Raw genomic sequence first — 103,303 nt, 5'->3', positions numbered from 1 at the left:
CTGGCTGATTTTTTAAGCAGAAACCGAACGGAGGCGAAAAAGGTGAGTATATATGAATACGATGAAGAAAAACATCTCCGGATGGAACGGGAACAATCTTATGCTGATGGATTAGAGCAAGGAATTGAGCGAGGAATTGAACAAGGAATTGAGCGAGGAATTGAACAAGGAATTGAGCGAGGAATTGAACAAGGAATTGAACAAGGAATTGAGCAAGAACAATATCGGATGGCACAAGAGATGTATAAAAAGGGCTTTCCTTTGGAGCAGATCAGCGAATTAATCGGAGTAGATAAGGAGCAGATAGAGCAGTGGTGTAAAGAAGAGAAAAAAGAATAGAGAGTATGAAAAGAGCGTTTTTCTTTGAAAATCCAAAGGAGAGACGCTCTTTTTGCGTTTATTATAATTGACAAAATAATAAGTTTAAACTAACATTAGTTATATGAGAATAACTGAAGGGAGGAAAACTATGTTTCTGGAAATAAGAGGGATTAAAAAATCATTTGGAACAGGAGACAGCCGTGTCAATGTCTTAAAGGGGCTGGATCTTGATATAGAAAAGGGAGAATTCTGCGTATTGCTTGGGCCATCCGGATCAGGAAAGTCTACGCTTCTTAACATCATCGGAGGAATTGATGGCGCAGACGAAGGAAGTATTACAATCGAAGGAGAACGTCTGGAAGATATGACAGAGAAAAAGCTTTCCTTATATAGAAGAAAGCATCTGGGTTATATTTTTCAGATGTATAATCTGATACCGAACCTGACGGTAAGAGAGAATATCGAAGTTGGAGCATACTTAAGTGACAGACCGCTGGATGTAGACGAATTGTTACATACCTTGGGATTATATGAACATCAGAAGAAGCTACCGAACCAGTTATCAGGAGGACAGCAGCAAAGAACGGCAATTGGCCGTGCAATTGTGAAGAATCCGGATATCTTATTGTGCGATGAACCAACCGGAGCGCTGGATTATCATACATCAAAGGATATCTTAAAACTGATCGAAACGGTCAATCAGAAATATGGCAACACGATCATCATGGTAACACACAATGATGCGATCAAAGATATGGCAGACCGGGTGGTAAAACTAAGAGATGGAATGATCCGGAAGAATTATAAGAACGAAGTGAAGATTCCGGCAGTCGATCTGGAATGGTAAGGAGGACGGATGAAGATGAAAAGTCCTTTGAAAAAGCGTTTGCCAAGAGAGTTAAAGAGTGAATTTGGTAAATATCTGGTAGTATTTTTGCTTATGGTTGTAACGATCGGCTTCGTATCCGGATTCCTGGTTGCAGATGGAAGTATGCTGCAGGCATATGATGAAAGCTTTGAAAAATATAACATCGAAGATGGAAATTTCCGGGCGGAAAATAAGGCAGGACAGGCACAGAAAGAAGAGATTGAAAAGTCAGGAGTCACATTATATGAGAACTTTTATATAGAGCAAAAGCTTTCTAATGGAACCACCATGCGGTTTTTCAAGGACCGTAAAGAGGTCAATAAAGTATGCCTCATGAAGGGGAAGATGCCGGAAAAGTCCGGAGAGATTGCAGTTGACCGTATGTATGCAGACAATAATAATCTGGAAATTGGAGACCTGCTGAAAAAGGGAAAACAAAGCTATAAGATCACTGGTCTTGTAGCGTTATCAGATTACAGTGCACTGTTCCAGAACAATAATGACACCATGTTCGATGCAGTAAAATTTGGTGTGGCGATTATTACGGATGAAGATTTTGCAAGCTTAAATCAGTCGAAAATCCAATACGATTACGCCTGGAAATACGATAAAAAACCAGCAACTGAAAAACAGGAAAAGAAAGTATCCGAAGATCTGATGGAAGACATCGCAGAGGTGGTGACACTGGAAAGCTTTATCCCACAGTATCAGAATCAGGCGATACATTTTACCGGAGATGACATGGGCGGTGACCGGGCGATGATTATCGTCATGCTGTACATGATCATTGCGATTCTTGCATTTGTATTCGGAATCACGATCAGTAATACGATACGAAAAGAATCCGGAGTAATCGGAACACTGCGCGCATCTGGCTACACAAGAAGTGAACTGATCCGGCACTATATGGCACTTCCGGTTATCATCACACTGATTGGTGCGCTGGTTGGAAATATCCTGGGATACACAGTGCTTAAGAATGTATGTGCCGGCATGTATTATGGAAGCTACAGTCTTCCTACGTATGAAACGATATGGAATGCAGAGGCATTCTGGATGACGACAGTTGTTCCGGTTCTGATCATGTTACTGATCAATTATGGAATCCTGCATCACAAATTAAAATTATCACCACTGAAGTTCATAAGAAGAGATCTCTCTTCGAAAAAACAGAAGCGCGCGGTAAACTTAAGTACCAGAATCGGGATATTCAGAAGATTCCGCCTGAGAGTCATTTTCCAGAATATGAGCAATTACATCGTATTATTTGTAGGAATCCTGTTTGCGAATCTATTGTTATTCTTCGGATTATTGCTGCCATCAGCCTTGTCTCATTTCCAGACGGAGATACAGGAAAATATGCTGGCAAAATACCAGTATATGCTGGAAGTACAGATGGATGCAGTGAGTGGAAGCAAGCTTGAAAGCATGATTTCTCTTATGCAGTTTTCGAACGGAACAAAGACCGGTAACAAATCGGCAGAAAAGTTCAGTGCCTATTCGCTGAATACCGTTTCCGACAAAGTAAGAAGCGAAGAGGTTGCCTTGTACGGTATTGAACCAAACAGCAGATATATCAAAGCGGATGTAAAAGATGGTGTCTACATTTCATCGGCATATGCAGACAAATACCAGTTGAGCAAGGGCGATACCATACAGTTAAAAGAAAAATATGAGAAAAAGAACTATAAATTTAAAGTAACCGGTATCTATGATTATACAGGTGCGGTCTGCATATTCATGGACAGGGATCAGTTAAATGATACATTTGACCTTGGAAATGATTATTATGCAGGATATTTTTCCAATACGAAGATCAAAGATATCGATGAAAAATATATAGGATCTGTGATTGATCTTGAGGCGCTTACTAAAGTATCCAGACAGATGGATGTATCAATGGGAAGTATGATGGGACTGGTAAATGGATTTGCAGTCATGATCTATATGATCGTCATCTATCTGCTGTCAAAACTCATCATTGAAAAAAATGCACAGGCAATTTCCATGACGAAGATTCTCGGATATACCAATGGGGAAATTAGCCGGTTATATATCCTGTCAACGATGCTGGTAGTTATCGTAGAATTATTAATCAGTTTTCCGATAGAGGGTATCTTTATGAAGGAAATCTTCCGTGCAGTGATGCTGGATAGTTTCTCGGGATGGATTACTTTATGGATCGATCCGATGATATATGTGAAGATGTTCGTGATTGGATTCCTTACATATGGTGTGGTTGCACTTCTTGAATACCACCGGATTAAGAAAGTGCCGATGGATGAAGCACTCAAAAATGTGGAATAACAATAAAAAATAATAGATAAACTGAGGAGGCGTAAAGGATGAAGAGAAAAGTAGTTGCCCTTATGCTTGCCGGAATGATGATATCCGGAAGTGGAACTATAGGGCATACCGTATATGCAGCAGAGAGTCAGGACGCAGCGACAGAAGAGCAGACAAACGACCAGTCACAGGACAATGTAAATAAAAGTGAAAGTGTCTACGTCACTGCAAAGGCAAATGGAACAGCAAAAGAGATTAAAGTAAAAGAAACATTAAAGAACCCGGGAACTTCTGAAAGTCTGGAAGATTATTCCGAACTTCAGAATATCAGGAATACAGACGGTGATGAGACTTATGTAGATGCCGGTGACGGCAATCTTGTATGGGAGAACCAGGGAAAGGATATCTCCTATGAAGGTAAGACAGATAAGAAATTACCGGTATCGGTGAAGGTACGCTATTATCTGAATGGAAAAGAGAAAAAAGCCAGAGATATGGCAGGCGTATCCGGAAAGGTAAAGATCCGTTTTGAGTATACGAATCAGGCGACAGAAGAGATAGATACAGACGGGGAAAAGAAGCCAGTAGCAGTACCGTTTACGGCGTTATCAACAGTGATGCTGCCATCAGATACATTTTCCAATGTGAAAGTATCAAACGGAAAGGTCATGGATCAGGATGGACAAAGTATCGTTCTAGGCCTTGCATTTCCGGGTCTGTCTGACAGTCTGGGATTAAAGGATTATGAACCGACAGAGGATATTGACCTTCCGGATTATGTGGAGATTACAGCAGATGCGAAGAATTTTTCGCTTGATTTTACAGCAACGATTCTGTCATCAGGACTGCTGTCGGATCTGGAAGATGATGACCTGAAAGATGCCGATGATCTGACAGAAAGCATGGAAAAGCTTACCGATGCATCGTCCAAATTAGTCGACGGAACCGATGAACTGGCAAGCGGACTTTCGCAGATGCAAAGCTACTTAGGAGAATATACCAGTGGCATGGATGCACTGAACAGTGGAGTACAAGGGCTGAATACAGCGCTTGGCACACTAGATACAAACGGATCAAAATTAACCGAAGGTGCCACACAGATTAAAAATGGTCTGGGAACTTTATCAGGAGCACTTGGCAAAGTACAGATTCCATCTGGAACAGCACAGATATCAGAAGAAGCTGCAAACGTCGGACAGAATGCAGAAAGCACATTGCAGAAGCTGGAAGGATTAAAGGCAAGCGTACAGTCGGCACAGGATATGGTGACAGGTATTGATACAGCAGCAATCAACGAACAGATCCGTACAGAAGCCGTCAATCTTGCAAAATCCCAGTTGGATACGACTTTGTCATCCATGGTAGAAAAGCAGGAGATCACAGAAGAACAAAAGGCACAGATTATAAGCCAGTATCAGCCGGATATGACAAGTCTTGATATCAGCGGTTATGTGCAGAATATTAAAGATCAGCTTTCGAATATCCAGGGAGTCCTCACAGCTACCAACCCGGACGGACTTATGGCATCGTTAAATCAGCTGAATGCAAGTGTCACAGCATTAAAAGTCTACACAGACCAGTTATCTGCAGTCTCCGGAAATGTCGCATATCTGAAAGAAGCACTGACACAGTTAAACGGCGCAGTAGCCAAATTATCAGCCGGAAGCGAGAACCTGACAAGCGGTATCGAAGCATATGCTTCAGGTGTAAGCCAGATTTACAACGGTGCACAGACATTAGGAGCCGGAACCCAGAAACTTGCCACAGCCGGAAGTCAGCTGAATACAGGAATGTCGGCACTTGCCACAGGCGGCAACACACTGGCAGAAGCAATGAAAGAGTTCGATAAAGAAGGCATACAAAAGCTCGGAGATCTTGCAGGAGACGATCTGAAACAAGTAATCCAGAACGTAAAAGATGCCAAAAAAGCAGACGAAGCATACCAGAGCTTCGGAGGCATCAAAGAAGGTCAGAAGGGTGAAGTGAAATTTATTATCGAGACGAAAGAGGTTAAGAAAAAATAAGTACAAAACTATATAACGGATTGGAATAAAAAAGAAATAATGGGATCAGGAGTTTGATCCCATTATTTCTTTTTTTGTAAAGATTTTTACGTGGTTATTACAGAAGAACAGTTACGAAAGGACTGATAAACTACTGGTGTAAAAGAAGGAGAATTATAAAAAGTTACATGAACAATGTGGAATTATTACATTGAACGTAAAAAGAAGAATTCAGGCGTTATACTTCAAATAACAAAGGAAATTTTATGGAACGAGGAGAGATGGCATGAAAAGGAAAATGGACAAAAATTGGCAGGATTTTTGTAATTGGGTAATGTATTTACCGTTACTGGGAACATTTGGAAGCTGTTGCAATTTAGTGTTTCAGAATGAAAAACAATGGTCGTTTTATTTGCTTATATATAGTTTGATGCCGTTTTTGTGTTTTAGTCTGATATATATATGCTGCTATTGGTTTGTGAAAAGGAAGTTTGGTTATTTGATTCCATATTGTAATGGAAATATAAGGAAAATTGTGTTTGGGTTAATCGTTCTTTTTATATTAATGAATGTAATGATGAAGAAAAACTTATGGAATTGATTTTTGGAGATTCGTTGAGGACAATTTTGATGAAAAATGTAAAACTAAAAATAATGGTGATACTGGTATGCATCTGTTTACTTTCAACCCAGATAGCAACTATTATTTCGAATTACATGGATATAACAACTGATGAATATATGATAAGCAGAATTGATAATTATTCATGGAGCATTCGGGTTGCATGTCTCATATTATCTATATATTTGTTTGGAAGAAAGGAGAAATGATTTATGAGAAAAAGGTTAATTTTATTCTTAACAAGTGTTGTGATTTTTGCAGGAAACACTTTAAGTGTTCAGGCAGAAACAAAGCAAGAGATACTGCCAGATAGTGAAATTGTTGAAGAATTTGATGTTTTTAATACAGATAGTGTTGGAGAAGCAGAAGAAATAGTAGGGATTCAACCAAGAAGTGCTATTAGATATAAGGTGACAAAATTAGGCCGTAAAAGTGAAGTGGGAGCATATACAGGACAATCCGTTTCAGGAGAACCGGGGGTAACTATTTCTTTGAGTCAAATGAAAGCAACAACTTTTTCGGCAAGTTCAAATGTAGCGTGGAATGTAAGAGGAAAAGCTCAGGCTGCATTGGGATTCGGGTTTAGTTCAAGTTATACAATAGGACACTCAGGATCACGAAAAGTTCCTAAGACATACAATGGCAGAAAAGTTAAAAGAGCTGAATTGAAAGCTTATAGATTATATGACAAATATACTTTTAAAGTAACATGGACAAGTATACATGTAAAGAATCCACAACATTATGGTACATATTGGGCAAAAAAACCAAGTGGATATCATTATAAAATGGTATATTATTATAAATAGAAAAAATGTGTATAAACATATCAGGTTGATACAGATTAATATATTGGACGTGTGAAAAGAAATATTAATGATGGTAAAGTTGAATGGTTATAGTTAAGTACGGTTTGCAGAGTTCTACTGTTTAAAAAAGTAGATGATATATACTAAAAATTACAATTACACCAGTATTTTTTACAAATAGGTTATATGTAATCTTTCTTTGTGTTAAGGTATAAAAAACTTTTAAATACAAACGAAGGAGTGGATAAGATGCTGGATATTGCAATCTGTGACGGGAAGCTGGCAATGACGGATGGATTAGAGACGACATTAGAAAAGATAGCACAGAAGAAAATTATCCCGATGAACATAGAAGTATTCTTAAGTGGCAAAGAACTTATCACATATGTAGAAAGTGGGACATATTTTGATATCATTTTCCTGGATACGGAGATGATACAGGAAGATGGTATTACGGTAGCTGAGAAAATCAGAGAAAAAGATAAAAATGTACTGATCATATATGTGACAAGTCATATAACATACATACAGCAAGTATTTCCGGCACCCCCTTTTCAATTTCTTATAAAACCGGTAGATGATAAGCTGATGGAACAATGCCTGTTACAGGCATATAAAGAACTGGGAGATAGGGATAGCTATTTCAGATACACTTACGAACGGATACATTATAAGATCTTTATGAAGGATATTCTTTACTTTGAAAGCAGGAAGAGAAAGATATATATTGTTACGAAAAAGAAAGAATACGAATTTTATGGGAAATTAAAAGATGTAGAGATGCTAATGCGATCTGGAAAGATGATGTTTCTTAGAATACATCAGTCATTTCTGGTAAATTACAGACATGTGGAAGTGATGGCATATGATTATGTGGTTATGGATAACGGAAAGAGACTTAGCATTAGTCAGGAGCGGCGTAAACAGATTAGTAAACAGTATGGTGTAATGGAGGAAATATTTCACATTGAATAACAGTACAGATATTATATGTGATACTGCTAAAGAGAAACATGAATGAAGCATATGAGTATGAATATATAGATAAAAGGCATTTTTCTAAAAAAGAAGAGAAATGCCTTTTATGTATAAAATGAAGTTGCCGGCAGCATTAATACGACTTAATTCGCATCAGAATATACAACTTTGCCACCACAAATCGTATACTTCACCTTACCGGTAAGCTCTTTTCCGGTAAATGGAGAATTTGAAGATTTGGAAGCATATTCAGTAGGAACCCATGTTTCATCCGGGTTAAATACTACAAAATCCGCAGCAGCACCTTCCTGGATGGTTCCGTAAGGAAGATGGTAAAGCTTTGCCGGATTGATGGTCATCTTTTCCAGAAGCTGTAGCATTGTCAGGTGTCCAGGTTTTACAAGGTTTGTGATACCAAGTGCAAGGGAAGTCTCAAGACCGATGATACCGCTTGGTGCTTCTGTGATTGGTCTGGATTTTTCTTCGGCGCTGTGTGGCGCATGGTCGGTAGCGATGAGGTCAATCGTTCCGTCTGCAAGTCCGGCGATGATCTGCTGGCGGTCTTTTTCTGTACGAAGCGGTGGATTCATCTTGGCGAGTGTTCCGTGTTCCAGAACAGCGTCTTCTGTTAAGGAGAAGTGATGCGGGGTAGCTTCTGCATGAAGATTAGCACCCAGCTTCTTATATGTGCGGACCAGCTCAACCGATACACCGGAGCTGATATGCTGGATCACAACATCTGCGCCGGAACGAAGTGCCAGGAGACAGTCTCTTGCAACCAGTGATTCTTCCGCAATCGAAGGCGAACCATAGATACCAAGTTCATCGGACACTTTTCCATGATTGATACCGTTATTGCGGATGAATGCAGGATCTTCTTCATGAAGACTGATCGGTACATTCAGTGCTTTGGCTGCTTCCATTGCTTTGTAGCAGAATTCAGCGTTCAGAAGGGGAATACCATCGTCAGTGAATCCGCAGGCACCGGCCTCTTTTAAAGCATTCATATCCACCTCTTCCTGTCCTTTTAAAGAATGTGAGATGGCGGCAGCCTGATAGATACGGATAGCTTCTTTGGATGCGCGTTCCAGATTATCTTTTAAGGTGTCGACATTGTCTACGGTTGGTGAAGTATTTGCCATACAGATGACAGTTGTAAATCCGCCTTTTGCAGATGCTTTTGCACCGGTATGGATGTCTTCTTTGTAAGTGAATCCGGGATCACGGAAATGTATGTGGGTGTCGATCAGTCCCGGTGCGACAACCAGTCCTTTTGCTTCTATGATTTCTTCGGAATCGTCTGTGATGTCAGGTGCAATCCGGGTGATTTTTCCATCTTTTACCAGTATATCCATATGCTCAGACAGACCAGATGCCGGGTCCATTACAAGTCCATGTTTGATGATCATGATAAAAATTCCTCCTTAAATGTATGGTATTAAAATACAGTAAATGTTATAAATGTAGTATAATGTATGAGAAATATGCTTGTCAATTAAGAGCCAATATAGTTTGCAGGCAGAAATTTCAAATATAAGAAAAAGACAGAACTTAAAAATAGAAGGAGTAATATATAGTAGTATGGGATTTGAACGTTTAGAAAAGAATTTAATCGATATTATAAAAGAAGAACAGGCAAAACTTGGATTCAGGAAAGAAGAAATCCGTCTGTATTATCCGCTGATTTCGTTGAATCATTTTTTTGAAGCGGATGATAATGTAGAAGAGATGCAGAAGCGTCTGGAACATTTTCCGGATGAAGTAAAAGAAAAACTGGGGGATATCCGTGTAACACATAAGAAAGATAGATTTTGTCTGCATATTCCGGAGCAGGGAAGTGTCTATGTGCGTGAAAATACAGCAGAGAATGAATTCATTAAGAAACTTGTAGAGCTTCTTATGAATCATGGAATTAAAAAAGAAGATATCCTTAAGATGTTCCAGAAAGAATCAGATGGAATCAGAGTCGGAGATATGGATAACGGAGAGTTTGACTTCTGGGTAAGATTCCCGGAAGAATCAGAAGATGAGTATTATTACTGCTTTAAAGATGAAGGGTGTCATATGATTTACCACAGATTCCTGCCGGCAGACTATGCAGATTTCGGATTTTAAATTTGGGGATATAGAAATACAGTTTTTATTTATAATCACAGGTTATAAATAAAAACTGTATTTTTAATTATCAAAACTCTTGTCAGGATAAATGTTTCGTGCTAAGCTTTACTGTATCGTGCTAAAGCAAAGACGTAATAAAGCTTTTGCATGAATACGTTATCATAAAAACTCAGGAGAGTCTTTTCATAACTGCTGGAAATATTCGAAAAAGAGAGGCAGCAGAAGGCGAAGGAGAGTGCGGGAATGATTTTTTGACACGCTCGAAAGCCGTATGAAATGAAAAGCGCCGAAGGTGTAAGCAGGTAATCAAATCTGCAAATCTCTCAGGCAAAAGGATGGAGGAATGAATTATGGGAATTTTTGGACGTATTGACACTTTTATCACCTGGTTTGACGGAGTCGTATGGGGACTTCCGCTGATCATCTTAATTCTGGTTACAGGTATGTATCTGACTGTACGCTTGGGCCTTCTTCAAGTAAGGCATCTTGGAAAAGCGTTAAAATTCATGGTGAAAAATGAAGAGGATGGACATGGAGAAGTTACCAGTTTTGGAGCTCTTTGTACTGCATTATCGGCAACTATCGGTACCGGTAACATTGTAGGTGTGGCGACTGCAATTTCTGCAGGTGGTCCTGGAGCATTGTTCTGGATGATCATGGCGGCCTTTTTTGGAATGGCAACCAAATATGCAGAAGGTCTTCTGGCTGTAAAATACCGTACAATTGATGAAGACGGGCATGTGCTTGGCGGACCATTCTACTATATTGAAAATGGAATGGGTGTAAAGTTTAGATGGCTGGCAAAGATATTTGCATTCTTTGGTGCCGGAGTAGGATTATTCGGAATTGGTACATTTACACAGGTAAATGGTATTTCATCAGCAGTCCGTAACTTTTTTGATCCGGATATGGCACATACAGTGGCTTTGTTTGGCAATGAGTATTCATGGGCGACAGTAATTTCCTGTCTGGTACTTACTGCTTGTGTAGGTCTGGTCGTATTAGGAGGAATCAAACGAATTGCGAAAGTATCTGAGATTGTAGTTCCATTTATGGCAGTATTGTACGTAGCTCTTTCGCTTATTATTATGCTGACACATCTTACAGCAATCCCTGGAGCAATTGTCACAATCGTAAAATCAGCATTTACAGGAAGCGCACTGGCAGGTGGAGCGATGGGTACAATGGTAGTTGCAATGCAAAAAGGTATTGCAAGAGGAATCTTCTCCAATGAATCCGGACTTGGAAGTGCTCCAATCGCAGCGGCAGCAGCTCAGACAAAAGAACCTGCAAGACAGGGACTGGTGTCAATGACTGGAACATTTATTGATACAATCGTAATCTGTACGATGACAGGACTTTCTATCGTAATTACAGGAACATGGAATACAGGACTGGAAGGTGTGGCAATTACGACAGCAGCATTCCAGAAGGGACTTCCGTTCCCACCGGTTGTAGCGTCATTCGCATTGATGCTTTGTCTGGTATTCTTTGCATTTACAACCATTCTCGGATGGGATTATTACGGAGAACGCTGCCTGGAATATCTGTTTAACAAGAATATGAAAGCAGTAAAAGCATACCGCTGGTTATATATTCTGTGTGTATTTATCGGACCATATATGACTGTTGCAGCAGTTTGGAATATTGCAGATATCTTTAATGCACTGATGGCATTCCCGAACTTGGTTGCACTGCTTGCTCTTAGCAAAGTAGTTGTAAAAGAGACAAAAGATTTTACAGCAAGACTGAATGTGGAAGAGAAGAATAAGCGGGTCGTGGAAGGAATTAAGGCAGAGAACGCTTAACGGGGAGCCATGGGAACGTGAAAAAGTGGATTTTTCAGTGTCCCGGCTGGCTTGAAGTAAAATGATAGTGAAGCATCTACTAACAGTTTTTTTGAAGATATAAGAAGATATAAGATAGGATAAAAGAGGATCAAAGAATGGATAAAAAATCTTTGATCTTCTTTTTGTTTGCTTTTTTATTTGTAAAATTTTGAAAATAAAACAAAAAATACACAATGTTTGTGTAAATTTAAATGAAATGTGCTAAAATGTAAGAAAACAAAGGACAGGTACAAAGATGAAGAAACAAAAGAAAGATCCATTGTATAAAAGCTTCGGCTATGCATTTGCCGGGATATTTGCAGTGGTATCAAAAGAACGGAATATGAAGATTCATTGTGCGGCAATGGTGTGTGTGGTGATTGCAGGATTTGTATTTCATATTACACCGGTGGAATGGTGTATCTGCCTGACATTGTTTGGGCTTGTCATGGCGCTTGAAATTGTGAACACAGCAGTAGAAGCAGTGGTAGATCTGGTCACAGAAGAAAGAAAGCCACTCGCAAAGCTTGCAAAAGATGCGGCAGCAGGAGCAGTGCTGATTGCAGCAATTATGGCGGCAATTGCAGGAATGATCATATTTCTTCCAAAACTTTTGGAAAACCTGCCTTTATAGACATCGAAAGGAGAATGGCTATGGAAAAATTAGGAAACGGATTAAAGAAAGTATTATTTGCAGGAATCGGAGCAGTAGCAGTAACAGGAGAAAAATCTAAAGAACTCCTGGATGAGATGGTGAAAAAAGGAGAACTGACCGTTGAGCAGGGAAAGGCTCTCAATGAAGAATTAAAGCATAATATCAAATCAACGGTAAAAGACAAGGTGAATGTAAAAGTAAAGACATCAACACCAGAGGAACTAGACGAGCTTCTGGATAAAATGACTCCGGAACAGATGGCATTATTGAAACAGAGAATCGATGAGATGGAGAAAAAGCAGGAAGAATTCGAAGCGGCAGAGACCGTAGAGGATGCAGAAGAAGCTGTCGGTGAAGAAATTGCTGATGAAGAAACGACAGAAGAAGCTGCATATGACGGAACAGCTAAGAGTGAAGAAATTTAAAGAGGAACAGGTTCATGAGTAAGGAAGAATCCAAAGAATACCGTAACAGGTTGAAGGAAATCACATCCGTACTTCATAAATATGGAATTACCCGAGGGGTTACGCCTCAGAAACTCCGGATGATACTGGAGGATCTGGGGCCTACTTATATTAAGATTGGTCAGATTATGTCACTGCATTCAGACATCCTGCCCAAACGGTACTGCGATGAATTGATGCGTCTGCGTTCCGAAGTAACACCGATGGGATTCGAAGAAGTAAAAGAAGTGATCGAACAGGCATATGGCTGTCCGTGGAGTGAGATTTTTACTTCCATTTCTGAGACACCTCTTGGTTCGGCATCCATCGCGCAGGTACACCGTGCAGAACTGATAAGTGGAGAACAGGTTGTTATAAAAGTCCAGCGAAAAGGCATCTATGAAATTATGGCAAGGGATATCGGGCTTCTTAGGAAAGCAGTGAAGCTGATGCCGCCGATCAGTTTGAAAGGAATGGCTGATTTTGACCAGGTACTGGATGAACTTTGGAATGTAACAAGAGAAGAGATGAATTTTCTCACAGAAGCATCGAACATGGAAGAATTCGCCAGACGGAATGCAGAAATTGTGTATGTAAGAACACCAAGATTATATCAGGAATATACAACCATGCATGTTCTGGTTATGGAGTATATCGAAGGTCCCGCAATCGATGATAAAGAAAAGCTTCTGGCAGATGGGTATGATCTGGAAGAAATAGGAGCAAAACTCATCGATAACTATATCAAACAGGTCATGGAAGATGGTTTCTTCCATGCAGATCCTCATCCGGGAAATGTAAAAGTTCAGGATGGAAAGATCGTATGGATTGATATGGGGATGATGGGAAGACTGACGGAACGGGACAAAGAACTGATCGGTAAGGCAATCCGCGGTATTGCAGAGAATGATATCGGCATGATCCAGGAAGCAGTTATGGCATTGGGAGAATTCAAAGAAAAACCAGATCAAAGTATACTATACGAAGATATCAGTGAACTGATGTCAAAATATGGTTCCTTGGATATGGGAGAAATAGACATTGCTGAAGTGATGATGGATCTGATGGAGGTCATGAAAGAAAATAAGATCCGTATGCCGCATGGCCTTACAATGCTGGCAAGAGGGCTGACCAACATGGAAGGGGTACTGGCAGATATTGCTCCACAGATCAATATGATTGAGATTGCCTCCAGACATATTTCGGAAATCATGTGGAAGGATTTCGACTGGAAAAAGGAACTAAAGCATGCAGGAAAGAATATTTACCGTTCGATGCATAAAGCGGTAGAAGTTCCTGGGCTTGCAGCAGATGCACTTCACGGTCTTATGAAAGGCCAGACCAGAGTCAATCTGGACCTGCATGCATCTAATGATCTGGCGCAGCTGCTGCGGCGTCTGGTAAGAAATGTGGTCATGGGACTCTGGGTCATGGCTCTTCTTATCAGCTCCAGCATCATCTGCACCACCAATATGAAGCCGAAGATATGGGGAATTCCGGCAATCGGGGTGATAGGGTATCTGTTTGCGTTTGCAATTGTGATGTATGTGTTGATAAAGCACATCTTTTCAAAATAATATGTTTGCTGTTTAATACACTAGTTCATGGTGGCCTCTCGGTCCATGAGAAAGCGCTGGTATCCTGTCTGCTGCTAGATGTCACGATGCAGAAGTTCTAAGGCAGTCCGACTTTCCTAAGGACGAAAGGGCCTCCGCTCCAAACTCGGCATGCGCCTCAAACAGTGTCGCTCCGTCCCTTTAACGGAAAGTCAAACTACCTAAGAACTTCTACACATCGCGCCAAAAAACGCTGCAAACAGGATACCAGCGCTTTCTCATGTCGTGATTGGCAGGCGGTAGTGTATGAAATAGTTGGAGGGCGTAATTGTGAGTGCTTACCCCGGGAGTATCATAAAAAGAACTGCCGGGGTAAGCATCCTCAGTTACGCCCTCCATTTAATACATTAATTATCGCCTGCCAGTCGCGACTTGCGTATGCCTTGGTATAAGGGCTGGGTAGCATTCGGAATGAGGCTTAGAAGTAGTTAGAGAGTCTGGATTCCCGTTAACAGAAAGCAAATCCACTGTTTGAGACGAAGGTCGAGTTTGGGTTTGCTTTCTGTTGCTTTTAGGGAATTCAGGCTCTCTTACTACTTCTTGCTTCATGGAGTCGCGGACCAGATCTTATACCAAGGCATACGCAAGAACCGGGAATCCAACCCAAATTAATGTATTAAACAGCAATTACATCTTCTTTATAACTTCCGTCACCAGTTTCGCAAAATCCACCGCCACGCGGTCTGCGGTTTTCTGTACTTCTGCGTGGTTTAGTTTTTCTTTGCTGACTCCTGCTGCCATGTTGGTGATGCAGGAGATTCCGCATACTTCCATTCCCATGTGTCTTGCTGCCATAGCTTCGCATGCGGTGCTCATGCCGACTGCGTCTGCGCCCCAGCTTCTGACCATGCGGATTTCTGCCGGTGTCTCATAGTTTGGTCCGGTCAGCTGTACATATACACCTTCTTTTAGCTCTATTCCACAGTCTTTTGCGCTTTCTCTTATTATATCTTGTATTCTTCTGCTGTATACTTCACTCATATCAGGAAATCTTGTTCCAAGTTCTTCTATATTTGGTCCGATCAACGGGCTTGGTACTGCTGTTGTAATATGATCGGTGATCATCATGAAATCTCCCGGTTTAAATGATGGATTCACACCGCCGGCTGCGTTGGTAAGGAGAATCTTTTTGGCTCCCATCATACCCATCAGTCTGGTTGGGAGTACTACGTCCTGCATCGTATAGCCTTCGTAATAATGTACTCTTCCCTGCATTAATACAACCGGGACTTCTCCTACGTATCCGAATACGAATTGTCCTTTGTGTCCCTGTACTGTGGATACCGGGAATCCTTCGATTTCTGTATATTTTACAATTTTTTCAATCTTGATTTTTTCCGCATAATCTCCGAGTCCCGATCCAAGGATCACTGCTTTTTCCGGCCTAAAATCTGTTTTTTCTCTTATACTTTTCAGGCATTTGTCTATTTTTTTATACATATATGTCCCACCTTTTTATTTACCATTTTATTCTGTATTCATCACTACGATATAAGCGCAAAGAATATAATTCCTTTTCACATCATAATCTCTTTAAGATTCTTTCCTTCACCGCATCATCTGCGAATGCCACATCCACTGCATTTTTCATCATAAGACGGATCTCTTCATCTGTGATTCCATAGGTTTTCTGGATAAATGCCAGTTCTTTTGTAAGTGTTGTGTTACTTACTGTGCGGTTGTCGGTGTTCACTGTTACTTTCAATCCATTATCCAGAAATTCACGCATTGGATAGTCTTTTGTGCTTTCTACTGCTTTTGTCTGAAGGTTGCTGACCGGACACATTTCGATACCGATTCCTTTTCTTTGCAGTTCTTTTTGTACCTCCCTGTGTCCACGCATTGCGATTCCATGTCCGATTCTTCCGGCTCCTGCTTCTACTGAGTCCAGGATGTTCTGCACACTTCCGCATTCTCCTGCGTGCAGGGTAAATGGCATGCCAAGTTTTTTAGTCTCTTGAAATAATTCCATGAATTCTGACATGGGATATAACGCCTCAGCTCCTGCCAGATCTGCTGCACATACGCCGTATCCCAGATATTCCCTGGCGGTGCGGATCATACGGCGGTTTTCTTCTTCGCTGTGATGACGCATGGCACATGTGATCACACCATATTCAATTCCAAAGTCCTTTTTCCCTTTTTCAAGTCCTGCCAGCAGTGCTTCGATTACTTTTGCACAGTTCATATCCTCTGTTTCTGACAAAAGTGGTGCAAAACGGATCTCTGCATAGCAGACATTTTCCTGCTTCATGCTCTTTAGTACATCATATCCGGCTTCACTAAGGCCTTCCTCGTCCATGATACATTTCCCCGGAAGGTCGAATTTTTCCAGATATTCATTCAGGCTTCTGCAATCGTCTGACACACTGAGTTCACTTTGTGATACCTTTCGATTCAGTCTTCTTTCTATAAATTCCCGGCTCAGTGATCCATCCAGATGGCAGTGTAACTCCACCTTGGGAAGCTCTGTTAATTTATCTCTTGTCATATGTTTTTACTCCTTACTATACCAGCTATTCTTATATCCTTACTGTCAGTTGTGTAGTCTCTGTCATAAGTCAGATCTTTCCTTACTCTTTCTCTCTGAAATCTACATCCTTTATTTCAGATTCCCTGGCCCAAATCCCAGCGGCAACAGCTCCTTTAATGTGTAGATATCATAATGTTCCGTATCTGTTGCAAGAATAATCTCGAATTTATCCGGGTCACAGAACTCCATCATCACCTGTCTGCATACCCCGCATGGTGGTGCGTACTCTGTCAGGACTCCGTCTTTTCCTCCTACGATACAGATTGCACGGAAATCTTTTACGCCCTCGCTTACGGCTTTAAAAAATGCAGTCCGCTCTGCACAGTTTGTCGGTGTATAAGCTGCATTTTCTATATTACATCCTGTATATATGGTTCCATTTTCTGCCAGAAGTGCTGCTCCTACCTTGAATCCTGAATATGGTGTATAGGAGTATTTAAGCTGTTCGATTGCTGTCTTGATCATATCTTTCGTAATATCCTGAATTGTCATTTTTTCTGTCTTACTCATCTTGTTTTCCCCACTTTTATTATATGTCAGCAGCGATCAGATTCCTCACCGCACCTACTGCTGTACGCACTGCCATATCTGTATCATGCACCACCGGATTATATAACCCCTGTTTTTCCCGTTCCTGATTGGCCATTACAAGGAAGCAGGCTCCGGCTCTTACATGCAGCTTTCCTGCTACGATAAAAAGAGCGGCTGATTCCATCTCTGAAGCCAGACATCCCATTTTCTTCCAGGCTTCCCATTTGTTCATAAGTTCATAACCTGCCGGCATTGCTTCTGGTTCATGCTGTCCGTAGAACGCATCCTTGGACTGGACGACTCCGGTGTGATAATCGCAGTTATTTTCTCGTGCTGATCGTACCAGTGCATTGGTTACATCAAAGTCTGCAACTGCAGGATATTCAATTGGTGCATATTCTTTACTGGTTCCTTCCATGCGGATTGCTCCCGTTGCTATGACAATATCCCCGCTTTTTACTTCCGGATGCATGCCCCCGCATGTACCGATTCTTACAAATGTATCTGCACCGCACCGGTAGAGTTCCTCCATTGCAATTGCTGCGGACGGTCCTCCGATTCCAGTCGATGTCACACTGACCTTTTCACCATCCAGCATGCCTGTATATGTCGTGAATTCCCGGTTTACTGCAATCTTCTCTGGTTCTTCCAGATAGCTGGCAATCTTTTCACATCTTCCCGGATCTCCAGGCATGATCACATAACGTCCTACTTCTCCTTTGGCTACCTGTATATGATACTGTCTGTTTGCATCTTCTGAATAATTTTTCATACGAATCCTTCCTTTCCAGCCATCATAAGCTCATAACGCCTTAATTGTTCCAGTGATTCTTCTGCCAGAGTGTAATTGTAATATCTTTTTTTCTTATTTTATCACAAAATTTATCTAAAATCGCTATACATGTCTGACGTATTGTTATAATTTTTACATTTCACCGTCCAATTATTACATGTTACTTTTCTTCCTTCTCAAATGACCTATAATCTACAAAACTTGCTATTGGCACCATATAACACACTAAAACTAACACAATGAGGTGATAATTATGATTCATGTTGCACTTTGCAATAATGATGCTTCTTATATATCCGAAATCGAATCCCTGTTACATGGCATTGCCATGCAGGAAAAGCTTATGATACATACAGACATCTTTTATAACGGAACAGAACTGGAAGAAAAATTCCGGACAGGCGCTGATTATCCGCTGATCATTCTGGACGCCGATACAGAGCCCGGCGGTTTGCTCACTGCAAAAAAGCTTCGAAATGCCGGGGTCGATTCTCTGATCCTGTTCATTTCTCATTCCGGTATATATTTCCGGGAATTATTTGAAATCGGAGTCTTCCGCTTTTTAGAAAAGCCGCTGGATTCTTCCTTGTTCCAGAGATATTTTATGGATGCTGTCGAAAGAATTCACAAAGAAGGAAAATATTTTCTCTTCAAGCGCGGACGCCAGCTGCAGTTGATCCGTATCCGGGATATCCTGTATTTCGAAAGCAACCGGCGTAAAGTTATCCTTCATAAGCTGGATGGAAAGAAAATGGACTTCTATGGCAAATTAAACGATGTTGAACATGAGATTCTGAAACTGGAAGCCCCGTTTCTCCGTACCCATCAGTCCTTTCTTGTCAATTGTAATTATATATTTGGATGGAAAGCTTCCAAACTTCAACTAAATGGGGGCATCCAGATTCCGGTAAGTGAAGATCAGAAAAAGAAAATCCGCGGACAGTTAAAATATTTTACACGCAGAGATCCATGATGCAGGATATTTTCCCTGATATGTCAAAAAAAGAACTCATCCCTGCTTTGTCCTCAGGATGAGTTCCTTCATCAAAATATTTCATAAAAATTTTTCTATCTGTTTTGTACTTTTTCAATATATGCAAATATCATATCCGCAGCATCTTCCAGTTCTATGTGACTGGTATTCAGCATCAGATCATAGTTCAACGGATCGCCCCATGTTCTTCCTGTGTAATAATTATAGTAACGCTGTCTGGATACGTCTTCTCTGTCCATCTCCTTTAACGAAATACCGTCGTAAGCTTCTTTGCTTCTTTTTTCCCGGAAATCATCATCCGCATAGATGAATATATGATAGCAGTTCTTCACATCGGAAAGAACCGCATCGGCACACCTTCCAAGGAATACGCCGCCCGATTTTTCTGCCAGTTTCCGTATCAGAGCCGCCTGTTCTTTATACATCTTATTATAATCAGGGATCACATCGCTTCCAATTCCGAAGCCCCCAAAGAACTGACTGTGTCCGGTTGGTACTTTGTATGCTTCTTCCAGAATATTTTCTATATCCAGATCTGCATTTCCCACTTTTTCTGCTGCCAGATATACGATCTGTCTGTCATAGCAGCGGACCTGCATCTTTTTGGCCAGTATTTCCGCGATCTCTCTTCCGCCACTTCCATACTGACGGCTGATGGTAACAATGGTATGCTCCTTCATCTTACATCTCTCCCTTCGCTTCACGCTCAATCAGTTCTTTCATAATGTCCGGATACTGTTTATCCAGATGATAGAACAGAAGAACTAAAAGTACACCGCCTGCAACAACCATTGGGCCAACTTTATAGATATTTATAATCATATGTAATGCACTGTCCGGCTGTGTCACATTTCCGGCTGCACTACTGATATATCCTCCCATAGAAAGAAGTCCAGTCATAACCGCAGATGCCACACCTGCACCGACCTTAGTTCCAATAGAACCACCGGCGAAGATCAGACTTTCCTGACGTACATGTGTCTTCCATTGTCCAAACTCTACTACATCACCTATCATACCGAATACGACTGCATTCAAAGGTGCAAGTCCGACCGCTCTTGCTACACAGCTCATTACCATCCACGGAATGCTGTATGGATTCAAGAAAAATAAAAGCTGTCCGGTAAGTGCAATTATGCTTCCGGCAAGTGCGATATTTCTCTTTCCGAATTTTCTAATCAGTGGTGCACATAAGAAGATGCATACAACGAGTGTCAGTATCTCTGTCAGATACAATGCACTGTAAAGCCATGTGTCATTGTGGAAAATATATTTACAATAATATGGTAAGATGGTTCCGGATACGCTAAATGATACACTCTGGAACATCCAAAGTAACAATACAGCCCAGAAATACTGATTGGTAACAAGAAGTTTCAATCCTTTTTTTACTGGAACCTTTTCAGCCTTTTCCTGTCCTGCGATCACAACGGTCTCTTTACAGTTGATAAAGCAGATCAGAAGAAGAATCAGTGCGATCACTGCCCATACCGTCATGGTCTTTACCCATGCAGCCTGGTCATTTCCGAATAATTTGACCAGTGGTGTTGTACAGGTAACTGCAATGATTTTACCAAGCGGGGATAATCCCATTCTTACGACACTTAACATGTCTCGTTCTGATGATACCCGTGTCATCATTGCCGAGAGACTTCCGTATGGCAGGTTGATGGCTGTATAACATACGGTTGTACAGAAGTTATACGTTACAAAGATATAGATTGACTGAACCATTCCCATAGTATGCGGTACCGTAAATAACAGGATTGCAGACAGCGCATATGGTACGCTCATCCACAAGATCCACGGTCTTGATTTTCCCCATTTGGAATTGGTTTTTTCTACGATGATTCCCATGATCATATCAGAAAATCCATCGAAGAAACGGGATGCCAGCATGATCAGACCTACGGTTGCAGCTGCAACTCCTACATAATCTGTGTAAAAAAGTGTCAGCAGTGTTCCGACCATACCAAATACTACATTACATGCCACGTCGCCTCCGGCATAAGATAATCTGACCGGCCATGACAGTTTTCCATTTGCTGCGTTATTCGCCTTTTTTTCTTCCACGTTTATCCTCTCCTTTTCATTCCACTAAAGCCAGAAAAAGATCTGTAAGCTTTTTTCTCACAGATCTTTTTCTTATCATTTCTCCAAAGCATTCTGTTATTTTGTCATGTATCAAATTCTGTCTGTTGAAGGCTCTGCAAGTTTATACCGCTTTTACTTAGACTGTGATTTCAGATATTTTAACCGGGCGGTGTTCTTCCAGGGATTTTTTAGCTGCAAGTCCCATAAGTACCGGCTGCAGTCCATCCATAACGCCAAGTGGTGTATCTGTATCATTTTCGATTGCTTCGATAAAGCATTTGATTTCTTTTGCATATGCTGCCATATAACGCTCCAGGAAGAAGTATAATGGCTTCTCGCCTGTGACTCCGTCTGCGCTGCTGATAACTGCTGATGATGTAGAATCATTGGATACCGCTACCATTCCTTTTGATCCGAATACTTCTGCTCTCTGATCGTATCCGTAAGCTGCTTTTCTTGAATTATCAATAACTGCGATTGCTCCATTTTCCATCTTAAGAGTAATCACTGCGGTATCTACATCCCCTGCTTCTCCGATTGCAGGGTCTACGAGTACGGCTGCTTCTACGTATACTTCTGTCGCATTGCATCCTGCAAGGAAACGTACCATATCAAAATCATGGATGGTCATATCCAGGAAGATTCCTCCTGATACCTTTACATAGTCTGCGCATGGTGGTTCCGGATCTCTGGATGTAATCTTGATAATATGTGTATCTCCGATTTTTCCATCTGCAACTGCTTTCTGTACTGCTTCGAAGTTGTGATCGAATCTTCTGTTAAATCCTACCTGGTATTTTACATTGCTGTCTTTTAATGCATCGATGACTTCTTTGATCTTTGCTACATCATGATCGATTGGTTTTTCACAGAATACATGCTTTCCTGCTTTGATTGCTTCTACTGAGATTGGGGAATGTGTATCCGTTGATGAGCAGATCAGTACTGCATCAATCTCTGGATCTGCAAGGATTTCTTTATAATCCTTTGTAACTGCTTCTACACCCATACCTTTTGCCCATTTTTCAGTCGCATCATTCATAAATGGGTCTGCAAGCATCTTGACTTTTGCATCCTTTACCTGTGTGCAGATACTTTCTACATGTACTTTTCCGATTCTTCCTGCTCCGATAATTCCTACGTTAACCATTTTTTCTTCTCCTTTTCGCGTTTATAATTTTTTATTTTATATATTCTTGTCCAGTTCCGTTTTTATCCCTTTTGGGAATCTCCCGGTATTTTTTAATGATTTTGTTTGCAGATTGTATTTTTCTTCTATAATCCTGTCTTTTCTGAAATGAATTTTCTTGCTTTCAGTGCATATTCCAGTGGATTAGCTTTTGCCGGATCCTGCTCGGCTTCTACTACCATATAGCCTGTATATCCGGATTCTTCCAGTACTTTAAAAATTGGATCAAAGTCGATATCTCCATCTCCTGGTACGGTAAATGTTCCCATTCTTACGCCATCCAGGAAGCTTAAGTTCTCTTTCTTTACTTTTTCTACCATGTCTTTTCTGATGTCTTTGAGATGTACATGTTTGATTCTGTCTGCATATTTCGTAGCCATCTCAAGTGGATCTTCCCCGCAGTATGCAAAATGTCCGGTGTCGAATAAAAGGCTTACGTATTCCGGATCTGTATTTGCCATCATGCGTTCTACTTCGTCTGCATTCTGTACAACCGTTCCCATGTGATGATGGAAGGTAAGTGCGATTCCATATTCGTCTTTTGCGATCTTACCCAGTTTGTTCATTCCCTCACAGAAAGTCTTCCATTCTTCATCGTTCATGACATATTTGTGTCCAAAAATTGGTGTATCAAGCATGCCCTGTACGCTGTAGCTCTGTTCAGATGCTCCGATGACCTTTGCTCCCATCTCTTTTAAATATGCAAGCTGTGCACGGAATTCTTTCTCTACTTCTTCGAATGGTTTTGTAATCAGGAATGCTGAGAACCACTGGTTGCAGATCTCTACACCCCGGAGATCCAGTGCCTGCTTCAGGACTTTTGTATCTTTTGGATACTTGTTTCCCACCTCAGATCCTGTGAATCCTGCCAGTGCCATCTCACTTACACACTGTTCAAATGTATTCTCACTTCCAAGATCTGGCATGTCATCGTTGGTCCATGCGATTGGTGCAATTCCAAGTTTTACTTTCTCTTTGTCGAACATCTTTCTTACCTCTCTTTTCTTTTTTGTTACTACTTTTTCATCATTTCTTTTTGATGCTTTTTGTTTGTTGTTTTTTATTTTCTTTCGTGTTCTCTTTGTGACTATATCTTACTAAGAATTGCTGCTTACGCATATTGGGAGAATCTTTCGATGCGTGTATTTTATTTTTAGATGTTTTTTTGGGTACTTTTTTCAGGTTGTGTTTATGCTCTTTTTCCTGCACTATTTTTGGGTTTTTTCTTTAGGTCTGGATGCGTGCATTTTTTCATATGCGTGATCCTGGTCCTGCTGCCAGCAGCTTTTCCTGTATCCTTTGACCTCTGCATAACCTGCTGCCGGCAGCTTCTCTTACATACTTTTGTATAAAAAAGCAGAGATTTTTACTTTTTGTAAAAACCTCTGTTTTCTCTATGCTTGTCACTATTTTCTTTTATGTATTTTTTTATTAATTTTTATACCATTATCCGGCATGTTTTCTGTAATGTGCCGGACTCATTCCTTCTGCCTTTTTAAAGACCTTTGAAAAATAATGATAGTCATTAAATCCCGACTCTTCTGCAACCTGCCACATCTTAAGATCTGTCTCGCGCAGCAGACGTTTTGCATGTTCCATCCTAAGATTCAGAAGATAATTGGCAAACCCAATCCCCATCTCCTGACTGAACAGGTAACTCAGATACGTACTGTTGACCCCGGCCGCATCTGCCACATCTCCAAGGCCTATAGACTCCCTGTAATGTGCACATGCATAGTCCGCTGCGATCTTGACCGGCTGGCTTAAATCTTCCGGAATCTCCGGATTATTATATTCAAATGCTTCCTCTGCCAGATTAGCAAGCTGTGCTTTGACTTCTCCTATATAGGACCAGCTATGTTCTCTTCCAGCGTTTTCTATCTGTAATATCTGCTCTAGCTTCCGGTACCACTGCTGTACGATCTGGCTTTCGCTCCTTTCTCTTTTGAATGCATCCACAGTTTCTTCTGCCATAGAAAGAAATGTATCTTTTTCATTCTTTCTCTTAAGTCTGTCTGCCTGGTCAAGAAGCTTTCCGGCCTCTTTTGGAAGCTCTTTTCCCATAGCCTTGTCTGTCTCATAATAGGCAATTCCATCTTTTTCATAAAATGTACTCTTTATCATAAGTCTTGCCTGCTGATATGCCATTCTAAGAGCCTCTGTTCCCATACAGATATTGCTGACCCCAATCTTATACTGCATTTTTTCTTCTTTGCATATCTTATAGCAGGCAGATGCAAGCCCTGTCAGCTTCTGATACATCACGCTGCTTTTATATTCTCCTGACAGATCCAGGAAGCAGCAGTATGTACCATTTCCAAGATAGATCAGTTCCTGCTCTGTCTCTGGTTCTTTTTCGCAGAGCTGTTCCCGGAAGTGTCCACAGAATTCCAGACTTTCCTGCTCTTTTCTTGCTCCTTCCAGCGGGTCATCGCTATGTTCTTTTTCTTCCTGTCTGATTACGATCACTGCACTGTTCTGATATTTTCCACGGATTCCCAGACGTACTCTTTCTTTTTCCCGCTCTTCTTCTGCTAGAGTCCCGGCCAGTATCTGGTTAAAGAACAGGAATTTTTCATTCATTGTTCCTGTTGGTTTTTCCGATGGATATACTTTGGATTCATTCATACTTTCGTCTGTCTTTGGTCCGGCATTTTCTTTTTTTATATTTTCCTGTGCCGTCTGTAATACCGTGTACAGACTGTCTTCATTCAGTGTATTTTTCAGTACGTACTCATCTGCACCTTCTTTCATTGCCTGCTTTACATATTCGAATTCGTCATGGCAGCTAAGTACGATCACGTAAATATCCGGGTATTTTTTTCTGATTGCCTTTATCAGTTCTATTCCGTCCATCAATGGCATCGCAATATCTGTGACCACAAGATCCACCGGCTCTTTATTTAATACCTCCAGTGCTTCTTCTCCATCTCTTACATCTGCTGTGATCTCAAACCCTGCTTTTTCCCATGACGATAACATCTTCAGATAACTCCGCACCAGAAAGTCATCGTCCGCAAGTAATGCTTTTTTCATCATTCTTCATCCTCACCTCTATTCACAGGCAGATAAATCGTGGCTGTCGTTCCTTCTCCTTCACTTTTCAGTGTAAGTTTTGCCTGTCTTCCATAATATAAGTTTAACCTGTCCTGTATATTCGGGATCCCGACTGCTGTAAGTCCCTTTGTCTTCTTACCTTTCTTTTGCAGCAATTCTTCAATCTGTTCTTCTGACATACCTCTTCCGTTATCTTTTACCGTAAGATAAAGTCTGGAATCAGAAGTATAAGCTTCTATGGTTAACTTTTTCTTGTCATTCTTAAGATCCAGTCCATGTATAATGGCATTTTCCACCAGCGGCTGTAAGATCAGCCTTGGTATCTTGCACTGCTGCGCTTCCCACTCTATCTTATATTCCACCTGATAATTTTCTCCATTCCGGAATTCCTGAAGATGAATATAATTTTCCAGGACCTGCACTTCTTCTGCTACCGTAAGAAATGTACCCTTTTTCCGGATGCAAGTCTGAAGAAGCTCTACGAAATCTTCAATCACGGTGGCAATCTCCTTTTGTCCGTGGATCAGTGCATAACACTTTATGGAATTCAATGTATTATACATAAAATGCGGCGTAATCTGATACTGCAGGGCTTCTAGCTCTGCGTCTTTTTTCTTTTTTTCTTCCTGGATCAACTGCCTGATCAGCTCTTCGATACGGTCAAGCATCCGGTTGAATTCTTCTGCTGCAAGTCCAATCTCGTCTTTTGAGACTATTTCTGCTCTTGTATCCATCTCGCCATCCGATACAGCTTTCATTGCCGTCATCAGCTTTTGCACCGGTCTGTACACAATCCTTGATATATAGATTGCTGCCATAAGAGCAAGGATTCCAAATCCCGCTGCTATTCCAAATATATATTTTCTCATCTGCATCAGGTCACTTAATACCGCCTGCTTCTTCACACTCGCAAAGATCCCACACCTGGAGAAGCTTCCTTCGCAATAAATGTAAATATTCTTTTTATCCGCTCCTGCTGTCTCTGAATGACGGATCCATTTTTTATATTTTTCTTCTGAAAATGATCTGCCTATCTGGGATACTTCCCTTGTTGCAATGACTTTGCCATCTCCGATCAGTTTGATCTGGTCAAGTTCCTGATTCGCCGGGTCTTCCATATAATCATATCGTAGATTTTGTTCTTCTATATTGGTGCATACGTATCCCAGTATTGTTCCATCTGTGTCCTTTACCACCTCAGCAAATGCAAGCAATTTACTTTCCTCATGCACCAGATCATCCATGATCACCGGACCGTCATTTTCCTGGATCTTTGTTTCAAACTGGAGAATCTTGCCAGCATCTATATCACTTCTGTATACCGGATAATCCATCGTTGTTACAACCTGGTTCTTCTCTGGTATTACCAGATACATCGAAGTGATCGACGGATCCATCTTCGAAAATGTCCGCAGCCGGTTCGCGATATCACTCAGCCGGCTTTCATCCTGATCTTCCAGATACTGCTTCAGCATCTCTTTTAATTCACTGTCACAAGATGACTTAATATCTATGTTGCAGACATCTTTTAACATATCATCGATCGTGCCCGTCAAAAGTCTTACTCTCTGACTTAAGACCGTCACATAATTTTCTTCGATCATCTTCGCGGATCTTCCGTAGAATACAAAAGCCATGGCCGTTGCTGTAAGCAGCGTTATCCCGATGATCGCAATCAGTACTTTACTTCTTATACTCTTGACTTTCATATTTTCTCCTGTATTCTTTTACGTTATCCTGTGTCAGTATCCGGGCACTTACGTAATAGTCTTTTTCCGGTGTCTTTTCCTTGCGCAGTTTTTGAATATAATGAATGGTCTCATATCCAATCTCATATCCGGACTGTGCTGCCAGTGCAGTAATCTCCCCATTTTCCACGGCTTTCAGGGAATCTTCCTGTTCATCCACGGATACGATCTTGATCCCGGTATCTTTTAACTCATCTACAAGTCCCATGGCTGTAACCGCACTGGTTGCCATGATCCCGCGGATCTTTGGATACTGCTCCATCAGGTCCCTTACTTTCTGCTCTGACATCTGAAGATTCGCATAACCGCTTTCTACAAACTGTACTTTCATATCTTTTTCTGTCCGCATATATTCTTTAAAACCTTCTACACGCTCCCGGTGTCCCTTTTGCTGCAGGTCTCCTGCCACAACTCCGACCTGTCCTTTGTGTCCAAGCTGCTCTGCCAGTTTTTTTGCAAGCTCATATCCAGTCTTATGATTATCAATTCCTATGTACGGAAGCTCTGTAGACCCCATCCCGTTGTCAAATGATACTGCTATGATATTCTTTTTCTTTAATTCTTCCAGATAATCCGGCACATAGTACGAATCAATCGGTGCTACTGCAAGTGCATCCACATTCTGGCTGATCAGTTTTTCCACCTGTTTTTCCTGTACTTCCCTATCAAGCTCGGAATCCGGCGACAATATGATAACGTCCATATTGTATTTTGCTGCCGCAGCTTCCATTCCGGAACTTACAGATAACCAGTATTCACTGCTGTTTGATTTTGTCACAACGCCTACGATGTAGCGGTCCGTAGAGCTTTGATATGTCTTTTTGTCTGTACATCCGGTACTTAACATTCCTGCTGTAAGCAGGATAACGATGCCTCTGATGATCTTTCTCATATCCCCACCTGCTTTTATCTTCCTGTATTACAGATTGTATTTCGTCTTGATATCGATGCCTGTATACAGATATTCTTTTTCCGGATACAGTCCGTTCAGTAAAATATCTGCAAGAATTCTAGGCGGTCTGTATCCCTGTTCAAACCCATTCTGGTCGATCAGGAAGTCCGCGGTTCCTTCTTTTAACAGTGCCTCATTTTTGGCTGTCTGGTCATAGATAACAACATACGGCCGCTGCTCGACTCCCAGCTTTTTAAATGCCTGCACGATTCCTTCCTGTCCTCCTGATACGACAAAGATTCCGTTGATTCCGGATATGCTCATCATTGCATTTTCAATTATGCGTTCTACTTCTTCTGCATTATTAAAACTTCCCTGCACACCTGCGATCTCAAGCTTCGGGGAAATGTTCTTTATCTCTTCTACGAATCCATCCACACGGGAATTATTCAACATACTGCTGAAATATCCTGTAATAACAAGAATTTTTCCGACACCTCTTGTCATCATCCCAAATAATCCTGCTGCCGTCTGTCCGCTTAATTTATTATCCATTCCGACAAAACAGCATCTCCTGGTTCCTACGATATCCGAGTTAAATGTTACTACCGGGATCTTCTTCTCATTCACCAGCCAGTTCAGCTTTTCCCTGACAGCTTCTGTATCTACCGGCATAAGTGCAAGTCCCTGGATGCCTTCTTTGACCAGCTCATCAATTGCACGCAGCTGATCATCTTCCCTTACAGAAGCATTCTCCTTGACCAGAACTTCCATACCAAGCTCTTCCAGTTCTTTTTTTCCGGTCTGAATCCCACGATTTACTTCCAGCATAAACGAAGATCCCGATAACTGCGTTACGATTCCGATTTTCTTTTTACCTGATGTGTTCTTTTGTCTTTTTCTTGATTTGTGCACATATCCCATCTCTTCTGCGGTTTTTTTCACCATTTCCGCCACTTCCGGATTGATTCTTCCCCGGTTATTCAGTGCCCGGTCTACGGTTCCTCTGGATACGCCCGCTCTTTCTGCAATCTGCTGTATTGTTACTGCCATATTCTTTTTCCTCACTAATTCATAATCTGTATATAATAATATCACACACGCAAAAAGCACGCAATATTGCATTGCGTGCTTTTCATATTTTGTAATCTTATACAATTATACCATTCATAAATGACTTCTTTATCCCGGCTTTCTTGTCATATTGCATAACAACAGCTATTATTTTTTACATTAAATGCTGCTTTTCCAGGATATACAGCACTTGCTCCAAGCTCTTCTTCGATTCTCAGTAACTGGTTATATTTTGCAACTCGTTCTGATCTTGAAGGTGCTCCTGTCTTGATCTGGCAGGTGTTCAGTGCTACTGCAAGATCTGCAATTGTTGTATCTTCTGTCTCTCCAGAACGGTGAGATGAGATTGCTGTGTATCCGGCTTTGTGAGCCATCTTGATTGCTTCTAACGTCTCTGATACAGATCCGATCTGGTTTAGCTTGATAAGAATTGAGTTACCGCATCCAAGTTCGATACCTTTGGAAAGTCTCTCTGTGTTCGTTACGAACAGGTCATCACCAACCAGCTGTACTTTGTCTCCAAGCTCGGCTGTCAGTTTCTGCCATCCTTCCCAGTCTTCTTCATCTAGTGCATCTTCGATAGAGATGATCGGATATTTATCTACCAGTTTCTTCCAGTGCTCAATGAGTTCTTCAGAAGTGAATTTTGTACCTGCCTTTGGAAGTACGTATTCTCCCTTCTTCTCACCTTTCCATTCAGAAGATGCTGCATCCATAGCAATCATAAAGTCTTTTCCAGGCTCATATCCTGCATCTTTTACTGCATCTAAGATATACTGGATTGCTTCTTCATCAGATGCAAGGTCCGGTGCGAATCCACCTTCATCACCTACGGAAGTTGCAAGTCCTTTTGATTTTAATAATGCTGCCAGTGCATGGAATACTTCTGCACACCAGCGGAGTGCTTCTTTGAAGCTTGGTGCTCCTACAGGCATGATCATAAATTCCTGTACGTCAACTGTGTTGGCTGCATGTGCACCACCATTTAATATATTCATCATAGGTACCGGAAGTCTGTTACCATTTACTCCACCTAAGAAACGGTAAAGCGGAATCTCAAGTGCATTTGCTGCTGCACGTGCACTTGCAATGGATACTGCAAGGATTGCATTTGCTCCTAAGTTGGATTTGTCTTTTGTTCCATCTGCTGCGATCATTGCTGCATCTACTGCATAGATGTCTGATGCATCTACACCTTTCAGTGCATCGTTAATCACTGTATTTATATTTTCTACGGCTTTTACTACACCTTTTCCACCGAAGCGTGATTTGTCTCCATCACGAAGTTCCAGTGCTTCGAACTCTCCTGTAGATGCACCGCTTGGGGCTGCGCCTCTTCCTACAGTTCCGTCTAACAGGTATACTTCTGCCTCTACTGTCGGATTTCCTCTCGAATCAATAATCTCTCTTCCAATAACCTTCTCAATTGCTAAAAAATTCTCCATGTCAAGATCCTTTCCCATGGAACTACTTCTGCCTCTCTTGCTCAGGGATGAGACAGAAGGAGTCTGCCATGATTTATTCACACGATAGTTAGATTCTTCTAACTATCGTTAGCATAGCATAACAACAAGAGTAAATCAAGAAGAATTTGCGAATCAAAAATGAGAAAAATAACCATTAGTCCTTTTTACACAAAAAAGACGGTAACCAGAATTTTTCTGATCACCGCTCAAAAGGATATATATGTATGTCGGATTTTTCAATTATGAAACTAAATCACCCGGGACAGATAAAAAGCCGCTTTTCACGTCCCCACTGGCTTTAGCAAAGAGCTTTTCCAAGTGCCTGGCAAGCTGCTACTGCTTCATCGTCTGGTGCTTCATTCGCCAGTACGCAGTCACATGCAAGAACAGCTCCGTCACCTTTACATGTCTCTTCCCATGTTCTCATCCATTCTCCGTCTCCCCAACCGTAAGATCCGAAGAGTGCGATCTTCTTACCGCTAAGTTTTCCTTCACAGTCTGAGAACATTGGCTCGAATTCACTGTCTTCCAGTTCTTCAGCTCCCATAGCAGGGCATCCGAATGCGATTGCATCGTATGCATCCATCTTGTCTGCACCAAATTCTGCTGCTGTTAAGACATCAACTTCTGCTCCTGCTGCCTTTGCGCCTTCTGCTACTTCGTTAGCCATTGCCTCTGTGTTACCTGTTCCACTCCAATATACTACTGCTATTTTACTCATTGTTTTTTACCTCTTTCATAAAATATTTATATGTCAGGCAGCTACTGTAAGCTGCAAAACACTTCTGCCCTGCTGCCAGAGACGCATATAGACATCTCTGCACTTTTTATATTTTGCAAATGTTTTCTGGCATTCGCACTCATCGCAATATACTTTCCAGCATCCCACACATTTGAAGTTGCGTCCCTGGTTCACGATGAATCCGATGACGTCTCCCAGTGGGTAATCCAGAAAAATCCCGATTTCATGTGGAAATTCATTATTTTCCCCGATTCTAGACTTTAACCGGTTCAATGCATATTCCACTTCCGTGCTTTCATAGCCATACTTTTTCAGGAACTTAAAAACTCCCGGCCGGTTCAGACTGACCTCAAGCTGTTTCTTTCGATAGACATATACCAGCACACGGTTTTCCTGTCTTCGTAATACATACAGACGAATTCCCTTTTCTTTCATACGCTGGTTCCAGAATGCGATCTGATCTTCCACATCTGTACCATCTGCAAATGTCATGTTAAATAAATTTGCTGATTTCATTGATGCCAGTGTTGCCGAACAATGTTCTATCAGGCACTTCTCAATCAGATATCGGTTTGCCATTTTAGTTTCTCCTAACATTTGTTAGTTTTATCTAACATCTTATATCTGGATACTATATCATTCTTCTCCTGTTGTCAAGAATTATGTATAAAAAAAGAAGCTTAATGACATAAATACTCATTAAACTTCTCGGATTGTAAACATTTTTTGCAAAACCGTCTCATATGCATAATATTTCAAATACGGCTCTTTCTTATAATGCTTCTAACGCTGCATTAGATCCAACCAAAATCAAAACCATCTCTTTTCGTAACACTTCTGACGGATCTGGATTGACTTCTACATGCGCCCCGCTTTTAATTCCTACAACATTCACTTCATAGTTCCGGCGCACATCCAGTTCTTTTAAAGTTTTTCCGCTCCATTTAGCAGGCATTGGAGTTTCCACTATACTATAATCTGGAGATAGTGCAATCCAGTCTGTAAAACTGGCTGACATAAGATTCTTTGCCAGACGGACTCCCATTTCTTTCTCCGGAAAAATGATGGTATCTACACCGATTTTCCTTAATACCGTTGCATGACGGTTATTTTTTGCTTTTGCAATCACGTTCGGTACTCCAATTTCCTTACACTCAAGTGCTGCCATAATACTTGCTTCCAGACTTTCTGCTTCAGCAATCACAACAGCGTCCAGATTTCTTGTTCCAAGAGATCTGATAAATTCTGGATCTCCAATATCTGCCTGCATCGCATATGGTACCGAATCAGCAATTCCGTTTACCCGCTCCATATCTTTATCTACAGCAATTACCTCACATCCCAGTTTTTGTAATTCTAATGCAATGCTTTCTCCAAAACTGCCCAGACCAAATACTGCAAATTGTTTCTTCATCTCTATTCCTCCTTATTACCCAATTATAATCTTTTCCGTTGGAAGTGTCCGCATCTTTTCTTTTAAATTCACCTTTCCTGTAAATAATAATGCAATGGTCATAGGGCCGACACGTCCTATATACATCAACAGCATCAGCACACACTTGCTTCCTATCCGTAAGTGTGGTGTCAGATCCTGCGAGAGTCCAACTGTTGCCATTGCAGATGCAGTCTCATACATGATTTTCTGAAATGAAATTGTATCCGGCTCAATAACAGCAACAAGTGTTATTCCTGTTATGTATATCCCTAATGCGAGCATAATTGCAACAAATGCTACATGAAAGTTTTCTTCATCCACTTTTCTCCGGAAACATTCAATATCATGACCTCCTCGAAGCATTGTATGAAATGCTAGAAATAAAAGCGCAAATGTTGTCGTCTTAAGACCACCTGCAGTTCCTCCTGGAGAACCGCCTATAAACATCAAAATAATATTAAAAAAACCAGTTTCTTCGTACATCCCAGACTGCTGAAATGTACTAAACCCAGCCGTTCTGGTTGTCACAGCCTGAAATGCGGAAGCCATCAATTTCTGTCTGATATTAAAATGCCCGATCGTTGCCGGATTATGATACTCCAGCGCAAAGTTCAAAACTGTCCCTGCCATCAATAAGAATACCGTTGTAACTATCGTTATTTTTGAATGTAACTTAAGTCTGGTAAACCACCATTTTCCGGGAATTTCCCGATGCCAGATCTTCTTTCCGTTATCAATCACATCATACCACACTGTAAAACCAATTCCGCCAAGGATAATCAACAACATTGTTGTAATATTAATCAAAGGGTCTGTTGCGTATCTTGCCAGACTGTCATCTCCAAGGATGTCAATTCCTGCGTTGCAAAATGCAGAAATCGAATGAAAAATTCCATACCAGATTCCTTTCATAACTCCATAGTCCCGAATAAATTGTATGGCGTAAAAAACGGCTCCAATTCCTTCTACTACTACTGTCCCAATCAAAATTTTACGTACCATGCCTACCAGACCACCGAGAGAATCCATATTATAAGCTTCTTGAATAACAATTCTCTCTTTTACTGTAATCTTTCTTTTCAAAATCATAAAAAATGCAGTAATGCATGCAATTACGCCCAGTCCTCCAATCTGAATTAAAATCAGTAAAATTACTTTTCCTGTAATTGTAAATTGGTATTTGGGAACGATCGTAACCAATCCTGTCACACATACCGATGATGTTGATGTAAAAAGCGCATCCAGAAAACTGATCGGTTTTTTGTTAGATACCGGCAACCATAAAAGCACTGCTCCAAGAAAAATTACACTCATAAAACCAACTGCCAGAATTTTCATGGTATTCCATCTGATATTTTGTTTTCTTGTTTTCTTCATTTATGTTATTCCTCTTTCTGCTTTAATCTTCTCAAATTGATTATCTTTTAATCTACGCTTGCACTCTGCAAAAGTCAACAGTTATTCTTCCTTAATTGAAATGAACAGGGACGGCTTTTGTCATCCCTGTTCATTTCTCTATCCATTATTTTTAGATATTTTTTCATATTGTTTCTTTACTCATCGAGCAGATTCTGCATACTTCTAAGTCCAATGATCAGAGTAGATGTATTATGAAGTAATGCGGATGTTGTCGGCATGATGATACCTGCTACACCAAGTGCGATCAGTCCTGCATTGAATCCAACAATCGTGTGATAATTGTGGCTGATTCTCTTGATCAGACCGTTACTGATCTTCTTTAATGTAACCAGTTCTTTTAAATTATCTGCGCCAACGGTAATATCGGCAATTTCTCTTGCAATCTCCGCTCCATCGCTGATTGCGATTCCTACATTAGCTGCCGAAAGTGCCGGTGAATCGTTGATACCATCACCGATCATAATAACTTTACGTCCGGCTGCTTTTTCTCTTTCACAGAAGTCCGCTTTATCTTCCGGTAATACTTCTGCGTAATATTCATCTACACCAACACGCTTTGCAATAGCCTTTGCTGTACGTTCGCTGTCACCTGTCATCATGACAATTTTGCTAAGTCCGGCTTTTCGCAGTTCACGGATCACTTCTACTGCTTCATCGCGCAGTGGATCTTCGATACAGATTACAGCTGCAAGCTTTCCTTCAATCGCCATATACAGATGTGAATATTCTTCCGGAAGGTTTTCAAATTTTTCTTCCATGCCTTCTGGTATTACTACATTTTCATCTTCAAACACAAAGTGATAGCTTCCGATTACGGCTTTCTTGCCTTCAATCTGTGTTGAGATACCGTGAGCGACAATATACTCAACTTTTGAATGCATTTCTTCATGATCCAGATGCTTTGCTTTTGCTGCGCTGACAACTGCTTTTGCCATAGAATGAGGGAAATGCTCCTCCAGGCATGCAGCAATACGAAGCAATTCATCTCCACTCATACCATTGAATGATACGACTTCTGCAACTGTCGGTTTTGCTTTGGTAAGTGTACCGGTCTTATCGAATACGATCGTATCTGCCTCTGCGACTGCCTCCAGGTATTTTCCACCTTTTACTGTAATCTTGTACATACCTGCTTCACGGATTGCAGACAATACAGAGATTGGCATTGCAAGCTTTAATGCACATGAAAAATCTACCATCAGGATAGACAGTGCTTTTGTTGCGTTTCTTGTAAGCAGATAAGTAAGGGCTGTACCGCCAAGTGAATATGGCACCAGTTTGTCTGCAAGATGTTCTGCACGGCTTTCCAGTCCGGATTTTAACTTCTCGGATTCTTCGATCATGGCTGCAATCTTTTCATAACGGCTGGAACCACCTACTGCTTTGACGTTAACTGTAACTTCGCCTTCTTCTACTACGGTTCCGGCATATACGTAGTTACCCTGTGCGCGTCTTACCGGTACAGATTCTCCTGTCAGGGAAGCCTGATTGATCATAGCTTCTCCCTCTGCAACTTCCCCATCGAACGGAATAACATTTCCCATGTGTACAACGACCTGATCGCCTGCTTTGATCTGGTTTGCCGGTACAAGAACAGCCTGACCGCCTGTCTTTAACCATACTTTTCCTACATTTAACGACATGGTTCTTGCAAGATCATCTACGGATTTCTTATGCGTCCACTCTTCTAAGAGTTCACCGATTCCAAGAAGGAACATAATGGATCCTGCTGTGCTAAAGTCATTTCTTAAGATAGATACGCCGATAGCTGTTGCATCCAGAACCGGAACTTCTATCTTTCTTTCCATCAGTGTCTTGATACCTTTCCAGATATATTTTGCAGACATAATGGTTGTATATGCTGCTGAGATCGGATATGGCAGTAAGAACTTTCTTCCATAGTGGAAGATGATCTTATTCACCAGTTTTTCCTGATACTCTGCATTCATCTTTCTTCCGGATGTTTCCAGTAATCCATTTGGAACTTCTACTTCTTCGTAACGGAATTTTCTAAGTCCTTCGATTACATCTTCTCTTTTTCCGGTATAATGAATCGTTGCATCCGCAGTTCTGTCATATACATCTGCGCGGAATACACCATCTATATTCTGTAAATAGAAAAGAAGAATATCTGCCTGTTCAGTAGTCATGCGCTTCTGCTCCATGTGAACACGGATTCTTCCTCTTATCTCATGTTTAATCTTAAATTTCATGTTTGTCACCTCTGAATACAGGAAATTTTATATGTAATCAACCTGTCTGACCCGCTTTAACATTTTTATAATCTGTCAGGATTTTTACAGGCAACATTTCTCCCGCAAAAGCACCTGCAGAGTATCCGCAGGTGCTTTATTATATACCAAAGTATGCAGGAGAATTTGCCTCTTTTCCCCGGAGCGTGTCTTAAAATGCTTTCTGCAAAATATATGTCACACTCTAAACTATCCCAAGCAGGCTCTGCAGGTATATTAACATTCTATTATCCGAAGTATCTTATGCTTCTGTTGCTTCTTCTGTTGCTGCTTCTGCTGTTTCTTCTGCAGCTTCTTCTGTCTCTACTTCGCAAAAATCATCTACAACTTCTGCTTCTGCAGCTACTGCTCTGTCTTCGTTGATCTGTTTTGCTTCTGCTAAGATATCTCCTGCATTCTCCTGAACGTTAGTTGCTGTCTTCATTACACATGATTTTGCTCTTAATACAGCAGCTGTACAATTTGTGTATAATTTCTTTGCATCATCACTTGTTAAGATTTTGATTCCGGCTGTTCCGAAAGCTACTCCTGCTGCAAAAAGTCCTGGTTTTTTCCAATTGATATCTTTAATAGATTTTAACATAATTTGTTACCTCCGTTGTATTTTATTATTTTTCATACATTGCAAAAAAGACTTCCTTTATGTACTGACAGTCATTTTTTGTTTCTGCCAATTATAGCACCACAGGAAGCCTTTTGCAAATGTTTATTTTTTTATTGAAATTTCTTTATCAATAAGGTTTTTATACCAAAGTATGCAAGAGAAGTTGCCAGTGGCAAGTTCTCTGTATTATTTTTTCTATGATTGTACAGTTACGCTTCTTACTTTCTGTTCATCCACATAACCACAAGCCTTTAATCCTGCCAGAATGACTGCATTCCAGTTCTTTGCTGACAGATGCTGTATTGTATCATCATCTAATTCGATTGTACATGCATTCTGCATATCACAATCCGGATTGCAGGCAACCTTATACATATTTCTGCGGTTGATTGCTCCGATCTCTTCCAGCTTGTTAATCATTCTGTACACAGTTGCTGTGCCGATACTTGGATCAATCTTGGATGCGCGGTAATAGATTTCTTTGCAGCAGGAACAGTTCTCTTCCAGAATGATATCCAAAAGCATAAGCCGCTGCTTGGTGATCCTGCATCCGCTGGCTTTTAGTTTCTGTACAATCGCTTCTTTTGCCTTATCCATCTGTCGACCTCCTAACGTATCTTTCCTGCATCCTAGTTCGTAATGGATGCAACCTGAAAGCCTGCTTTTTCTACTGCTTTTTTCAGATCTGCATCTGCAATATCACGGTCATAGGATACTACTGCTTCTTTTTTCTTTAAGTCTACTCTCGCTGAAGCACCTTCGATCTCATTCAGTGCCTTTTTCACTGACTGTACGCAGTGATCACAACTCATACCTTCAATATGAACTGTCTTCTTTCCGATCACCGGATTCTTCAGTTCTTTATCATCGGTTTTAATGATACCAGTTCCGCCTCCGCAGCAAGGACTGTCACCTTTAAAATGTTTGATTGCTCCCTTCAGTGCGAAAACAAGAACAACAATTATAATTAATACGACTATAATATTTGCCATTTCTACATCCCTCTATTCTTTACTCCCGTCATCGTCCATGACGAACTGTTCGTCTCTTTTTTTCTCCTGACGTTTTTTGAACCAGAGAAATACCTGGTAAATAGAAACACCCACAATGTAAAGGACGATCACGATCGCAAACAGATAGAACATAGAGCCTGTCGAATTGCCCATCCTTACCAGCTCCTTTATTTGCTATACATATTTTCGATCATCTTTTTCACTTCTTCAGGATCTGAACTGCAGCATCCACCGCCGCATCCACTGCATCCGGCACATCCGCCGCCACATCCCTGGATGACTCCATTTTTAAATCTCTTAATAATTCCGTATACCACATACGCGCAATATCCAAATATTAATGCTGCAATAATGATATTTGCTAAAATGGCTACCATGAAAACTGCCTCCTTCAAAGGGAAAACCGGACGTATTCATCTACGTCCGGTTCGCTCTACTTATGCATTTACAGAACGTTTTGAATAAACTTTCTGATTCTTATATGGGTCCGGTCTGAATAACATAAACAGCATTACTGCTACTACTATGAATGCTACTACTGTACCAACTCCAAATCCGCCGCCAGTTACTAATGTACCGATCTGGTATACACAAAGTGTTACAAGATAAGCGAATGCATTCTGGAACAGGATTGCAAACCAGAACCATTTCTTAGACTGCATCTGCTGTGCCATAGTTGCAATGGCTGCCAGACAAGGTGAATCTAACAGGTTGAATAACAGGAATGAAAATGCTGCTACTGCGCTTGGGAACCATGTCTGAATTGCCTGAGCTACTGTTACAGTATCTTCTGACTGGCTCTCTGCTACGTTAGCAAGTACACCCATTGTTGAAACGATTGCTTCTTTTGCTGTGAATCCAGAAAGAGAAGCTGCTACTGGCTGCCACTCTCCAAATCCAAGTGGTGCAAAGATTGGTGCGATTACTCCACCGATTACAGCAAGTAAGCTGTCTGCACTGTCATCTACCATTCCGAATCCGCCGCCTGCAAATCCGAAGTTACCAAGGATCCACATTACTACTGTAGCAAGAAGCAGGATTGTTCCGGCTTTGATGATGAATCCTTTCAGTCTCTCCCATACGTGAAGAAGAACTGTCTTAGCCTGTGGAATATGGTACTGTGGAAGTTCCATTACGAATGGTGCTGGTTTTCCTGAGAATGGTTTTGTCTTCTTCAGGATGATTGCTGCTACTAATACTGCTACGATACCTACGAAGTACATGATAGGTGCCATGAATCCACCTGCTGTGTAACTTCCTGTTGCGTAGCTTGTCATAACTCCACCCATCAGAGCGATAACTGGTAATTTAGCTCCACATGGAATAAATGTTGCTGTCATAATTGTCAGACGTCTGTCATTGTCCTGCTCAATGGTCTTAGAAGCCATGATTCCAGGAATACCACAACCTGATGAAATCAGAAGTGGGATGAAACTCTTACCAGACAGTCCGAAGTGTCTGAATACACGGTCCATAACGAATGCGATACGTACCATATATCCGCAGTCTTCCAGGATAGAAAGGAAGAGGAACAGGATAGCCATCTGAGGAACGAATCCAAGTACGGCTCCGAGACCACCGATGATACCGTCAACTACTAATCCTTCCAGAACACTGTTTACGCCGACTGATTCAAGTCCTTTTGATACAATATCCTGAATAGCACCTACGAATGTATCATTTGTCCAGTCTGTTACGATTGTACCGATTGTTGTTACGGAAATGTAGTAAACAACGAACATAACTGCGATGAAGATCGGGATACCAAGAATACGGTTTGTTACGATTCTATCGATCTTATCTGATGTTGTTAATTTATCTTTTCCCTTTTTAACAGTTGTGTCTACGACTTTCTGGATGAATTTGTAACGTTCATCTGTTACGATACTTTCCATATCATCGTCGTGTTTTGTTTCAAGATCTTTTCTGTCTTTGTCAACTGCTGCTTTTGCTGCTGCCGAAAGATTCATACTTTCTACAACTTTGCTGTCGTTCTCAAGGAATTTAACAGCATACCATCTCTTCTTATCTTCAGAGATAGAATCTGGGAGAACTCCTTTTACATTTGTGATAGCTTCTTCCAGTTCTTTTGAGAAGATTTCTCTTGGAAGATCAACTTCTTTTTTGTTTGCAACTTTGATCGCTGTCTCAACCAAAGCATCCAGTCCTGTCTGTTTCAGAGCTGAAGTCTCAACGATCGGACAATCTAATAACATAGAAAGTCTCTTTGTATCAATCTTGATTCCTCTCTTTTCCAGAAGGTCTGTCATGTTAAGTGCGATAACTACCGGCACACCTGTCTCGATCAGCTGTGTAGCAAGATACAGGTTACGCTCGATATTTGTTGAATCCACCAGGTCGATGATAACATCCGGATTATCATTTAAGATATAATCACGGCTGACTACCTCTTCCAGTGTATATGGTGAAAGAGAATAGATACCCGGAAGGTCTGTTACGATGATGTCATCGTTCTTTCTCTTTCCTTTTAATTTTCCCTCTTTTTTCTCTACTGTAACACCTGGCCAGTTACCAACATACTGGTTGGCACCCGTTAAGGCGTTAAACATTGTGGTTTTACCACAGTTTGGGTTTCCCGCAAGTGCGATCTTAATTCCCATCCCTTATTTACCTCCTTGAACGTATATTTTCTGTGACGTTATGTATCTGTCAGTCCATTCGGTAAGATATTTATTTTACCTGTACACACTGAGCATCATCTTTTCTTACAGAAAGCTCATATCCTCTGACTGTAATCTCTACAGGATCTCCAAGTGGAGCCACCTTTCTGATATACAGCTCGCTTCCTTTTGTAATGCCCATGTCCATAATACGGCGCTTGTATGCGCTGTCCCCTTCAATCTTCGTTACAACAACTGTACTTCCAACTTTTGCATCACCTAAAGTCATTGCTGTTTCTCCTTTCCTTAGATTGTTAGTATCTATAATACAGCAGACACCCAGGTCCTTAGATCATGATGTGCCGCGCCATATCCTCATTTACTGCCACTCTGGAGTCTTTGATATTTACGATCACATTGCCTCCGATCTTCGACAGTACAACAACTTCCGCTCCTGCAACAAATCCAAGATTCGCCAGAAAACGTCTTGTCTCTTCATTTCCACCAATACGTGAAATTGTGTTTGTTTCACCGATACCGGCCATTGTAAGTGGCATAATAACACCTCGTTTTCTTTATGTATGATTTTTTGTATTTTCCCATCACTTTGATAAGGATTTTGATAATGATAAATGTTTTCATTATCCTCTGCAATAGTTAGTATATGCTAACACTCATTAGCTGTCAACAACTTTATTTCATTTTATTGAATATTTTTTCTCAATAAGAATTTTCTTTGATTTGCCAGTAGTTTCGAACTATGGTATACTAAATGCAATGTTAGCGTATGAAGGAGGGAATGACTTATTATGAACAACAATGTATTAAATGAATCCGCAGAGAACTACCTTGAGACGATTCTGATACTAAGCCAGAAACTACCTGTAGTGCGTTCCGTAGATATTGCCAACGAGCTTGGGTTTAAAAAGTCAAGCGTCAGTGTTGCCATGAAGAACCTTCGTGAGAAGGAACATATTAAAGTAGATGAGCAGGGATTTATTCATTTGACACCATCCGGCCTGGAGATTGCAAATATGATTTATGAACGCCACACACTTTTATCATCCTGGCTTACACGTCTTGGTGTACCAGCGGATGTCGCTGCAGCTGATGCATGCAAGATGGAGCATGTAGTCAGCAAAGAAAGTTTCGAAGCGATCAAAAAACATGTACATAACAATCAGGAAATATAATCATTTATTTTCATTTTTGTTTCGGTTATATTTTGAAATTCTATTTTCATCTTTATTGCAAAGGAGTCTTGATTTATGAACGAAAGTATTAAGAATATGATAGAACGCCGCAGCATCCACAGCTTCAAACCGGACGCTATGGTTTCCAAAGAAGACATGGACGCAATCATTGAAGCAGGAACCTACGCTGCAACCGGTATGGGCATGCAGTCACCAATCATTATCGCTGTTACCAACAAAGAGACACGTGATCAGCTTTCAAAGATGAATGCCACTATCATGAGAAGAGACATGGATCCGTTCTATGGCGCACCGGTTGTCCTGATTGTATTGGCAGATAAGAACCGACCTACACATATATATGACGGAAGCCTTGTGATGGGGAATCTCATGAACGCTGCTGCTTCTCTTGGCATCGGAAGCTGCTGGATCCACCGTGCAAAAGAGGAGTTTGAATCAGAAGAAGGCAAAGCACTTCTGAAAAAATGGGGCATCGAAGGTGATTATGAGGGAATTGGACATTGCGTACTTGGCTATCCGGATGGAGATGTGCCAAAAGCGAAACCTCGTAAAGAGAATTATGTGTATTATGTAGATTAATAAAATAATAAGTACAAAAAAGGAATCCCAGATCGCTATGATCTCCGGGATTCCTTTTTACTCTATTTATGCTTCTTTCCATACTTCTTCTGCAATCTCTTTTACCTGTTTTGCATGGATATAGAGTAGTATGACTTCCAAATACAAAAAAATACAGTACCTATACCAGATACTGTATCATTCAATCGGAGTGACGTGATTCGAACACGCGACCTCTACGTCCCGAACGTAGCGCTCTACCAAGCTGAGCCACACTCCGATATATTCAATTTAAAAAGTAACCGGACACTTCCTAGAAAGTATCCGGCGCCCCTGCCAAGGAACTACGGATAGAGGACTCGAACCTCTACTAACAGAGTCAGAGTCTGCTGTGCTGCCATTACACCAATCCGCATTAGTGTTATGTTCTGCGTTGTTCAGCGAACAAATATTATTATACTGATTTTCCACAAAAAGTCAATAGGTTATTTTGAATTTTTCAATTTTTTTCAACAATACCGAGAACTTGCCACTGGCAACTCCTTCCGGATGCATGGCAATACAGAGAACTTGCCACTGGCAACTTTTCTTGCATACTTTGGTATGGCAAAAAACCGGATACCTCTTAACGAAGCACCCGGTCTTTCAATAACTACGGATAGAGGACTCGAACCTCTACTAACAGAGTCAGAGTCTGCTGTGCTGCCATTACACCAATCCGCATCAATGTGACTTTTCTCTGTTGGTCTTAAGTTGTCCAACGAATATTTATTATACTCGTTTGCAGAGAAAAGTCAATAGGTATTTTTAATTTTTTTAAATTTTTTCAATTTTTTCAATTTGGATTTTTCAAAACCCCTGCTTATTTTCCTTTTTTCTGTACCGCCGATAAAATCCCAATGCCAGCACCAGACAGCAGCTCTCAGCAATCACCGGTGCCCACCAGATTGCCTCACCGCCAAATACCGCCGTAAGGAACACCAGACTGATCACCAGCGCAACCAGACTTCTTGTAAGCGAGATCATCGTTGCAAAGCCTGCCCTTTCCACAGAAGTAAAATATCCTCCCAGAACCACATTAAGTCCCGCAAGCAGGAAAGAAAGGATAAAAATGCGGAATACCTTCACTGAATATGTGATCAGAGATGCTTCACTCTCTTTCAAAAACAATCTTACAATGCCTCCCGCTCCCGCATAACATACGATCACCGCTCCTACGGAACCCACCAGCGCCGCCGTGATTCCGTATTTCAAAAGCTTCTTATATTTTACCGGTTCATTTTTCCCGTAATAGTAGCTGATCAATGGCTGCGATCCCTGCGCAATGCCAGCCATGGACATGACAACAATTGTATTCACATACGAGATGATCGTGTAGCTTACCAGCGCATATTCCCCGATATATTTCAGAATTGCCTGATTAAAAAAGAAGATAATTATACCACTTGAGAATTCCGTCACGCCGGACGACATTCCATTACGGATCTGACGCAGGATTTCCGATGGCATCAGATGGAATTTCGCGAATCTTATCGTTCCTTTCGGACCAAGGAAGTGCCACAGATACAAGATGATCACTGCAGCCTGCGAAATTCCCGTCGCAAATGCAGCTCCCCAGACCCCTTTATGCAATACCATGACCAGAATATAATCCAGAATACAATTTAGGACTGCTCCCGAAGTCACATAGATCGTTGCAAGCTTAGGATAACCATCTGTCTTGATCAAGGTCTCAAATGAATATGACAGGATGTATGCCAGTGAAAACGGTGCAATCGTTCCGATATAGGTTTTTGCATACGGAAGAATGTTATCCGTAGCTCCTAAAAATCTTGCAAATGGTTCCAGAAACAGCGTGACCAAAATTGTGATCAGAACCGACAAGATACATAGGAGAACAACATTCTGGGTAAATACTTCATTTGCCCTTTTTTTCTCTCCCTGTCCCAGAAAAATTGCCACAATCGTCGAATTTCCCACCGCAAACAGGATCGAGATAGAAAACAGTCCTGTCGTAAACGGCATGGAGATGTTCACTGCTGTCAGCGCTACCTCCGATACACCTCTGGCCACGAAGATACCATCTACCATCGTATAGAGTGAGAATACCCACTGTGCGATGATCGATGGGATGATAAAACGTAAAAAATCACTTTTTAAAGACTTTCCCTCAAGTCTCATGAATAAAACCTCATTTCTTTTTGCTTATTTCTTTTTCCCAGTTTTTCTTTCATTTATACTCTAAACCCTGGTATAATTCTAAGGTCAAGCACTATATTTTTTATCAAATTTTTTTATCAAACTTCATCAGGTAAAACATATGAAACAATTTTACAAAATTAACGAAATATCCAAACTATACAATATCGGTCCGGATTCCCTGCGTTATTATGAAAAGCTGGGACTTCTGACCCCAATGCGCGGACAAAATAATTACCGTCTCTATACCCTGGATGATCTCTGGCGGCTGAACATCATCCGCGACCTGAGACGGCTTGGATTTCCCATGGGAAAAATACATGAATATATCAACAACCGGAACGTAGAAAATACGCAAAAACTTCTGGAAGAAGAATTAGATGCCATTCATCTGCAGATTCAGGAATTGCAAAAGCTCCAAAAAAGCGTAGAAGAACGGTTACAGACATTATCAGGTGCAAAAGAACAGACACTATGCAAGATCCGTCTGCAAACTTTTCCAGACCGTTATTGCCATACACTAGATACTCCTTACCACACAGATGAGGAAATGGATTTTCTGGTAAAACAATTGTTAAGCCAAAACACAGAGAATCTCTATATCATCAGCAATCATAATATCGGGTCTTTCCTTCCATTGGAAGAAACCAAAAAAGGATGCTATGAGAATTATTCGGGTGTATTTATCATTGACAGTTCAGGAAATTACTGTCTGGAGGGCGGCACTTATCTTACCTTTACTTATGCCGGAGACTACCGGCAGAATGCTACTTATATTCCCGAACTTTTAAACTATGCAGCAGATCACGGATTTATTCCGGACAGCCCCCTTCTTGAGCTGATCTGGGTGGATAATCATCAGTCTGCGGATATTTCAGAACATATTACAGAACTTCAGCTAAGAGTGCTTCCCAAAAACTAACCCGAAAAACGGCCGGTATTCATATACGCTGTCTTTCCGCATATGAATACCGGCCGGCTTTTTATATTATATTCGTGACTGTTATCAAAGATTGATTCTCTTAATTCTTCGAAATATTACATCTTCTTAATTCTTTCAATTGCTGCAACTGTGTTCTCATAAGTTCCGAATGCAGTCAGACGGAAGTATCCTTCTCCGCTTGGTCCGAATCCTGATCCAGGAGTACCTACTACATTGGCTTTATCAAGCAGATAATCGAAGAAATCCCATGATGTCATTCCCTTTGGTGTCTCCAGCCAGATGTATGGTGCATTGACACCACCTGATACATTGTATCCGGCATCTTTCAGTCCTTCTTTGATTACTTTTGCATTATTCATGTAATAAGCAACCTGAGCACTTAACTGCTCTTTTCCAGCTTCTGAATATACAGCTTCTCCTGCCTTCTGGATAATGTAAGATGTTCCGTTGAATTTCGTTCCGTGACGTCTTGCCCACAGAGAATGTAACATCACATCTCCTGACTTGATGTCTTTTGGAATTACAGTTGCACTCAGACGTACACCTGTGAATCCTGCATTCTTAGAGAAACTTCTGATCTCGATCGCACAGGTTCTTGCACCGTCACACTCATAAATAGAATGTGGTACTTCTTTTTCTGAAATATATGCTTCATAAGCTGCATCGTAGATGATCACAGCTCCGACCTTATTGGCATAGTCTACCCATGTCTGCAGCTGTTCTCTTGTTACAGTAGAACCTGTCGGGTTGTTCGGGAAGCACAGATAGATGATATCTGGTGTCTCTTTTGGAATCTCCGGTGCAAAGTTTGTCTCTTTTGTACAAGGCATATAGATGACATTGCTCCATGTTCCTGTTGCCGCATCATATGTACCTGTACGTCCTGCCATAACATTTGTATCTACATAAACCGGATATACTGGGTCACATACAGCGATCTTGCTGTCTTTTGAAAAGATCTCCTGGATATTACCACAATCCTCTTTTGCTCCATCAGAAATGAAAATCTCATCTGCCTTGATGTCACATCCTTTTGCCTGGTAATCATTCTTAGCCATAGCACTTCTTAAGAATTCATATCCAAGATCCGGTGCATATCCGTGGAACGTATCTGCATGGGCCATCTCATCCACTGCTCCGTGCAATGCATCAATAATTGCCGGTGCCAGAGGCTGTGTTACATCACCGATACTTAACTTAATAATCTCAGCTTCCGGATGTGCTGCCTGATATTCACGCTGTTTTCTTGCTACTGTTGAGAACAGATAGCTTCCTGGTAACTTCAAATAATCCTGGTTTACTTTAAACATCTTCTTACTCCTTTATCTCTGTAATGTCTATCACGCCGTCGAATACAACTTTTGCAGGTCCTGTCATAAATACACGGTCCTTTTCTTTATCCCATTCGATCTGCAAGTCTCCACCTAATAATTTTACCGTAACTTGCGTATCTGTCAAGTTATTTAATATACTTGCTACTGCCACGGCACATGCCCCGGTTCCACATGCAAGTGTTTCACCTGAACCACGTTCCCATACACGCATCTCTACGGTATGTCTGTCAATGCAGCGTACGAACTCTGTATTAATGCGCTTTGGAAATCTCTCATGATTTTCGAATTTTGGTCCGATTGTTTCCAGATCCAGATTTTTTACATCATCCACATAGATAACTGTATGTGGATTTCCCATGGATACACCTGTCATGCGGTATTCTTTTCCATCCACCTCGATCGGTTCGTCAAGCACCTGTTCATTATCCGATACGATTGGAATCAGTTCTGCCTTAAGCTCTGGTTTTCCCATATCTACTTTGACCAGCGCAACTTTTCCATCTTCCACTGTAAGATCCAGATACTTGATTCCTCCAAGTGTTTCTACCGAAATCTGTGTCTTATCGGTAAGTCCGTAATCATAGACATATTTTGCCACACAACGGATTCCGTTTCCACACATTTCACCACGGGAACCGTCTGCATTATACATCTCCATCTCAAAGTCGGCTACTTTTGACGGATTGATCATAATCAGTCCATCTGATCCGATTCCAAAATGTCTGTCACTGACGAATCTGGCCACTGCCGGTGGATTGTCTATCTTTTCCTCAAAGCAGTTCACATAGACATAATCATTGCCCAGTCCATGCATTTTTGTAAATTTCATATATTTTTCTCCTTTATTTCTGCTGCAACACGCTTTTACATATATTTTCGGCGTATTTTCCTGTTCATTTATTACTCTGCCATAATACTCAGAACCATCTCTGCTGTCTCTACCATATTCGTACCACTGTCCATGCTGCTCTTCTGGAGATATCTGTGGGCTTCTCCTTCTGACATGTTATTACGCGCCATCAGAAGTTCCTTTGCCCGGCGGATCGTCTCCTGCTGCTTTGGATCCCGGTTCTTTAGTTCTTTCTTTCGTTTTTTACGCCTTCTATCCATAGACTGAAGCATCATGTTCATGGTATTCAAAAGATCATATACCTTGATCGGTGTGGAAAGACCTACCACTCCTTCCACATCCCCGCTGCTCCACTTATCCTGAGATGCCACCAGAAGCATCTCAAACGAATCTGGTAAATATTCCCGAAGCTGTGTATACATCATATCTTTCATGCGGTATCCGCAGACTACGATTCCATCGTCCACCGTATCCGCATAGTGCATAGCTTGTGCACCGGTGGTACACACGCCGATCACATCCATGCCCCCTCTGGCCAGCAGATTCCTGATATTCGTCGCATTATCTTTATTCGGAAATACAACAATAATCCCTGTCACTCTGCCACCTCCTGTTAGATACTCTTTTGCCCGTTCCTTTTGTGTGCAAAATCCGTATTACAGTAAGTGCAGGTATTTTTCAAGTTCCCAGTCTGTGATCTGGATTCTGTAATCCTGATATTCACTTGTCTTTGCCTCAATATATTTTCTGGAAAGATCTTCTCCTAAGATTTCCTGGATAAATGTATCTTTCTGGAATTCTTTTGCAGCCTCTCTTAAGCTTCCCGGCAGTTTCTCGATTCCAAAAATTTTGCGTTCTTCATCTGTCATCTCGTATACATTGCGGTTTACGGCCTTTGGCGGCATTATCCCCTGTTTGATTCCATCCAGTCCGGCTGCCAGACATACTGCCAGGGCCAGGTATGGATTCGCTGAAGGATCCGGGTTGCGAAGCTCTACTCTTGTATATTCCCCACGTGTTCCAGGAATACGGATCAGTGGTGTACGGTTCTTTGCTGACCATGCAATGTATACAGGTGCCTCATAGCCAGGGATCAGACGCTTGTAAGAATTGACACTTGGATTGGTAATAAATGTCATTGCCTTCATATGCTTCATAATTCCACCGATAAAACAGTATGCCTCTTTACTTAGCCCGCATTCATCCTTTGCATCCTGGAATACATTGATTCCATCCCTGCTGATGGACATATTAAGGTGCATACCGGAACCATTGATTCCAAACTTCGGTTTTGGCATAAATGTTGCATGTAAGCCGTGACGCTTGGCGATCGTCTTAACAACCAGCTTGAATGTCATGATATTATCTGCCGTTGTCAGTGCTTCATCATAACGGAAATCAATCTCATGCTGTGCAGGTGCTGCCTCATGATGAGAAGATTCGATTTCAAATCCCATATCTTCTAATGTCAGTACCATATCACGTCTTGCATTTTCTCCAAGGTCTAAAGGCCCCAGATCAAAATATCCGGCACTTTCATGTGAAAGAGTAGTCGGAAGTCCATCATCATCTGTATGGAATAAGAAGAATTCAAGCTCTGGTCCGACATTGAACTCATAGCCCATCTCCTTTGCATCTTCCATCACTTTCTTAAGAATATATCTTGGATCACTCTCATACGGAGTTCCATCCGGCTTATAGACATCACAGATCAGACGTGCAACCTTTCCCTGCTGTGGTCTCCACGGAAATATCTCAAATGTATTCAGATCCGGATACAGATACATATCCGATTCTTCCACTCTTGCAAATCCTTCGATCGATGAGCCGTCAAACATGATTTCGTTATTCAAAGCTTTATCTAACTGGCTTGTGGTAATCGCAATGTTCTTCATGGTTCCGAAAATGTCTGTAAACTGTAAGCGGATAAATCCTACATCCTCTTCTTCTACCATTCTTAATATGTCTTCTCTTGTGTAATTGTTCATTCTACCGACCTCCACTCGATATCTCTCTTTTTCTGGCATAACATCCGACATTGTTATCTTCTGTCATCATCTTCCTTACGCATAGCAATTACATTGCATCCACTATCTGCTGTGCAAATGCATCTAATACATCTTCCTGGTCTGCTTTTAATGCAGATTTGATAGACAGTTTCTGATCCAGAATTGTCATATTTTTCATCTCTTCTAACTGTTTTACGATCTGCTTTCCGGCTGTTGCAGCCCATGTTCCGTTATCCATAACGGCTACCGTTCTGTTCTGTACTGCCAGTGCCTTCATATGTGCAAGCAGATTCTCAATTGGCGGATAGATGCCTCCATTATAAGTCGGGCATGCGATCACTACGTGACTGACACGGAAGATCTCTGCGATCAATTCTGATACATCTGTCTTTGATGCATCGTATACTGCAATATTTTTGATGCCCTTTGCACCAAGCTTCGCAGCAAGTGCATCTGCTGCCTGTTCTGTATGTCCATAGATTGAACCATAGATGATTGCAACTGCCTGATCTTCCGGCTCGTATCTGCTCCATTTGTCATGCTTTTCGATAAAATAATTCAGGTTGCTTCTCCATACTGGTCCGTGAAGAGAACAGATCATCTGGATATCCAGTCCGGATGCTTTCTTTAAAAGTGCCTGTACCTGCATGCCATATTTTCCAACAATATTGGTAAAGTATCTTCTTGCATCATCAATCCAGTCTTTTTCAAAATCCACATCATCATTGAACAAATTACCGTTCAATGCGCCAAAAGTTCCGAATGCATCTGCTGAGAACAGGATTTTTTCAGAATCTTCATAGGAAACCATAACTTCCGGCCAGTGAACCATCGGTGCCATTACAAAGTGCAGTGTATGGCTTCCAAGTTCCAGTGTATCGCCTTCTTTTACAACTACCTGTCTTCCTTCCAGATCCGCCTCAAAGAACTGTCCGATCATCTGCATGGTTTTTGCATTTCCTACTACCTTTGCATCCGGATATATTTCAAGGATTCTCTGGATATTCGCACAGTGGTCCGGTTCCATATGCTGCACTACGAGATAGTCAAGCTTCTCCCCGTTCAGTGCATATTTTACATTTTCAATAAACTGTTCTGATGCGGATGCATCTACTGTATCCATCAACGTATTCTTCTCATCCCTGATCAGATATGCATTATAAGATACCCCTCTTGGAATTGGAAATAAGTTCTCGAATAAATTTAATCTTCTATCATTTGCGCCTACCCAGATCACACGATCTGTTACATTTCTGGTACACTGCATTGTTCATTCCTCCTGTTCACTTCTACTTAATTACTTCTTGTGTCATAATATCATATTTTACACCTTATTATCACACAAACTTTCGTCAATTACGCATTAAATTCAGTACAAACCGAACAAATTTATGATACCTTTCATATTGAGTGGGTTTCAAACTTTGCAGAACCCGCCACCTGCGTGTGTCTGAAAAATGAATCGTATTCCAATGTTTTCCGGCCTTTTGCCTCCTGCATCTTTATATTATTGAAATTGATGATATAATGATGCCAGAGTTAAATTCAAAAATCCTGTCTGTACCGCAGCCAGGGAAAGGAGAACTTATGAAACAATCCTCTTCTTTGTTATCCAAACATCATATCCTTCATGATATTCTCTTTACAATTGGGATTCTGATACTGGCATCTTTTTTGTCTTTTTCATTTTTCCATGTTACCAGAAGCGATCCCGCTAATATTGCACTGATCTATAATCTTGCTCTTATCATCATTGCAAGATTTACAACCGGTTATCTTTATGGTATTATTTCTTCTTTGTTCTGCGTTGTATTTATTAACTGGTGTTTTACATTTCCGTATTTTACGGTGAATTTTACACTGAGTGGATATCCTGTTACCTTTCTTGTTATGCTGTCTATTGCGCTGATTGTATGCACAATGACCACGCAGCTCAAAAAACAGGATAAGATGATACTGGAACGCGAACGTGAGATCAGCGAAGTAGAAAAAGAACGTATACGTGCCAATCTGCTGCGTGCGATTTCCCATGATCTGCGTACACCGCTTACTTCAATTATCGGGTCCTCGGATTCTTTTATAGAAAATTATAAAGATCTGTCGGACCAGGAAAAATTAAGCCTTGTATCTACGATTAACGAGGACTCCCACTGGCTTTTAAATATGGTCGAAAATCTTCTGTCCGTTACACGTATCCAGGATGATACCGGCACGGTAAAAAAAGAAGATGAAGTAGTAGAAGAAGTGGTATCAGAAGCAATCATCCGCTTAAAAAAACGTATCCCGGATATCAAGATCCACGTACAGGCCCCTGAAGCTGTACTGATCATCCCTATGGATCCACTTCTGATTGAACAGGTGCTTATGAATCTGATGGAAAATGCTTTCGTACATTCCGAAAGTACCGCTCCTATTGATCTTAAGATCACCGAAGAAGCCGACTATGTTATATTTCATGTGATGGATTATGGAAAAGGGATTGATGAACATGCAATTTCTCTGATATTAAAAGGGGAATATACTGCCCCCAAGATCTCGGATACGCATCGTGGAATGGGAATCGGCCTTTCCATCTGTAATACGATTGTCCAGGCTCACGGCGGACAGATTACCGCACGTAATCACGACAGCGGTGCCCAGTTTTCATTTACATTACCGAAGGAGGAAGCTTAGTTATGAATGACAGCTATTCAATCTTAATCATAGAAGACGAAAAAAATATCCTGGATTTTATGTCCAAAACATTAAAATCCAACGGATATAAAACCACTACTACCGATTCTGGAAAAGCAGCTCTTGCCATTATCAACTCAGGATGTCCGGATCTGATTCTTTTAGATCTTGGTCTTCCGGATATGGACGGCAATGAGATCATCTCTTCCGTCCGCAAATGGACCAGTTGCCCGATCATCGTCATCTCTGCAAGAACCGGGGAGCATGATAAAGTGACTGCTCTGGATCTTGGTGCAGACGATTATATTACCAAACCCTTTGGTACTTCTGAGCTACTGGCAAGAATCCGTACATCCCTGCGCCACAGCAACCGCATGACATCGAACTCTCCTTTATATATCCGTCCTTATAAATGTCAGGGACTGGTACTGGATTTTGAAAAAAGAATGGTGACTCTGGATGGTGAAGAGATCCATCTGACACCGGTAGAATATAAGATCGTCGCTTACCTTGCAAAAAACTCCGGAAAGGTTATAACATATGCCTCTGTAATGGCTAACGTCTGGGGTCCATATACAGACAGTAACAACCGGATCCTGCGTGTTAATATGGCCAATATCCGCCGCAAGATCGAACGCAATCCGTCACAGCCACAGTTCCTGTTTACCGAAGTAGGAGTCGGCTACCGTATGTGCGAAGACGAAAACGAGGTCTAGCAGAAATAATTCCGTATGATTTTTCCAATCGGAATGCGAAGCATTGGCAAAATCGTTACTATTACTATTTGCCAGGTGTATAAATAGTAACATGCTAAGAAGGTGTTAAGGAAGACGTAAAAGTCTATACATTTCTTTTATATGTGTTACTATAATAACGAAGTGGCATATCGTAAAGAAAAGCCTCATTCATTATTCTCTCAAAAAAAGGATGCACGTCCATGCATCCTTTTTTACGTTCTTATATATTTTTTCTACAGTTTCGCAAGGAACTGCATAGAGCAGCTCCTTACATTCATTCCTTTTTCTATTCACAACTTTTATACATGCCAGATATCTCTGTTATACTCTGCGATCGTACGGTCTGATGAGAAGAATCCTGCTTTTGCGATATTGACAATCATCTTCTTAGCCCATGTCATACGGTCTTCATAGTCTGCGAATACTCTTTCCTTAGTCTGTACATATTCTTTAACATCCAGAAGTGTCATGAACCAGTCTTTCTTGATCAGCTCTGCGTGGATCTCAAGAAGTGTACGTACATCTCCGATCTTAAGCATCTCAGGGCTGATGATGAAGTCTACCCATCTGCGGATATCCTCGTCATTGATATAATAATCTGCAGCCACATAGTCGGCCTTTGCATAGTGCTCGATAACCTGATCACTGCTTTCTCCGAAGATGTAGATATTCTCATCACCAACAAGCTGGTGGATCTCTACGTTTGCTCCGTCTTCTGTTCCCAGTGTTACCGCACCGTTTAACATGAACTTCATGTTACCTGTTCCACTTGCTTCTTTGGAAGCCAGTGAGATCTGCTCTGATACTTCACATGCCGGAATCAGTTTTTCCGCCATTGTTACATTGTAATTTTCTACCATGACAACCTGCAGATACGGTGAAACTTCCGGGTCATTCTTGATCAGTTCCTGCAGACACAGGATTACATGGATGATATCTTTTGCAATGATGTATGCAGGTGCTGCTTTTGCACCGAAGATCATTGTGATTGGTCTCTTTGGTTTATTTCCTGCCTTGATGTCCAGATATTTGTAGATGATATACAGGACATTCATCTGCTGTCTCTTATACTCATGGAGACGTTTGATCTGGATATCGAAGATTGCATTGTCGTTCAATACGACTCCTGATTCTTTTTCCAGATATTCCTTTAATGCTGTCTTATTCTGCTGTTTTACATCCAGGAGTTCCTTAAGTGCTTCTCCGTTATCAATCTGGGCAAGAAGTCCTTCCAGTTTTGCTGCATCTTTACGGAATTCGCCCACTCCGTATTTATCCATCCACTCTACGAGTTTCTTATCACAGTGCATTAACCATCTTCTGAAAGTGATACCGTTTGTCTTATTATTGAATTTTTCCGGATAAATGTCATAGAACGGCTTTAATTCTACATCTTTTAAAATCTCTGTGTGAAGGGCGGCTACACCATTTACACTAAATCCATAATGCATATCCATTCTTGCCATGTGTACACGGTTCCACTCATCAATAATCTGTACGTCTTTGTTGTCGTATTTTGCTGCTACTCTTGCTGCCAGTTCACGGATAATTGGCATTAAGTGTGGAACAACTGCCTCAAGATAATCAACCGGCCACTTTTCCAGTGCTTCTGCAAGGATTGTATGGTTGGTATATGCGCATGTATTTGTCACGATCTCAACCGCCTTATCCATAGAGATTCCTCTTGCTGTCAGAAGACGGATCAGCTCAGGGATTACCATTGATGGATGTGTATCATTGATCTGGATGACTACGTGCTTGTCAAGGTCTTCCAGCGGGTATCCTTTTTCTTCACATTCTTTTAAGATGAACTGTGCCCCGTTACTTACCATGAAGTACTGCTGATAGATACGGAGCAGTTCTCCCTGCTTGTCACTGTCATCCGGATATAAGAACAGTGTCAGGTTCTCACGGATGTTGTTTTTGTCAAATGAGATGCCATCGCCTACGATATTCTCATTTACAGATTCGATATCAAACAGGTGAAGTTTGTTTGTTCCATTTTCATATCCTGTTACATCAATATCATATAATTTTGAATGCAGGCTGAAATCTTTGAACGGTACGTCGAATCCGATTCCTGTCTCTGTCAGCCAGCTTGTATTCTGAATCCATGGATTTGGAGTTTCTTTCTGTTTATGGTTTTCAAATACCTGTTTGAACAGTCCAAGGTGATAATTAAGTCCGATACCATCGCCTTCCAGACCAAGTGTTGCGATAGAATCTAAGAAGCATGCTGCCAGTCTTCCAAGTCCTCCGTTACCAAGTGACGGTTCTGGTTCTACTTCTTCGATCTCACAGATGTCTTTTCCATTTGCTGCCAGAAGTTCTCTTACTTCTTCATAGACACCTAAGTTGATCAGGTTGTTCGATAACAGTTTTCCAATCAGGAACTCTGCTGATATATAATAAACTTTTCTTCCGTTTTCTGAAATATTTCTTCCTTTGTCTGCTGCGGCTTCTTTTACTGTACTAAGAAGTGCTGCGTAGATCTCCTCGTTAGACGCATCTTTGATTGATTTACCAAGTAACTGCTGTAACTTTTCTGAGAAATTCATATTGTACCTCCTGCATATGTGCTGTTTCATATAACCGGAATCTGTTTTGATTCCATGCTTCTTATCCGGACTGTCTTGCTCTTCTTTTCTTCTCTGGCACTCCGTAAGTTCTTTATCAATTTTCTTTACACTGATATTATAGCTACATTCTATCTCTTTTCTCTTGCATCATAATAGTAAAAAGTAATACAATACTATCAAATATTTGACTTTTATGAAATCAGTCAGCTATTCACAGTTCCTTTGCTGCCTGATTTGTAAAAAAACTGATGAACCATTATTTTAACCTTTATCTCTCCACAGAAAGGATGTATCAAAATATCATGAATACACTTACCTACGAGAACCTGCACGAAACAAAAAAACACGTCAGCATCCAGTTTCCTTATAATACTTATCTGTGCTCGATTCCTCTGGATTTCACACAGGTTCCTCTTCACTGGCATAATGACGTGGAGATTATTGTGATAAAAAAAGGATGCGGTATCATTTCCGTTGACACCGAACCCAAAGTTGTGAAAGCCGGTGATATTATCCTGGTACGCCCCGGCCAGCTTCACTCTATCGCACAGCACGGAAAAGACCGTATGGAATATGAAAATATCCTGTTCCAGACAAGCCTTCTGTATTCTGATGATTCTGATCCCTGTACGGTTGGATATTTTCATCCTTATTTTTCACTGGAATATGAACTTCCGTGGCTTTTTGATGATTCATTTTCCTGCCATCAGGAGCTTTCTTCCTGCATTGAGACCATCGACCAGCTCTGCAGCAGGAAGCCGCATTATTATGAATTGTCTGTAAAGGGACATCTGTTTCACTTTTTCTATCTCCTGTTCTCAAGTCAGGGGGCACCGGTTACATTTAACCGCAGCAAATCTCTGGAGAAGGTCAAGCAGATCGTTTCTTATATTGAGTTGCATTACGCCGAAGAGATCACAATTCAAATTGCCGCAGATTACATGGGGTTTTCCGAATCTCATTTTATGAAATTCTTCAAACAGCATCTGCATACAACCTTTACCAGCTATCTGAATGGTTACCGGCTTACAATTGCAGCCAGGCTTTTACTTACCGAAGATGACAGTATCCTTTCTATCTCGGAACGCACGGGATTTAATAACCTGTCTTATTTTAACCGGTTATTTAAAAAAGAATATCAGATGTCTCCAAGAGAATACCGGAACCGCTAATCCGGCTCCGGCAGGTTCTCTTTCATACTTGAGTATAAAAAAACGTGAACCAAAAGCTTCTGCTTACCAGGTTCACGTTTTTTATTCATATGATATGTTTTCAGGAATCATTCCTGCAATCTTCCCAATACCGGACACTTGTATTTATCCAGATTTTTACTCAACCTCTTCCGGTTCCATACTTCTCATATGTTCCCCGTCTTTTTTGATCTCATATTTCTGATTATATTCATTCAGATAAGTCTTATATTCAGCGCTGTCAGAAGGATATACCTTCGAATCATGGATATGTGTATCCATATTCTCTTTATCACTGTTCATAAGTGCAACCATCGCACTTGCACAGTGCGCTGCAATACGGTTAAAGCTGTTCAGGATATCTGTAAATACTGTTCCTTCTTCCAGACCACATCCACCACTACTCATACGTTCCACATGACGCATCTTCAGTTCATCACACAGTGTTGTAATGACCATACCAAGCGGTGCTACTCTCTGTGCCATCTCTTTATCGTTCTCAAGGAATGCCTTACATGTAAGATTGATCTCCTCACGTACCGCTTCCATGACAACATTCAGTTCATCCCATGCATCCTCTGAGAACTGTGTCTTATTCTCATGCATATCACTGGACATATATGCAATATAAGAAGCATGATCTCCGATACGTTCAAAGTCATTGATCGTATGCAGATAAAGTGAAACCTGTCTTGTCTGTGCTGTATTCATCTCATGCTTTGTCAGCTTGATCAGATAATCACCAAGACGGCTTTCATACTTATCGATCAGGTCTTCCTTTTTCTGAACCTTGTCGAACTTACTCTGCTGGTACTCATTCAGAAGATTCATTGCACGGTTAACATTCTTACGAAGCTTCTTCGCCATGCCGCTCATTGCTCTGTGACACTGTCCGATCGCAAGTGCAGGATACGCAAGAAGACGCTCTTCCAGAAGATCAAAGTCTGCTTCATCTTCCAGTTCTTCTGCGCTGTCTTTTACCAGCCAGCATACCAGCTTCTCAAGTTTATTAATAAACGGGAACAGAACACATACCGTTACCAGACGGAACACGGTGTTCAACAGGGCAATCGATACCGGCGACATAATATTGTCCAGAAAATCAAAATGGACAAATGCATTGATCGTATAAAATCCGATCGACCAGATCAACATTCCAAAGGTATCATTTAATAAATACACAAGTGCGGTTCTCTTACCATTCTTATTTGCTCCGATTGCTGAGACCAGTACCGGACAGGATGCTCCCACACCGATACCAAGAATAATCGGAAATGCGCTGGAAAATGTAAGGATTCCTGTTACCGACAAAGCCTGCAATACACCAACGGTAGCAGATGCGCTCTGCAGTACGGCTGTAAACGCAATACCTACTAAGATACCTGCGATTGGATTCGAGAACATCGTCAGCATATCAATAAATACTTTACTCTCTCTTAATGGTGTAACCGCACCACTCATTGTCTGCATGCCTGTCATCAGAATTGCAAAACCAAGCATGATATTACCGATGTTCTTGTGTGTCGTTCTTTTACAGATCATCCGCATGATCGTACCGATCACTGCCACGACAGCCGCTATCGTTGCCGAAGATAAAACCTTCGCAATACCATTTGATCCGTCAATATAGGAAAGACATAAGATCCATCCGGTGATACTGGTACCGATATTGGCTCCCATGATGATACCGATCGCCTGTTTCAGCTTCATCATACCAGAGTTAACAAAACCGATGACCATAACTGTTGTTGCGGAAGATGACTGAATGACACTGGTCACTCCTGTTCCAAGTGCTACTCCTTTGAGCGGTGTGTTTGTCATTTTGTAAAGGAATGCTTCCAGTTTATTACCGGCAACTTGTTTCAGCCCATCTCCCATAAGGGACATTCCGAACAGAAACAAAGCGACTCCACTTAACAATGACAATACCATAGAAAATATTTCCATAATTTTCTCCTTTGTTGTCAGCTTATTTTACGCTTACTTAACATTCTTTTAAAATATTCTTAATCTTTTCTTTTTTATTATGTCACGTTAAACGTTTGATTACAATCGTATATTTGTCAGAAATCACATTTTTTCACACCACGTAGAAAAATGATTCCCGTCAATTCCTATTTTTTCATCAATTTATCCAAAAATTACGTTCTGATTTTATCATTCTTACCTTGCACTCAGCCTGAGAATAAGCTATCATTTTGTCTATATGGGTAAATGTTTATACGGAGGAATATATTTGTGAAAAAAAAAGAACAGGAACACCTGATACAGACAGTCTATCCGGGGTCTATTGCTGAAGAACTGGAAATTGAACCCGGTGATGTACTGTTAAAAATAAACGGACAGAAAATTGAGGATGTCTTTGACTATCGTTATCTGATGAAAGATGAATATGTCGAAGTCCTGATCCGCAAGCCTTCCGGGGAAGAATGGCTTTTGGAAATTGATAAAGATTACGACGATGAACTTGGAGTTGAATTCGAGAATGGACTGATGAGTGAATACCGCTCCTGCAGCAATAAATGTATGTTCTGCTTCATCGACCAGATGCCTCCCGGCATGCGTGAGACTCTGTATTTTAAGGATGATGATTCCCGCCTTTCATTTCTGCAGGGAAATTATATCACCATGACAAATATGAAGCAGGCAGATATTGACCGTATCATCCATATGCAGCTCGCACCGATCAACATTTCTGTACAGACAACCAATCCGGAGCTCCGCTGTAAGATGCTGCATAACCGGTTTGCAGGAGAAAAGTTGAAATTTCTCCAGGATCTGTATGAAGCACATATTGAGATGAACGGACAGATCGTATTATGTAAAGGCGTAAATGACAAAGATGAATTAAAACGTTCTATAGAGGATCTTTCCCGCTATCTTCCTTTTATGCGAAGTGTATCCGTTGTACCTGCCGGGCTTACCAAATACCGGGAAGGACTCTACCCACTGGAACTCTTTACAAAAGAAGAAGCCGGTGAAGTCATTGATATGATTGAAAGTTATCAGCCAAAATTCTATGACGAATATGGTCTGCACTTCATACAGGCAAGTGATGAATGGTATATTCTTGCCGAACGTGATTTTCCGGAAGAAGAACGCTATGATGGATATATCCAGTTAGAAAACGGGGTTGGCATGATGCGCCTTTTAAAGACAGAATTCCAGGATGCACTGGATACTCTTATAAAAAGTGATGAATATGAAACATGGAAAGCTGAGACAAAGCGTACACTGACCATAGCTACCGGAAAACTTGCTTACAGTACGCTCGCCGGATTTGCCGATGAGATTATGAAAGCATTTCCGAATATAAAGATCAACGTCTTCGCCATCCGCAATGATTTCTTTGGGGAGACGGTTACCGTATCCGGACTGATTACCGGACAGGACCTCAAAAAACAGCTTCTGGAAAAGAAAGCATCCGGTATCGATCTTGGTGATACGCTTCTGATTACATGTAATATGTTGCGAAGCGGGGAACAGGTCTTTCTGGATGACATAACCGTACAAGAACTGGAAGAAGCATTGGATATGAAGCTTGTCGCTGTCGAAAACCAGGGACAGGATCTGATCGAAGCGATGCTGAATCATCATTATACAATGAACCGTGAGAATGATTCGGATAGTTTTGTGTATGTGCGGGGGTATGATTCGTAAAAAACAATCATTTTCAGAACTCACCACTTGGAAAACATATGAAAAAGAACAGTAAATACTGTAATTTCTCGTATTTACTGCTCTTTTTTATTTATCCACAACGCATCTCATTTTCAGAAATGTTATCCACGCCGGTTCTTCTTTTTTCCTCATTTTAAGCCGGATTCACATGGATCATGATGTGCTTTGTATTAGCAAATTCCTTTTCTACATTATCATGTACCGTCTCTGCGATTGCATGTGCATCTTTCAAAGAAAGCGTACCATCTACCGCAATCTCCGCATCAATATATACTTTATTACCAAACATTCTTGTTCTTAAAAGATCCAGACGCACAACCCCTTTCGTCTTCCGGATGTAATCTGCAATCTTTTCTTCGTATTCTTCACTGCAGGATGTATCCAGCATCTTATCCAGCGCATCTTTGAAAATATCAAATGCAACTTTTAATATGAAGATACAGATGATCACACTTGCCAGTGGATCAAGTACCGGAAATCCCAGCATGGCTCCCCCGATACCGATCAGAGAACCTACAGAAGAAAATGCATCCGATCTGTGATGCCATGCATCTGCCATAAATGCAGCGGAATCCAGAATCTTCGCATAATGTCTGGTATACCAGAACATAGCTTCTTTTGTAAGGATTGACACGATAGCTGCCGCCAGTGCGATCACTCCCGGCGCTTTCAAGTGACTGTAATCACCGGCTATGATCGTCTTCACACCACTCATTCCAATACCAATACCCGTTGCAAGAAGAATGACTGCAAGCACCATCGATGCTACACATTCCAGTCTGTCGTGACCGTATGGATGTTCGTTATCCGCCGATTTCTTAGATAATTTTACCCCGAGAAATGCAATGAATGTGGCAAACACATCCGATAATGAATGAACCGCATCGGATATCATGGCTCCCGAATGCCCGATAATTCCTGCCAGTAGTTTGAACGCTGTCAGAATAACATTTCCAAGAATTCCCACGGTTGATAAATGATTAATCATTTTCTGTTCATTTAATTGTTGTTTTTGACTTGTCATAAGATAACCTCCATTTTTAATAATGTCATGTCTCCTATGGCACCTGAGGTGAGACTACTGTTCCTCAGTATTCTATTTGCAAGACTGCTTTTTTGCAAAAAAATACACCTGTGGAACTTTCTACTTACTGTCCCACAGATGTATGATATATCGTCTCATCTGCTGCCGATAATCGACCGGCCCGGCATGCACATCATTTTTCCGATATTATTCTTGTAAAAAATGAATGTAGCCTGATCAGTTTGTACTGTTATCCCTTATCCGTATTGGATATATTCAGTGCAAAGAGATTTTATATATAATATTCGATTTTAGCGAAAAAGTCAACTGCTTTTTCAGGTTTTCATTTCAGTAAAAAATAATAATTTTCTGATCTGCTTGAATCTATTTATCAGATATGCTATATTTAAGACACAAGAGGGAAACCGCAAGCGGCTACCCGGGTATAATTGTTAACTATTTATATAGTCGTCAACTATTCGCAGTAGTTGGCGGCTATCTTCGTTTTCCCTTGAAAATCTCATAACAAAGACTTACAAGGGCAACAATGAATATACAAAACTGAATCATGTCAGAATATGTAACCATTGCATCGCCCTCCTTTCTTTATAGTTTCATCTAGTCCTGTAGCGTTTTCAGATTATTTATATCCTCTTAAGTTCTTCTTAAGATTTTTCCAATTTCTTTAAGGAATTTAACATACTTTAGACATATTTGTTTTTTATAATAAACTCAGATAGTTGAGAGAGACAAATTCAACTATCTCCCCCCTCATAAAGTAGCACACCGGGAATCCGGTGCAACACTTTACTCTCATTCCTTTAGATAACTATAACGACAACGAACGCCACAGGCCGAAAGGTTTGTGGCGTTCGTCGTTTCTTTTTTCTTTCGCAAAATATGATGCTTGTTTAACGGTTATATGATATAATAAATTATCAACAACCCCCTTATATAACTTATCATTTTCTCTCGTTCCACAAAAAGAATGTTTCAAAAGAAAGCGGTGGTTACTATGAAAGGCAAATATCTTTTTACAAGTTTCATTATAATTTCACTTATCACGATAGTCTCAGCCTCTTGTGGCAGTTCCAAAACTGACAAAACCTCACAGGAAACGCCGGTAAATTACACCGGTGAAAATATCAATCAGCTTCTGACCTATACCGTTCCAGATGGATACCATATCGATACAGATAATTGTACAGATAAAAACGAAGCTTCATACACAATTATTTTATCCTCTGATGACTTAGATGAAGAAGTATTTACTCTTGAGATTATCTCTTATAAAAAGCAAGGTGTAGCAATCACTGACGATTGCGACATTGATATGGACTACCTGTTAAATGTTTCCAAGGATTCTGTGATTAAAAAGATAACCTTAAACGACACATTTACAGTAGATGGGCATACCTGCAATGAAGTTACAGTGTACTGGCCATATGATCCGGTTGAAGAATTCATCTCTCCATCCCAGAATCCTGTATCATATCTTTTACATGCCCTCGGATTCAAAAAGGAACAAAAAACGATTGCTTTTGAACAGGCATATATTCAAAATGGTGATTATATTATCGGAGTAGGCGTCCGATGTTTCAATGCAGTGCAAGATATTGAAAATGATGTATTAAAAAAAGATTTGTATAAAATACTGAATTCCATAAAATTTTCAGGCAACCTATAACAAATCATCCTGAATATCTTCCTCCAGCATTCGTATCCCCGCAACACTGGTCACCGGCAGCGAGAACACTATCGTACGTTCTTTGCTGTCGAGACCGGCCTGCTCCATGATTGCTTTCATGATCTGGTTCTTCTCTCTGCTCTTCGTTACGATCAGGATGACTTCTTTTTCTTCCACCAATGACACCCCTAGATATTTCTTTGCAAGCTCCATTCCGGTTCCTTTGGCGTGGATCACAGTCCCTCCGCCGGCTTTTGCTGCTCTTGCCGCATCCATGACTGTATCGATATATCCCTGATTCGCGATTGCTACCAGAAGTTCATAATCTGTATCTTTCATCGCTGTCTCCTCCTCTTTTTCAAATTCCTGTTCATTTACAAGAAACTGCAGTGGCTTTCTTCCGCCCACGCTGCTAAGCGGCACGATGAACGATACCCCCGTCCCCGGTACATCGATCAGCATCTTCGTGATCAGTCCCCGGCGCAGCTTTTTCCACGTCTCTCCTGTAACGATTGCAAGAAATAATAACTTTTCTGATTCTTCCAGACCGAAATAATCCAGTACTTCACTCTGTGCCGTCCCTCTTCCGGTCGTTTCCAGGAATACTGGAAGTCCGTACTCTTTAAAAAATGTCCGGAAGTCTTTTCGTTTATTTCTGTTTGTGATGGTCACCATCATATATACCTTGCTCATGAATTCTCCCTTACAACTCTATGATATCCGCATCCCCATATGCCTCCAACGGCAGTACTTTGACCGGCTCTGCGAGCATCTCTTCTTTGTCTTTCTTATGCTCCTGATACTGATACACCACACCCAGGATCTGTATCGTGATAAGCGGTGTCATTGCTACCATTGCCACGACTCCGAATGCATCGGTCACTACATTTCCGCCAACTGCTTCACAAGCTCCCTGTGCAAACGGAAGTAAGAAAGTTGCTGTCATCGGTCCGGATGCAACACCACCTGAGTCAAATGCGATCGCCGTAAATATCTTCGGCACGAATAATGTCAGGATCAGTGCCAGTGCATATCCCGGCACCAGAAACCACAGGATTGAAATACCTGTCAGCACACGTATCATCGCAAGTCCAAGGGAAAATGCAACGCCAAGTGACAGACTGAGTCCCATAGCTTTTCCCGGTATCGCTCCGGATGTCAGTTCTTCCACCTGCTCCATCAGCACATATACCGCCGGCTCTGCCTTTACGATAAAGTAACCGATCAGCATACCGATCGGGATGATCACCCAGCGGTAAGGAAGCCCTGCGATCACCTGTCCCAGATAATTACCTACCGGCATAAATCCTACATTTACCCCTGTCAGGAATAATACCAGTCCAATGTATGTATACAGGATACCGACTAAAATCTTAATCAGCGTCTTCTTTTTCAGTTTCAGGGACACTACCTGAAAGAATGCAAAGAACAGAATGATCGGAAGCAGTGAACCACCGATTTCTTTCATATAATGTGGGATTCCGGACTCGAATAATTTCCATAATGCTACAGATGTCTCTGCATCCGGTATCACAGTCTCGGAATAACTGCCGCCCTGTGGATGATAGATAATACCAAGAAGCAATACCGCAAGCACCGGACCGATCGAGCACAACGATACCAGACCAAAGCTGTCCGTCTCCGCATATTTATCACTACGCACCGCAGAGAATCCGATTCCCAGTGCCATGATGAACGGCACCGTCATCGGTCCGGTTGTCACACCACCCGAATCAAATGCAATCGCCAGAAAATCCTTCGATACAAAAAAAGTCAGGATGAACACCACCGGATAAAAGATCAGCAGCATATAGGACAGCGGTTTTGAAAATAACATACGCAATACAGCGGCCACCAGAAAAATTCCGACTCCCACGGCAACCGCCAGGATCAGTGTCATATTTGATACCGAAGGTACCTGTCCGGCCAGCACTTGCAGATCCGGTTCCGATATTGTGATGATAAATCCAAGTATAAAACACAACCCGATGATCACCGGCAGCCTTTTCGACTGTGCGATCCGGGTTCCGATCCGCTCTCCCATCGGCGTCATCGACATCTCTGCCCCCAGTGTAAAGAACATCATTCCTACTATCAGAAGAATTGCTCCAATAATAAAAGCCATCAGAATGCCCGGCGGCACCGGTGCGATCGTAAAGCTTAAAATCAATACGATCACAATGATCGGCACCACCGCTTCCAATGACTCTTTTAATTTCTCCATTAATTTTGTCCAATATAATTTCAATAACTATCCATGCCTTTCTGCGTTAATTTTTCTACAGTTTTCTGACTATTCAATATATTCATTATATTATCACAAAATTCTGATCCTATCTATTTTTCTTTCGCTAAGATCTTGTTAAGATTCTTTATTTTATAACCATATCCTTTGCAAACAATGCAATATGTGCTTTGCTTTCTTTTTCCTAGAATTTACTACTGCCGCCGCCATGGGTTCTTCCTGAAGAAGAAGTATGTGTACTGCTGCCACCAGAAGAACTCTTCTTTTCTTTCGCCGTTTTTGAAATTGTTTCATACAGGAACATATCTCTGCTTTCTGTAATATCCAGACTACCATCTTTTACGTAACTGCCTGCCGTCGTCTGAAAACGCACCGTTTTCAGCTGCGCTTTCATCCTACCTACGATAATAAGCGACAGAATAACTCCGACTCCAAAGGAAATCAGGATCCAGATCGGCGATAATGGTTCTCTTGGAAGGCTTTTTCCTCCAAAAGTTTCCCCGCTTCTTGCCTGTGTAATGAATTTATCGCACAGATTGACAAATGTCTGAAATGCTGCGAAGTACTTTTCATCGTGCAAATCGCCCTTCATCTCTTTCAAAATATATTCGATGCCGTCATCGGTAAAAGCTGTAATCCCGTAACCACAGGTTGAAATACAGCAAATGTTCTCTTCTCCTACACTGACGAGAAGCAGGACTCCGTCCTTATCTGCCCCATATCCAAAGTTTCCATAATCATATGTATCGTCTGCATATTCTTCTGCTGTTTTTCCATCCAGCGTATTCGTTGTCACCACAACAACTTCCATTTTCTGACGAACACTTAGTTCATCAAGCATATCATTTAATTCCGCTTCCTCACTATATGTCATAAGTTCTGCCTGATCCTGCACACGGCAATATTCATTTGCAAATCCGCCTGTATCATCGGCTGAAACTGAAATTGTCATACCCAGACACAGGGCCAGAATAAGTAAAAGTGATATCATTTTCTTTTTCATTTTCGTCACCCCCTAAAACAGTCCGAATAAATGAAGAAGTGTTGCAGCACCGTAAGTTACTGCAGTAAACACAGCCGCCAGTATAAGCGTCCAACGGGTTGCTGCTGATTTATCTACCGGCAGATCTCCGACAAATTTTCCGGTCTGTCCGTTCATTGCAAATGTATATCTGTTCCCATTCCATGTGGTATTCAGCAACCATACCGGATATAGGGCATATCTGGCTTTTCCGCCGTGAAACTGTACGCTGGTATTTTCAGCCGTTACTGTTTCGTAACCAATGACTGTTTCAGCAAATGCCTGTTCCGTTGATTTCTTTACACGTTCATTCGCACGATCTATACTCTCTTCTGCTGTCACATCATATTTATCTGCAAGATAACCGGCAAGATAAGCAGTCTGAAAATCCACTGCCTCCGCACAGTTGAATGGTTCGATTGATTCCATCAGACCATCTGCCATTTTAGTAGAACCGTCTACCGGAACCTCTTCAAACCCAATGCTTCCACCTCTGTGTACCATAAAGTAACTGGTCTTGGTGTAATTATAATTACTGTCACTCCAGGTACGCACCTTGGTTGCCTTATAGCGAACCTTTGCGTCTACATCGGTATCAAAAAGCCAGAATGGTACATAGACACCTTTGATCTCATCGATATGATTCTGATCCTTGAAAATCTTCGGCAGAAGACGTTTTCCTGTCAGATGTTTTACCAGCCCTTCTTTCGCTGCTTTTTTATTCAACTTGAACGGAATGACCAGATCCGGTTTCAGGGTGCCGGAAAACTGTCCCATCATAACAATCGGATTATCGCAGAAAGGACAGGATGTTGCCGCCGTATTCGCATCGCCTACAATCTCCCCTCCGCAGGATTTACACACATATGTGCGCAAACCATCTGTTTCTCCTTCTTCCCATTCACCCCCTGCTGTGGTCTCCCAATCCATATTGTCTGCTTCTTCATCCTGCAGTTCGGCATCATATCCTTTCAGTACATCCATTTCGAACTCCGTGTCGCAGTATGGACACTTCATCTTTTGAATCGTACTGTCAAAGGCTATCGCACCTCCACAGCAAGGACATTTATATTCCTGTAATCCTGCCATAATTCATTCTCCTTTCATCGAATAACGGATTGCCGAGATTTTATTTTATTCTCCATTTTGCATTGTCGATCTGCAGGCTATAACCGCAGAAGGAACAGCAGTTATTCTCATCCGGTATAAAATTCGCTCCGCAGGATGGACAATCCTTTTCTATAAAAAAAGCTCCATCTGTCTTTCTTCTTTCCGGATATCTTGCTCTTTGAAGAACCAGGGTATTCTTTACTTTTTTCGTATAAGGTTTCTTTTTTTCAGGAAGGTAAGTTTCTTTTCCAAATACCTGCACTGTTATTTCCGTTGTCTGCTCGGTGTTGACCACTTTCTTCAGCACGATCGCATCCACTCCGTAGTCCAGCAGATCCTCCTTCTTTTCTTTATAAAGGACTTCACTGATACAGGATCGCAGATAGTTTTCAGAATATCTTACAATCCCTTCCCGCATCTTTTCCTGCTTTGCCCTGTCGCGGGAAATAAAGGACAGAATTCCTATAAGCACAAGCAAGGTAAGCACCACACCTATGGTAAGCGAAATATCGATATCATCGATGAGCCAAAGACTAAAGGTAAGACAAATGAACATGATGATCGATCCGGCAAACAAAAGCAATGTATATCGCATGTTTGCACCCATCTCTTTATAAATCTCAAACACTTCCGTCTGCCAGTCATAGAATTCACTCTGCATCACACCACCGCAATATGGGCAGATGATCTGTTGACCGCTCAGCTCCACTTCTGCACCGCAAGACGGACAGGTAATCATCAGCTTATCCGAATAAAATTCTTTATTCTTACCCTGGCGGTCAGAATGGCGGATATGCCTTGACTGAAGGATACGCAGATAGCTGCCTTTCCGATAGATCTGATGTACTACTTTGCCGCTCTTTGGAGAAACAAGCCGCTCCAATGAACTGCACTGCAAAATAGATTCCCGCCATTCCCTGCCATCATCATTCCATCTTTTGAAATTATTTTTCGGCAACGGCATCACATCCGTCAGACGGATATCCCGGCAGAGCTTTCTCTTCCTGAGAAGATTGATCTGATGATCCATTTTCCTTCGAAAAGTCATATCCATTCTTTTTGGAAGCAGATTTTTGTCTGCTTTTCCCAAAGGAAGCAGCACGCTCTCAAAAGCTTTTTGGATTTCCTTTTGTACATTTGTTCCCTGCAAAGGTGTATTTCGCTCTGCAAAAATTCTTTTTATCTTTGCTTTTTTCAAATTCTCCGGCAAAAACTGATCCATATCCACATCTATGATTTTTTCAGCAATACCAATTGCACAGACTATCGTAACTAATGCCGCAAAAAATATCGCATCTGACAGGCTCATATCCTTCCCTCCTTCCTTCCATTCTTTTCGCCTTTTTTTGTATTACTCTTTTTCTTCCCGGTGATACTTGATAATATCTTTACTTAGTACGATACAACCAATGAGACCCAGTGGAATCATTGCAGCGAATGCAAGGAAGTAAACCGGAGTCGGCCCCGGTTCCAATTTATATTGTCCTTTTGAGTTCCGGTAAACCGTAATCGGCACAGTATCCCCTTTCTTCATTTTTTTATAGCAAGTTTTAAAATCATCATAGGTCGTTCCATCGATTTCATAAGTAAACCTTACCTTATATTTTTCTTTTCGCTCCCCATCATCATCTTTTTCATCTGTTTGTTTACAACTGTAAACGAGTGCATCCATCGTTCGGACATCGGTTGAATTCTTATACTCCCAGCTTAGCCTCTTCGTATATATCATCCCACCGATTCCTGCAATAATAATGATAATGCTTAAGATCAGGGCACCTATCTCTTCTTTATGTGCCTTTTCTTCAGATGGAAGTCTATACACAGCATTCCCTCCTCTCTTATATTACTGTCTGTCATTTTCATCAAAAATGTCTCCACATTCCGGACAGAATTTCGGTGGGTGCATCGGGTCTTCCGGTTCCCATCCACACTTATCACAGCGGTAAAGCGGTGCCCCTTCCGGTTTCTTAGATCCACAGTTCTGACAGAATTTACCTTTATTCATTGAACCGCAAGAGCAGATCCATCCTTCTTTCTCTACCGGTTTTGGTGATCCGCATTCTGTACAGAACTTACCGGTGCTAAAGTTTCCGCAGCTACACTTCCATCCGTCTGCCTGAGTTACCGGTTGCGGTGCGGCCTGTTGTGCTTCCTGTTGCTGACCCATTGCAAATAAATTCTGTGCGTTCATACCGCCGCCCTGATTCATCGCCATGCCCATACCCATGAATCCGGTCATCGCACCTGCCTGATTGCCGGCTGCGGTCTTCATTGCATCAGCCTGTGCTCCAACCAGCGTTGCCGCTGCCATTGTAGGATCACGCATGATCGCCGTACGCTGTGCCTGTTTGATCAGTTCTGCATCTTCATCCGGAAGTGTCACGGATCCAAGCGCAATACTTACAACCTTCAGTCCGCGAAGTGCACCCCATTTTTCTGAAAGTGCCGTATTCATCGCATTTTCAAGATCTGTATTATGTGTCACAATCTGGTTCGGACGAAGTTCCAGTTCTGACAAATGTCCAAATGCCGGCTGCAAAGCAGAAATAAACTCCGTCTTAAGTGTAGCATCCAGTTCCTCACGGGAGTATTCCTGCTCCACATTTCCACAAACGTTAGAGTAGAATAACAGAGGATCGGCAATCTTGTAAGAATATACACCTGAGCAGCGGATTGATACATCAATATCAAGTCCGATCTTGGAATCAACAACACGGAATGGAACCGGATTTGGCGTTCCAAAACGGTTTTCCAAAATCTCCTTGGTGTTAAAATAATAGATTCTCTGATCCTTTCCGGTATCTCCTCCGTATGTAAAACGTTTTCCTGCCGTTTTGAATGTTTCCTTAATACTCTCACCGAGACTGCCTGAAAAAATGGACGGTTCGGATGAAGTATCATAAGTAAATTCACCCGGTTCTGCACAAACTTCTACGACTTTCCCCTGCTCCACAATGATCATACACTGTCCATCCGCTACGGCAATACCTGATCCATTCGAAATGATATTGTCGTTTCCCTTCGTATTCGATGAACGTCCGGTGACACGTTTTTGCCCTTTTGCAACAAGTACCTCCTTCGGCATAGATTCACAATAGAAAAATTCTTTCCACTGATCTGCAAAAGTACCTCCAAGAGCACCCATACCTGCTTTAATAAGTCCCATAATATTTTCCCCTTTCCTTTTGAAATAATTTTTTCCTTACATTGCATAAATCTGATCCATCAGGTATTCGGCAGTCATGGATTCATAAAAAAACTGATCAATGAGACCGTTTTTCTTTGCATCCCGAATGTCTTTTGCTGCCTGTTTTTCCGTATTAGAATCCACGATAAATGCGATCTTGCATTCCGGACACGCCATCTTCACTTCATCCCGGATCTTCATTCTCTCATAAAACTTCCACGGAGTAGAACTCGTCACCTCCATGATAAGAGCAAACGGTTTGTAGATCTTACACATTTTAACTGTGTCCGTTGGCGACTCTGTACGCACTACATCGATCTCGTAATCCGAATTTCTGAAGGCAGTCGCTACAGAATCAGCAAATAAAAAATTCTGCATATCAACCACTATTTTCCGCATCAGAGCATTCCTCCTTTCTTTTCGTGATATATCCGATATGCCTGTTGTATTTTTTCTTCAGTGTAACAGAGAAACCTAGTGCTGTCTGTCCTCAAAAGTGTGGACAAATATGCATTTTGCCAAAAAATTGCTCTGTTTTTCCAAAAAACAGAGCAATTTTTACATTACAGTTGTATTCTATTTTCAGCCTATACATCAAGCTGGCTTCCCGGCACGACCAGGCGTTTACTTACCGCTGCAACCATCAGACGATTGCGGTTTGTGTATCCTGTTTTCTCTAACATCCGGTGGATATAGGTCCGCACCGATGATTCTGCCACATGAAGCTTTACCGCAATCTCAGCATTTGTCTTTCCTTCACATAGCAGACGCAAGGTTTCCATTTCCTGATCAGAAAGATCACATGAAAGTGCATTTCCAAGCTGTACCGTCGGTACCTTATCTGGCCAGAAACTTCCACCTGCAAGTGTCCCTTCAATCACACCGATGAGATCTCCGGAAGGGGAATCCTTATACCAGAAACTGTCCGCTCCTATTTTCCTTGCCCTGTCCAGAAAACGTCCCTCTAACATAGAAGTCACCATTACGATCTTGATCCGTGGATAATATTTTTTAATTGATTCGGCCGCATTCAGTCCGTCCGAATCATTTTCCGTACAAATATCCATTACCACCAGATCAATATGTCCCTCACCGCATTGCCGTAGTGCTGCATCTGCGCGCGTCAAAGTACCTGCCACTTCACATTCTGTGCTTTTTTCTATGCAGGAGCATAAATACTGGCGGGCAAGCATCTGATCCTCAACAATTAATATTTGTTTCACACTCATTCCTCTCTCTCCCTTCTTTCAAGTCCGGGAATCTCTATTACCAAAGCAAACTCCGGAAAACTCTGCACGAGCATCATTCCTCCTGCCGTTTCAATCCGGTAACGTAGATTGGTAAGTCCTCCGCCTTCCCTGATTGCTTTCTCAGGAGACCTGCCATTATTGTATATCATCACAGTATAGCTGGTTTCATTTTCAAAAACATTTACTTCCAACTCTGTTGCATGAGCATATTGAACTGCATTATTCAGGCATACCTGCATAGCTGCATACATTAACTCTGCCGCTTTCCCCTGTGGTTCCTTTCCTTTTATTCGCACACGCACCCCACTGCTTCTTGCACTGTCAAACAGTTTCTTCTTTGCCGGTAAATGCTCTGTCTCCCTGAAAGCAATGGTTTTCTCCCATTCCTGCAGAACAGTCTCCGCATCGATTCCGTCAAACTCTCCGGAAAGAAACTGTTTCATCACTATAATACTGGCCGCGAGATTATCATGCATTTCGGATTTTGCAGCAAAAAGTTCTTTCTCCCTGGCTATTTTCTCTACATTTTCAGAAAGCCTGCGCAAATTTTCTTCATCTTCTGCAAGCTTCTTGTTATCTATAAAAAGCTGCTCCAGCGCATGGCATAATTCCGTAACATCTGCGGCTGTAAGCTGGATGTAATTCTCCCCGTACCGATCCGTTACTTCTGTTTTTTCAAACTGCCATATGGTGTTATCCGGGAAACGATACGTACTTTCCATATTCGAAAGCCGCAGAATACCTTCCGGTGGAAAAGCAAGTGCCATCTCAACTTCACCAAGGTATTGCATATCGCTTTCAAATAAATAATGACTCAGACGATACATCTGCCTGTTACAAAGCACAATCCCCCCTCCGCTGTCAAAAAAGCAGACTGCCGTTGGAAGCTGATCAAATCCTTCTTTGATACGATTAAACCCGAAACGCCTCAATCTACGCATTTGCCTCTCCTCCTATCAATGTACGAATCAGCCATAATCCATCCTCCCTGCATACCATCACCTCCGCAGAGGCAATTTCGGACAAATCAGTCATACATTCCACAGACAGATTCATTTCCTGATCAGATACAGAAATAAATAGTGAATGCAGCTCTCTTATTGTCATTTCCGTTATTGTTTTCAATAGTTCAAACAGGCGCTCAACCTCTTTGGATGCTATCGGTTTTGTGGTTAAATAGACCACACCACATTCAACTTCGCAGGAATTCATCGCGCGCACCAGTTCATCGATCGTAAGCCTAAGTTCCTGCTGCGGAAGCTTTTCGTATTCCTGAGACAGAAAATACAGATTTGCGCTTCGCTTGATATAAGTACCGAGCAGCAGGATCTCTTTCATGTGCTCCCGCATTTTCGGAGGCTTCGCATTCCTGCACTGTTCAAGAAGCTCCTTTATCCGTTCGGTCTGCTTCTTGTGTTTTTCTTCCAGTTCATCATAAATATGGTTCTTTTCAGTCAGTTCATACAGCTGCTTCTGTACTAAATAGGCATCCTTTAATTTCTTTTTATTATTCTCTTTTTTTCTCTTATTCTCATCAAGCCGGGCACGGAGTTCCGTCAAATGCTGCACGTTATCTCCCCAGATAACAAAACCATCTTTAACCGGTGCCGCTGAAATGCGCATTCCATCCGGACAGACGATACTTTCACCCTCCTGTGGACATACCATATTCTCTCCGGCTGTGCGGGAATGAAGCAGAATATGACCATTTTGATCTGCGATACAGGATGCCAGAGTTGTTGCCTCATACAATTCAACATACCCTGTGTTAGACTGTATCATTCGACAGTGGATACAGCTTTCGTATATCGCCGCATAAAAGAGACAAAACATTACATTCATATCTCCAAAAACGTCACGGACAACCTGAAATCCCAAAAGATAAAGCACTCCATACAAAAGAATCACGCAGCTTAGGACAAAAGGCATCATTCTCCTTTTTCCAATACTTGGAAGTCTGGTTTTTTTCAAAAGCTGAACAATAGAGAAACACACACAGCCAACTACCCATACAAGAATCACAAAGTAGACCGGACGATGGAAGAACACCTTGTTATCCGGCACTCCCGGTATTCCACTTTCAAATACAAATACCTGCTGATGAAGATCGTTTGTAATAACAGCCAAAAACAGTGCCGCCGGAATCAAAGATAATAGCCAGCTTTTTTTCGAAAGTTGATAATTCTCTGACTTTCCCAAAAAAATCGCAATATATACACCCAACAGTGGAATAAAAATAATCGGCAGATAATAAAGATACCACAGATAACGTGCCACGGTCATATCTGTAACCACCTCATATTTCAAAGTACGCAGAGTCAGCCAGATAAGCATCAGGACATCCATCAGTCGAAGACAGTGCAACACCGGTTTCTGAATGATTCTCTGATCCAGAGAATACCCCCACAAGACAAACAATAATAAATACAATGCAGCACGAACATAGCTGGGATAATTCCCACCTATATTAAACCAGGCCAACAGCCGGCAGGAATAGGCCGCTATGATTATCGCAAATACAAAAATCATCAAATAAAGCTGTCTGGTGTTCCGTTTCACGAGATCCCCCCTCTCTACAAATCCTCACCTTTGGGAATCTTTTCTACTTCCAGTATAGTATAAGCCTCCTTTATACGCAACTTATTCACCAGCGTTTCTTAATTATTACCGTGGAATAAACTTCCTTCTGTTCTTTCTTTTTTCTCTGACAAGCAGTGACAAAAATCCTGCCATTCCGATCAAAGACAGGATTTTTCCTGTTATTGTCCCCGGAGCATGATAGATGATCTTCACTTCATGGTTACCACTTTCGATCTTACACCCTAGAAATGCCGTATTCACTTTTTGTATCTTTGTTTCTTTTCCATCAATAAACATTTTAAAATGTTTATCATAAGGGATGGACGTAATAAACCATCCGTCTTTCTTTACATGAATAGTCCCCTGGATCACGTTATCTTCTGTCTGTTTTTTGTCCACCTGGATTTCTGACTGATACAATAATTCTGACCGTTCCGGCAGACTGCCGAGATATGCCTGTACATGGCTTAATTGATATTTTCCTTTGCCAAATGTCACAGAAATGGTATCCTCTCCATCCTTTAACGGCACTGCATAGGTAAATGTTTTATTTTCGTTATAATATACATGATCTGTTGCACTTAGTTTGTTCCGAATTCCGTTGACCCAGACTGCCACGTCTTTATTCGGATGTGCGTTGTCCACCCGGAAGCTCAGGAAAAGAATCTGTTTCTGCCCCTCTTGTTGTTGTGCCGTTTCCTGCCGCACCTGTCGGATGGAAAATCTTGTTTTTTTCATCTTCTTTGCCTGAATCTTCCAACCATCTTTTGTTTCTTGCATCCACGTTACGCCTTCTATTTCATTTCTATTTTTCTGCTCCGCTCCACCTGTAGTTCTATTATTGACCATTTTCAGACTAACCGGCGCATAGGCTGTCATTATGTTCTGATCTGAAGATTCCGTATGTTCTTCAACAACCGCATATTCCAGAAGTGCCGTCTGATTATATGGAAATGCAAGTTTCTTATATTCCTCTTCCGTCATCACACAATCTGTTGCGTACATGACCGGTGCTGCATCTTTATTCTGATATATACCGGTTGTGCCACATTTCTTAACCAGAGTATATCCCGGCACATCCGAATCTGATACGATATACCGCACTCCCATCATCCGGCGGAATACCGGATTTTTCGAGACAGACTGCATCATCCCATTGCGGAACGGTTCTTCCAGTCCGAATGTCTTCTGACGGAATGTCTGATAGTCCGGATTGTATGCCGATGAATAGATGGAAGTAATATTCTGATCCACATCCCAGATCCGGTTTAAATCTGCTGCATTTTCATCGTCATTGCCCACCTGTTCTGTGCGGTAATATCCATCATCATTTTTTAATGCTTCTTTTACCGCATATCTGTTATGTTCTCCCGCAATATCCCGGTAGAGTTTGCGGCTGACGTACCTGTCTGGCTTCATCTGATAAAAAGTGTTCATCGTAACTGCCAGACATATCACCGACGGCAGTGCCAGCATCAGAATCTCTTTCGTCTCTTTGCGGTGTCTCTTCATCGCACAATACAGTACATAACAGATCAGAAACAGAATACTTTCTGCAAGCAGGGCTTTCCATATACTTTCCCCTGTGCCTTTCGAAGCAAACTGATTCCTTGCTATATAAACGAATACCGTTGTGATGATATATGGAATCATTCCTGCAATAAAAGACAGTTCGCTTTTCCTGCACTTTTCCAGATAAATGCCAATCAGATAACAAAGCAATGGCAGAAACGGAATAAAGACTTTATCCCTGATATATAGTCCCCCATTTAATAAGTAAGCAAATACCGGGATCACAAGTACGATCACACATCCATACGTGAGTACCTTTTCATATACTTTCCGGTACAACAATCCCGTGAGCAGAACTGTGATCACCAGTGTCGTAAGTCCGATTCCATAGATACTGTAAGCAAATCGTTCTACTGCGATCTGCGGAATAAAAAAGGCAGCAAGCGATGTGTTCTGTCCTTTACTTCTCCCACCCGTTAATGCAAGTGCCGTCGGCACCAGGAAGAAACAGCTCATAAGTACTGCCAGAAACATTGAGCGCACGAAGCACAATCCATCCCTCAAAAAAGCGCTGACCGTAACCCTGCATTCTTCTCTTTGTTCAAAATAACGATGCAGTCCATAAAGAACGAGCGCCAGCATTCCGCCAATACTGAAATAAAAACTGGTCATGATCATCAGAAATACACTGACCGTAAAAAGAGCACTTTTTTCTTGTTCAAAATACCGGTCCACACCTATGAGTGCCAGACATAAGAACGGCATATAATCCACAAACATGATCTGTCCGCTGTACTGACCGATCATCGGTCCTGCCAGCAGGAACATCAGTGACAGGATAAAAGCAGTGCCTGTATCCGTCTTTCTGCTTTTCAGCCAGTAATAAAAAAGCAGTACCGAAGCAATCAGGCCTGTTACACTGACCGCCATGATATAATCCGACATTTTCACAAACGGGAGCAGATATGACGGCAGGATCAACGGACTATATAGTCCGTAATAAGCAAAATAGTAAATATTCTGACCGCCGCCCAGATTCGCTGCAAATTCGGGAAACAACTTTCCGGTTGCATAAAATTGCTGCCGGAAATAATCCGGCAGCACACTATGCTGACTGAGCCAGTCTACCTTTGCTCCAAAGATTCCATATCTTCCCACAAACATCCGGCAAAAAAAGAGTGTTAAGCCTGTAAGCAACAGGTAAGGAACGTATCTCTTAGCCTTGTCCATAACTCTTCCTCCGCAGATTTTGTGATAATGGCACCATCATGATCCTTTGTTCTTCTTTACTGGAATCCTTTAACAGATATACAGGCCGGTTCTTTACTTCCAGGTATGTCTTGGCAAGATACTGTCCCAGAATTCCGGTACACAGAAGCTGTACACCACCCACGCCAAACAAGATACAAACCATCGACGGCCATCCGGCCACCGGATCTCCCCAGATTAATGTACGGACTACGATCGCAACAATCATCAGGAATGATAATCCGCAGAACAAAACTCCCATATACGATGCAATCGACAGCGGAACTACAGAAAATCCCGTGATTCCCTCCAGAGAGTAAATGAATAATTTCTTTACATTCCATTTTGTTTCTCCGGCAGATCTTTCAATATTCTCATATTCCAGCCATTTGGTGCGGAATCCTACCCATCCGAAGATCCCTTTGGAAAAGCGGTTATATTCACTCATTTCCAGCACCGCATCTATCATCTTACGGTTCATCAGGCGGTAATCTCTGGCACCGCTTACAATCTCTGTCTTCGATATCTTATTGATCACGTTATAAAATTCTTTTGATAAGAATGACCGGATCTTTGGTTCTCCCTTTCTGGTTGATCTTCTGGTTGCCACACTGTCATACGGCTCTTCTTTTAAGATCCGGTACATTTCCGGTAGTAATGCCGGCGGGTCCTGCAGATCCACATCCATGATTGCGGCATAATTACCACCTGCGTTCTGAAGTCCTGCATAGATTGCGGCTTCCTTTCCAAAATTTCTTGAAAATGAAAGATACTGACATCTTCTGTCTTTTTTATGCAGGTCTTTCATAATCTCGTATGTTCTATCCGATGATCCGTCATCTACAAATATCAGCTCGAATCCCGTCTGTTTTTTCATAGAATCCATAATCTTTTTCATCTCATCATAATAAATCGGCAATGCTTCTTCTTCATTAAAGCACGGGATGATAATACTGATCTTGTCCATAACTTATGCCTCCTTGTCTTTTTCATGGAGTTATTGTAGGCTTGATTTCTTAAAGACATACGCAAATATTTCTTAAGATTTCTTAAAAAACTTCTATATTTTCCCAAAACTACCTTGCAGGGAAGCTCCCGCTGGAAGCTTCTCCTGCATACTTAGGTATACATAGAACCTGGCACCGGAAACTCCTCGCGAACGCATAACGTTATAAAAAGAAAGAAGGAAAATCAAATGATTTCTGATGCTTTACAGTATCATCATGCGTTTTGATTTCCTTCTTTTGTTCATTGATTTTATTATATTTGTTTAGAAAATAAGCTCTATTTTCGTTCCTTCCCCCAGTTTACTATCTACATGAATCTGGGCATTATGAAGCATGGCTCCGTGTTTTACGATAGAAAGTCCAAGACCGGTTCCTCCGGTTTCTTTGGAGTGGCTTTTGTCTACCCGGTAAAAACGTTCAAAGATACGCTCCGTCTCATTTTCCGGAATTCCGATTCCGGTATCCATAACTGAGACTTTCTTCCCCTGCAGGGTATCGCCTACCCAGACAGATAATGTTCCGCCTTCTTTGTTATACTTGATTGCATTTTCACAGATATTATAGATCATCTCATCCAGAATCTGACGGATACCGGCATATGTAACCGATTCTCCTGTCATCTCTACATGCACCTTTCTCTTGGCTGCCTGCGGCGAGAGTCTGGTTAGTATTTCTCTTGTCATCTGATAGAGATCAACCTCTTCTTTTTCCAGCTGCACATTACCCTCATCAAGTTTTGATAATTTGATGATATCTTCTACAAGCGTGATCAGTCTGCTTGCCTCATTATAGATACGCTCTGCGAATTTGCTCATATCTTCTGGTTTTACCAGTCCGTTTTTCATGATCTCCGCATACCCTGAAATTGACGTAAGCGGAGTTTTTAATTCATGCGATACATTTGCCGAGAATTCTTTTCTCATATTAGCAACTGCATCCTTTTCTTTATTCTGCTTATCAATACTCTCTAAGAGTGGTGTTAATTCTTCGTACACATCGTTCTCCAATGGATTATCAAGATCCAGTCTGTTGATTGGTCTGATCAGTCTTGTTACCTGCCACTTTACCAGAATTCCTGCAAATACAAGCATAATCACCGCGATTATTCCCATTACTGGAAACACCTTCATAGCAGTCCGGAATGCCGTATCTACCGTTTTGGATACTCGCAGGATATCTCCGTTATTTAACCTGACCGCATAGTAAAACATTTCCTTATTCAAGGTATTGGATTCCCTGATATCCTGACCACTTCCATTTTTCAGCGCTGCTTTTACCTCCGGACGGTTCTTATGATTCTGAAGCGTTACCTCATCTTCTTTGGAATCATATTTGACATCTCCATTTGGATCTATCAATGTGATCCTGGTGTCTTCGTGCACCTTATCCATCGTCTTCAGATAGGATTCTCCTGAAGTATCGATTGCTACATTAATATAATCCGCTTCCTGCCTTACTTCACTTTCCATAATGTGGATTGTCTGCCTGTATACCACGAGTGTTGTAATCGCATATGCTATGATAAGTGTCAGGGCTATGACCAGGATCATACTGCTCTGAATCTTTTTTCTCATACTTTGTTTCATGTTCTATTCTTTGTATGCTTCTAATTTACATTTGTAATCAGAAGCCTTCTCCTTCTATTCTCCAGTTTTCTGGCAAATTTAACGGCTCATACGATATCCGACACCGCGGACGGTTTCGATCTGTTCTCCCGCACTTCCAAGTTTCTGGCGCAGCGTTCTTACATGAACATCGACGGTTCTGGTCTCACCATCAAAATCGTAACCCCAGATATCTTCTAACAGCTGGTCTCTTGTCAACACGATATTTGAGTTCTTCATGAGTCGTTTCAGCAGCTCGTATTCCTTCAATGTAAGATTTACAACTTCCCCTTCTACTTTTACTTCATGTTTTTTCTGATCAATCTGTATCTTTCCAATCTCAATCAATTCTCCCTCTGCCGGATTCTTTCCTTTGCTTCGTCTTAATACTGCCTTGATTCTCGAGATCAGTTCCATCATTCCAAATGGTTTTGTTACATAGTCGTCTGCACCTGCATCCAGACCTTTGACCTTATCGTATTCTGCCCCTTTTGCGGTAACCATAATGACCGGGATATCCCTGGTCTTACTGGAGGCTTTTAATTTTTTCAAAAGCTCCATCCCATCTTCTCCTGGCAGCATGATATCAAGCAGAACAAGCTCTGGCGTTTCTAATGCCAGAGCTTCAAGGAATGAACTTCCATCTTCGAATCCGCGTGCCTGAAATCCTGTACTTTCCAGGGTGTACACCACCAATTCCCGTATATTACCGTCATCTTCTACACAAAAAATCATTCCTCATTCTCCTTCTTTTATACTACAGAAGATTTGTGAATTCCCGTGATGGAGAATTCCACCCATTCTGCTATATTTGTCGCATGGTCTGCAATACGTTCCAGATACTTGGCCACCATGATCAGGTCGATTGCTTCCACGCCCTGTTCTCCTTTGTGCTCAGCTATGAATCTGATCAGATTCGTCTTCACTTCTTCAAATAGCTGATCCACTATATCGTCATCTTCCATGACTTTCCGTGACAGTTCCAGGTCTTTTTCCACATATGCAGTTACACTGTCCCGCACCATCTTACCTGCCGCCTCTGACATCCTGATAATCAGTGGAATATCCTGCGCTTCCGATCTTTCCTCTGTAATAATGATCTCTGCTATATCAGATGCCTGATCTCCGATACGCTCCATATCTGTGATCATCTTAAGCGCTGCCGATATCTGTCTTAAATCTCTTGCAACCGGCTGCTGCTGAAGAAGCAGTTTTAAACAGAGTCTTTCAATATCAGTCTCTGCCTGATCGATCTCTTCGTCGGCTTCTATTACTTTGTGTGCCTGTTTGATACTTCCTTCTTTTAAAGCTGTTGTTGCTTTTCCGATTGCCACTTCGCATAACTCACCCATATGGATAAGCTGTTCATTGAGTAACACCAGCTGCTGATCAAATCGATTACGCATCTCTTAACCAAACCTCCCTGTAATATAATCCTCTGTTCTTTTATCTGATGGGATTGAGAACAATTTTTCTGTTTCATTATATTCTATCACTTCTCCTAACAGGAAAAATGCTGTGTTATCCGATACACGTACTGCCTGCTGCATATTATGTGTTACCATAACGATAGTATAATCTTTTTTAAGTTCCATCGCAAGGTCTTCAATCTTGGATGTAGAAATCGGATCCAGTGCGGATGTCGGTTCATCCATCAGAAGAACCTCCGGCTGAACTGCAAGTGCTCTGGCAATACAAAGTCTCTGCTGCTGTCCACCTGACATTCCAAGTGCACTCGTCTTCAGACGGTCTTTACATTCTTCCCAGATTGCTGCACTTCTCAGTGATTTTTCCACAATATCATCAAGCTTTGCTTTGGAACGGATTCCATGTGTTCTCGGTCCATATGCAATATTGTCATAAATACTCATTGGAAATGGATTCGGTTTCTGGAATACCATTCCAACTCTTTTTCTTAACAGATTGACGTCAATATCTCTGAAGATATCCTGTCCGTCGAGAAGAAGCTGTCCATCAATCTTACAGCCTTCTACCAGATCATTCATACGGTTAATGGATTTTAATAATGTAGATTTTCCACATCCGGACGGTCCGATAAATGCTGTGATCTTATTGGCTTCTATCTCAAGATTCACATTTTTCAGAGCATGAAAATCTCCATAGTGAAGATTCATATTCTTGATACTTATTTTACTCATGTTGATTCCTTCCTGATTCTTTTTACCCATTTCTCTATGGATCTATATCCTGCACCTGTTCAGTATGTCTGCATACTTTCCAGCTTCCTGTGCGTGTATACGTTAATTTTTCGTAATTTTCTTAGCAATTACACCTGATAATGTATTGATTACTACAACCAGTATCAGAAGTACAACTGCTGTCGCATAAGCCTGGTTCATATAAAGTCCCTCACTTGACAGATTATACATATGTACGGCAAGTGTTCTTCCTGAACCAAATACATTTTTTGGTACTTTAGCAACGGTACCTGCTGTGTAGATCAGTGCTGCCGTCTCTCCTACGATTCTTCCGATTGCCAGTATCACACCAGCCAGAATTCCAGGTACTGCTGATGGAAGTACAATTCGGAATACGGTACGGAGTTTTCCTGCTCCAAGTCCAAAGCTTCCTTCTCTGTAAGAATCTGGAACAGCTTTTAATGCCTCTTCTGTACTTCGCATGATCAATGGCAGAACCATAATTGCAAGTGTAAAAGCTCCTGCCAGAATTGAAAATCCCCATCCACAGGTCGTTACGAAAAACAACATACCGAACAGACCGTATACAATTGACGGAATTCCCTGCAGGGTCTCTGTCGTTAAACGGATGATTTCTACAAATTTGTTGCCCCTTTTTGCATACTCCACAAGGAAGATTGCTGAAAAGATCCCAAATGGAACTGCAATCAGCAGTGACAGAAGTGTCATAATTATAGTATTAATAAGAGCCGGCATTAACGAAGCATTCTCCGATGTATAGTGAAATGAAAATATCGAAGGTTTTAAATACGGTACCCCATGTACAATTACATACACGATCAAAAAGATTAATACCGCAAATGTAATAGCTGCCGATAACATAACAAGTAACATCATGATCAGAGATCCCGGCGTTCTTGTATATGCTTTTAATTTATCTTTAAAAGTCACTTCATTATTCATGATTCTTCCCCCTGTTTAAAAGTGCTACGCAGAAGTTCAGAAGCAGAATGAATACAAAAAGTACTACGCCCGTTGCAATCAATGCTTCTCTGTGAAGTCCGGAAGCATATCCCATCTCAATAACGATATTTGCAGTCAGTGTTCTGACTCCGCGGAAGATTCCTTCCGGCATTCTTGGCTGATTACCTGCTACCATAATGACAGCCATCGTCTCACCGATCGCACGTCCGATTCCCAGCACAATAGCTGCTACCACACCAGATTTTGCTGCCGGAAGCACAACTGTAAAGATAGCTCTTTCATGTGTTCCTCCAAGTGCAACTGCTCCTTCATAATACTGTGTCGGTACTGCTCTGAGTGCGGATTCTGTCAGACCAATAATAGTTGGCAAGATCATCATTCCAAGTAAGATTGACGCTGTGAGCATACTGCTTCCATTTCCACCTTTATGAAGACTTCTTCCTATTTCCCTGATCCATGGAACCAAAACAACCAGACCGAAGAATCCATATACAACTGAAGGAATTCCCGCAAGAAGTTCTGTTGCCATTTTCAGTGGTTTATATATCACCTTCGGGCAATAGAATGCCATGAATACAGCTGTAAGAATTCCGATCGGCACACCAATAATAATTGCTCCTGCTGTTACATATAAACTTCCGACGATCATTGGAAAGATTCCGTAAATGTCATTTTTCGGACGCCATAATTCGCCTGTTAAGAATTTTCCAAATCCTATTTTACTCATCGCAGGAATTCCATTTGCAAATAAGAAAATACAAATGAGCGCAACCGCCAGCACCGAAGCGCAGGCGGCAACTGCAAATACTCCCTGCATGAATTTTTCCGTCCATGCTTTTGATTTCATATTATTTCACTACCTCATCCCATGTTGTGGCATCGCCTGTGTAAATTGTCTTAACCTGATCGCTGCTCAGCTCGTCTGTTGTGTTATTCTTATTTACAATCACTGCAATACCGTCTGTTGCGATTACCTGGCTGTCCAGATCTTTCTTCTCGTCATCCTGTAATTCACGTGAAGCCATTCCGATATCATAACTTCCATCGATTGCAGATGTCATACCTGTTGTAGAATCTGTTGTCTGAAGTTCTAATTCTGCTCCGGTATTTACTTTCTTATATGCTTCGATCAGTTTTTCCATAACCGGTGATACTGATGAAGATCCTCCGACAACTGCTTTTCCAGATGGTTTGCTTCCCTCATAAGGTTTTGCCGAATCGTCTCCGATGTATCCGTTATCTGAGATTACCTGCTGTCCTTCCTGGCTCATAATATAAGCGATAAAGTCTTTTGCCACTTCATTGTCTGCGCCCTTCTTTGTTGCGATGTTGAATGGTCTGCAGATCTTGTATTTTCCATCTTTGATATTCTGCTCTGTAGCTTCTTCTCCGTCGATCTTTAATGCTTTTACTGTATCATTTAATGATCCAAGTGATACATATCCGATTGCGTAATCATCACCGGCTACTGTTGTCAGCATAACGGATGTGCTGTTTGTAATCTGTGCATCATCAGTTGTCATATCCACTTTTTCGCCGTCTTTCTTTTCTTCAATTCCAAAGAGTTCGATGAATGCTCCTCTTGTTCCTGAACCATCTTCTCTGGAAACAATTGTAATATCATTAGAAGAATCCCAGTCGCTTTCACTCTTGCTGCTCTTGTCATCTGAGGAAGCACTGTCGGAACTTCCACATCCAACTGCAAGTCCTGCTGTCATTGTTGCTACCGATAAAATTGCAATAAACTTTTTCAACTTCATAATCATACTCTCCTTAGATTCTCATCTTTTTTCATTCTGATTTTTTCTTTGTCGTTTTCGACAATAGCTATATTAATAGACGTTTGTTAAATCCAAAATCTGTGGATTGTTAAATGTATGTAAAGTGTATGCAGGAATTGTATGGAAATGTAAAATCGCTTTTTTCATAGCCGGATTTTATGACTGTGTGCTTTCAAATTGAATTTCTTAATTTTTCATGCTATAATTCCTCTACAGGGCTGTCTGGAAATGCTTTTCCAGATATGTTTTTGTTACTTATTTACAAAAATAAACAGAAATTTTACATTATAAAGAAGAAAGAGGATTATAATTCTATGTGGATTGCAGATCAATGGAAAGATTATGAAGTAATCGATTGTAGTAATGGTGAGAAATTAGAGCGCTGGGGACAGTACACTCTGGTCCGTCCGGACCCGCAGGTTATCTGGGATACCCCGAAGACCGAGCGTGGATGGAAACATATGAACGGCCACTATCACCGCAGCAAGAAAGGCGGCGGGGAATGGGAATTCTTCAGTCTCCCGGAACAATGGCAGATTCATTATAAAGAACTTACATTTAATTTGAAGCCTTTTAGTTTCAAACATACCGGCCTTTTTCCGGAACAGGCAACGAACTGGGACTGGTTCTCTGAGAAGATCCGAAATGCAGGAAGACCAATTAAAGTACTGAACCTTTTTGCTTACACAGGTGGTGCTACTCTTGCAGCAGCTGCTGCCGGAGCCAGCGTTACACATGTAGATGCTTCCAAAGGTATGGTTGCATGGGCAAAGGAAAATGCAGCTTCTTCCGGATTGTCTGACAGACCGATCCGCTGGCTGGTCGATGACTGTGTAAAATTCGTAGAACGTGAGATCCGCCGTGGCAATCACTATGATGCCATCATCATGGACCCTCCGTCATACGGACGCGGACCTAAGGGGGAGATTTGGAAAATCGAAGATGCAATTCATCCGCTGATCAAACTGTGCACACAGATTCTGTCGGATGACCCGTTATTCTTCCTGGTCAACTCCTATACAACCGGACTTGCACCGGCCGTTCTGACTTATATGCTTGGAACGGAGCTCAAGAAATGGAACGGACATGTGGATTCACAGGAGATTGGACTTCCTGTTACGCATTCCGGACTGGTGCTGCCTTGCGGGGCTTCCGGGAGATGGGAAGCGGTTTAATGCCCGGTTCTGAATAAAAATATAGAAGCGCTTTCTGTGCTTAAGAGTTTCTAACCATGATCTCATATACACAGAAAGCGCTTCTATATTTTTTTCAGTTCCGTTTTTGCTTGCTCTAATTGTTTCATTTTTATCTAGCTTGAAAGCCGCCAGGGACAGGAAAAAATCCACTTTTCCCGTCCCCTATTACATCTGCCAACGAATCACAGACCCGATACGTAAGCTTCCGTATCTCCTCCGTCGGCTGCACAAGATCCGGTACCATGATTACCTGCATGCCTGCCTGATGTGCCGACAGGATTCCTCCCGGAGCGTCTTCAAACGCCATACAATCTGCCGGCGGTATTCCAAGACTTTCACACGCCTTCTGATAGATCTCCGGATCCGGCTTCGCTTTCTTAACCATATCTCCACAGATCACATTGTCAAAATACGAATCTATCCCGGCCCGGATCAGATTCCCCATGGCATACTCTCTGCTGGAAGATGTCGCTACCGCCATCTTATATCCTTGTTCTTTTCCATATGCCAACAGTTCTTTTGCACCTCTTTTCAGCGGAAGGCCTTCTTTATCCACAATTTTCCAGAAGTTATCCCGTGTCAGTTCTCCAAATTCTTCAAATGGGAAATCTTCCCGGATATGTTTTCTGAAATATTCATTCCGACCCGCACGGTTCATTCCAAGTGTATGATAGATGACATCTCCCATATGCAGGATTCCCAGTTCATCACCTGCGATTTCCCATGAACGCTGTACAATACGCTCGGAATCGAACAACAGACCATCCATATCAAATACAAAAGCCTTTATGCCTGCCGCCTTCTTACATATACTTGAATTGCTGCTCTCTGTCTTATCATTACTTTTGTCTTTTTCAACAGCCATACTTAAAACTCAATTCCCCTGCCAAGCGCATCTTTCAGATAATCGGCAACTTCTTCCAGCTTATGTACGGCCTCCATCTTTTCTTCAAATTCATCTCCGATGGATTCTTTGTTGATCAACGCCCGCTGAATTTTCTTTACATCTTTGATTAAATCCTCTGTCATAATAAAAACCTCCCTTTTGGTGTCTTCATCAGGAATTTGTCTGTAAGTATTCTTTTCCCGATATTGTTATTTGTATTATACCATATATCTTTTAATAAAATCTGACATTATATTACATTTTGATTAATTTTTCGAAGAATTCATTTAGTTTGCATATCTCTGCAGTTGGGGACGGGGTTTTTTTAAAAAAACCCCGTCCCCTTCTTGTCCCTTTCTTTTATTGTTCCTGGCGCTGATCAAACAGACGAATGAATTCTTCCATCACCCGTGTCTTATGCTTATGTGTCTTATAATAGAAAAACACTTTCCGCTTCGCCTCTTCTCCATCTAATTTATAATACACAAGATTCTCAAAGGTCGGAAGCTGGCTTACCAGAATGTCACTGATAAATGTTGCCCCAAGCTGCGTGGATGATGCCATATATGCCGTAGACTGCTGGTTAAATTCCAGCACGATATTAGGCTTAAATCCCGCATCCCGGCACAGCCGGTCTCCTCTGGTTCTTGTATCATTGCCCTGTGTCAGCATAATAAATGGAAGCTCTGCAAATCTTTCTAACGGAACTGCCGGATATTTCTGATTCAGGTACTTTTTGTTCTTTATATTTTCATAGGAAAGCTGATAATCTTTCAGTTCATCATTAACAGAAAAATGCTTCGGAACTGCAAGTAATATATTTTCTTCACAATAAGATTCTTTGTTGTAAAGGATACTGTCGTAATGATAATTATCGATTACAAAATCCAATGAATTATTACCAAGCATTTCTTCCAGCTCTGCTGTATTTCCTTCGATCAACTGGATATGTACATCCGGGAACTTCTGATTAAACTGTGTGATCAGCGAAGGGACTACATAGGCCGCAAACAGTGTACTTGCCCCGACTGCAAGGCTTCCTGTTTTTAATCCTGACAGATCATTGATATAATTTTCCACTCTTTGTTCGATCTGCGCGATCTCTTCTGCTGCCTTGATATAGACTTCCCCTACTTCTGTAAGCTGCAGCGGCGTTGTACTTCTGTCAAACAATGGTTCTCCTATGTATTCCTCAATCTTCTTGATTCTTGCACTCAGCGACGGCTGACTGATGTATAGATTCTGCGCCGCTTTTGTAAAGCTTTTTTCTTTGTATACTTCGTATACGTATTTTTTCCATGTAAACATATTCTCTCAAAAACCTCTCTTAATTCTGTTACATTTTCCCATATATCTGTAAACTTTCCTGTTTATATCTGTGTCTTGAATAATCTTCTATTCCCAACATTTTCCCACATATCTGTAAACTTTCCTGTAATATCCGTAATCTATTTTCAAATATTCCAGAGAAACCTATGAACTATAGCTGTGTATCTATAATCATTATAATACTATAGATATTGGATTATCTATCCCCACAGGCGTATCATAATATCAACAAATAAATTATTCTAATATGAATTTTGGGGTTTGTTGGAATAAAATATACTATACAAAGCGGGGAATAACATTATGAAACCAATATTACGTGCCGAACGCATGAAACCAGTACACTCTGATATCCGTGGTCCTTTATACGTTGAAGCCATGAAACGCCAGAAACAGGGCATCGATATCTTAAAATTAAATACCGGAAATCCTGCAACCTTTGGATTTGGACTACCAGACAGCATCAGAAATGCTCTTATGGAACATATGCAGGACGGCGTAGGCTACTGTGATTTTAAAGGAATGCCTCAGGCCAGACAGGCTATCTGCGATTACGAGACCAGTAAAGGGATCAAGGGCATCACACCGGATGATGTATTTATCGGCAACGGTGTCAGCGAAGTTGTATCTTTCGCATTGACACCTTTATTAAATGACGGAGATGAAGTCCTGGTACCTTCTCCAAGTTACTCTCTCTGGGGTAATTCCGTGTATCTCGAAGACGGAAAACCTGTCTTTTACACCTGTGATGAGAAAGCAGGCTGGTATCCGGACATTCAGGATATCCGTTCTAAAATTACAGATAAAACAAAAGCTATCGTTATCATCAATCCGAATAACCCAACTGGTGTACTCTATCCAAAAGAAATCCTTCTTGAGATCATCCAGGTTGCAAGAGAATTTGGTCTTCTCATCTTCTCGGATGAAATTTATGACCGTCTCGTTATGGATGGTAAGCAGCACATCTCTCTTGCTTCGCTGACAGAGGATGTTCCGGTCATTACTTTAAATGGTCTGTCCAAGTCGCACTGTTTGTGCGGATACCGTTGCGGATGGATGGTCATCAGCGGACCAAGAGAGCTGACTGAAGATTACAGACAGGGAATCATCCAGTTGACTTCACTCCGTCTGTGTGCCAATACCATGGCTCAGATCGTCATTCCGGCCGCTCTTGATGATATGGAGACACCTGCTTCTATGGTCCGCTCTGGTGGAAGGATCTATGAACAACGTGAAGCAACTGTTCGCGAACTTGAGAAAATTGATGGTCTGTCATTTGTAAAGAATGACGGTGCATTCTATATCTTCCCGAAACTGGATGTGAAGAAATTTAACATTACCAACGATAAACAATTTGCTCACGATCTGCTGGACGCAACCAATATCCTGCTTGTTCCCGGCAGTGGATTCGACTGGAAAGATCCGGATCATTTCCGTATCGTCATGCTTCCGCAGGCAGATGTCTTAAGTGATGCGATTCGCCGGATGGGAACCTTCCTTGACGGATATAAGCAGAAATAATATTGACCTTATCCAACCTTAAATAGTACATAGATAAAATACGTTCCCGGTGAAAATCCAATCTCTCTTTTTTCGTTAAATTTCCAAGCGTCCGGGAACGTATTTTTTATCTGCTTTTTACAGTATTCCAGGCTCCAAATACTTCATTTACAGTACTGACTGTTACAAATGCATGTTCATCTGCTTCGTGGATAAAAGATAGTAATTTTCCATATTCATTCTTTTCCAATATTGTCACAACTTCTACGTGCTCTGCATGATCCAATCCGCCATACGCCGGATAAATCGTCGCTCCTCTGCGTAATTCCTTTACAATATAGTTCTGGATCTTTTCATGTTGTTTTGAAAGGATACATACTTTCTTACGCACACGGAATCCATCACAGAACCGGTCTAATACCTGGCCGTAGATCAACGTACCGACAAGACTTATTACCATTGTCTCCCGGTCATATACAAAGATCGCCGTCATAGATATAAGCACACCTATGATCGTAATGCTCTGTCCTATTTTGAATCCCAGATACTTATTGATCAGCTTCGCAACAATATCAATTCCCCCGCTGGATGCATTCATGTTAAATAAAACGGCCTGTCCGGCACCAACCACGATCATAAAGCATACCAGATCGATCACGATATTCCCGGACAAGGATTCCACATGCGGAGTCAGTATTTCAAAAATTCTCAGATACATCGGAAGCATAAGTGATGCAAGAACAGTCTTCACACCGAATTCCCTGCCAATAAAAATATACCCGATGACCAACAGTATCATATTCAAGGCAAAGGTAATTGCCGATACCGGTAACGGAATGATCTTTACCAGAACAAGAACCAGCCCTGACAGACTTCCAAGCACCAGATTATTTGGCATCATTTCATAATATACAGCTGCCGACATTAAGAACATGCCGCCCAGCATCATAATAAATTCTTTTTTTGTTATCTTCATTTTATTCTTCCTTAATTCAATATTTCTGCACAAAGATGTACTCCTCTTTTTTGTAGAAAGAGGAGTACATCTTTTTCTGAAGGGTGTCTATGCCAAAATCTGTTTCAGGCATATCTATACAATTATCATTGGTTTTATTCCGCACCCGGCGCTTAGTCCACCAGTGCCGATAATTTCTTGTCCAGTGCTATCATGATGAATGCTGCCACGAATGATACAACTGCAACTCCGATACATGCTGTTTTGAATTCAAGATTTCCGCCAAACAGCAGTCCATATACCGGGCCATAACTCTTTGCTGCGATAAATGTCGCAAATCCCCATACCGACATCATAACAGCCAGATAACGGCTTGGTGAATATTTACTGATAAATGAATGTCCCAGTGGTGAGAAGAACATCTCTCCCATTGTCAGAAGGAATGCGAATACGATCAACCATAACACGCTTGCCTTTTCCCCACCACGCAAGATATCAATTGCTGCGTAGAAGAGATATCCGACACCGATGATCGCGATTCCAAGTCCGGTCTTTCTGAACAGACTCATATCCCCCTGCGGTCTTGCCGCCAGTTTCTTCCATAATGCTGCTGTTACAGGTCCCAGGATAACACAGAACAGTGAGTTGGCTGCATCAAACCATGTAGACGGAACCTGATAGCCTGCCACTACCCAGTCCATATTCTCCGCCCAGTAGAAATATACCGGCATATATCCCAGATACCAGAAGATCCAGAATACGATAGAGAATAACGAAGCTACAAAGATTGCACCGATACGTTTCTTCTCGATCGTTGTAAGCGGCTGCTTTGTTCCTGTCTCTTCTTTTTTCTTTGCCTCTGCTGCTTTTTCCTCTTCTGTCAGAGTCTTCTTGAATGGAAGCTTTCCAAGATCACCTAAGAATCTCCAGCACACAAAGATATACCAGAGTCCTCCGAGAACCATCATCAATGCTGCCATCTTAAAGCATGGTGCAAATCCAAGCACACCATCTTTTGCAAATACATCCTTATACAGAATTCCCACCAGGAATGTTCCGATGAATGCACCCACATTTACCAGTGTATAACGCATCGAAAATGCCGGATCCATCTGTGATTTGTCCGTGATAACACGTCCGATGATCGCACCATTTTTAAATAATGCAAGTCCCAGACTTACCAGGAAGATCATCGCATATACTCCGACGGAACTCTTTGCGATTCCTCCGGTAAAATATCCTGCCGCAGCAATAAACATACCAACCGGTGTTGTATATCTCGCACCGATATACTTATCTACGATCACTGCCCCAAACAGTGGAAGCAGATAAGAAAATGCAGTCAGGTTTGACTGCATGTTGGCAGCCACTGTATCCGAAAGTCCGAGTCCTCCGGTTGCAACCGAAGCAGTTACAAAAATCAAAATCAGCGAACGTCCCAGATAATATGCCAGACGTTCAAAAATCTCTGTACATGCACATACCCAGAACGCTACCGGGAAGCCTTTCTTTTTTGTCTCCATATTCTTTTCCCCACTTTTTTCTAAATTCAGTCTTTACTTTTTATGTACTTTTATTTTCTCTTCCTTATTTCGTACATATATCCTTGTCTGTCTTATTTCATGTCTTTCAGGAACGCCTTATATCCTCTGTAAGCTTCATAGATATCAGCCTTGCTTGTCACCTCATACGGCGCATGCATAGAAAGTACAGCTACACCGCTGTCAATAACATTCATACCATAATTTGCCATAATATAAGCGATGGTTCCGCCGCCCCCAAGATCGACTCTTCCCATCTCTGCTGTCTGGAATCCGACTCCATTATTGTCTAATACCTGACGTACTTTTGCGATATATTCTGCATTGGCATCGTTACTGTTATTCTTTCCGCGGCTTCCTGTAAATTTATTAAATACCAGACCTCTTCCAAAGTATGCCGTATTCTTTTTCTCAAATGCATCTGCATACAATGGATCAAATGCTGCACTTACATCAGAAGAAAGCATATAAGAATTTCTCAGAGCTCTTCTGACTTTTAATGGATTGCCATCTTCGGTAAGTGCCATCAGTTCTGCCACATAATCTTCAAAAAATCTGGAATGCATACCTGTTGCCCCAACGCTTCCGATCTCTTCTTTATCTACCAGAATACAACAGCTTGTTCTTTCCGGATTCTCTGTTTCCAGCATTGCAAATAATGAAGTAAAGGCACAGACTCTGTCATCCTGTCCATATCCGATCACCATACTTCTGTCCAGTCCGCAGTCTCTTGCCTTTCCTGCCGGAACGATCTCCAGTTCTGCTGAGAGAAAATCTTCCTCTTCCATATCAAGATTCTCTTTCAGGAACTGTACTACGGCTGCCTTTACCAGCTCTTTTTCTTCTTTCTCTAACTCATCATTGCCTGTAAGCGGCTTTGTTGCCACGAGGATATCCAATCCTTCTCCTTCGACTACCACGCCCGCCTTCTTCTCAATCTGCTGCTGTGACAGATGGATCAGAAGATCTGAAATCACAAGTACCGGATCATCTTCCTTTTCTCCAATAATAATGTCCTGCACTGTTCCGTCTTTTTTTGCAATCGTTCCATGGATCGCAAGCGGAATTGTAACCCACTGATATTTCTTGATCCCACCATAGTAATGCGTATCCAGATATGCCATATCACTGTCTTCATATAATGGATTCTGCTTTACATCTATTCTTGGTGAATCAATGTGTGCTCCAAGGATATTCATACCTTCTTCTAACGGTTTCTTACCGAGCTGGAACATTACAAACGCTTTCCCCATACAGTCTGCATATACCTTATCCCCGGCTTTTAAAGTGGTTCCCTCGGAAATACAATCTTCCAGATTCTTATATCCCCATGTATCTGCCATCTTCTTTCCAAGCTTTACACATTCACGCTCTGTCTTTCCGATATCCAGACACTCTTTATAGCGGACACTCAGCTCTTCTAATTCTTTCTGCTGAATTTCTGTGTATTCTTTCCACATATTTTTCCGTTGCATCTTTTCTCTCCTCCTTTGTATCTCACAGTCTTTCTATAAAAATTGTATCTCCGTTCATACAATATAGCCAACGAAAAAAACAGATGCTTTATAAGTAAAACTTATGGTCTATTCGATGCACAAAAAATTACCGGCCGTTTTCACAGCCGATAATTTTTTCTTATTATTTCACTACATTCTGAAGTTCTTCCAGAATCTGTCTTACTTTCTTTCTGTTTCTTTTCTTTCTGTAGAATGCTTTGATCACACATTCCCTGTCATATCCCGGAAGCAGAAGCATATCCCCGTCGCAGAAAGAGAAATACTCGCTGTCTGCCAATGCATATCCGTCATTAAATTCCACCTTTAATTTCATGGTGTCTACATTATCAACAAATGTAATTCCCTGTGTGAACAGCTGCGGATTCTTCTTTTCTCCATTCATCACACTGCACAGATATGACTTTGTTCCATATCTAGTATAATTCTCCAGATCCTTCACCCTGAATTCTGCCTGTTTTTTTATCGATGATTCCGGTCCGATATAGGCTCCGATCCGGCTGTGAATCAACGGCTTTTCTCCTATTTCATCTGACTGTTCCAGTTCATTTAGTCCATATCCAATATAAATATCCAGTGTATTTTCCCGGAGCATTCTGCTTCCTATATAAGAATCCAGCTTACTGAAGCGGAATTCCTCTTCGGAATGCATTGCATCAATCATCTCTTGCATCTTTGCCCAGAATAACTTATTAATGGAACTGTCAATCCCGATACGTACAACGCTGCTTTCTTTATAGCTTTCTATCTCATGCAGCATCCGTTCGTGTGTCTGCACCATCTCTCTGGCATACTCATAGACAATCTCTCCTAATTCCGTCAGGCAGATCTCTCCATTGCCTCTCTCCAACAGCATACCTCCCGCCATCTTTTCCAGAGACGCGATCTGCTGGCTCACTGCCGTCTGCGTCACATAATTTCTCGCTCCGGCTTTTGTGAAACTCTTTAGTTCCACTACATCTAAAAAATATTTATATTTCCAAAGACTCATTTTGCTTACTTCCTTCCAGTAACTGCTTCAGATGATATATTTTTCTATTCTTCTTCGCCCTCTACCAGACTGTTCAACTTCTTATTGGTTGCAAATAACACTGCTGTAAAGATCAGCATGATTGCAAAGATTCCTACAAATACCGGGAATACATCAAACTTCTCGATAAATGCCTGTACAAATGGGCTGAGTTTATTTGCTCCAAATGTTGAGATTGCGATAACCCCCATTAAAAGTGACAGGTATTTCTTTGGCGCATACTTACTTACGAATGCATTACGAAGTGGTGAAAAGCACATCTCACCGATAGTAATAACCGTCGAGAATAATACCGGCCAGAGTACACTTGCTTTTACCGAAGCGTCTGCTCCAACTCCACGTAGCATTTCACATAATGCCATCACACCGAATGCCAGTCCGACGAACAGGAAGCCCAGTCCAACTTTCTTGAACATATTCATATCTCCCTGTGGACGTGCAGCAAGTTTCTTCCAGATAGCTGCCATAACTCCACCAAGTGCTACGCACAGAAGACCATTCCATGTCGTCGTGATCCATGACGGTGCGATTGCAAATGATCCAAGATTCATGTTGATGTAATCTGTCATGTAGATTACAAGTGCCAGATCCTGCTGATAATAGAACAGCCAGAAGATTACGGATAATGCAGATACCAGGATGATTGCGAGCACACGATTTCTCTCCAGTTTTGTAAGAGGCTCTTTTGCTCCGCTCTTATCATCACCTTTGTGTGTTTCTCCGATAACTTTACCATTTTCGTCTGTCAGATATTTGAATGGCTTAATACCCTGTCCCTGTAAGTTCTTCCAGTTCAGTACAAACCACACCATACCGACCAGACACCAGATTGCAGCTACAAAGAAGCACTGTCTGAATCCTAATACCTCACCTTTCTTGAAAGCATGCAGATACAGGAAACCTGTCAGAAGTGATCCAATGAACGCTCCAACATTTACATAAGAATACTGGATAGAAAATGCTGCATCCAGCAGTTCTTTATTCTTATACTGACGTCCGATCAATGCATTTAAGTTACCTTTGAAAAGACCGGTTCCAATTGATACCAGGATGATCATTGCATTCACCATGCCAGGATTCGTTGCTTTCCATCCTACCAGATATCCAAGTGCCATGATAATATAACCTAACGTTACGGCATATCTTGCTCCCAGCCACCGGTCAGAGATAATTCCTCCGATCAAAGGTGCCATATACGTATAAGCTGTCAGGTTCGCTGCCATAACTGCTGCATCTGTTCTCTCGATTCCGAGTCCGCCCTGTGTTGCTGCTGTGATCAGGAATAATAACAGCAGTGGTTTTGCCCCGTAAAAAGCCAGTCGCTCAAATGTAAATGTGATACAGCAGGCGTAAAAACCTTTCGGGTGCTTTTCTTTTGTTGCTTCTTTTCCCATTATTTACTTCCTTTCTTTCTATGTCGTCTGTCGACAATCGTCAATGCTTGTATGTAATATATCATGTTTTTGTATATTTTTCAATGTATTATTTATATTTCCGTGTTCTTTTTGTTATTTATGCACAAATTCTATTGTTTACAGCTTTAAAGCGTCATATTTCCTTTCAATATCTGGTGATACTTCAAATTTCCCGTATATTTATCTTATATTTTTATACAACAAAAAAAGAGAAATACCCGCTGCCACACGTTTATTTCTCTTTTTCTTTATCTTCATTACATATGATTTTTAAATTCGTTTTGAAATTTTTTTCAGACGCATTCCGGTCTGCTTTTCTTCTATGATACCAGAAAATCCAGTGAAAATTTCGTATCTTTTTCTGTCTTTCCCTGCTCTTTTAGAAGTCTTCGTATTGTCCGCATATAGTGATCCGATAATGCCCGGCAGATATCATCCTTTTTTCTGCTTTTGCATGCATTCAGCACTTCCTTATGAATCGGATACTGTCTTTCTATAACTGCTTCTTTATCAGATGTCAGGTTGTATCCGGTAACAATATTGCCATAATTCAGGCTCTTCCAGGCTTTGTATAAAGTCTGCATTTCGGTCATCTTAATCAGATGACTGTGAAATTCATTGTCATATGAAAACAACTGATCATAATGGTCTTCATCCACATTTTTCATCTTCTCCAGAACTATTTCCATCTGATCTATTGTCTCTTGCGGAATATTTCCCTGCAAAAGTCTGACTGCCATAATTTCATAATTGGCACGCATCAGGTAGATTTCAAAAGATTCTTCCAGTGATATCTCTTTTACTGAACAGCCTGCATTTCTTACGTATTCGACCAGGCCTTCATTCTCAAGTTGTCTTAACGCTTCTCTGATTGGCGCACGACTTGTCTTGAATTCCTTAGCCAGTTCCTGCTCTACTATCTTCTTTCCCGGCTCAAACTCCCTGCGGATGATCCGTTTTCTGATAATGTCTACAATATTTTCCCGTAATGTTCTATATCCTAATTCTGCCATAATATTAATCCTGTTCCGTCCATTTTATTGCTTTTTCAGCTTTGAAGCTGTGTATAAATGATGACTCCTTATACCTTACACAACACCGTTTTTATTATAACAGTAGAAATTATTTCTTGTCTATATACCATCATTCATTTCTTCTATAAAATATTACGATATATAAAGCGCCGAAACATCCTGTATTTCAGCGCTTTAACTCCTAATCTTCTAACATATAATTTCCATCTGAAGCAGTTGTAATATGTGATCCATAAAATGTCTTTACAGCTTTTATCATATATTCCGTATCCTTCACACCCGCTGTCTCATAAGCTGAATGCATTGCAAGCTGCGGAAGTCCGATATCCACAGTATTCATAGACACCTGTGCCATTGCAATATTTCCAAGTGTGCTTCCACCAGCTTCGTCCGAGCGGTTCGCAAAGAACTGTACCGGAACACCTGCTTTTTCACAGATCATCTTAAATACTGCAACACTCACTGCATCGCTTGTATATTTCTGACCTGCGTGGGATTTTACCACGATTCCGTCATTCATATATACACAGTTTGTTGCATCCGTCTTCTGCTTATAGTTCGGATGTACCGCATGCGCATTGTCACAGCTTAACATAAAGCTGCCGGCAACCGCACGGTAATATTCTTCTTCCGTATTTCCAAGCGCCTTATTCGCTCTCCAGAGAACATCGTATAAGAATGTAGAAGCAGCTCCCTGTTTTGTACCTGAACCAACCTCTTCATTATCAAAACATGCATATACATTAATATTCTTATCATTTTCTGCTTCAAGGAATCCCTTCAGCGATGTAAATGCACACTGCAGGTCATCCAGTCTCGGGCATCCGATAAATTCTCTGTCACTTCCCCATCTTACTGCTTCCATGCGGTTATATAAGAACAGATCCATACCGTAAATATCTGTCGTTTCTACTCCAAGTTCTTTTGCAACTAAGGATTTTACCTCTCCTGGTTCTTTGACACTTCCTGACATTACCGGCAACATATCTACCTGTTTATTAATGGCTCTTCCCTCATTGACCTTACGGTCCATGTGAATCGCAAGGCTTGGAATCATCAGCAAATCCCTGTTGATCTTCACAAGCTTTGTCTCAATTCTGTCCCCATTTTTTACCATAACTCTTCCGGCAAGCGACAGTGGCCTGTCAAACCATGTAGAACAGATCATTCCACCATAGCCTTCTGTATTCAGAACAGTATACTTTTTCGCGATCTCTATCTCTGCATTTTCCTTTAACTTAAATGCCGGTGAATCACTGTGGGATGCTGTTACATGAAAGCTATAGTTTTCCAGATCTTTTCCCGCTTTTAATGCTATGATACTGGAATTATTTCTCGTAACATAATATTTTTCCCCCGGTTCCAGATTCCATATCTCCGATTCTTTTAATTCCTGGAATCCCTCTTTCTTTAAGAGCATTTTAATCTCGTCTATTGCATGAAATGCTGTCGGCGCATGCTCTATAAATGTTGTAAGTTCTGATATGATATTTGTCTCCATAACGTTCCTCTTTGTCTTTTATTTGATCCGTTTTTCTATATTCAGACTCTATCGGCTGTTCTTCCACGCCTTTACTTTGCCTGATTCTTTCGTTCTCTTTCTGCAAGCTTTGGCATAATAAGTCCGAGTGCAGTCAGCACAACCGGTGTAATTACATTTAATGCAAATGTAAACGGATCTTTATTGTACATACCCATGATACAGCAGATTGCAGTCACGAACAAGCACCATCCACCAAAGAAATATGCAACCTTCTGGTTTTTCACAAACCGGTATTCGGCCGGTATCCTGTCATATGCTTTTCTAAGTCCCAGATAAGCTACGAATACCCAGATATAACGCATCGGCATACATACGGAATTCAGTCTTGTAAGCTGCTGTAATACAGCTGTTGCTCCCGGCATGAATGTCTGGATCAGAATGATTGCTCCTGCAAGAACGACTACCATCAGGATTCCGTTATAATATGCCCCGTATTTGTTCTTCTTACGAAGACCAGATGGGATAAATTCTTTTGTCTTTTCATTATCCAGTAACATTCTAAGCGGTGCGTCGATACTTAAGATCAGAATCGAAAACTGTCCGATCAGGTTGCACAGCGCATAGATAACAAGGAATGTATCTCCCAGATGATAATACTGTCCAAGCTTCTGGAATGCCCAGTAAGCTCCATTTGCCGCATATGCATTGAAGGATTCTTCGCTTGCATTGATCACTGCCGGATCGAACATTCTTCCCATTGCAACCGTTCCAAGCATGGCACATACCAGAACCATACCTGCCATTGCAATAATTCCTTTTGGAAATCCTTTGCTTGGATTCTCTACTTTATTAACATATGGAGATATTTTCTCACATCCACCTACTGCAAATACCAGTATCGAAAGTGATGTAAAATATCCGAGGTTAAAGTTCGGAATCAGATTCTTCAGGCTGAAATCAATCGATACATAATCTGCCGCCGGATTGACCGCTGGTGCTGCCAGCATCATAATGATATAAAGGATAGACATTACGAACATACTGGTTCCCGCAAGTGACAATAATTTCTTAAGAGGATTCATTCCCCTGCTTGCAATGAAACATCCAATCAGGAATACTGCCAATGTCGCAAGCTGTACACCTTTGATTGGAAGGGTATCATAGGTCTCTGCGTTACGGAATATTGCCCAGCTCAATGCTTTTAAGCTTCCGCTTCCCTTACTCGCAATATAAGTAATGTGACAAGCCCAGTACGTCCATCCTGCATAATAAGCAACCTTCGGACTAATGGTCTCATATACCCAGGAGTTCACGCCACTTCCACTGTTCTTAAATGCCGATCCAAGTTCCCCAACCATCAATGAATACGGTATAAAATACAGCAAAAACATCAGAAACCAGCTTAAGATTACCTGGATACCATTAAAATAGATAAATCCATTGACTACATTTCCAAAGCTCCACACTGTTGAAAACGCCATAAAGGCAAGTGCTGACCATTTTATCTTCTTATTATCAGACATATTCTCTCTACCTTTTCCCTTCTGCCTGCATGTTCCTGTTCCTGGAGCATGTCTGATAAAGCATTTTTCAGACACACTCTGGCAGTTCATACAGGCCTTTCTGGTGATTTATTCCGGTTATATATATTCTATTGTTCTAATTGTTTCTTAATATGATGCCCTGATTGCTCTTCGGCAATGCTGCTCCTGCAATCCTTCAACTTTTAATATATTATTTTGTAAATTTCCCAATAATATCTTTTACCATGATAACTGCTTTATCCATACCTTCTACCGTAATGTGTTCATACACTCCATGGAATGCATAACCGCCGGTTCCAAGATTCGGACAAGGAAGTCCTTTAAAGCTCAGTCTTGCGCCGTCTGTTCCGCCGCGGATCGGTGCTACATCCGGTACAATTCCAGCCGCTTCTGCTGCTTCTTTTGCATATTCAATCAGCTGCATGCATGGTTCAATCTTCTCACGCATGTTGTAATAAGATTCTGCAATCTCAACTTCAACTGTTCCTTCTCCATATTTTTCATTCAGCGTTTTTGCAATCTCATGCATTTTCTGAGCTCTTTCATGGAACTTGTCTGTGTCAAAATCACGGATAAAATATTTCATCTTTGTTTCTGTGACATTGCCATTAAAACTTACCAGATGATAGAAGCCTTCATACCCTTCGGTTGTCTCTGGTCTTTCTGATACAGGAAGCATCTGATGGAATTCTGTTCCGATTGTCTGTGAATTTACCAGTACGTCTTTGGCGGTTCCTGTATGCACGCTGACACCATGAATCGTGATAAATGCCGTGGATGCATTAAAATTCTCATACTGTATCTCTCCTTCTGCACTTCCATCCAGCGTATATCCGTAATCCGCCCCGAAGCCTTCCACGTCAAAATGTTTCGCTCCTCTTGCAATCTCTTCATCCGGTGTAAATCCGATGCAGAGCTTTCCATGTGGAAGTCCTTCTTTTATAATCTCTTCTACAACTGTCAATACTTCTGCAATTCCCGCTTTATCATCCGCACCGAGAAGTGTCGTTCCGTCTGTTGTAATCAATGTCCGTCCTTTTAAATCTGCCAGATATGGAAATTCTTCTACTTTTATCGTCTTTCCACTCGTTCCAAGCACTACGTCTTTTCCATCATAATTCTCAATGATCTGTGGATGGATGTTATCTCCTGGTGCATCCGGTGCAGTATCCATATGTGCGATCAGTCCAAGAGCCGGCACATTCTCGCATCCGGCAGTTGCCGGAACCGTTCCATACACATATCCTTTCTCATCAACCCTGGCATCCTGGATTCCAATCTCTTTCATCTCATCTACCAGGATCTTTGCCAGCACAAGTTCACGTTCTGCTGACGGCACCGTTTCACTCGTCTCATCACTGGTGGTCCATACAGACACGTATTTTAAAAATCTTTCGTAAGCCTTCATCTTACTTCCTCGCTTTCTCTTCTTATGTCCTTTCCCAAATCTGCCACAAAAGTAAATGTGGAAAGATTCACGAAATACATTTATTCATATTCTTATTGTAAATCATTCTTTTTCAAATGTATATTGGCGAATGTCGACAATATAATGTTCTTAATTTTGTTATATTTTTTCTTTGATTTGTGTTAAAATTCTTCTAGAGTATTTTTCAGAGATGCTTTGAAGTGTAACTGAAAATACGCTTAGATACTGTAAAATTTTTAAAGTGAGGTATATACATATGAAATTAATGATTGCATCCGATATTCACGGTTCTGCTTATTACTGCCGTAAAATGCTCGACGCTTATAAGCGTGAAGGAGCTGACCGTCTGCTTCTCCTTGGAGACATTCTTTACCATGGTCCACGCAATGACCTTCCAAAGGATTATGCTCCAAAGGAAGTCATCGCTATGCTGAATCCTATGAAGGAAGAACTTCTCTGTGTCCGTGGTAACTGCGATACAGAAGTGGACCAGATGGTTCTCGAATTCCCGATTCTTGCTGACTACTGCTTCCTTGAAATCGACGGACGCACCATCTTCGCTTCCCACGGCCACCATCACAATCCGAAGAATCCGCCAATGCTCAAAAAAGGCGACATTCTTCTGAATGGACATACGCATATTCCGGCAAATGAGGATATGGGAGACTTTATCTATATGAATCCGGGATCTGTGTCTATTCCTAAGGAAGGATCTGCGCATGGATATATGATTTTGGAAAATGGGGAGTTTGTCTGGAAGGATCTTGAAGGAAATGTAGTTGCTGTTTAATACATTAATTTGGGTTGGATTCCCGGTCCTTGCGTATGCCTTGGTATAAGATCTGGTCCGCGACTGGCAGGCGATAATTAATCTATTAAATGGAGGGCGTAACTGAGGATGCTTACCCCGGTAGTTCTTTTTATGATACTCCCGGGGTAAGCACTCACGGTTACGCCCTCCAACTATTTCATACACTACCGCCTGCCAATCACGACATGAGAAAGCGCTGGTATCCTGTTTGCAGCGTTTTTTGGCGCGATGTGTAGAAGTTCTTAGGCAGTTTGACTTTCCGTTA

92 protein-coding genes, 3 tRNA genes and 2 riboswitches are annotated in these 103,303 nt (G+C 41.4%); of the genes, 23 read left to right on the top strand and 72 right to left on the bottom strand.

Annotation, left to right across the window (positions count from 1 at the left end):
• The 6 genes from ACWJAF_RS05695 to ACWJAF_RS05670 form a co-directional block, all read left to right on the top strand.
• A partial coding sequence (locus ACWJAF_RS05695; RefSeq protein WP_448862774.1) for a terminase gpP N-terminus-related DNA-binding protein occupies nt 1-339 on the top strand: 339 nt, incomplete at its 5' end.
• 130 nt (nt 340-469) lie between these two features.
• Nucleotides 470-1,168, top strand: a complete 699-nt coding sequence (locus tag ACWJAF_RS05690; RefSeq protein WP_296034080.1) for an ABC transporter ATP-binding protein — start codon at nt 470-472, stop codon at nt 1,166-1,168.
• Between the two features lie 15 nt (nt 1,169-1,183).
• Nucleotides 1,184-3,496, top strand: a complete 2,313-nt coding sequence (locus ACWJAF_RS05685) for an ABC transporter permease (RefSeq protein ID WP_448862777.1) — start codon at nt 1,184-1,186, stop codon at nt 3,494-3,496.
• Nucleotides 3,497-3,534: 38 nt separating this feature from the next.
• A complete protein-coding gene (locus ACWJAF_RS05680; protein WP_448862772.1) occupies nt 3,535-5,499 on the top strand; it encodes a hypothetical protein in 1,965 nt (654 codons plus the stop codon).
• An 813-nt stretch (nt 5,500-6,312) separates the two neighbouring features.
• Nucleotides 6,313-6,909, top strand: a complete 597-nt coding sequence (locus tag ACWJAF_RS05675) for a hypothetical protein (protein ID WP_448862770.1) — start codon at nt 6,313-6,315, stop codon at nt 6,907-6,909.
• Between the two features lie 249 nt (nt 6,910-7,158).
• Complete coding sequence (locus ACWJAF_RS05670; protein ID WP_448862768.1) at nt 7,159-7,884, top strand: LytR/AlgR family response regulator transcription factor; 726 nt, start codon at nt 7,159-7,161, stop codon at nt 7,882-7,884.
• 146 nt (nt 7,885-8,030) lie between these two features.
• On the opposite strand, the gene ACWJAF_RS05665 is transcribed toward ACWJAF_RS05670, so the two are convergent.
• Complete coding sequence (locus ACWJAF_RS05665; RefSeq protein WP_448862766.1) at nt 8,031-9,296, bottom strand: dihydroorotase; 1,266 nt, start codon at nt 9,294-9,296, stop codon at nt 8,031-8,033.
• 172 nt (nt 9,297-9,468) lie between these two features.
• On the opposite strand from ACWJAF_RS05665, the gene ACWJAF_RS05660 reads away from it, so the two are divergent.
• The 5 genes from ACWJAF_RS05660 to ACWJAF_RS05640 all read left to right on the top strand — a co-directional run bounded on the left by ACWJAF_RS05660 (nt 9,469) and on the right by ACWJAF_RS05640 (nt 14,509).
• Nucleotides 9,469-10,002 (top strand): DUF3877 family protein, encoded by a 534-nt coding sequence (locus tag ACWJAF_RS05660; protein ID WP_448862764.1) that lies wholly within the window; start codon nt 9,469-9,471, stop codon nt 10,000-10,002.
• A 255-nt stretch (nt 10,003-10,257) separates the two neighbouring features.
• A riboswitch (glycine riboswitch) is annotated at nt 10,258-10,351 on the top strand.
• 4 nt (nt 10,352-10,355) lie between these two features.
• Nucleotides 10,356-11,813, top strand: coding sequence for an alanine/glycine:cation symporter family protein (locus tag ACWJAF_RS05655; protein ID WP_448862762.1), 1,458 nt, complete (start codon nt 10,356-10,358; stop codon nt 11,811-11,813).
• 277 nt (nt 11,814-12,090) lie between these two features.
• Nucleotides 12,091-12,468: a diacylglycerol kinase family protein gene (locus tag ACWJAF_RS05650; protein WP_296094109.1), complete on the top strand. Its 378-nt coding sequence runs from the start codon at nt 12,091-12,093 to the stop codon at nt 12,466-12,468.
• A gap of 20 nt (nt 12,469-12,488) precedes the next feature.
• Nucleotides 12,489-12,914, top strand: coding sequence for a phasin family protein (locus tag ACWJAF_RS05645; RefSeq protein WP_448862760.1), 426 nt, complete (start codon nt 12,489-12,491; stop codon nt 12,912-12,914).
• A 14-nt stretch (nt 12,915-12,928) separates the two neighbouring features.
• Complete coding sequence (locus ACWJAF_RS05640) at nt 12,929-14,509, top strand: ABC1 kinase family protein (RefSeq protein ID WP_448862758.1); 1,581 nt, start codon at nt 12,929-12,931, stop codon at nt 14,507-14,509.
• Between the two features lie 666 nt (nt 14,510-15,175).
• Here the strand turns inward: ACWJAF_RS05640 and ACWJAF_RS05635 are convergent.
• The 4 genes from ACWJAF_RS05635 to udp form a co-directional block, all read right to left on the bottom strand.
• On the bottom strand, nt 15,176-15,988 hold the full coding sequence (locus ACWJAF_RS05635; protein ID WP_448862756.1) for a purine-nucleoside phosphorylase: 813 nt from the start codon (nt 15,986-15,988) through the stop codon (nt 15,176-15,178).
• An 82-nt stretch (nt 15,989-16,070) separates the two neighbouring features.
• Nucleotides 16,071-17,039: an adenosine deaminase gene (add, locus tag ACWJAF_RS05630; protein ID WP_448862754.1), complete on the bottom strand. Its 969-nt coding sequence runs from the start codon at nt 17,037-17,039 to the stop codon at nt 16,071-16,073.
• 111 nt (nt 17,040-17,150) lie between these two features.
• Nucleotides 17,151-17,591 carry a cytidine deaminase gene (gene cdd, locus ACWJAF_RS05625; RefSeq protein WP_448862752.1) on the bottom strand — a complete coding sequence of 147 codons (441 nt, stop codon included), beginning with the start codon at nt 17,589-17,591 and terminating at the stop codon, nt 17,151-17,153.
• Nucleotides 17,592-17,610: 19 nt separating this feature from the next.
• Entirely contained in the window at nt 17,611-18,384 is a 774-nt protein-coding gene (gene udp / locus ACWJAF_RS05620) for a uridine phosphorylase (RefSeq protein ID WP_448862750.1), read from the bottom strand.
• 274 nt (nt 18,385-18,658) lie between these two features.
• Here udp and ACWJAF_RS05615 point away from each other — a divergent pair, with 274 nt between their 5' ends.
• Nucleotides 18,659-19,378 carry a LytR/AlgR family response regulator transcription factor gene (locus tag ACWJAF_RS05615; RefSeq protein ID WP_448862748.1) on the top strand — a complete coding sequence of 240 codons (720 nt, stop codon included), beginning with the start codon at nt 18,659-18,661 and terminating at the stop codon, nt 19,376-19,378.
• Nucleotides 19,379-19,473: 95 nt separating this feature from the next.
• Here the strand turns inward: ACWJAF_RS05615 and ACWJAF_RS05610 are convergent, their stop codons facing one another.
• The 22 genes from ACWJAF_RS05610 to ACWJAF_RS05505 form a co-directional block, all read right to left on the bottom strand.
• Nucleotides 19,474-20,079, bottom strand: a complete 606-nt coding sequence (locus tag ACWJAF_RS05610) for a cytidylate kinase-like family protein (RefSeq protein WP_448862746.1) — start codon at nt 20,077-20,079, stop codon at nt 19,474-19,476.
• A 1-nt stretch (nt 20,080) separates the two neighbouring features.
• Nucleotides 20,081-21,472, bottom strand: coding sequence for an MFS transporter (locus ACWJAF_RS05605; RefSeq protein ID WP_448862744.1), 1,392 nt, complete (start codon nt 21,470-21,472; stop codon nt 20,081-20,083).
• Between the two features lie 157 nt (nt 21,473-21,629).
• Nucleotides 21,630-22,643: an inositol 2-dehydrogenase gene (gene iolG, locus ACWJAF_RS05600; protein ID WP_448862742.1), complete on the bottom strand. Its 1,014-nt coding sequence runs from the start codon at nt 22,641-22,643 to the stop codon at nt 21,630-21,632.
• A gap of 125 nt (nt 22,644-22,768) precedes the next feature.
• Nucleotides 22,769-23,668, bottom strand: a complete 900-nt coding sequence (gene iolE, locus ACWJAF_RS05595; RefSeq protein ID WP_448862740.1) for a myo-inosose-2 dehydratase — start codon at nt 23,666-23,668, stop codon at nt 22,769-22,771.
• 460 nt (nt 23,669-24,128) lie between these two features.
• The gene (locus ACWJAF_RS05590; protein WP_448862738.1) at nt 24,129-25,721 is read right to left on the bottom strand and encodes a response regulator transcription factor; all 1,593 of its coding nucleotides are present in this window, start codon (nt 25,719-25,721) and stop codon (nt 24,129-24,131) included.
• Nucleotides 25,718-27,448 carry a sensor histidine kinase gene (locus ACWJAF_RS05585; protein WP_448862736.1) on the bottom strand — a complete coding sequence of 577 codons (1,731 nt, stop codon included), beginning with the start codon at nt 27,446-27,448 and terminating at the stop codon, nt 25,718-25,720. The genes ACWJAF_RS05590 and ACWJAF_RS05585 overlap by 4 nt, the downstream gene beginning before the upstream one ends.
• Complete coding sequence (locus tag ACWJAF_RS05580; protein ID WP_448862734.1) at nt 27,423-28,379, bottom strand: ABC transporter substrate-binding protein; 957 nt, start codon at nt 28,377-28,379, stop codon at nt 27,423-27,425. Before ACWJAF_RS05580 ends, ACWJAF_RS05585 begins: the two co-directional genes overlap by 26 nt.
• 27 nt (nt 28,380-28,406) lie before the next feature.
• Nucleotides 28,407-29,432 carry a LacI family DNA-binding transcriptional regulator gene (locus ACWJAF_RS05575; RefSeq protein ID WP_448862732.1) on the bottom strand — a complete coding sequence of 342 codons (1,026 nt, stop codon included), beginning with the start codon at nt 29,430-29,432 and terminating at the stop codon, nt 28,407-28,409.
• A gap of 146 nt (nt 29,433-29,578) precedes the next feature.
• A complete protein-coding gene (gene eno, locus ACWJAF_RS05570; protein WP_448862730.1) occupies nt 29,579-30,898 on the bottom strand; it encodes a phosphopyruvate hydratase in 1,320 nt (439 codons plus the stop codon).
• Nucleotides 30,899-31,217: 319 nt separating this feature from the next.
• Nucleotides 31,218-31,640, bottom strand: a complete 423-nt coding sequence (locus ACWJAF_RS05565; RefSeq protein WP_296032920.1) for a flavodoxin — start codon at nt 31,638-31,640, stop codon at nt 31,218-31,220.
• A 33-nt stretch (nt 31,641-31,673) separates the two neighbouring features.
• A complete protein-coding gene (locus tag ACWJAF_RS05560; RefSeq protein ID WP_448862728.1) occupies nt 31,674-32,240 on the bottom strand; it encodes a DUF3793 family protein in 567 nt (188 codons plus the stop codon).
• Nucleotides 32,241-32,433: 193 nt separating this feature from the next.
• The gene (locus tag ACWJAF_RS05555) at nt 32,434-33,075 is read right to left on the bottom strand and encodes a potassium channel family protein (RefSeq protein WP_448862726.1); all 642 of its coding nucleotides are present in this window, start codon (nt 33,073-33,075) and stop codon (nt 32,434-32,436) included.
• Nucleotides 33,076-33,090: 15 nt separating this feature from the next.
• Nucleotides 33,091-34,473: a TrkH family potassium uptake protein gene (locus tag ACWJAF_RS05550; RefSeq protein WP_448862724.1), complete on the bottom strand. Its 1,383-nt coding sequence runs from the start codon at nt 34,471-34,473 to the stop codon at nt 33,091-33,093.
• A gap of 176 nt (nt 34,474-34,649) precedes the next feature.
• Entirely contained in the window at nt 34,650-36,728 is a 2,079-nt protein-coding gene (locus tag ACWJAF_RS05545; RefSeq protein ID WP_448862722.1) for a heavy metal translocating P-type ATPase, read from the bottom strand.
• 280 nt (nt 36,729-37,008) lie between these two features.
• Nucleotides 37,009-37,350, bottom strand: coding sequence for a DUF6110 family protein (locus ACWJAF_RS05540; RefSeq protein WP_296032928.1), 342 nt, complete (start codon nt 37,348-37,350; stop codon nt 37,009-37,011).
• Between the two features lie 216 nt (nt 37,351-37,566).
• A complete protein-coding gene (locus tag ACWJAF_RS05535) occupies nt 37,567-37,968 on the bottom strand; it encodes a transcriptional repressor (protein WP_296032929.1) in 402 nt (133 codons plus the stop codon).
• Between the two features lie 32 nt (nt 37,969-38,000).
• On the bottom strand, nt 38,001-38,363 hold the full coding sequence (locus tag ACWJAF_RS05530; RefSeq protein WP_296032930.1) for a heavy-metal-associated domain-containing protein: 363 nt from the start codon (nt 38,361-38,363) through the stop codon (nt 38,001-38,003).
• Nucleotides 38,364-38,375: 12 nt separating this feature from the next.
• Complete coding sequence (locus ACWJAF_RS05525) at nt 38,376-38,537, bottom strand: hypothetical protein (protein ID WP_296032932.1); 162 nt, start codon at nt 38,535-38,537, stop codon at nt 38,376-38,378.
• Nucleotides 38,538-38,551: 14 nt separating this feature from the next.
• Nucleotides 38,552-38,761 (bottom strand): FeoB-associated Cys-rich membrane protein, encoded by a 210-nt coding sequence (locus ACWJAF_RS05520; protein ID WP_296032934.1) that lies wholly within the window; start codon nt 38,759-38,761, stop codon nt 38,552-38,554.
• A gap of 60 nt (nt 38,762-38,821) precedes the next feature.
• A complete protein-coding gene (gene feoB, locus ACWJAF_RS05515; RefSeq protein ID WP_448862719.1) occupies nt 38,822-41,005 on the bottom strand; it encodes a ferrous iron transport protein B in 2,184 nt (727 codons plus the stop codon).
• Nucleotides 41,006-41,075: 70 nt separating this feature from the next.
• A complete protein-coding gene (locus tag ACWJAF_RS05510) occupies nt 41,076-41,294 on the bottom strand; it encodes a FeoA family protein (protein ID WP_006428445.1) in 219 nt (72 codons plus the stop codon).
• Between the two features lie 58 nt (nt 41,295-41,352).
• Nucleotides 41,353-41,562 (bottom strand): FeoA family protein, encoded by a 210-nt coding sequence (locus tag ACWJAF_RS05505; protein ID WP_296032939.1) that lies wholly within the window; start codon nt 41,560-41,562, stop codon nt 41,353-41,355.
• Nucleotides 41,563-41,814: 252 nt separating this feature from the next.
• Between ACWJAF_RS05505 and ACWJAF_RS05500 the strand changes: the two genes are divergently transcribed.
• Together ACWJAF_RS05500 and ACWJAF_RS05495 are read left to right on the top strand one after the other, a co-directional pair.
• On the top strand, nt 41,815-42,198 hold the full coding sequence (locus ACWJAF_RS05500) for a metal-dependent transcriptional regulator (protein ID WP_296093555.1): 384 nt from the start codon (nt 41,815-41,817) through the stop codon (nt 42,196-42,198).
• A gap of 75 nt (nt 42,199-42,273) precedes the next feature.
• A complete protein-coding gene (locus ACWJAF_RS05495; protein WP_448862716.1) occupies nt 42,274-42,798 on the top strand; it encodes a nitroreductase in 525 nt (174 codons plus the stop codon).
• Nucleotides 42,799-42,983: 185 nt separating this feature from the next.
• Here ACWJAF_RS05495 and ACWJAF_RS05490 read toward each other — a convergent pair.
• The 4 genes from ACWJAF_RS05490 to ACWJAF_RS05475 form a co-directional block, all read right to left on the bottom strand.
• Nucleotides 42,984-43,057 (bottom strand) — tRNA-Pro (locus tag ACWJAF_RS05490).
• Nucleotides 43,058-43,121: 64 nt separating this feature from the next.
• Nucleotides 43,122-43,192, bottom strand: a tRNA-Gln gene (locus tag ACWJAF_RS05485).
• 237 nt (nt 43,193-43,429) lie between these two features.
• Nucleotides 43,430-43,500: transfer RNA gene (locus ACWJAF_RS05480), tRNA-Gln, on the bottom strand.
• 126 nt (nt 43,501-43,626) lie between these two features.
• Nucleotides 43,627-44,958: an MATE family efflux transporter gene (locus ACWJAF_RS05475; RefSeq protein ID WP_448862714.1), complete on the bottom strand. Its 1,332-nt coding sequence runs from the start codon at nt 44,956-44,958 to the stop codon at nt 43,627-43,629.
• A 139-nt stretch (nt 44,959-45,097) separates the two neighbouring features.
• Here ACWJAF_RS05475 and ACWJAF_RS05470 point away from each other — a divergent pair, with 139 nt between their 5' ends.
• Nucleotides 45,098-45,898: a MerR family transcriptional regulator gene (locus ACWJAF_RS05470; protein ID WP_448862713.1), complete on the top strand. Its 801-nt coding sequence runs from the start codon at nt 45,098-45,100 to the stop codon at nt 45,896-45,898.
• Between the two features lie 116 nt (nt 45,899-46,014).
• Here ACWJAF_RS05470 and ACWJAF_RS05465 read toward each other — a convergent pair whose 3' ends face one another.
• The 5 genes from ACWJAF_RS05465 to ACWJAF_RS05445 form a co-directional block, all read right to left on the bottom strand.
• Nucleotides 46,015-47,229, bottom strand: coding sequence for an LL-diaminopimelate aminotransferase (locus ACWJAF_RS05465; RefSeq protein WP_296031968.1), 1,215 nt, complete (start codon nt 47,227-47,229; stop codon nt 46,015-46,017).
• Between the two features lie 4 nt (nt 47,230-47,233).
• Nucleotides 47,234-48,082 (bottom strand): diaminopimelate epimerase, encoded by an 849-nt coding sequence (gene dapF / locus ACWJAF_RS05460; protein WP_296031970.1) that lies wholly within the window; start codon nt 48,080-48,082, stop codon nt 47,234-47,236.
• 71 nt (nt 48,083-48,153) lie between these two features.
• Nucleotides 48,154-48,702, bottom strand: coding sequence for an ANTAR domain-containing response regulator (locus tag ACWJAF_RS05455; protein ID WP_296031973.1), 549 nt, complete (start codon nt 48,700-48,702; stop codon nt 48,154-48,156).
• Nucleotides 48,703-48,759: 57 nt separating this feature from the next.
• Entirely contained in the window at nt 48,760-50,091 is a 1,332-nt protein-coding gene (gene glnA, locus ACWJAF_RS05450; RefSeq protein ID WP_296031975.1) for a type I glutamate--ammonia ligase, read from the bottom strand.
• A gap of 88 nt (nt 50,092-50,179) precedes the next feature.
• The gene (locus tag ACWJAF_RS05445) at nt 50,180-51,379 is read right to left on the bottom strand and encodes an FprA family A-type flavoprotein (protein ID WP_448862710.1); all 1,200 of its coding nucleotides are present in this window, start codon (nt 51,377-51,379) and stop codon (nt 50,180-50,182) included.
• Nucleotides 51,380-51,699: 320 nt separating this feature from the next.
• Between ACWJAF_RS05445 and ACWJAF_RS05440 the strand changes: the two genes are divergently transcribed.
• Nucleotides 51,700-52,785: a sensor histidine kinase gene (locus tag ACWJAF_RS05440; RefSeq protein ID WP_448862708.1), complete on the top strand. Its 1,086-nt coding sequence runs from the start codon at nt 51,700-51,702 to the stop codon at nt 52,783-52,785.
• Between the two features lie 2 nt (nt 52,786-52,787).
• Complete coding sequence (locus ACWJAF_RS05435) at nt 52,788-53,501, top strand: response regulator (protein ID WP_296031986.1); 714 nt, start codon at nt 52,788-52,790, stop codon at nt 53,499-53,501.
• Nucleotides 53,502-53,821: 320 nt separating this feature from the next.
• Here the strand turns inward: ACWJAF_RS05435 and ACWJAF_RS05430 are convergent, their stop codons facing one another.
• The gene (locus ACWJAF_RS05430; RefSeq protein ID WP_448862706.1) at nt 53,822-56,080 is read right to left on the bottom strand and encodes a glycogen/starch/alpha-glucan phosphorylase; all 2,259 of its coding nucleotides are present in this window, start codon (nt 56,078-56,080) and stop codon (nt 53,822-53,824) included.
• A gap of 323 nt (nt 56,081-56,403) precedes the next feature.
• Between ACWJAF_RS05430 and ACWJAF_RS05425 the strand changes: the two genes are divergently transcribed.
• Nucleotides 56,404-57,273: an AraC family transcriptional regulator gene (locus tag ACWJAF_RS05425; RefSeq protein ID WP_448862704.1), complete on the top strand. Its 870-nt coding sequence runs from the start codon at nt 56,404-56,406 to the stop codon at nt 57,271-57,273.
• Nucleotides 57,274-57,429: 156 nt separating this feature from the next.
• Here the strand turns inward: ACWJAF_RS05425 and ACWJAF_RS05420 are convergent, their stop codons facing one another.
• Nucleotides 57,430-59,238 (bottom strand): Na/Pi cotransporter family protein, encoded by a 1,809-nt coding sequence (locus ACWJAF_RS05420; protein WP_448862702.1) that lies wholly within the window; start codon nt 59,236-59,238, stop codon nt 57,430-57,432.
• Nucleotides 59,239-59,529: 291 nt separating this feature from the next.
• Between ACWJAF_RS05420 and ACWJAF_RS05415 the strand changes: the two genes are divergently transcribed.
• The gene (locus tag ACWJAF_RS05415; protein ID WP_448862701.1) at nt 59,530-60,951 is read left to right on the top strand and encodes a DUF512 domain-containing protein; all 1,422 of its coding nucleotides are present in this window, start codon (nt 59,530-59,532) and stop codon (nt 60,949-60,951) included.
• Between the two features lie 154 nt (nt 60,952-61,105).
• On the opposite strand, the gene ACWJAF_RS05410 is transcribed toward ACWJAF_RS05415, so the two are convergent.
• Together ACWJAF_RS05410 and ACWJAF_RS05405 are read right to left on the bottom strand one after the other, a co-directional pair.
• Nucleotides 61,106-61,996 carry a cation diffusion facilitator family transporter gene (locus tag ACWJAF_RS05410; RefSeq protein WP_448862699.1) on the bottom strand — a complete coding sequence of 297 codons (891 nt, stop codon included), beginning with the start codon at nt 61,994-61,996 and terminating at the stop codon, nt 61,106-61,108.
• A gap of 125 nt (nt 61,997-62,121) precedes the next feature.
• Nucleotides 62,122-62,247: riboswitch (NiCo riboswitch) on the bottom strand.
• A 244-nt stretch (nt 62,248-62,491) separates the two neighbouring features.
• The gene (locus tag ACWJAF_RS05405) at nt 62,492-62,584 is read right to left on the bottom strand and encodes a putative holin-like toxin (RefSeq protein WP_319017348.1); all 93 of its coding nucleotides are present in this window, start codon (nt 62,582-62,584) and stop codon (nt 62,492-62,494) included.
• A gap of 427 nt (nt 62,585-63,011) precedes the next feature.
• On the opposite strand from ACWJAF_RS05405, the gene ACWJAF_RS05400 reads away from it, so the two are divergent.
• A complete protein-coding gene (locus ACWJAF_RS05400) occupies nt 63,012-63,683 on the top strand; it encodes a hypothetical protein (protein ID WP_448862697.1) in 672 nt (223 codons plus the stop codon).
• Here ACWJAF_RS05400 and ACWJAF_RS05395 read toward each other — a convergent pair.
• The 20 genes from ACWJAF_RS05395 to ACWJAF_RS05300 all read right to left on the bottom strand — a co-directional run bounded on the left by ACWJAF_RS05395 (nt 63,678) and on the right by ACWJAF_RS05300 (nt 85,350).
• Nucleotides 63,678-64,376 carry a P-II family nitrogen regulator gene (locus tag ACWJAF_RS05395; RefSeq protein WP_296032001.1) on the bottom strand — a complete coding sequence of 233 codons (699 nt, stop codon included), beginning with the start codon at nt 64,374-64,376 and terminating at the stop codon, nt 63,678-63,680. The two genes, ACWJAF_RS05400 and ACWJAF_RS05395, sit on opposite strands and share 6 nt — an antisense overlap.
• A gap of 10 nt (nt 64,377-64,386) precedes the next feature.
• On the bottom strand, nt 64,387-65,907 hold the full coding sequence (locus ACWJAF_RS05390) for a DUF1538 domain-containing protein (protein WP_296032003.1): 1,521 nt from the start codon (nt 65,905-65,907) through the stop codon (nt 64,387-64,389).
• A gap of 205 nt (nt 65,908-66,112) precedes the next feature.
• Nucleotides 66,113-66,931 (bottom strand): TPM domain-containing protein, encoded by an 819-nt coding sequence (locus ACWJAF_RS05385; protein WP_448862695.1) that lies wholly within the window; start codon nt 66,929-66,931, stop codon nt 66,113-66,115.
• A 12-nt stretch (nt 66,932-66,943) separates the two neighbouring features.
• Nucleotides 66,944-68,038 carry a hypothetical protein gene (locus tag ACWJAF_RS05380; RefSeq protein ID WP_448862693.1) on the bottom strand — a complete coding sequence of 365 codons (1,095 nt, stop codon included), beginning with the start codon at nt 68,036-68,038 and terminating at the stop codon, nt 66,944-66,946.
• A 40-nt stretch (nt 68,039-68,078) separates the two neighbouring features.
• Nucleotides 68,079-69,368, bottom strand: a complete 1,290-nt coding sequence (locus ACWJAF_RS05375) for a zinc ribbon domain-containing protein (RefSeq protein WP_448862691.1) — start codon at nt 69,366-69,368, stop codon at nt 68,079-68,081.
• Nucleotides 69,369-69,410: 42 nt separating this feature from the next.
• The gene (locus ACWJAF_RS05370) at nt 69,411-69,881 is read right to left on the bottom strand and encodes a hypothetical protein (RefSeq protein WP_448862689.1); all 471 of its coding nucleotides are present in this window, start codon (nt 69,879-69,881) and stop codon (nt 69,411-69,413) included.
• Nucleotides 69,882-69,902: 21 nt separating this feature from the next.
• The gene (locus tag ACWJAF_RS05365; protein ID WP_296032010.1) at nt 69,903-71,225 is read right to left on the bottom strand and encodes an SPFH domain-containing protein; all 1,323 of its coding nucleotides are present in this window, start codon (nt 71,223-71,225) and stop codon (nt 69,903-69,905) included.
• A gap of 36 nt (nt 71,226-71,261) precedes the next feature.
• On the bottom strand, nt 71,262-71,645 hold the full coding sequence (locus ACWJAF_RS05360; RefSeq protein WP_296032011.1) for a hypothetical protein: 384 nt from the start codon (nt 71,643-71,645) through the stop codon (nt 71,262-71,264).
• A gap of 188 nt (nt 71,646-71,833) precedes the next feature.
• Complete coding sequence (locus tag ACWJAF_RS05355; protein ID WP_296032012.1) at nt 71,834-72,475, bottom strand: response regulator transcription factor; 642 nt, start codon at nt 72,473-72,475, stop codon at nt 71,834-71,836.
• Nucleotides 72,472-73,437, bottom strand: coding sequence for a sensor histidine kinase (locus ACWJAF_RS05350; protein ID WP_448862687.1), 966 nt, complete (start codon nt 73,435-73,437; stop codon nt 72,472-72,474). The genes ACWJAF_RS05355 and ACWJAF_RS05350 overlap by 4 nt, the downstream gene beginning before the upstream one ends.
• On the bottom strand, nt 73,430-75,055 hold the full coding sequence (locus tag ACWJAF_RS05345; RefSeq protein ID WP_448862685.1) for a histidine kinase N-terminal 7TM domain-containing protein: 1,626 nt from the start codon (nt 75,053-75,055) through the stop codon (nt 73,430-73,432). The genes ACWJAF_RS05350 and ACWJAF_RS05345 overlap by 8 nt, the downstream gene beginning before the upstream one ends.
• A gap of 105 nt (nt 75,056-75,160) precedes the next feature.
• Nucleotides 75,161-77,818 (bottom strand): YfhO family protein, encoded by a 2,658-nt coding sequence (locus ACWJAF_RS05340; protein WP_448862683.1) that lies wholly within the window; start codon nt 77,816-77,818, stop codon nt 75,161-75,163.
• A complete protein-coding gene (locus ACWJAF_RS05335) occupies nt 77,805-78,803 on the bottom strand; it encodes a glycosyltransferase family 2 protein (RefSeq protein ID WP_448862682.1) in 999 nt (332 codons plus the stop codon). Before ACWJAF_RS05335 ends, ACWJAF_RS05340 begins: the two co-directional genes overlap by 14 nt.
• 303 nt (nt 78,804-79,106) lie before the next feature.
• Entirely contained in the window at nt 79,107-80,417 is a 1,311-nt protein-coding gene (locus ACWJAF_RS05330) for an ATP-binding protein (protein WP_448862680.1), read from the bottom strand.
• A gap of 90 nt (nt 80,418-80,507) precedes the next feature.
• The gene (locus ACWJAF_RS05325) at nt 80,508-81,182 is read right to left on the bottom strand and encodes a response regulator (RefSeq protein ID WP_448862678.1); all 675 of its coding nucleotides are present in this window, start codon (nt 81,180-81,182) and stop codon (nt 80,508-80,510) included.
• Nucleotides 81,183-81,199: 17 nt separating this feature from the next.
• The gene (phoU, locus tag ACWJAF_RS05320; protein ID WP_448862676.1) at nt 81,200-81,853 is read right to left on the bottom strand and encodes a phosphate signaling complex protein PhoU; all 654 of its coding nucleotides are present in this window, start codon (nt 81,851-81,853) and stop codon (nt 81,200-81,202) included.
• A 3-nt stretch (nt 81,854-81,856) separates the two neighbouring features.
• Nucleotides 81,857-82,606 (bottom strand): phosphate ABC transporter ATP-binding protein PstB, encoded by a 750-nt coding sequence (gene pstB, locus ACWJAF_RS05315; protein WP_448862675.1) that lies wholly within the window; start codon nt 82,604-82,606, stop codon nt 81,857-81,859.
• Between the two features lie 102 nt (nt 82,607-82,708).
• A complete protein-coding gene (pstA, locus tag ACWJAF_RS05310) occupies nt 82,709-83,569 on the bottom strand; it encodes a phosphate ABC transporter permease PstA (RefSeq protein ID WP_448862673.1) in 861 nt (286 codons plus the stop codon).
• Complete coding sequence (pstC, locus tag ACWJAF_RS05305; protein WP_448862671.1) at nt 83,562-84,437, bottom strand: phosphate ABC transporter permease subunit PstC; 876 nt, start codon at nt 84,435-84,437, stop codon at nt 83,562-83,564. Before pstC ends, pstA begins: the two co-directional genes overlap by 8 nt.
• Nucleotide 84,438: 1 nt before the next feature.
• Entirely contained in the window at nt 84,439-85,350 is a 912-nt protein-coding gene (locus tag ACWJAF_RS05300; protein WP_448862669.1) for a substrate-binding domain-containing protein, read from the bottom strand.
• A gap of 335 nt (nt 85,351-85,685) precedes the next feature.
• On the opposite strand from ACWJAF_RS05300, the gene ACWJAF_RS05295 reads away from it, so the two are divergent.
• Nucleotides 85,686-86,546, top strand: coding sequence for a class I SAM-dependent methyltransferase (locus ACWJAF_RS05295; protein WP_296032028.1), 861 nt, complete (start codon nt 85,686-85,688; stop codon nt 86,544-86,546).
• A 130-nt stretch (nt 86,547-86,676) separates the two neighbouring features.
• Here ACWJAF_RS05295 and ACWJAF_RS05290 read toward each other — a convergent pair whose 3' ends face one another.
• The 3 genes from ACWJAF_RS05290 to ACWJAF_RS05280 all read right to left on the bottom strand — a co-directional run bounded on the left by ACWJAF_RS05290 (nt 86,677) and on the right by ACWJAF_RS05280 (nt 88,761).
• A complete protein-coding gene (locus ACWJAF_RS05290) occupies nt 86,677-87,432 on the bottom strand; it encodes an HAD family hydrolase (protein WP_448862667.1) in 756 nt (251 codons plus the stop codon).
• Between the two features lie 2 nt (nt 87,433-87,434).
• Nucleotides 87,435-87,596, bottom strand: a complete 162-nt coding sequence (locus ACWJAF_RS05285) for a hypothetical protein (RefSeq protein WP_296032030.1) — start codon at nt 87,594-87,596, stop codon at nt 87,435-87,437.
• Between the two features lie 217 nt (nt 87,597-87,813).
• Entirely contained in the window at nt 87,814-88,761 is a 948-nt protein-coding gene (locus tag ACWJAF_RS05280; RefSeq protein ID WP_448862666.1) for a LysR family transcriptional regulator, read from the bottom strand.
• A gap of 324 nt (nt 88,762-89,085) precedes the next feature.
• Between ACWJAF_RS05280 and ACWJAF_RS05275 the strand changes: the two genes are divergently transcribed.
• The gene (locus ACWJAF_RS05275) at nt 89,086-90,303 is read left to right on the top strand and encodes an aminotransferase class I/II-fold pyridoxal phosphate-dependent enzyme (protein ID WP_448862664.1); all 1,218 of its coding nucleotides are present in this window, start codon (nt 89,086-89,088) and stop codon (nt 90,301-90,303) included.
• A 106-nt stretch (nt 90,304-90,409) separates the two neighbouring features.
• On the opposite strand, the gene ACWJAF_RS05270 is transcribed toward ACWJAF_RS05275, so the two are convergent.
• The 9 genes from ACWJAF_RS05270 to pepT form a co-directional block, all read right to left on the bottom strand.
• The gene (locus tag ACWJAF_RS05270) at nt 90,410-91,258 is read right to left on the bottom strand and encodes a YitT family protein (protein WP_448862662.1); all 849 of its coding nucleotides are present in this window, start codon (nt 91,256-91,258) and stop codon (nt 90,410-90,412) included.
• Between the two features lie 152 nt (nt 91,259-91,410).
• The gene (locus tag ACWJAF_RS05265; RefSeq protein ID WP_448862660.1) at nt 91,411-92,760 is read right to left on the bottom strand and encodes a peptide MFS transporter; all 1,350 of its coding nucleotides are present in this window, start codon (nt 92,758-92,760) and stop codon (nt 91,411-91,413) included.
• Nucleotides 92,761-92,852: 92 nt separating this feature from the next.
• A complete protein-coding gene (locus ACWJAF_RS05260; RefSeq protein ID WP_448862658.1) occupies nt 92,853-94,253 on the bottom strand; it encodes an aminopeptidase in 1,401 nt (466 codons plus the stop codon).
• Nucleotides 94,254-94,416: 163 nt separating this feature from the next.
• Entirely contained in the window at nt 94,417-95,283 is an 867-nt protein-coding gene (locus ACWJAF_RS05255; RefSeq protein WP_448862656.1) for a LysR family transcriptional regulator, read from the bottom strand.
• Between the two features lie 44 nt (nt 95,284-95,327).
• Nucleotides 95,328-96,716: a peptide MFS transporter gene (locus ACWJAF_RS05250; RefSeq protein ID WP_448862655.1), complete on the bottom strand. Its 1,389-nt coding sequence runs from the start codon at nt 96,714-96,716 to the stop codon at nt 95,328-95,330.
• 341 nt (nt 96,717-97,057) lie between these two features.
• On the bottom strand, nt 97,058-97,750 hold the full coding sequence (locus tag ACWJAF_RS05245) for a GntR family transcriptional regulator (RefSeq protein WP_448862653.1): 693 nt from the start codon (nt 97,748-97,750) through the stop codon (nt 97,058-97,060).
• Nucleotides 97,751-97,952: 202 nt separating this feature from the next.
• Nucleotides 97,953-99,272 carry a M18 family aminopeptidase gene (locus ACWJAF_RS05240; protein WP_448862651.1) on the bottom strand — a complete coding sequence of 440 codons (1,320 nt, stop codon included), beginning with the start codon at nt 99,270-99,272 and terminating at the stop codon, nt 97,953-97,955.
• A gap of 71 nt (nt 99,273-99,343) precedes the next feature.
• Nucleotides 99,344-100,777: an APC family permease gene (locus tag ACWJAF_RS05235; protein WP_448862775.1), complete on the bottom strand. Its 1,434-nt coding sequence runs from the start codon at nt 100,775-100,777 to the stop codon at nt 99,344-99,346.
• A 211-nt stretch (nt 100,778-100,988) separates the two neighbouring features.
• A complete protein-coding gene (gene pepT / locus ACWJAF_RS05230) occupies nt 100,989-102,206 on the bottom strand; it encodes a peptidase T (RefSeq protein ID WP_448862649.1) in 1,218 nt (405 codons plus the stop codon).
• Between the two features lie 277 nt (nt 102,207-102,483).
• Between pepT and yfcE the strand changes: the two genes are divergently transcribed.
• Nucleotides 102,484-103,017: a phosphodiesterase gene (gene yfcE / locus ACWJAF_RS05225; protein ID WP_296094949.1), complete on the top strand. Its 534-nt coding sequence runs from the start codon at nt 102,484-102,486 to the stop codon at nt 103,015-103,017.
• Nucleotides 103,018-103,303: the final 286 nt, after the last annotated feature.

Source organism: Dorea sp. (assembly GCF_977044405.1).
Note: the sequence above shows the minus strand (reverse complement) of the source record. Positions and strands in the feature narration are given on the sequence as shown.

Coding starts and splice junctions, on each gene's coding strand:
- ACWJAF_RS05425 (WP_448862704.1), top strand. CDS start 56,404: ATGAATACACTTACCTACGAGAACCTGCACGAAACAAAAAAACACGTC.
- ACWJAF_RS05275 (WP_448862664.1), top strand. CDS start 89,086: ATGAAACCAATATTACGTGCCGAACGCATGAAACCAGTACACTCTGAT.
- ACWJAF_RS05640 (WP_448862758.1), top strand. CDS start 12,929: ATGAGTAAGGAAGAATCCAAAGAATACCGTAACAGGTTGAAGGAAATC.
- ACWJAF_RS05440 (WP_448862708.1), top strand. CDS start 51,700: ATGAAACAATCCTCTTCTTTGTTATCCAAACATCATATCCTTCATGAT.
- udp (WP_448862750.1), bottom strand. CDS start 18,384: ATGAAAAATTATTCAGAAGATGCAAACAGACAGTATCATATACAGGTA.
- ACWJAF_RS05610 (WP_448862746.1), bottom strand. CDS start 20,079: ATGAAGGAGCATACCATTGTTACCATCAGCCGTCAGTATGGAAGTGGC.
- ACWJAF_RS05335 (WP_448862682.1), bottom strand. CDS start 78,803: ATGGACAAGATCAGTATTATCATCCCGTGCTTTAATGAAGAAGAAGCA.
- ACWJAF_RS05395 (WP_296032001.1), bottom strand. CDS start 64,376: ATGAGCAAGGTATATATGATGGTGACCATCACAAACAGAAATAAACGA.
- ACWJAF_RS05365 (WP_296032010.1), bottom strand. CDS start 71,225: ATGGGACTTATTAAAGCAGGTATGGGTGCTCTTGGAGGTACTTTTGCA.
- ACWJAF_RS05535 (WP_296032929.1), bottom strand. CDS start 37,968: ATGGATAAGGCAAAAGAAGCGATTGTACAGAAACTAAAAGCCAGCGGA.
- ACWJAF_RS05565 (WP_296032920.1), bottom strand. CDS start 31,640: ATGAGTAAAATAGCAGTAGTATATTGGAGTGGAACAGGTAACACAGAG.
- ACWJAF_RS05590 (WP_448862738.1), bottom strand. CDS start 25,721: ATGATGAAAAAAGCATTACTTGCGGACGATGACTTTCTGGTGCGGAGT.
- ACWJAF_RS05295 (WP_296032028.1), top strand. CDS start 85,686: ATGTGGATTGCAGATCAATGGAAAGATTATGAAGTAATCGATTGTAGT.
- ACWJAF_RS05500 (WP_296093555.1), top strand. CDS start 41,815: ATGAACAACAATGTATTAAATGAATCCGCAGAGAACTACCTTGAGACG.
- ACWJAF_RS05525 (WP_296032932.1), bottom strand. CDS start 38,537: ATGGGCAATTCGACAGGCTCTATGTTCTATCTGTTTGCGATCGTGATC.
- ACWJAF_RS05285 (WP_296032030.1), bottom strand. CDS start 87,596: ATGACAGAGGATTTAATCAAAGATGTAAAGAAAATTCAGCGGGCGTTG.
- pepT (WP_448862649.1), bottom strand. CDS start 102,206: ATGAAGGCTTACGAAAGATTTTTAAAATACGTGTCTGTATGGACCACC.
- pstB (WP_448862675.1), bottom strand. CDS start 82,606: ATGAGTAAAATAAGTATCAAGAATATGAATCTTCACTATGGAGATTTT.
- ACWJAF_RS05505 (WP_296032939.1), bottom strand. CDS start 41,562: ATGCCACTTACAATGGCCGGTATCGGTGAAACAAACACAATTTCACGT.
- ACWJAF_RS05290 (WP_448862667.1), bottom strand. CDS start 87,432: ATGGCTGTTGAAAAAGACAAAAGTAATGATAAGACAGAGAGCAGCAAT.
- ACWJAF_RS05400 (WP_448862697.1), top strand. CDS start 63,012: ATGAAAGGCAAATATCTTTTTACAAGTTTCATTATAATTTCACTTATC.
- ACWJAF_RS05615 (WP_448862748.1), top strand. CDS start 18,659: ATGATTCATGTTGCACTTTGCAATAATGATGCTTCTTATATATCCGAA.
- ACWJAF_RS05385 (WP_448862695.1), bottom strand. CDS start 66,931: ATGAAAAAGAAAATGATATCACTTTTACTTATTCTGGCCCTGTGTCTG.
- eno (WP_448862730.1), bottom strand. CDS start 30,898: ATGGAGAATTTTTTAGCAATTGAGAAGGTTATTGGAAGAGAGATTATT.
- iolE (WP_448862740.1), bottom strand. CDS start 23,668: ATGTTCGACAAAGAGAAAGTAAAACTTGGAATTGCACCAATCGCATGG.
- ACWJAF_RS05540 (WP_296032928.1), bottom strand. CDS start 37,350: ATGTTAAAATCTATTAAAGATATCAATTGGAAAAAACCAGGACTTTTT.
- ACWJAF_RS05355 (WP_296032012.1), bottom strand. CDS start 72,475: ATGAGTGTGAAACAAATATTAATTGTTGAGGATCAGATGCTTGCCCGC.
- ACWJAF_RS05645 (WP_448862760.1), top strand. CDS start 12,489: ATGGAAAAATTAGGAAACGGATTAAAGAAAGTATTATTTGCAGGAATC.
- ACWJAF_RS05435 (WP_296031986.1), top strand. CDS start 52,788: ATGAATGACAGCTATTCAATCTTAATCATAGAAGACGAAAAAAATATC.
- ACWJAF_RS05430 (WP_448862706.1), bottom strand. CDS start 56,080: ATGAATTTCTCAGAAAAGTTACAGCAGTTACTTGGTAAATCAATCAAA.
- ACWJAF_RS05270 (WP_448862662.1), bottom strand. CDS start 91,258: ATGAAGATAACAAAAAAAGAATTTATTATGATGCTGGGCGGCATGTTC.
- ACWJAF_RS05235 (WP_448862775.1), bottom strand. CDS start 100,777: ATGTCTGATAATAAGAAGATAAAATGGTCAGCACTTGCCTTTATGGCG.
- ACWJAF_RS05445 (WP_448862710.1), bottom strand. CDS start 51,379: ATGCAGTGTACCAGAAATGTAACAGATCGTGTGATCTGGGTAGGCGCA.
- ACWJAF_RS05690 (WP_296034080.1), top strand. CDS start 470: ATGTTTCTGGAAATAAGAGGGATTAAAAAATCATTTGGAACAGGAGAC.
- ACWJAF_RS05390 (WP_296032003.1), bottom strand. CDS start 65,907: ATGGAGAAATTAAAAGAGTCATTGGAAGCGGTGGTGCCGATCATTGTG.
- ACWJAF_RS05280 (WP_448862666.1), bottom strand. CDS start 88,761: ATGTTTACATGGAAAAAATACGTATACGAAGTATACAAAGAAAAAAGC.
- cdd (WP_448862752.1), bottom strand. CDS start 17,591: ATGAGTAAGACAGAAAAAATGACAATTCAGGATATTACGAAAGATATG.
- ACWJAF_RS05685 (WP_448862777.1), top strand. CDS start 1,184: ATGAAAAGTCCTTTGAAAAAGCGTTTGCCAAGAGAGTTAAAGAGTGAA.
- ACWJAF_RS05465 (WP_296031968.1), bottom strand. CDS start 47,229: ATGTTTAAAGTAAACCAGGATTATTTGAAGTTACCAGGAAGCTATCTG.
- phoU (WP_448862676.1), bottom strand. CDS start 81,853: ATGCGTAATCGATTTGATCAGCAGCTGGTGTTACTCAATGAACAGCTT.
- ACWJAF_RS05545 (WP_448862722.1), bottom strand. CDS start 36,728: ATGAAATTTAAGATTAAACATGAGATAAGAGGAAGAATCCGTGTTCAC.
- ACWJAF_RS05680 (WP_448862772.1), top strand. CDS start 3,535: ATGAAGAGAAAAGTAGTTGCCCTTATGCTTGCCGGAATGATGATATCC.
- feoB (WP_448862719.1), bottom strand. CDS start 41,005: ATGGGAATTAAGATCGCACTTGCGGGAAACCCAAACTGTGGTAAAACC.
- ACWJAF_RS05650 (WP_296094109.1), top strand. CDS start 12,091: ATGAAGAAACAAAAGAAAGATCCATTGTATAAAAGCTTCGGCTATGCA.
- yfcE (WP_296094949.1), top strand. CDS start 102,484: ATGAAATTAATGATTGCATCCGATATTCACGGTTCTGCTTATTACTGC.
- ACWJAF_RS05255 (WP_448862656.1), bottom strand. CDS start 95,283: ATGAGTCTTTGGAAATATAAATATTTTTTAGATGTAGTGGAACTAAAG.
- pstA (WP_448862673.1), bottom strand. CDS start 83,569: ATGAATAATGAAGTGACTTTTAAAGATAAATTAAAAGCATATACAAGA.
- ACWJAF_RS05245 (WP_448862653.1), bottom strand. CDS start 97,750: ATGGCAGAATTAGGATATAGAACATTACGGGAAAATATTGTAGACATT.
- ACWJAF_RS05260 (WP_448862658.1), bottom strand. CDS start 94,253: ATGCAACGGAAAAATATGTGGAAAGAATACACAGAAATTCAGCAGAAA.
- ACWJAF_RS05585 (WP_448862736.1), bottom strand. CDS start 27,448: ATGAAAGTCAAGAGTATAAGAAGTAAAGTACTGATTGCGATCATCGGG.
- ACWJAF_RS05420 (WP_448862702.1), bottom strand. CDS start 59,238: ATGGAAATATTTTCTATGGTATTGTCATTGTTAAGTGGAGTCGCTTTG.
- ACWJAF_RS05470 (WP_448862713.1), top strand. CDS start 45,098: ATGAAACAATTTTACAAAATTAACGAAATATCCAAACTATACAATATC.
- ACWJAF_RS05575 (WP_448862732.1), bottom strand. CDS start 29,432: ATGGCAGTAACAATACAGCAGATTGCAGAAAGAGCGGGCGTATCCAGA.
- iolG (WP_448862742.1), bottom strand. CDS start 22,643: ATGGTTAACGTAGGAATTATCGGAGCAGGAAGAATCGGAAAAGTACAT.
- ACWJAF_RS05360 (WP_296032011.1), bottom strand. CDS start 71,645: ATGCGGAAAATAGTGGTTGATATGCAGAATTTTTTATTTGCTGATTCT.
- ACWJAF_RS05560 (WP_448862728.1), bottom strand. CDS start 32,240: ATGGCAAACCGATATCTGATTGAGAAGTGCCTGATAGAACATTGTTCG.
- ACWJAF_RS05350 (WP_448862687.1), bottom strand. CDS start 73,437: ATGCGTAGATTGAGGCGTTTCGGGTTTAATCGTATCAAAGAAGGATTT.
- glnA (WP_296031975.1), bottom strand. CDS start 50,091: ATGAACAATTACACAAGAGAAGACATATTAAGAATGGTAGAAGAAGAG.
- ACWJAF_RS05300 (WP_448862669.1), bottom strand. CDS start 85,350: ATGAAGTTGAAAAAGTTTATTGCAATTTTATCGGTAGCAACAATGACA.
- ACWJAF_RS05325 (WP_448862678.1), bottom strand. CDS start 81,182: ATGATTTTTTGTGTAGAAGATGACGGTAATATACGGGAATTGGTGGTG.
- add (WP_448862754.1), bottom strand. CDS start 17,039: ATGACAAGAGATAAATTAACAGAGCTTCCCAAGGTGGAGTTACACTGC.
- ACWJAF_RS05655 (WP_448862762.1), top strand. CDS start 10,356: ATGGGAATTTTTGGACGTATTGACACTTTTATCACCTGGTTTGACGGA.
- ACWJAF_RS05660 (WP_448862764.1), top strand. CDS start 9,469: ATGGGATTTGAACGTTTAGAAAAGAATTTAATCGATATTATAAAAGAA.
- ACWJAF_RS05375 (WP_448862691.1), bottom strand. CDS start 69,368: ATGAGCCTGTCAGATGCGATATTTTTTGCGGCATTAGTTACGATAGTC.
- ACWJAF_RS05555 (WP_448862726.1), bottom strand. CDS start 33,075: ATGAAGAAACAATTTGCAGTATTTGGTCTGGGCAGTTTTGGAGAAAGC.
- ACWJAF_RS05580 (WP_448862734.1), bottom strand. CDS start 28,379: ATGAGAAAGATCATCAGAGGCATCGTTATCCTGCTTACAGCAGGAATG.
- ACWJAF_RS05520 (WP_296032934.1), bottom strand. CDS start 38,761: ATGGTAGCCATTTTAGCAAATATCATTATTGCAGCATTAATATTTGGA.
- ACWJAF_RS05380 (WP_448862693.1), bottom strand. CDS start 68,038: ATGGCAGGATTACAGGAATATAAATGTCCTTGCTGTGGAGGTGCGATA.
- ACWJAF_RS05670 (WP_448862768.1), top strand. CDS start 7,159: ATGCTGGATATTGCAATCTGTGACGGGAAGCTGGCAATGACGGATGGA.
- ACWJAF_RS05340 (WP_448862683.1), bottom strand. CDS start 77,818: ATGGACAAGGCTAAGAGATACGTTCCTTACCTGTTGCTTACAGGCTTA.
- ACWJAF_RS05510 (WP_006428445.1), bottom strand. CDS start 41,294: ATGACTTTAGGTGATGCAAAAGTTGGAAGTACAGTTGTTGTAACGAAG.
- pstC (WP_448862671.1), bottom strand. CDS start 84,437: ATGAAATCAAAAGCATGGACGGAAAAATTCATGCAGGGAGTATTTGCA.
- ACWJAF_RS05495 (WP_448862716.1), top strand. CDS start 42,274: ATGAACGAAAGTATTAAGAATATGATAGAACGCCGCAGCATCCACAGC.
- ACWJAF_RS05635 (WP_448862756.1), bottom strand. CDS start 15,988: ATGTATAAAAAAATAGACAAATGCCTGAAAAGTATAAGAGAAAAAACA.
- ACWJAF_RS05405 (WP_319017348.1), bottom strand. CDS start 62,584: ATGGTTACATATTCTGACATGATTCAGTTTTGTATATTCATTGTTGCC.
- ACWJAF_RS05530 (WP_296032930.1), bottom strand. CDS start 38,363: ATGGCAAATATTATAGTCGTATTAATTATAATTGTTGTTCTTGTTTTC.
- ACWJAF_RS05250 (WP_448862655.1), bottom strand. CDS start 96,716: ATGGGAAAAGAAGCAACAAAAGAAAAGCACCCGAAAGGTTTTTACGCC.
- ACWJAF_RS05410 (WP_448862699.1), bottom strand. CDS start 61,996: ATGACAAGTCAAAAACAACAATTAAATGAACAGAAAATGATTAATCAT.
- ACWJAF_RS05675 (WP_448862770.1), top strand. CDS start 6,313: ATGAGAAAAAGGTTAATTTTATTCTTAACAAGTGTTGTGATTTTTGCA.
- ACWJAF_RS05265 (WP_448862660.1), bottom strand. CDS start 92,760: ATGGAGACAAAAAAGAAAGGCTTCCCGGTAGCGTTCTGGGTATGTGCA.
- ACWJAF_RS05550 (WP_448862724.1), bottom strand. CDS start 34,473: ATGAAGAAAACAAGAAAACAAAATATCAGATGGAATACCATGAAAATT.
- ACWJAF_RS05665 (WP_448862766.1), bottom strand. CDS start 9,296: ATGATCATCAAACATGGACTTGTAATGGACCCGGCATCTGGTCTGTCT.
- ACWJAF_RS05475 (WP_448862714.1), bottom strand. CDS start 44,958: ATGAGACTTGAGGGAAAGTCTTTAAAAAGTGATTTTTTACGTTTTATC.
- dapF (WP_296031970.1), bottom strand. CDS start 48,082: ATGAAATTTACAAAAATGCATGGACTGGGCAATGATTATGTCTATGTG.
- ACWJAF_RS05240 (WP_448862651.1), bottom strand. CDS start 99,272: ATGGAGACAAATATCATATCAGAACTTACAACATTTATAGAGCATGCG.
- ACWJAF_RS05330 (WP_448862680.1), bottom strand. CDS start 80,417: ATGAGAAAAAAGATTCAGAGCAGTATGATCCTGGTCATAGCCCTGACA.